This window comes from Pseudomonas sp. IT-P294 (assembly GCF_949767865.1).
In the GTDB taxonomy this organism is placed as follows: domain Bacteria; phylum Pseudomonadota; class Gammaproteobacteria; order Pseudomonadales; family Pseudomonadaceae; genus Aquipseudomonas.
Map to the genome: position 1 here is coordinate 573,092 of NZ_CATKQW010000011.1, position 115,343 is coordinate 688,434.

The window sequence follows — 115,343 nt, forward strand, 5'->3', positions numbered from 1 at the left end:
AAGGCTAGCAAGTAAGTCACATCAGGCCAGCAGCACCGATGGCGATGGGATTATTCCCCATCGCCATTTTTTTTCGGCCCGTTATCGGTGCCGGGTTTGGCACCAAACATGCCGAACATGTTCTGGGTATTGAGGTACAACGCCTTGGAGTGGTCGACATACTGGCGCATCAGGTCCTGCATGACCGGGGCCTGTTGATGCATGAAGGCGCTCCAGGCTTCGGACGATTGCGCGCCGGTCTGGGACTGAATGTCGATGACGGTCTGGATGCTTTTATCCAGGTAGCTGCCGAGCACGCCTTGATAGGGGCCGTAGAACTGGATAATCCCCATCAGCATCTCGCTGGTAAAGATCGGCTCGCCACCGCTTTCGGCTTCCAGGATCACTTGCAACAGGATGCTGCGCGTCAGGTCCTCGCCGCTCTTGGCATCGACCACCTGAAACGCCACTTTATCGACGACCAGCTGACGAATGTCCGCCAGCGTCAAATGACTGCTGGTGTGGGTGTCATAGAGCCGGCGATTGGGGTACTTCTTGATCAGGCGGGGCGTATCTGGCATGCGGGGTGTCTCGTGGCGAGCCGGGTTTGCAGGCATCTTAACCTACAATCGTCGCTGCCGCCCTTGAGGCAGCCTTCACGAGCAGGCTCGCCCTCACATTAAAGGGTGTCTATCTGAACAACTCGGTCAACTGTGGGAGCGGGCTTGCCCGCGACGAGACCCTCCAGCACACAGAAGATTCGCGAGCAAAAAAAGGGGAGCCCGCTGTTAGCGAGCCCCCCTCACAGGAACCGAATCTACTTACCAGATCGGCAACGTATAGCTAACGATCAAGCGGTTTTCATCAAGGTCGCTGCCGAAATTGGTCGAGCGCACTGTCGCGTTGCGCCACTTCACCCCGACATTTTTCAGCGGCCCGCTCTGCACGACATAGCCAATGTCGGTATCGCGTTCCCATTCCTTGCCTTCCGGGCGGTTGGCGCCCAGATCGATGTTGTCGCCCGTGAGGTAGCGCGTCATGAAGGTCAGGCCCGGTACGCCAATGGCTGCAAAGTTGTAGTCGTAGCGTGCCTGCCAGGACTTTTCGTCCTTGCTGGCAAAGTCGCCGATCTGCACGAAGTTCACCAGGAAGGCGTCGGTGCCGTTGACGTAGGCGTAGCCGGTGTCGCCGCTCATGCCTTGATAACCCAGCCCGAACGCATGCCCGCCGAGGTTGTAGGTGAACATCGCGCCGATGGCGTTGTTATCGACATTGCTGCCGCCGTCGTCCGTGGACCGGGCATAACGCAGGTCGGTCTTCAACGACTGGCCCGTGGTCACCGGCAACACGTAGGTCAGGTTCACCAGGTGCTGGCTGTAGAAATTGTCGAGGTGACCGTAGCTGTAGCCGGTGGCGAGGTTGCTGGTCCATTTGTAGTTGAGGCTGGCGAAATCGAAGCTGTCGCTACCGATATGACGCGTCGTGATGCCCTTGGCGCCGGTGCGGGTGATGCCCATGTCCTCGTAATCCGAGGAGTCGCGCTGATTGACCTGGGTCAGGCGCCCGGCGTCCATGGTCAGGCCTTCAAGTTCCAGCGACGTCAACTGACCGCCCTTGAAGGTTTGTGGCAACAGCCGTGAATCGTTGGCCAGCACAGTTGGCAGCTTGGGCAGCAGCGTGCCGAGTTTCAGCGTGCTTTTTGAGGCGCGCAGTTTGGCGGTCAGGCCCAGTTCGCCGTACTCGTCCTGCGCACCTTTGCTCGTGTCGCGATGGCGTTTGAGCAAGCCGGAACCTGCGCGATCAGGGCTGGAGTCGAGCTTGACGCCGACCAGTCCGATGGCATCGAAACCGACGCCGATCAAACCGTTGGTGAAGCCCGATTCATAGCGCAGCAGGAAACCCTGGGCCCATTCCTCTTGTTTCGATTGAGGGGCGTTGGTCTGGCGATAATCCCGGTTGAAGTAGAAGTTGCGCAGCTCCAGGCTGGCCTTGCTGTCTGCGAGGAAGTCAGCCGTGGCAGGGGCCGAGAGGCCGATGACGCCACCGGCCAGTAGCAGTCGGGTAGCGAGATTGCGGGTGTGACGGTCCATGGTGAAGCCCCTTTGTTTTTATTATGGAAAAGCGGGTCCCGCGACCCTCGCCGGGTGGGCGAGGGCTGATCGATAAAAAACGCGAACGCCGAAAAAGAGAGGAGCGTGGCGCCGCGTGCGGTTCAATCGTTAGAACTGTTCGGCGCTCAGGCCGTACAACGAGGCGCTGCCGGCGCGAATGGATTGCTCCAGGCTTAAGATGCGCGGCAGAAGGCGGTGGATGTAGAAGTCGGCGGTGGCGATCTTCGCGCCATAAAACCCTTCGTCTTCGCCAAGTTTTGCCCGGGCGACCTGAGCCATGCGCGCCCAGAGCCAGGCGTAGGCGACGTAACCGAACAAGTGCAGAAACTCGACCGACGCCGCGCCGATTTCGTTGCGGTTGGTCGCGGCCTGGTCCTGCAGCCAGTCACTGAGATTTTCCAGGCGCTGCACGGCATCGAACAGTTGCGCGGCGTACGGCGCGTCGGGCTGATGGGCAAAGTGGCGGATCTGGGCAGTGAACTGACGCAAAGCGACACCGTTGTCACCCAGCACTTTGCGACCGAGCAGGTCCAGCGCCTGAATGCCATTGGTGCCTTCGTAGATCTGCGCGATGCGCACGTCACGGACCAATTGTTCCTGGCCCCATTCGCGGATGTAGCCATGGCCGCCAAAGACTTGCTGGCCGTTGATGCAGCTTTCCAGGCCGGTGTCGGTGAAGAACGCCTTGGCTACCGGCGTCAACAGCGCGACCAGGTTTTGCGCATTGTCGCGCTCCTGGGCGTCATCGGAAAACTTCGCCAGATCGAGCTGTTGCCCGACGTAACTGGCAAAGGCGCGGCCACCTTCGGTCATGGCTTTCATGCCGAGCAGCATGCGTCGCACGTCGGGGTGAACGATGATCGGGTCGGCCACTTTGTCCGAGGCGACGGCGCCGGTCGGTGCGCGGCTCTGAATACGTTCGCGGGCGTAAGCGACGGCGCTTTGATAGGACGCTTCAGCGCATCCGATGCCTTGAATGCCAATGGACAGGCGTTCGTAATTCATCATGGTGAACATCGCCGCCAGGCCTTTGTTGGCCTCACCGACCAGCCAGCCGCTGGCGCCGTCGAAGTTCATCACGCAAGTGGCCGAGGCCTTGATGCCCATCTTGTGCTCGATCGAGCCGCAACTCACCGCGTTGGCATTGCCCAGGGAACCGTCGGCATTGACCAGCACTTTAGGCACGACAAACAGCGAGATGCCTTTGGGCCCGGCCGGTGCATCCGGCAGTTTGGCCAGCACCAGATGCACGATGTTCTCGGTCAGGTCCTGATCGCCGCCCGTGATGAAAATCTTGCTGCCGGTCAGGGCGTAACTGCCGTCGGCCTGAGGTTCGGCACGGGTGCGGATGATCCCCAGGTCGGTGCCGGCGTGGGCTTCGGTCAGGCACATCGAACCGGCCCAGCGGCCTTCATACATCGGCGGCAGGTAGAGGCTTTTCAGGGTATCGCTGGCGTGAGCATCCAGTGCCAGGCAGGCACCAGAACTCAACGCCGAATACAGGGCGAAGCTGGAGTTGGCGCCGTAGAGCATTTCTTCAAACTGCACGGCGAGCATCTTCGGCATGCCCATGCCGCCGAAATCGGCGTTGCCGGACAGGCCGACCCAACCGCCTTCGATGTAGGTGGCATAAGCCTCTTTGAAACCGGCCGGCGTGCTGACCTGGCCATCCAGCCACTGCGCGCCTTCTTCGTCGCCGCTGCGGTTCAACGGTGCAATCAGGTGTGAGGTGACTTTCGCCGCCTCCTCAAGAATGGCATCAGCGGTGGCAGCGTCGACGCTGTCGGCCAGGGCCGGCAGGCGCGCCCACAAGGCCGGTGCATCAAACACTTCATGCAACACAAAGCGCATGTCGCGCAGCGGGGCGTTGAATTGGGGCATATCGTGAACCTCAAAAGGACGGTTTGTGCGGTAGGCACGGCACCGCAACAGCGGGCCGTGCCGGTTCAATCAATGAGCGGACGCGCTGGCGGCGCCAAGGCCGGTCTGGGCGCGAACGAACTGGTCGGCGTAGGCATCGCGCTCCTTGTCGGCCCGTACGCTGCGGTCGAGTGTCGACACCACGACAATCACCAGGAAAGCCAGCGGCATGGAGAACAGGGCAGGGTGGTCGTACGGGAAGATCGCGTGGGCATGACCCAGTACGGTGACCCAGACGGCTGGCGACAGGATCACCAGCACCAGCGCACAGATCAGCCCGGCGAACCCGCCGATGATCGCGCCTTTGGTGGTCAGGCCTTTCCAGTACATGGCCATGATCAACACCGGGAAGTTCGTCGAGGCGGCGATGCCGAAGGTCAGGCCCACCAGGAACGCGACGTTCATCTTCTCGAACAGAATGCCCAGCACAATCGCGATGATGCCAAGGCCCACCGTGGCCATGCGCGTCACGCGCATTTCCTGTTTCTGGGTGGCTTTGCCTTGCTTGAACACGGTGGCGTAGAGGTCGTGGGAAATCGCCGAGGCGCCGGCCAGGGCCAACCCTGACACCACCGCAAGAATGGTGGCGAACGCCACCGCTGACAGGAAGCCGAAGAACAGGTTGCCGCCGACCGCTTTGGCCAGGTGCATGGCGACCATGTTGCCACCGCCAATCAAAGTGCCGCCGACTTCGCCATTGACGTAGTACTGCGGGTCGGTGCCGATGATCACCATCGCGGCGAAGCCCAGGGTGCACACCACGAGGAAAAAGAAACCGATGAAACCGGTGGCGTAGAACACCGATTTACGCGCTTCTTTTGCGTTAGGCACAGTGAAGAAGCGCATCAGGATGTGCGGCAGGCCGGCAATCCCGAAGACCAGGCCCAGTGACATTGACGCGGTGTTGATCGGGTCGGCGAGCATTGAGCCTGGGCCCATGATGTTCCAGCCACTGGCGTGAGCCTCAACGGCTTTGCTGGCCAGGGTCTCGTAGCTGAAACCGAACTGCGACATGGCCATGAACGCCAGCGTCGTGCCGCCAGCCAGCAATAGCACTGCCTTGATGATCTGCACCCAAGTGGTAGCGATCATGCCGCCAAAGATCACGTACACCAGCATCAATGCGCCGACGATCACCACTGCTACCGGGTAGTCGAGACCGAACAGCAACTTGATCAATTGCCCCGCGCCGACCATCTGCACGATCAGGTAGCAGCACACCACCGTCAACGAACCGAACGCGGCGAAGATCCGCACTTTGTTCTGGTCCAGCCGGTAGGACACGATGTCGGCGAAGGTGTAGCGTCCCAGGTTACGCAGACGCTCGGCCATCAGGAAGGTGATGATCGGCCAGCCGACGAAGAAGCCGATGGTGTAGATGAAACCATCGTAGCCTTTGGCGAACACCAGGCTGGACAACCCCAGCAACGTGGCGGCGGACATGTAGTCGCCAGCAATCGCCAGGCCGTTCTGAAACCCGGTAATGCCACCGCCGGCGGTATAGAAGTCCGAGGTGGATTTGGTTTGTCGCGCAGCCCACCAGGTGATGGCCAGCGTGCCCAGTACAAACACAAAGAACATGCCGATCGCGTGCAGGTTGAGCGGTTGTTTTTCCACTGCGCCCAGTGTTGGCGCGGCGAGGACTATGGAGGCCGGCAACAGGCCGGCAGCGGCCAGGATCAGTTTTCGCAGCAGCGTCATCACTTGCTCTCCTCGAGAATGGCGGCACCCAGGGCGTCGAAGCGCGTGTTGGCGCGGTAGACGTACCAACCGGTCAGTAGCCAGGAAAAAATGATGATCGCCGCGCCAATCGGCATGCCCAGGGTCAACATCCGATGCTCGGCAAGCGGTGCATGCAACCATTGCGGGGCAAACGCCACCACACCCATGAACAGGTAGTAAATGCCCAGCACCGCGGCACTCAACGACCAGGCCAGGCGCGAACGGGTGTTCACCAGTTGAAGGAATTTCGGATTGGCCCGAATGCGTTCACAGCGTTCGGTATCGGTTGAATGAATGTCGATCATGGGTGGCTCCTTATTATTTTTGTTATCGATGCGTTGGGCATTGAAGGGCAGCGCTGCGCCGAATGCGGGCTGCACGCACCCTCGGCGGCAGGTGCAACACCTGCCGCCGGGCGGGTAAAACGTCGGTTGGGGTTAGAGCGCTTTAGCCCTGTCGCGCAGCACGTACTTCTGGATCTTGCCGGTGGATGTCTTCGGCAACAGAGTGAAGATCACCGTGCGCGGCACCTTGAACCCGGCCAGGTGCTCGCGGCAGAAACTGATGATGTCGGCCTCGCGAACGTCTTGGTGGTCGGCCTTCAGGGTGATGAACGCACACGGCGTTTCGCCCCATTTTTCGTCGGGACGGGCGACCACGGCGGCTTCCATCACACCCGGATGGCGATAGAGCACGCCTTCGAGTTCGATGGTGGAAATGTTTTCGCCACCGGAAATGATGATGTCCTTGAGTCGGTCCTTGATCTCGACATAACCGTCGGGATGACACACCGCCAGGTCGCCGGTATGGAACCAGCCACCCTCAAAGGCTTCGGCGGTGGCGGTCGGATTCTTCAGATAGCCCTTCATCACGGTGTTGCCGCGCATGAAGATCTCGCCGATGGTCTGACCGTCGCGCGGGGTCGGTTCCAGGGTCTTTGAGTCGCCGACCATCACGCCTTCAAGCGTGGGGTAGCGCACTCCCTGGCGGGACTTGATCTGTGCACGATCATCGAGTGGCAGTTGATCCCACTCGGCATGCCAGGCGCACAGGGTTACTGGGCCATAGGTTTCGGTCAGGCCGTAGACGTGAGTGACCTTGATGCCCATTTCTTCGACGGCGCCGATCACTTTGGCCGGCGGAGCAGCACCCGCCACCATCGCATTGACCGGGTGGTCGATGGCCGCTTTTGCCGATTCCGGCATGTTGACCAGGGCATTGAGCACAATGGGCGCCGCACACAAGTGCGTCACCTGATGCTCGCGGATCAGGGTGAGGATTTTCTGTGGGTCGACCCGGCGCAAGAACACGTGCACACCGGCCATTGCGGTGATGACCCACGGGTAGCACCAGCCGTTGCAGTGAAACATCGGCAGCGTCCAGAGGTACACCGGATGGTTGCCCATCGCCCAGGTCATCTGGTTGCCCAACGAGTTCAGGTACGCGCCGCGATGGTGGTAAACCACGCCTTTGGGGTTGCCGGTAGTGCCTGAGGTGTAGTTCAACGAGATGGCTTGCCATTCGCTTTCCGGCCATTGCCAGGCGAATGCCGGGTCGCCTTCGGCCAGCAGCGCTTCATAGTCCAGGTCGCTGACGGCCTGGCCTTCGCCGTATTCCGGGTCATTGACGTCGATCACCAGCGGCGGGTGATCGAGCATGCCGACGGCTGCGCGAATGACGTCATGGAATTCACGGTCGGTAATTAGCACCTTGGCTTCACCGTGTTGAAGCATGAACGCGATGGCTTCGGCATCCAGGCGCACGTTGAGCGGGTTGAGCACGGCGCCGATCATCGGCACGCCGAAATGCACTTCAAGCATCTCGGGAATGTTGGGCAGCATCACGGCCACCGTGTCGTTCTTGCCGATCCCGCGACCGGCCAGCGCCGAGGCCAGGCGACGGCACCGGGTGTAGGTCTGCGCCCAGGTGCGACGAATCGAACCGTGGATGACAGCAGGGTAGTGAGGGTAAACGCTGGCGGTGCGTTCGATGAAACTCAGAGGCGACAAAGCGATGTGATTGACAGCCGAAGGGGCTAGCCCTTGTTCATAAATCGACATGACGGGTACTCGGTGGCTGATTGTTAGCTCTATGGATGGCCTGTTCAGCGTAGACGCTGAGGTCATCCTTTATGTCCGGCTTGCTTTATATAACAACCTCCCACCTATATGGAAGTACAACCTACGCAGTATAGAACATGTACTATATTTGATTCCTGCGCATCCAAATGGAGGCGACCTTACCGACAGAGCCGGTATATTCTTGGCTCCCCCGACAAAGCGGACCTGTGATGACCCTGACGCCCGTTCGATTGCACAGCTGGTTGCGCCTGCAACGTGAGGGGGTGTCTCTGGCCGCCCGGGCCGATGCGTTGTGTCGCGCATTGCAGGAATGCCCCGAGGTGCGCCGGGCGGTTTATCTGAGCTGGCAGCCACAGGCAGGGATTTACAGCCATGAGGGCGCCGCGCAGCACTTCCCGCCTGGATTGGGTGATCCATCGCTGGCCAGCGATCAGTTGCTATTTGATCGACTGGTGGAGGCTGGGCGCCTGGACCTGGCGCAAGTACGGCAACTCGATTGCTGGTTGTCCGGTCGATTGCGCCGCGCCGCCATCAGCCACGGCCAGGTGTTTGATCTGGCGCTGACCTCGGGGCAACCTGGGTTATTACTGGTGGAAGTGTGCGAAGGCGTCAGTCTTGACTGGCTGGGTTGGGTGCAGGATTTGCTGACAACCTTGCTCAGCAGCGTCAACGGCATGCTGCGCGGCTCACCGTTGTTGGGTCACGATCCGCAACCGAGTCTGTTGCTCGATGCGCGGGGCCGGCCGCTGGAATTCAACGCCGCGCTGCTGGCCTTGCTTGCGGAAAAACCGCTGACCGATGTGCTGGGCTTTTTGCCGGGCAATCACCGGGTGCTGGTACGCGCCTGCCTTGATCAGCAGCGGGCCATCGAAGGGGTCGAAGCGCAGTTTCAAGAGCAGATTCTGATCTGGACGTTTATCCCCGATCCTCAGGACAACCGTGTGCTCGCCCGTTGCCGCGATGCCACCGCGCAAGTGTTGGCCGAGCGTGAAGCGGCCACGGCACGCCGGCTGTACCGGCTGATCATCGAGAACACCACCGACCTGATTTCCCGGCATACGCCCGACGGGCGTTTTCTCGATGCCTCGCCGGCGTCCTGGACATTGCTTGGGTACTGGCCCGAAGAGCTGCGCGGGCAAATGGCCCAGGGATTGTTCCATGGTCAGGACCTGGCCAACCTGGTGCAGCGTGCGCGAGACGCTCTGGAACAGGACGGTTATCACACGATGACCTATCGCATCCGCCATCGTGCCGGGCATTACCTGTGGTTCGAAACCGCCAGCCGGGCGATCCGTGAAACCTACACCGGCGCGGTGGTCGAAGTGGTCAGCGTCTCGCGGGACATCACGGCCCGGGTGCAGGCCGAAGAGAACAAGCGGCGCCTGGCCGAAGTGGTCGAGGCTAACACCGATCCGGTGTTGTTCATCGACCCGGACGGGCAAGTGACGTACCTCAACCCGGCGGCGCAGCGCATCCTCGGCATCGATGAGCAACAACCGATGCCAGCCCTGGCGGAGCTGTTTGCCAGCGCGGACCTGACACGCCTGCAACGTGACGGCTGGAGCCGCGCCGAACGTGATGGCGTGTGGAGCACCGATGCACGGTTGCAGCCGCCGGGCGGCGGCACATCGGTGCCGGTGTCGCTGGTGCTGCTGGCGCACCGTTCGGCCGGTGGCGAGCGCTACTACTCATTGGTGGCGCGTGACATGACCGAGCGCGAATTGCGTGAAGCGCAACAGCGTCGCCATCAGGATGAACTGGCGCACACCGCACGGCTGGTCACCCTGGGTGAACTGGCCTCGGGCATCGCCCACGAGATCAATCAGCCATTGGCCGCCGTGGTCAATTATGCCAATGCCAGCCAGCGCTATTTGCAGACGCTGGATTCCAATCCCCAGGCCGCCGCCCGGGTGGCACAAGGACTGGAACGCATTACCCATCACGCCACGCATGCGTCAGAAGTGATCAGGCGTTTACGGGCGTTTCTACGCAAGGGCCAGCGGCGCATGCAGGCGCTGAATTTTACCGACGTCGCCCGCGAGGCCGTGCGTTTGTGTGCCTGGGAAGCGAGCAATTGCCAAGTGACAATCGAGGATCGCCTGCCGGATAATCTGCCGCCCGTTTATGCCGACCGGGTGCTGCTTGAGCAGGTGCTGCTCAATCTGTTGCGCAACGCCATCGACGCCAATCGCGAACAACACCCCGGGCAGCCCTCGTTGATCGTGATGACGGCCGAACAGGGCTGTGGCGCCACCGTGCAAATCGATGTGCAAGACCAGGGGCCGGGCGTCAGCGAGCCCGAACTGGAGCAGATATTTACCCCGTTCTATACCAGCAAGGCCGATGGCCTGGGCCTTGGCTTGTCCATGAGCCGCAGCATCATTGAAGGCTTTGGTGGCGAGTTGCAGGCCCGGCGGCAACCGGTCGGGCTGCTGATGTGCTGCCGATTGCCGCTGGCCGGTCCAACAAAACAACAACAGGAATGACGTAATGGCAGGTGTGACGGAGCACGTGGTGTATGTGGTCGATGATGATCAGGGCATGCTCGATTCAACGGTCTGGTTACTCGAGTCGGTCGGGCTCAAGGCCTTGCCGTTTACCAGCGGTGCCGAGTTTCTCAATGCCTGTGATGCAACGCTCTATGCCTGTGTGCTGCTCGATGTGCGCATGCCCGGCATGGGCGGGTTGAACGTGCAGGAAGAAATGCGCGCCCGTGAGCTGAACCTGCCGATCATTTTCGTCAGCGGGCACGCCGATGTGCCCATCGTGGTCCGCGCGTTCAAGGCCGGCGCCCATGACTTCATCGAGAAGCCCTACAACGAGCAATTGTTGCTCGACAGCGTGCAACAGGCGCTCAGCAAGTGCGCGGCCAGCCGCACGGATAACCGCGGCCACGAAGCCTTGCAGGCACGTCTACTGACACTCACCCCACGCGAGCGCGATGTGTTGTTGCCGCTGGTTCAGGGTTACACCACCCGTGAAATCGCCGAGCAATTGGGCGTCAGCGCCAAAACTGTCGATCTTTATCGCTCGCGCGTGATGAAACGGATGCAGGCCAATACCTTGCCGGACCTGGTGGGCATGGCCATTGCGGCGGGAATGGTCGATCCACTGAAGTTGCGGTGATCTCTCGCGGCGGGAATTGAACGTCTATGCTGGGCTAATCGATCCCATTCCTGTGCAGTGAATCTGCAAGGAGGCAGCATGTTGCCCGCGCCGGTTTCCGAAAAAACCCTTTCACGCACGTTGCTCGATGTCCTGATTCGTGCCGGGCTGATTACCGTCCTGGTGCTGTTTTGCTTCAACATATTCAGCCCGTTCCGCGACCTGATGCTGTGGGCGTTGATTCTGGCGATCACCCTTTACCCCCTGCAAGAACGCCTCAAGGGGCCGTTGGGGCAGAAAGAGGGACGAATCGCGACACTGATCATCCTGTTTTCCATCGTCATCCTGATGGTGCCGGTCTATCTGCTGGGCATCTCGATCGCCGACTCGGTCGCACAAGCCGTGGCACTCGTCAAAAGCGGCGGCTTCCAGATTCCGCCACCCAGCGAATCTGTCGCCAGTTGGCCTGTCGTGGGCAAGCGGATTTCGGCGCTCTGGCTACAGGCCTCGACCAATCTCCCCGAGCTGACGGCGACGTACCTCCCGCAGATAAAACAGGTGATCCTGGGCCTGCTGAGTAAGCTGGCCGGCGTCGGCATGGGTTTTCTCACTTTCATTTTCGCCTTGATCATCGCCGGTATCTTCATGGCCTACGGCGAAAACGGCAGGCGCAGCGCGGTGCAGATCGCCTCGCGCATCAGCGGCCCGGACCGGGGGCCGAAAATCGCCGACCTGTGCACCGCCACGATCCGTGCAGTCGCTTTGGGGGTGGTCGGCATCGCCTTTATCCAGATGCTGCTGGTCGGCCTGGGTTTTGTTATCAAAGGGGTTCCCGGCGCTGGTTTGCTGGCCCTTGCGGTCCTGCTGCTGGGCATCATGCAGTTACCGGCAACGCTGGTGACCATTCCGGTGATTGTCTATGTGTTTGCCAACGAAGGAGCCACCACAGCCGCCATCGTGTTCTCCATTTATGTGTTCGTGGCCGGCTTGGTGGATAACGTTCTCAAACCCTTGTTGCTGGGACGCGGTGTCGACGTACCGATGCCGGTGGTGCTGATCGGTGCGCTGGGCGGCATGGTCACCAGCGGCGTCATCGGGCTGTTCATCGGGCCGGTGGTTCTTGCGGTCGGCTATCAATTATTCTGGCAGTGGGTACGGGACCCATCGCAGGAAGGTGGAGGGCCGCCGCCGGTTTGAGCGGGTGGTCATGGGCATTGACCGCGCGCATGATCGCCGAGGTCATCTTGCCGAGTCAGTCGGGCGCGTTCTCTGTCGATGGCGGGGACCGCAGGAGGCGTTTTGAAACCATTTCTGCCCAGGCCCAGCGCCTCGACGATGAACATGTTGCGCGAAGGCTGCCTGCAACGCCGCGAGGCTGTGCCGCAAGCGCTGACGGAACAATCGGTCATCCCGGGCATCCCGAATGCGCGTTACTGGCTGGATCGGGACCTGTCGACGTTCATCGTGGAGGCGAGCCTGGCCAACGATCGCGAGGCCCAGGCGCACGTCGGTGAAGAGCTGCCCAACGACACGTTGCCACGGGGCTATTACCTGGCCATTTCAGGGGGCGGCGACGCCGGCACCTTCGCCGCAGGCATCATTGCCGGATGGACCCTGCATGGCTCGCGCCCCATGTTCAAGGTCGTCACCGGTATCAGCGCCGGTGCGCTGGTTGCGCCGTTCGCTTACCTGGGGCCTGAGTATGACGAGATCATTCTGGGGATCTGCAGCGCAATCGGCCCCAAAGACGTTTTCCATGCGCGAAGTGTGCTGACCCGCCTGACCAGCGATGGCATCGCGGACAGCAAACCCCTGGCGCGACTCATTGCCAAATACATCACCGCCGAGGTACTGGCAGCCGTCGCTGCGCAGTACGCCAAAGGTCGGTTACTGATGATCGGGACCACCGACCTCGACGCCGGACGGCCAGTTACCTGGAACATGGGCGCCATTGCCGCCAGCGGAGCACCGGGAGCGCTCGACCTGTTTCGCAACATCATGGTCGCCTCGATGAGTATTCCCGGTGCCGTCTCACCGGTCATGATCGATGTGGAAGTGGACGGCAAACAGTTTCAGGAGATGCACGTCGACGGCGGCGTGCTCACTCAGGTGTTCCTTTACCCGCCGGGCACGGTGATGGCGCTGAACAGCGTGAGCGGCGCGCGTATCCGCCGGGACCGGCATTTCTATGTCATTCGCAACGGCAAGCTGGAACCGCAATGGGCCGGCACCAAGCGCCGTACCTTGAGCATCGGCGGTCGCGCCATCAGCACCTTGATCCAGACCCAGGGCATCAGCGACCTCGATCGCATTTACCGCATCGCCCAGCAGGACGGGGCGGACTTCAATCTGGCGTACATCGGCGCCGATTTTCTGCATCCGCGCAATCAGAAATTCGACGGCGCATACATGAAACGCCTGTTCGATTACGCCTTTGAACTCAGTGCGAAAGGTTATCCGTGGCATAAATCGCCGAACAGGTGAGTTGTCTGAATGAAATTTATGCTGTAGTTTTTCATGAAATTATAAAAAAATAATTTCATGAGGCTTGTATGTTTCAGCAGTCCACGCAGCATGTCGCCAGCTATTACGCCCACAGTTGCGCTGATCGCCTGACCACCCGACCTGCGCTGAGCGGTGAACAAGACACCGAGATCGTGATCATCGGCGCCGGTTTCAGCGGCTTGCACACCGCGCTACGCCTGGCCTTGGCCGGTAAGCGAGTGACGCTGCTGGAAGCCAGCCGGGTGGCGTGGGCAGCCTCGGGACGCAATGGTGGTCAGGCCATTCTCGGCTGGTCGTGTGATATGCCACCGCTGGAAGCAGCGCTGGGCTACGAGCGCGCGCGACGGTTGTGGGACGGCATGCGCTGGGCAGCGCAAGAGCTGCGTGAATTGCCGGTTCGCCATGGTTTCGACTGTGACTACCGCGCCGGGCATCTGTGGACCTCGGTCATGCCCCGTCGCGTCGGTCTGCTGACCGAGTGGCAGCGCGAAGCCAGTCACAAATGGGGCCACCACGACTTACGGTTCATCAGCCGCGAGCAATTACCGCAATGGGTCGCCAGCGAGCGTTATCAGGCTGGTCTTTATGACCCTGAGGGCGGCCATCTCAATCCATTGAAACTGGCACTCGGCCTGGCCGCCGCCATCGAACGGGCCGGCGGGCGCATCCATGAACAAAGCAAAGCGTTGAGTTATCAAGAGGAGGGCGGTCGGTTCCGGGTCAACACCGAGCGCGGATCGATCCGCGCGGATGTGCTGGTGCTGGCCTGTAATGCCTACCTTGATCGGCTCGATCCGAAACTCGCCAGTTGCGTATTGCCGGTGGGGACGTATCAAGTCGCCACCGAGCCGCTGACGGCCGAGCAGGCCAGCTCACTGCTGCCGAGCAACGTCTGCGTCACCGATAACCAATTCGTCCTCGACTATTTCCGCCGCACCCCCGACAACCGCCTGCTGTTTGGTGGTGGCTGTACGTATCTGGGCGGACTGCCCAAGGACATTGCCGGCGCCACGCGGCCGTTTCTGGAACGGGTGTTCCCGCAGCTCAAAGGCGTGAAACTTGAGTTCGCCTGGGGCGGACACATCGACCTGACGCTCAAACGCACACCTGACATCGGTCGCCACGGTGATCGCTACTGGCTTCAGGGCTATTCCGGGCATGGCGTGCTGCCGACGCTGGCCGCCGCCCGCGCCGTGTCAGACGCCATTCTCGGTCAGCCGCAGGAACTGGCGTTGTACCAAGGCTTGAGCAACGGCAGCTTCCCCGGCGGTAAATACCTGGCGGCACCGCTGGAAGCCATCGGCAAGGCGTGGTATCGACTGCGCGACAGCATCTGATGAATTACTTGGCGGAAGGGCAGGCATGAACAAGCAAGAAGAAATCGCTGCGCTGGCGATCCTTATCCACGATCTGCGCAAGCACAAGAAATACACCCTGAAGGAACTGGCCGACAAAATCGGCCGCTCCGTCGGCTTTCTCTCGCAGGTCGAGCGCGGCTTGTCCCGGCCCACCGTTGCCGACCTGACCGCGATCAGCGAAACCCTGGGCGTGCCAACGACTTACTTCTACAGCCTGCCCAAACCCAAGGAACTGCCGTGGGTCACCCGCCCGGACGAGCGCCGCACGTTGTACTACGCCAATGGCATTACCGACATTCTGGTGTCGCCGAAGATGCGGGCCTCGTTTTCCATGCTCGAAAGTCATCTCGAAGCGGGCGCCAGCAGTGGCGACCGGCATTTGAGTGACAGCTCGGAGCAGGGCGGTTACGTACTCGAGGGCGAGTTGACGCTGTGGCTGGGCGATGACGACGACCCGGTCACCTTGCTCGCCGGCGACAGCTTTCAGTTCGACAGTCACACCCGTTGCCGTTACGGCAACCTGACCGGGCATCTCACGCGAGTGCTCTGGGTCTATACCTGATAACCACAATAGGACCAACCATGATGGACGCTGATCTGCTGGCCGAAGTGCGTGCCTTTCGCCAACGCTACCCTGACGTACGTTACGTCGACCTGATCTCCCTGGACATACCGGGGCACTTTTACGGCAAACGCTACCCCGTGGAAATGCTCGAAAAGGTCGCGGCCGGCAGCGCCCTGAAACTGCCGCAAAACTGCGTGTTGCTGGGTGTGCAAGGCGGATTGTTCAAGATCGGGGATTACTGCTTCAACGACGGCGACCCGGATGCGCTGCGCCGGCTGGTGCCGGGCACACTGAAGCCGGTGACCTGGGAAGCGCAGCCGTTGGGGCAGATGCTGATCACCTCGGACGGCACCGAGAAACCGATCGTGTTCGAACCGCGCCAGGTGTTGGCGCAGGTGCTGGACAGGCTCGCGGCAAAAGGCATTCACCCGGTGGTGGCGTTCGAGCTGGAGTTCTATCTGTTCGATAAAAAGCTGCGCGACGGTCTCCCGCAGTTTCCCCGGGATGACCTGACGGACGATGCCGATGATCAACCCAACATGCACATCGAGCGACTGTCCCGCTTTGCGCCGGTCCTCGATGACATGGTCGCAGCGTCGCGGGCTCAAGGCATCGACACCACGGTGATCACCGCCGAACTCGGCCCGGGTCAGTTCGAGATCAATTTCGGTCACCTCGACGATGGCTTGCGTGCGGCCGACTGGGCGGCGTTGTTCTGTCGTAGCAGCCGAGGCGTGGCGCTGAAACACGGCTACCGCGCCAGCTTCATGGCCAAGCCTTATTTGCAGCACCCAGGCAGCGGCATGCACGTGCACGTCAGTCTGTACGACGCGGCAGGCAACAACATCCTGGCGGCAAACCAACAGCGATCACTGCGCCATGCCGTGGCGGGCTGCCTGGAACTGCTGCCGCATTGCATGCCGATCTTCGCGCCGAACCAGAACGCCTATCGCCGCTTGGGCGGTACGACGAACATCGCCACCCGGGCGAGTTGGGGTTTTGAGGACCGCGATGCGTGTCTGCGCATTCCTGAGTCGGATGCGAAAAACCTGCGCATCGAACATCGCCTCTCCGGTGCCGACGCCAACCCGTACCTGGTGCTGGCGGCGATTCTGGTGGGACTTGAACATGGCCTGGAATCAGGCAACGAGCCCATCGCGCCGCTCAACGAAAACCGTAACAGTGGGGTCGACTTCCCGCTGGAAATGCTCGAGGCAGTGCGTGCCATGCAGCATCAACCGCAACTGCGTGAAGGACTGGGCGCCGAGTTCGTCGATGTCTATTGCGAGAACAAGCGTCAGGATCATCTGGCGTTCATGCAGGAAATCAGTGCCCGGGAGTATCGCTGGTATCTGTAAGCCAGTCGGGGGAAATGCACTTTTATAAAGCCCGGGCCTTTCGGCATGCACTAAGCCAAGGCACAAAGCGCTGCGCACCGCAGGACGCAAACACCCGTTCAAGCCGCCAGACGGTGTCAAACCCGGATAATCCGGGTTTGGCACAAACGCTGCATTACATCGATCAAGGCCCACCGTGAATGCAGTCGGGGGCAGCTCCCTCGGTCAACGACGATCGATCCGTGAGCAACATCGGTGGGTCAGGCATAGACGTCTGGTTTCAACACCGCAAAAGAACAGGCAAAGACGCCTGGAACCGTAAGGTTTCAGGCGTTTTTTTTTGCTTTTTGAATCGTGATGGGCTTTAGCCGGGTGCTTCTTATGAATACCAATGTGGCCGCGTTGAACAAGCAGCAAACGCTGATCGTGATCGGCAATGGCATGGTCGGACATCATTGTGTCGAACAGCTGATCGAGCGCGGCGCCCTTGATCACTATCGACTGCACGTCTTCAGCGAGGAGCCGATGCGCGCCTATGACCGCGTGCACCTTTCCGAGTATTTCACCGGGCGTGATGCCGAGTCGCTGGCCCTCAGTGATGCCGCGCTGTACCAGACTCCAGGCGTGACCCTGCATTTGGGCGTGCCGGTGCTGGAAATCGACCGTGCCCGTCGTCAGGTGATCACCGCGCAAGGTTGTGTTGCCTACGACAAACTGGTCCTGGCCACCGGCTCTTACCCGTTCGTGCCGCCGATTGAAGGCGCCGAGGGCGATTCGCGCCTAGTGTATCGCACCCTCGAAGACCTCGATGCCATCCGTGCCGCTGCAACCAACGCTAGACGCGGCGTGGTGGTCGGTGGTGGCTTGCTCGGCCTGGAAGCCGCCAATGCCCTGAAAAGCCTGGGCCTGGAAGCCCATGTGGTGGAATTCGCCCCGCGCTTGATGCCGGTGCAACTGGACGAGCAGGGTGGTCGTGCGCTCAAGGCGCAGATCGAGCGGCTTGGCGTCGGTGTGCATTTGTCCCGTGGCACTCAATCGATCAGCGCGGGTGAGGACTACCGCTACCGGATGAATTTCGCCAATGACGAATTCCTCGAAACCGACCTGATCGTGTTCTCCGCCGGCATCCGCGCCCAGGATGCGCTGGCCCGTCAATGTTCGCTGGAGGTCGGCCCGCGCGGCGGCATCGTGATCGACAACTACTGCCAAAGTAGCGACCCGCACATCTACGCCATCGGTGAGTGCGCGGCGTGGAATGGCACGGTCTTTGGCTTGGTCGCGCCGGGTTACCAGATGGCCCGCGCGGTGGCCGCACAGCTTAGCAACGAAACCGCCGAACCGTTCGTGGGCGCGGACATGTCGACCAAGCTCAAGCTACTGGGCGTCGACGTCGGCTCCATCGGCGACGCTCACGGCCACACACCGGGCTCGCGCAGTTATCAGTTCATCGACGAAACCAGCGCCAGCTACCGCCGGCTGGTGGTGGACGCTACCGGCAAACACGTACTCGGCGCGGTGCTGGTCGGTGACAACAGCTATTACGACACGCTGCTGCAATACATGCAGAACGCCATTGCGTTGCCGGCGGAACCGGCCAGCCTGATTCTGCCGTCCTCCACAGGCGTACCGACCCTGGGCCCGGGCGCGTTGCCCGAGTCGGCCACGGTGTGTTCCTGCCACAACGTCACCAAGGGTTCCATCTGCTCGGCCATCGACGGCGGTTGCACCGACCTCGGCCTGCTCAAGGCACAAACCAAGGCCTGCACCGGTTGTGGCGGTTGCGCGGGGTTGCTCAAGCAAGTGTTCGAGCATGAGTTGATTGCCCGTGGCGTCAGCGTCGACAAGAGCCTGTGCGAACACTTCGCCTACACCCGTCAGGAACTCTATGCGCTGGTGCGAGTGGAAGGGGTGATCACCTTCGAAGAACTGTTGGCCAAACATGGCCGTGGCCACACCGGTTGCGATGTGTGCAAGCCGGCGGTGGGCTCGATTCTGGCCTCGTGCTGGAACCAGCCGATCATGGACGCCTCCTTGGTGCCGTTGCAGGACACCAACGACACCTTCATGGCCAACATGCAGAAAAACGGCACCTATTCGGTGGTGCCGCGCATCCCCGGTGGCGAAATTACCGCCGACAAGTTGATCGCCATTGGCGTGGTGGCGAAGAAATACGACCTCTACACCAAAATCACCGGTGGCCAGCGCATCGACTTGTTCGGCGCGCAGTTGCACGAGCTGCCAGACATCTGGGCCGAGCTGATTGAAGCCGGTTTCGAAACCGGGCATGCCTACGGCAAATCTACTCGCACCGTGAAGTCGTGCGTGGGCAGCACCTGGTGCCGTTACGGCGTACAGGACAGCGTCAAGATGGCCTTGGCCATCGAGGATCGCTACAAGGGTTTGCGCTCGCCGCACAAGCTCAAGTTCGCGGTGTCTGGTTGCACCCGTGAGTGCGCCGAGGCCCAGAGCAAAGACGTCGGCGTCATCGCCACCGAAAAAGGCTGGAACCTGTACATCGCCGGCAACGGCGGCATGCGCCCGCGCCACGCCGAGCTGTTCGCCACCGACCTGGACGATGAAACCCTGATCCGGTACATCGACCGTTTCCTGATGTTCTACATCCGCACCGCCGACAAATTGCAGCGCACCTCGGTATGGCGCGAAAGCCTGGAAGGCGGCCTCGATTACCTCAAGGACGTGATCATCAACGACAGCCTGGGGCTTGGCGAAGAGCTCGAATCGCAGATGCAGCTGGTGGTCAATCGCTATGAATGCGAATGGGCCAACGCCCTCAAGGACCCGGAAAAACTCAAGCGCTTCCGTACCTTCGTCAACGATAAACGCCCGGACCCGGACATCCACTTTGTCCAGGAACGCGGTCAACGCCGCCCGATCATGGCGGCCGAACTCAACCTTATCCCTGTCATTGAGGAAACCGTCTGATGAGCCAGTCCACAGCACAACGCGTCGCGTCCCTGGAAAGTACCGAGGTCTGGCAAACGGTGTGCGAGCACCGGGATCTGGTCAGCCACTCCGGTGTGGTGGTCTGGCTCGACGGCGCACAGGTGGCGCTGTTCTACCTGCCGGGCGCCGAGGGGCGGACGCTTTACGCCATCGACAATCATGACCCGCAATCCGGGGCGAACGTCATCGGTCGCGGGCTGGTCGGCAATATCAAGGGCGAGATGGTCGTCGCATCGCCGATCTACAAGCAGCATTTTCGTTTGGAGGACGGCAGTTGCCTGGAGTACCCGCAACAGCGCCTGCGTGTCTGGCCGGTGCGGTTGAACGGTAGCGTGGTGGAAGTTGGGGTGGTTTGAGTCCAGGGGAGACACGTATGAAAACAGCTGCACAGTTGCTGACGCTTAAAGTCGTGCAAAACCGGCAGGTGCACAGCATTGCACCGGACCAGATGGTGCTTGAAGCGCTGCGGATGATGGCCGAGAAAAACGTTGGTGCGCTGCCTGTCATCGAAGACGGGCAGGTGGTCGGGGTAATCAGTGAGCGTGACTATGCACGCAAGGTGGTTTTGCAGGGGCGCTCTTCGGTCGGGACGCGGATCAGGGACATCATGAGTTCGCCGGTGGTCACTGCGGACAGTCAACAGAGCGTCGAGCGTTGCATGGCGGTCATGACTGACAGTCATCTGCGGCATCTGCCGGTGGTCAAGGACGGCGAATTGATTGGCCTGTTGTCGATTGGCGATCTGGTCAAGGAAGCCATCGTTGAGCAGGCGGATCTGATTCGGCAACTGGAGCATTACATTCGCGGTCATTGAGTGATCGGCGTTGGCAGCAGGTAATGCTGTGCACTTGGAAAGTTTTGGGGTTGGGGGCATATCCGTTTCTGTGGTCACGGCGGCTATTGGTTCCGCTCTTACAGCGGGTCACTTGGAGAAGCGCCAAGTAACCAAGCGCTTGCGCCCCTGACGTCCGGTGCCTCGCTGTGGCTCGGCATTCCCTCACTCCGGTCCTGCTCCGTGGGCCCGCCGCCATCGGCCATCCATGGCCGGGGGCGGCTAACCCGGCATCCATGCCGGGTTGCCCACTGCGCAGAACCTGCGTTCGGCCTTCCGACGGGGCAGATCAAGATCAAGATCAAAAGCGGAAGGCGAGCTAACGCTCGGCCTGATGAGTGGTCAGGAGCCATGGGTGTACACCGTCAAAATGTGGGAGCGAGCTTGCTCGCGATGAGGCCCTGTCAGTCGGCTGTGATGTTGCCTGTAATGCCGCCATCGCGAGCAGGCTCGCTCCCACAGGTATTGAGTACATCTGCCAAAGGCAGGCTGGCCGGAAGGCCTCCTCGCGGTTTGATGTTGATCGTTCCCACGCTCCGCGTGGGAATGCATCCCGTGACGCTCCGCGTCACCATCGCGCAAGACTCAAGCCTGGTGTCGATAGCGGGACGCAGAGCGTCCCCGGCGGCATTCCCACGCAGAGCGTGGGAACGATCACAACAATCACGTAACCACTACGCGCAAGCGTTGAGCAAACAGGTCGGCCCGCAGGCCGCCTCGCTTTGGCTTTGGCAGTGCACGCCCCCTCGAGAGGCCGAGCGCAGGTTCTGCGCAGTGGGCACCGCGGCAAGGATGCCGCGGTAGCCGCCCCCGGCCATGGATGGCCGATGGCGGCGGGCCCACGGAGCAGGACCGGAGCGAGGGCATGCCGAGCCTTGGCGAGGCACCGAACGTCAGGGGCAAAAGCGCTTGGTTACTTGGCGCTTTTCCAAGTAACCCGCTGTAAGAGCGGAACCAATAGCCGCCGTTACCGCAAAAACGGATATGTACCCAACCCCAACCCCAACCCAACCCAACCCAAAAAGCACCAGCCCGAAAGCAGCCCCCCCTTTGTCATGAAATGAAAAGTCATTGTCGTCTGATGAGAAGCGGGTCATCAACCCGCGGCCTACAGTCCAATCAACGCAAATCGGCGCATTACGCTAATAAAAATGCAGATTGGAGAATAAAAGGCATGGCCAAAGCCATACGCTTCTACGAAACAGGTGGTCCCGACGTCCTGCGCTATGAAGACATCGAGGTCGGCGAACCTGGCCCGGGTCAAGTTCGTCTCCGCCAAGTGGCTGTCGGACTGAACTACGCCGACACCTACTTCCGCAATGGCACCTACCCGATCCCACTGGCAAACGGCATGGGCGTCGAAGCCTCAGGTGTGGTCCAGGCAGTCGGCGAGGGCGTGACCCAGTTTGAGGTCGGTGATCGCGTCACCTATACCGGCTTTCTCAACACCCTGGGCGCCTACAGCACCGAACGCCTGATCCCGGCCTCGGCATTGATCAAACTGCCGGAAACCATCAGCTTCGAGACCGCTGCCGCCATGACCATGCGCGGGCTGACCTCGGCCTACCTGATGCGACGCATTCATGCCTTCAAGGCCGGCGACACTATCCTGCTGCACGCTGCCGCCGGGGGCGTCGGCCTGATCGTTTCGCAGTGGGCCAGGCTGCTGGGGCTGACGGTCATTGGCACGGTATCCACCGAAGCCAAAGCTGAAATCGCCAAGGCGCATGGCTGTGACCACGTCATCAACTACAGCCACGAGGACGTTGCCGGGCGCGTTCGCGAACTGACTGACGGTGTTGGCGTCAACGTGGTGTTTGACAGCGTTGGCAAGAACACCTTCATGGGCTCGCTCGACTCGCTCAAGCGCCGTGGCCTGATGGTGTGCGTCGGCACCGCCTCCGGCCCGATTCCGGCCTTCGACCCGGTCCTTTTGGCAATGAAAGGCTCGCTGTTTCTGACACGTCCGGCGCTAGCCGACTACATCGCCGACCCTGCGGAAAAAGCAGCCTTGGCAGGTGAGCTGTTCGACCACGTCGGCAACGGTCGAATCAAGATCGAGATCAACCAGCATTACGCCTTGCAGGATGCCGTACAGGCGCACCGTGATCTGGAATCACGCAAGACCACCGGCTCGTCGATTTTCGTCATTTAAGGGAGCCTGCTGCCATGAAAGTCGAACAACTGACCAGCAACATCGGCGCGGAGCTGATCGGCGTCAACCTCGCCGACGCCATCCATGACGACGGTCTTTTTGCCGCGATCCGCGCCCAACTGCTGACGCATCGAGTGGTGTTTTTGCGCGACCAGGACCTCAGCCGTGCCGAGCACGTGGCGTTCGCCCGTCGTTTCGGCGAACTGGAGGACCACCCGGTGGCCGGCAGTGACCCGGATCATCGGGGGCTGGTGCGCATCTACAAAAAGCCCGACCAGCCGATGGACCGCTACGAAAACGCCTGGCACACCGACGCCACCTGGCGCGACGCGCCGCCCATGGGTTGTGTGCTGCGTTGCGTGGAATGCCCGCCGGTGGGGGGCGACACCATGTGGGCGAACATGGTCGAGGCCTACGAGCAGTTGCCTGACGATGTGAAGACAAAAATTGCCGACCTGCGTGCCCGGCACAGCATCGAGGCCAGCTTCGGCGCGGCCATGCCGATTGAAAAACGCCTGGCGCTCAAGGCCCTGTACCCGGATGCCGAACACCCGGTGGTGCGCACCCACCCGGAAACCGGCGAGAAGGTGCTGTTCGTCAACGCCTTCACCACCCATTTCAGCAACTACCACACCCCCGACAGGGTGCGTTTCGGCCAGGACGCCAACCCCGGTGCCAGCGAGCTGCTGCGCTACCTGATCAGCCAGGCGTACATCCCCGAGTATCAAGTGCGCTGGCGCTGGAAGCCCAACAGCGTCGCCATCTGGGACAACCGCAGCACGCAACATTACGCCGTCATGGATTACCCGCCGTGCCATCGCAAGATGGAACGCGCCGGGATCATCGGCGACAAGACTTACTGATCGACCGTCTCTGCATTCGCACTCATCACTGCGCCCACCGGGCACGATCCCGGCTGGGCGGACAATCATAAAAACAGGAGTAACTCATGCAATTCTTCGACGATTCCCTGCACCCGGAAAACATGGAAAAGGTGGTCATCACCGTGGCCCCGTACGGCCCGGAATGGATGCCCGAAGACTTCCCCGAAGACATCCCGCTGACCATGGATGAGCAAGTGCAGAAGGCGGTCGATTGCTACGAGGCCGGTGCCACCGTGTTGCACCTGCACGTACGTGAACTGGATGGCAAAGGCTCCAAACGTTTGTCCAAGTTCAACGAGCTGATCGCCGGTGTGCGTGAAGCCGTGCCGGACATGATCATTCAGGTCGGTGGCTCGATTTCCTTCGCTCCGGAAAGCGATGGCGAAGCGGCCAAATGGTTGTCCGACGATACCCGCCACATGCTGGCAGAGCTGACGCCAAAGCCGGATCAGGTCACGGTGGCGATCAACACCACCCAAATGAACATCATGGAATTGCTCTACCCGGAATACCTGGAAGGCACGTCCCTGGCCAACCCGGCCTATCAGGCGGCCTACAGCGAGATGACCGTGCCGGCCGGCCCGGCCTGGGTTGCCGAGCACCTCAAGCGCCTGATGGACAACGGCATTCAGCCACACTTCCAGCTGACCGGCATGCACGCCATGGAGACCCTTGAGCGCCTGGTGCGCAAAGGCGTCTACAAAGGCCCGTTGAACCTGACCTGGATCGGCATCGGTGGCGGCTTCGATGGCCCGAACCCGTTCAACTTCTTCAACTTCATCCATCGCGCGCCGGATGGCTGCACGCTGACCGCTGAATCGCTGCTCAAGAACGTGCTGCCATTCAACACGATGGCGTTGTCCATGGGGCTGCACCCACGAGTGGGCATTGAAGACACTATTATTGATCACAAGGGTAAGCGGTTCAGCTCGGTGCAGCAGATCGAGCAAACCGTGCGCGTCGCCCATGAATTGGGTCGCGAGATCGCCACCGGCAAAGAAGCCCGTGAGATTTACCGCATTGGCGTGCAGTACCCGAGCATCGAAGCAACCCTGTTGGCCAATGGCATGGCCCCCAACCGCAAGGCTGGGCAGAAAGGTGTTCCGCAACGCGGTTGACCGGCAGCGCGGGCGGGAGCTGGCCTCCCGCTCGTTGCATTTCACAACGCTCGATAACAATAAAAACAACGTTTCGAGGAGGCTTCATGGCCTTTCACCCAATCGCTGCAGACGATGACGACGTTGCTGTCGGCGTTGCGCGGCCGTACGCCTGGATCGTCTTCGCCCTGACGTTCGGCCTGTTGATTTCCGATTACATGTCGCGCCAGGTGCTGAACGCGGTGTTCCCGATGCTCAAGGGCGAATGGGCCCTGAGCGACGGCCAGCTCGGCTTGCTCAGCGGCATTGTTGCGTTGATGGTCGGGCTGCTGACGTTTCCGCTGTCGTTGATGGCTGATCGCTTCGGTCGGGTCAAAAGCCTGGCGTTGATGGCGTTGCTGTGGAGTCTGGCCACACTGGGCTGCGCGTTGGCGCAGGATTATCCGCAGATGTTCATCGCCCGTTTCATGGTGGGCGTCGGCGAGGCCGCGTATGGCAGCGTCGGCATCGCGGTGGTGATTTCGGTCTTCCCCAAGCACATGCGCGCAACGTTGAGCAGTGCGTTCATGGCGGGCGGCATGTTCGGATCGGTCCTGGGCATGGCGCTGGGCGGTGCAATAGCGGCCAAGCTGGGCTGGCGCTGGTCGTTCGCCGGCATGTCGCTGTTCGGTCTGCTGCTGGCAGTGCTTTACCCGATCATCGTGAAAGAAGCGCGCATCGCGCCGCAGCGTGCGACCAATGCGATGAACAAGGTCGAGGTCAAGGTCAAGCACCCGTTGCGCACGCTGTTTTCCACCCGCTCGGTGATTGCCACCTATGTCGGCAGCGGCTTGCAGTTGTTCGTCGGCGGCACGGTGATTGTGTGGATGCCCAGTTACCTGAATCGTTACTACGACATGGGCACGGACAAAGCCGGAGGCATGGCGGCAATCATCGTGTTGTGCAGCGGGGTGGGGATGATCCTGTGCGGCATGCTCAGTGACCGTCTGTGTCGCCATTCCCCGGAGCGCAAGGTGGCCTTGGCCATCGCTTATTGCCTGGGCAGTTGCATGCTGTTGTCGGTGGCGTTCGCCATGCCGGCCGGGCCCGTGCAATTGGGACTGATCTGCCTGGGCATGCTGATCGCGGCAGGCACCACCGGTCCCGCCGGGGCAATGGTTGCCAACCTGACCCATTACTCGGTGCACGGCACGGCGTTCGCGACCTTGACCCTGGCCAACAACATGTTGGGGTTGGCGCCGGGGCCGTTCATCACCGGTCGCGTGTCCGATGTGATCGGTCTGCACGCCGCTTTCCAAATGGTGCCCCTGGTCAGCGTGCTGGCGGCGGGCGTGTTCTTTTATGCCATGTGCCATTACCACAAAGACATCGCTCGATTGAGGGATGAGCGCGTCAATGACGTGCCGGGCACAGCGGCGTGTGAGGTGAAGTTGTGAGTCGTCGTTTACAGATTGATGTGTTTTTCGATTTCATCTGCCCCTGGTGCCTGATCGGCAAGCGCCAACTGGAGCATGCGCAGGTACAGTTTCGCAATCGCTATCCGGATGTGCAGATCGCCACCGCGTGGCATGGGGTGCAGCTACTGCCCCAATTACCGGTAGAGGGTGAACCCTTCGCTGATTTCTATCGCAAGCGTCTGGGTAATGCCCACGCGGTAACCACGCGCCAGGCTCAGGTACAGCAGGCTGCCCGTGAGGTTGGACTGGCCATTGACCTCGGCCGCATCGCGACGATGCCCAACACCGCTGACGCCCATCGCTTGTTCGAGCGTGCCAGTGCGTTGGGCAATGCTATCCAGCGTGAAATGTTGCTCGAACGACTGTTCGCCGCTTATTTCCGCAAAGGCGAAAACCTCGGTTGTCGTGAGACGTTACTCGCCATTGCCCACTCCTGCGGCATCGATACGGACAGGGTGCTCGATTGCCTGAAGGGTGACGGCACGCCCTTTGACGGGTCCCCCGGCGCGACCAGTGGCGTGCCGGGTTTTCAGTTCGACGGCCGCGTGACCGTGGTCGGTGCACAACCCGCTCAGGCGCTGCTTGGGGCCATGAACGAAGCGCTCAAGGAAAGTGATCGCGAGCGGCAACCGGCATGATCAGGCGTATTCGCGTCCCTGCCGGCAAACGCCCGCAGGTCGGTGCCCGTGCGCTGTTCGAGTTCGAAGACAAAAGTCTGGCGTTGTTCAACGTCGACGGGCAGTTGTTCGCCATCGACGACAGTTGCCCGCACCAGGGCGCCTCGCTCTGTGGCGGGCGCCTCGATGGACGACTGATTCAGTGCTGCGCCCATGGATTGCGCTTCGATCTGGCCAGCGGCTACTTGCTCAATTCCAACAAACTCAAGGTCGCCAACTACCCGGTCGAGGTAGTCGACGGCCAAACCTTTATCGTCATCGCTCCCGAGGAGTCCGCGCCATGAGCGCCATTGCTCTCACCCGAATCCACAGCCGAACGCGCGAATTGGCGCCTGGGTTCATCGTCAGCCTGATCGTCGCGGCGGCCGCTTCCTTTTTGTCCGAGCATTACGGCGCGCCAGTGATGCTGTTCGCCTTGTTGCTGGGCATGGCGCTCAACTTTCTGGCGGCGGACGGCGCGTGCAAGGCCGGCATTGAATTCACTGCCCGCAGCGTATTGCGCATCGGCGTGGCCTTGTTGGGCATGCGCATTACCTTGGAGCAGATGGTCGCGCTGGGCTGGAAACCGGTGGCCCTTGTAGTGATTTTGGTGGTCGTGACCATTGGCGTCTCGGTGATCGCGGCCAAGGCACTGGGGTTTCAACGTTTGTTCGGCATGCTCACCGGTGGCGCCACGGCGATTTGTGGTGCTTCAGCGGCGTTGGCGCTGGCCGCTGCATTGCCCAATCATCCGCAGAAAGAGCGGGCCACGCTGTTCACGGTGATTGGTGTGTCGGCGCTATCGACCCTGGCAATGATCGTCTATCCGATGATTGCCAACTGGCTGTCGTTGTCGCCTCAGGTGGCTGGCGTGTTTCTGGGGGCGACCATCCACGATGTTGCCCAGGTCGTGGGCGCCGGTTACAGCATGTCCACCGAGACGGGCGATACGGCGACGGTGGTGAAGTTGATGCGCGTGGCCATGCTGCTGCCGGTGATCGTCAGCGCCGCCATGATTACCCGCCTGCAAGGCGCCGACCCGACAGGCAAACGGCCGCCGTTGTTGCCGTGGTTCGCGGTCGGTTTTCTGCTACTGGCCTGTATCAACAGCACCGGCTGGATTGCCCCGGTGGTGCAGGGTTCGGTCAATGAACTGTCGCGCTGGTGCCTGGTGGTGTCCATCAGTGCGCTGGGCATGAAAACCCGGCTCAAGGAACTGGCGTCAGTGGGCATCAAACCCATTCTGTTGATGGTGGGGGAGACCGTCTTCCTGGTTGTTCTGGTGCTGCTGTTGCTGCTGTTGCTGCGCTGGGGGATGTAACACAGCCGCCGCATTGCGTTCACTCCGACGGACTGCGGCACTCGACCGGGGTCAAAAGCACCGGTTCTTTTGCGGCGACTGTATTAACAGTCGCCGTTTTTTTTCTGATCTATAGATCGTTCCCACGTCGAGGCGTCCGCGTGGGAATGCCTCAAGGGACGCTCCGCGTCCAGTGACGCGGAGCGTCACGGGCTGCATTCCCACGCGGAGCGTGGGAACGATCAATCAACAGCTCCTAAAGGCGTTCAGCGTTTTGTGGGGTCGGTCTTTTGCGTGCTGCGCCAGGTGGCCGGCGGCATGCCGAACTGGGAGATGAACCAGCGGGTGAACGAGCTCGCCATGGAATAGCCCAGCATGTCGGCGATGCGGCCCAGCGAGTAATTGGGGTTCTCCAGGTAACGCAGCACCAGGTCACGGCGCACTTCATTGATCAGGTCGTTGAAGGCGCAGCCATCGTCTTTCAGGCGACGTTGCAGGGTGCGCACGTTCATGCCCTGGGTCTGGGCAATCTGTTCAATGGTGGCTCGGCCCATCGGCAGCAGCAGGTAAATGGCCTTGCGCACTTCGAACAGGATCGACGGCCCATCGTGGTTCTGCAGCGAATCCAGATAGCGCTGGGCATAACGCGCCATGGCCGGGTCGGCATGCGGATTGGTCATGTCGAGGCTGGCATCGGGGCAGACAATGCCATTGAACTCGCTGCCGAACTCCAGGTTGCAGCCGAACAGGCGACGATGCAGTTGCAGGTTGTCGGGAGGCTGGTGTGTGAAGTTGACGCTGTAGGGGTGCCAGTGCGCGCCGAGCAGGGCGGCGCAAAGCCGGAACATCACGCCAATGGCCAGTTCGTTTGCCTGGCGACAGGGCATTGGCGACTCGGTCACCACTTCCTCGCGAATGATCACCATCTTGCCGGCTTCCTCAACGAAGATCGCCAGCGAATCGTTCATCAGGTGGCGGTAATGCACCAGCACCTGCAACGCATCGCGCAGCGTTCGCTGGTGGGTGAGCAGCAGGCTGACGACCCCGAAGTCCGAGAGCTGACGCGACTCGGCCATGCTCAGGCCGAAGGTCTGACAGCCAGTGGCGACGGCTGAATCCTCCAGCAGACGCACGGCCGAATCGATCGGGATGCGTTGCTCGGGGGCTTGCAGTCGGGCCTTGCTCAGGCCGACGTTCGCCAGTAAATCGTGCGGGTTGAGCCCCAGGTAGTGGGCCACTTCCAGGTAGTTGGTCAAGACGGCGGCGCGAACAAGCTTTGGCATGCGAAGGTCTTCCCTGGCGTGGTCCCGGTGGAAATCAGCGGGGCGACTATAGCCAGCACACCATGAAATGCAAAGTTTTTGAAGCCGCCTTTTTGCCTTCCACATGACCGTCAATCCGGGGTCGTGGCGCTGTCATCAAAAGAAAAGTCGCTGTCGTCAAATGAAAAGCGCAGCGGTGGCGGGCTCTTTAATGTCGGACCAACAAAAAGATTCTGGCGAAACAGCCAGTCGAGTCACCGTGAAGGCGAAGGTGTTGAAGTGGACAAACTGAAAACTGCCGCAACCGTTCTGATCGTACCGGGTCTGCGTGACCACGTTGCCGAGCACTGGCAAACGCTGCTGGAAGCCCGGCTGAGCAACGTCCGTAGTGTCCCGCCACTGGAAACCGAAAAGCTCGACTGCGCGGCCCGGGTCCGGGCGATCCAGCATGAACTTGCGCAGATCGACGGGCCGGTGATTCTCGTCGCCCACAGCGCCGGTGTGTTGATGGTCGCGCATTGGGCTGCTCTGCATGGCGCTGCTCTGCATGGCACGGCTCGGCACAGCGCTCACATCAAAGGCGCGCTGCTGGCCGCGCCACCTGATCTCGATGCCACCTGGCCGTCGGGTTATCCATCCCCTGAAACCCTGCGAACCCATGGCTGGGCTCCACTGCCTGTCGGCGCGCTGCCTTTTCCCAGCATCGTCGCGGCCAGCAGCAACGATCACCTGGCCAGCCTGGAAGCCGTTGCCTGCATGGCCCGCAACTGGGGCAGCGAAGTGGTCAATCTCGGCGAGGTCGGCCACCTCAATCCTGCATCGGGTTTCGGCCATTGGCCGCAAGCTGAGGCACTCATTCTGGAACTGGATCGTTAGTCAGGCACCTGGCCGGTCGGCACACGTCCGGCAATTGCTCTAACGCGTGAACACAACGCAAGCCCTTTCACTTGGGCCTGTGCAAGGAAAGCTGCGCTTAAAAACAAGTACAACATGGCGGAGACACCGTAATGCATAACAATAAGAGTCACGGCCACACACTTTCTTCACGTCGCAGTCTGCTGACGCTAGCAATTCTGGCGGCATCGATGCCGGTCGCCCACGCCGTCGAGCTGGACACCGGCAACCCCGACTGGGCCGTGCGTTTCGATAACACCGTCAAGTACAACTACGGGGTGCGCACCGAGAACGCCGACAAGCGCATGCTCGGGACGCCGAACAACAATGACGGTGACTACAACTTTCGCAGGGCCGGCACCAACATCACCAACCGGGTCGACCTGCTGACCGAGATGGACGTGGTCTACAAGGACCACATGGGCGCTCGCGTCAGTGCCGCCAGCTGGTACGACAAGGCCTATGAGAACACCGGTTCCAATTCCAACCCGTTCGTCAACGGCAATGGCGACACCTCCGGGCTGGTCGCCAATGACCCGCGCCTGGCGGCGGTGACTGGCGACAATGTCGGCAATGGCAGCCCGCATCTAAGCCACTACGCCCAGCGCTACTACAACGGTCCTTCCGGGGAAATCCTCGATGCCTTCGTGTTCTACAGCACCGAAGTAGGGGAGGAGTCGCTGTTCAGCATCAAGGCCGGGCAGCACAACGTGTTCTGGGGGGAGACCATCCTCAACCCGGTGCATTCGATCAGCTACGGCCAGTCCGGCCTGGACCTGGCCAAACTGGCAGCGTCCCCCGGCACCGAGGCCAAGGAGCTGTTCGTCCCGCGTAACCAGGTGTCGATGACCTTCACCATCAACCCCGAATTGACCGTCGGGGCCCAGTATTTCCTTGATTGGGACGCCGCACGCCTGCCTGAGGCGGGTACTTATTACGGCGGTTCCGACCTCGTGGGCTTCGGCGCGCAGTCGTTCCTGCTCGGCAACACCAACTCGATCACCCCTGGCAGCCCGTTGGGGTGTGGCCTGGCGCCGTGCAACGCATTGACCAACGTGCGCCGTGGCGATGACCTGACCCCGCGCAATTCAGGCGATTGGGGCGTCATGGCCAAGTGGTCGCCCGCCTGGCTGGACGGCACGCTTGGTGTCTACTACCGCCAGACTTCGGACATCTTGCCGCAAGCCTGGCTCGACGCCCGTGGACTGACCTCGGCCAACCCCAACGGCACGCGGCCAGCAGGCCAGGTGCCGGCGGTGGTCAACACCCTGAACTCGTTGAGCACCGCCACTTATCAATTGGCGTATTCGGACAAGATCGACATCTTTGGCTTGAGCCTGTCCAAGGACATCGGCGGCGTCAGTGTCGGCAGCGACCTGAACATCCGCCACAACATGCCATTGGCCAGTATCCCGGCGATCGTCAGCACCAACAGCCCATTGGGACTCGGTCAAGGCCTTGGCTTGCTGCCGCCGCGCACGGCGGCCACCGGCGTCATCTACGACACCCCGCACGATGGTGACAGCATGAGCGCCACCGGCGACACCTTGCACTGGACGCTCAACGGCCTGATGACCCTGCCCAAGACGCCGGTGTTCGACTCGGCGGTCCTGCTTGGTGAGCTGTATTACAGCAACCTGCTCAAGCTCGATGACAAGAACGCCGCGCTCTACAAGGGCAAGGGCACTTACCGCGGTGTCGATGCACCGACCCGTGACAACTGGGGTATTGCGGTCAACTTCACGCCGACCTGGTACCAGGTGTTCCCTGGCGTCGACATGAGCATGCCGATGTCCGTCAACGTCGGCCTCGACGGCGTTTCACCGGTCTCGGGCGGTGGCGCGAAAGACACCGGCAACTATGCGTTGGGCGTCGGTGCGGCGATCTACAACAAGTACTTCGTCGACCTCAAGTACGTCGACTCTTTCGGCAAGGCTGACAAGTGCAACGTCAGCGGCAACAGCACCGGCGCGGCCAACGCCGGCAGTGGCGACGGCTCCACGCCGAACGCCTTCAGCGGTAACGAAAACTATGCGTGCTTTGCCGGTGGCTATTCAGCCTTCTCCGGTGGCGGTGCGACCACCGAAGACCGTGGCGCCCTGTACCTGACGCTGAAAACCACCTTCTGATTCACCCAATGCTTAAACACTAAGCAGGAGATTGATCCCATGAAATTCGTGCAAACTCTGCTCGCCGCTTCATTGGCCCTGGCCGTTGCCGCTCAAGTTCAAGCCGCCGTGTCGGCGCAGGACGCGGCCAAACTCGGGAGCAGCCTGACCCTGATCGGCGCTGAAAAAGCCGCCAACGCCGACGGCTCCATTCCCGCCTACGCCGGCGGACTGACCACGGCTCCGGCCAGCTTCAAAGCGGGCGACAGCATGCGCCCGGACCCTTTTGCCAGTGAAAAACCGCTGCTGGTCATCAATGGCAAAAACGTTGATCAGTACAAGAACCTGCTCAGCGCCACCACGGTAGAACTGGCCAAGCGTTTCCCCAGCTACCGCGTCGATGTCTATCCGACCCATCGCACCGTGGCCTTGCCGCAACCGGTGTTGGACAACAGCCTGAAGAACGCCAATGGCGCCAAATCCCTTGAAGGTGGATTGGCCATCGACAACGTCTTGCCCGGCGTGCCGTTTCCGATTCCGCAATCGGGCAGCGAGGCGATGTGGAATTTCCTGCTGCGGTACCAGGGCGTCAACATCAACTCCAAGTACGATTCCTGGAACGTTGACTCGGCCGGCGTGCCAAGCCTGGCCACCACGGGGCAGGCGTTCATCACCTACCCGATCTACGAAAACATGGCGCAGCCCATCAGCAGCGCCGACGTGTACTACCAGATGAAGCTGTATTACACCGGTCCCGCGCGCCGGGCCGGCGAGTCGATCATGCTCAAGGACGCCGCCAACCCGCTGGCGCAGCCACGCCGCGCCTGGCAATACTTGCCGGGCCAGCGTCGCGTCAAACTGGCGCCGAACCTGGCCTACGACACGCCGAATCCGGGAACCGCCGGTGCGGGCACTTACGATGATGTGTTCGTGTTCAACGGCGCGCTGGATCGCTACGACTGGAAGCTGGTCGGCAAGCAAGAAATGATCGTGCCGTACAACACTTACAAACTGACCTACGCCCAGGATCCGAAAAGCCTGACCACCCCCAATCACCTGTCGCCCGACTTCGTACGTTGGGAGAAACACCGCGTGTGGGTAGTGGAGGGCAACCTCAAGCCGGGTGCGCGTCACGTCTACCAGAAACGTCGCTTCTACCTCGATGAAGACAGCTGGGCGGCACTGGCCTCTGACCAATACGACGCCCGTGGTCAGCTCTATCGTGGTTCCTTCGCGTTCCTCAGCCAGAGCTATGACAAGCAGGTGCCGGACTCCACGCCGTTCATGATCTACGACCTGGTCGGCGGCTCCTACAACATCAACGGCGTGGTGGGCCCGTACGGCGGCATCCGTTACATCGACTCCCTGTCCAAGGCGCAATGGTCGCCGGAGTCCCTGGCGGGGGCCGGCATTCGCTGAAGCGCCGTGTTTCGACGCCGGGTTGCACACGATGTGCTCCCGGCGCAGCTTTTTCATGAGGACGCCGTATGTGTTCGTACAAAAAGTACCGGCAGTTGGCGCTGGGCATGGCCCTTGCCCTGTTGCACGGCTTCACCCAGGCAGCCAGCTACATCGACGTGCTGGACTTGCCGGCCAAGACCAGCGCCCTGGCAGTGCGCAGTCCGTTGCTGGGCGTGGCCCGCGCCGGGGCACGTCTGGTTGCTGTCGGACAGCGTGGCCACATTCTCTATTCCGATGATGGCGGCAAAGACTGGCAGCAGGCTGCCGTGCCGGTCAGTGCCGACCTGAATGCCGTGAGTTTTCCCACGGCGGCGCAAGGTTGGGCGGTCGGCAATGACGGTGTGGTGTTGCACACCAGTGATGCCGGCCAGACATGGAGCAAACAACTGGACGGTCGCCAGATCGGCGCCTTGCTGGTCAAACACTATGGCGCGTTGGCCAGTGCCGAACCGGCCAATGAACAATGGGCCACCCGCGTCGAGGAAGGCCAGCGGCTGATCGAAGAGGGCGCCGATAAGCCGCTGCTCGACGTGTGGTTCGCCAATGAAAAAACCGGTTACGTGGTCGGCGCATTCAACCTGATTCTGCGCACCGACGATGGTGGCCAGCACTGGACACCGTTCCAGGACCGCACCGATAACCCGCAAAGCCTGCACCTCAATGCCATCGCGTCCACCGGCGATGCGCTCTACATCGTTGGCGAACAAGGCCTGCTGCTCAAATGGAATGAATCCACGCAGCGTTTCGTGGCGCTCGAATCGCCGTATCAGGGCAGCTTTTTCGGGGTGATCGGCGCGCCTGGCGAAGTGTTGGTCTACGGCCTGCGCGGGCATGTGTTCCGCAGCGTTGACGGTGGCGCGAGCTGGGCCGCGCTCAACACCGGTCTGCAGGTCAGCATCACGGCCGCCACGGTGGACGCCAAGGGTCGCTACCTGCTGTTTAGCCAGGCAGGACAAATGCTGGTCGATGCAGGCGATTCGCGACTGACGTCAATACCTCAGCAAAATCCGGCCCCGTCAGCCGGCGCCATCAGCACCCCCGACGGCACGCTGGTGTTGGTCGGCAGCCGTGGTGCCCGGGCACTGAACGTCAAATAAGAACTGGATTCATTAGAGCGAGTACCCTGACATGGGCAACCTCAAGCAAGACACCATGCCGGTGATCCGCCACATGCGTGACTTCGATCGACGCTCGGGCAACCGGCTGGAGCGCTGGGTCTTCAATTACCGTCCGCTGTTCATGCTGTGCATGACCCTGGTCACGCTGCTGTTGGGCTATATGGCGGCCACCCGCCTGGAGCTGCGCCCCAGCTTCGAAAAGATGATTCCGCAGAGCCAGCCCTACATCCAGAATTTTCTGGAGAACCGTAAATCATTGCGTGGCCTGGGCAGTTCGGTGCGGGTGGTGGTGGAGAACACCCAAGGCGATATTTTCGACCCCGATTACCTGACTGTACTCAAACAGGTCAACGACGATTTGTTTCTCTCCGAAGGCGTTGACCGGGCCTGGATGAAGTCGTTGTGGAGCCCGGCGGTGCGCTGGAACGAAGTGACCGAGGAGGGCTTCCAGGGTGGCCCGGTGATGCCCGACGCGTACCACGGCTCGCCCGAAGACATCGACCAGTTGCGCCAGAACATCAATCGCGCCGGCATCGTCGGCAGCCTGGTGGCCAGCGATTTCAAATCGAGCATGTTGATTGTGCCGTTGCTGGACAAGGCTTCGGCCACCGGCCAAGGCATCGATTACTACGCCTTCGCGCAGAAGCTCGAAACGCAACTGCGCGACAAGATCGAATTTGCCGGTGACAGCCAGGCACGCAAGGCCGGGGAGGAGGGCAAGGGCAAGTACAAGGTCCGTGTGATCGGTTTCGCCAAGCTGATCGGCGACCTGATCGATGGCCTGATCCAGGTGATGATGTTTTTCGGCCTGGCGGTGGTCACCTCGTTCGTCATCATTTATCTCTACACCCGTTGCCTGCGCAGCACGCTGCTGGTGATTGTCTGTTCGCTGACTGCGGTGGTCTGGCAGCTGGGCATCGTTGCCTGGCTGGGGTATGCCATCGATCCGTATTCGGTGCTGGTGCCGTTCCTGATTTTCGCGATCGGTGTGTCCCACGCGGCACAGAAGATGAACGGCATCATGCAGGACATCGCCCGTGGCACCCATAAACTGGTGGCGGCGCGGTACACCTTCCGGCGTCTGTTTATTGCAGGGGTTACTGCCTTGCTAGCGGATGCGGTGGGCTTTGCAGTGTTGATGCTGATCGACATTCCGGTGATCCAGGACCTGGCGATCACCGCCAGCATCGGCGTCGCCGTGTTGATCTTCACCTCGCTGTTGCTGATGCCGGTGGCGCTGTCTTATATCGGCGTCGGGGCAAAGGCGGCTGAACGGGCGTTGAAGATCGACACCCGCGCGGCGCAGAGCCGAGGGTTCGGCAAGCTCTGGGATTTTCTCGACCGCTTCACCACGCGCAAGTGGGCCACGGGCATCGTGCTCGGGGCCGTGGCGTTGGGCGTCGCAGGCTTCATGGTCAGCCAGCATCTGCAAATCGGCGATCTCGACAGTGGCGCCCCGGAGCTGCGCGCGGACTCGCGTTACAACCGTGATAACGCCTACATCACCAGCCACTACGCACTGTCCAGCGACCTGTTCGCGGTGATGATCAAGACGCCGCCCGAAGGCTGCCTCAACTACCAGACCCTGATCCTGGCCGACCGTCTGGCCTGGGAACTGCAGCAGTATCCGGGCGTGCAGGCAACTTCATCGCTGGTCAATGCCGTGCGCCAGATCACCGCCGGTTCGTTCGAAGGCAACCCCAAGCTCAACAGCATCCAGCGCAATCAGAACGTGCTGAACTACGCGGCACAACAGGCCTCGGTCAACGCGCCGGAACTGTTCAATACCGACTGTTCGGTGATGCCGGTCATTGCCTTTCTCAAGGACCACAAAGCCCAGACGTTGGACGCCGTGGTGGCCATCGCGGACAAGTTCGCCAAGGACAACAGCACGGCCGATCGCCAGTTTCTGCTGGCCGCTGGCACCGCCGGCATTGAAGCCGCCACCAACATCGTAGTGCGCGAAGCCAACCACACGATGCTGCTTTACGTGTACGCGGCGGTGACGCTGTTCTGCCTGATTACCTTCCGCAGCTGGCGTGCCACGCTGGTGGCGCTGCTGCCGCTGGTGCTGACCTCGATCCTGTGCGAGGCATTGATGGTGATCATGGGGATTGGCGTGAAGGTGGCGACGTTGCCGGTGATCGCACTGGGGGTGGGGATCGGCGTCGATTACGCCTTGTATTTGCTCAGTGTGCAGCTGCATTACCAGCGCCAGGGCCTGCCATTGGCCCAGGCTTACCGCAACGCGGTGTCCTTCACCGGCCGCGTGGTGGGGCTGGTCGGCATCACCCTGGCGGCGGGCGTGGTGTGCTGGGCCTGGTCGCCGATCAAGTTCCAGGCCGACATGGGCATCCTGCTGACCTTCATGTTCCTCTGGAACATGCTCGGTGCGCTGATCCTGATCCCGGCGCTGTCGCATTTCCTGCTGCGCAACATTCTCCCCATTCCAACGATGTCCACCGAACGTACGGCGGAACTGATCGGCACTCCCTGAACCAGGGGCCACTTCCATTGACCAGGGCAGGTTCAATGCCCTGGCATTTGCCTGAGGATTTCAATCATGTCTGATTACAAAGCACCCTTGCGTGACATGCGTTTCGTACTCAACGAAGTGTTCAACGTTTCCCGATTGTGGTCCGCCATGCCGGGCCTGGCCGACGTGGTGGATGAAGACACCGCCAATGCAGTTCTTGAGGAAGCGGGCAAGATCAGCGCCGAGCTGATCGCACCGCTCAATCGCAGCGGCGACGAGCAGGGCTGTTCCTGGAACGACGGGGAGGTGATTACCCCGGACGGTTTCGGCGTCGCCTATCGGGCCTTTGCCGAAGGGGGTTGGGTGGGCGTGGGCGGTGATCCAGTCTACGGTGGCATGGGCATGCCCAAAGTGATCGGCGCTCAGGTCGAGGAGATGGTCAATGGCGCCAATCTGTCGTTCGGCCTGTACCCGATGTTGACCGCCGGCGCCTGCCTGGCGATCAACGCACACGCCAGCGACGAGCTGAAAGCCACGTACTTGCCCAACCTGTACGCCGGGCTCTGGACCGGCTCCATGTGCCTGACCGAGCCGCACGCCGGCACCGACCTTGGGCTCATTCGCACCAAGGCCGAACCTCAGGCCGATGGTTCCTACAAAGTCAGCGGCACCAAGATATTCATCACCGGCGGCGAGCATGACCTGACCGAGAACATCATCCACCTGGTGCTGGCCAGGCTGCCCGACGCGCCCCCAGGTCCCAAGGGCATTTCGCTGTTCCTGGTGCCCAAAGTCATGGTCAATGCCGACGGCAGCCTCGGGCAGAAAAACGCACTGTCCTGCGGCTCCATTGAACACAAGATGGGGATCAAGGCCTCGGCCACCTGCGTGATGAACTTCGACGGCGCCACGGGCTGGATCGTCGATGCGCCGAACAAGGGCCTGGCGGCGATGTTCACCATGATGAACTACGAGCGTCTGGGCGTCGGTATTCAGGGGCTGGCCACCGCTGAGCGCTCTTATCAAAATGCGCTGGCCTACGCCCGTGACCGTTTGCAAAGTCGTTCGCCGAGCGGCCCGCAGGCCAGTGACAAGGTGGCTGATCCGATCATCGTCCACCCGGACGTGCGGCGCATGCTGCTGACCATGAAAGCCTGCAATGAAGGCGGCCGGGCCTTCTCCACGTACGTGGCAATGCAACTCGACATCGCCAAGTTCAGTGACAACCCGGACAAACGCAAGCGCGCCGAGGCGCTGGTGGCGTTGCTAACGCCAGTGGCCAAAGCGTTTCTGACCGATCTTGGGCTTGAATCCACCGTGCACGGCCAGCAAGTGTTTGGCGGCCACGGCTACATTCGCGAATGGGGCCAGGAACAACTGGTGCGCGATGTGCGGATCACCCAGATCTACGAAGGCACCAACGGGATTCAGGCGCTGGACCTTGTCGGACGCAAGATCGTCGGCAGCGGCGGGGCGCTCTACAAGCTGTTTGCCGACGAGATTCGCCACTTCAGCGCAAACGCCTGTGCTGACCTGGCGCCATTCACCCAACCGCTCAATGCGGCCCTGGACAACCTCGACGAATTGACCGCCTGGGTGCTGGACCGCTGCACATCCAACCCCAATGAAATCGGCGCAGCGTCAGTCGAGTATCTGCACGCCTTCGGCTACACCGCTTATGCCTACATGTGGGCACGGATGGCCAAGGCCGCGATTGGCAAGGAGGCGCAGGACGATTTTTATGCGAGCAAGATGGGCACCGCGCGTTTCTATTTCGCGCGCCTGTTGCCACGCATTCAGTCGTTGGCTGCGTCGGTCAAGGCGGGCAGCGATTCGCTTTACCGGCTCGATGCAACGCAGTTCTGACGTGACCGCCACTCAACAGACTCAGGAAGACCTCACAGTGGTAACGACAAAAATAATCGCTCACGCGCCAGGCGCCTACGCCTATCCGCTGCTGATCAAGAGCCTGCTGCTCTCGGGGGCGCGGTACTCGCCCGATCAGGAAATCGTCTACGCGGACAAGCTGCGCTACAGCTACCGAACGCTGAATCAGCGCATCCAGCAATTGGCCAACGCGCTGACCCAGGCGGGCGTCAAGGCCGGGGATACGGTGGCGCTGCTCGATTGGGACAGCCATCGGTACTTGGAATGTTTTTTTGCCGTGCCGATGCTGGGCGCGGTGTTGCATACGGTCAATATCCGCCTTTCGGACGAGCAGATTCTCTACACCATGAACCATGCCGAGGATGACCTGGTGCTGGTTCATGATGATTTCCTGCCGTTGATGGAGCGGATTCACGATCAGCTGACGACGGTCAAAGGCTACCTTCAGCTCAGCGACGCCGACGTGCCATCGACCACGCTGCCGGTGCTGGGGGAATACGAAAACCTGTTGGCGCAGGTGGAGCCGCACTTCGAGTTCCCGGACTTCGATGAACACTCGGTGGCGACCCTCTTCTACACCACTGGCACCACCGGAAATCCCAAGGGCGTTTACTTCAGTCATCGCCAGTTGGTGCTGCATACGCTCAATGCCGTCGGCACGTTGGGGGTGTATCAAGGCGCGCCGCTGTTACGTTCCGACGATGTCTACATGCCCATCACGCCGATGTTTCATGTGCATGCCTGGGGCGTGCCTTATGTCGCGACGCTGATGGGCATCAAGCAGGTCTATCCGGGGCGCTACGAGCCCAATCAACTGGTCAGGTTGTACCGCGAAGAAAAGGTCAGTTTTTCCCATTGCGTGCCCACCATCCTGCAAATGATCCTGGGGTGCGACGAAGCGACCCGGACCGACTTCAACGGCTGGAAAATGCTCCTGGGCGGCAGCGCCTTGACTCACGGGCTGGCGTCCCAGGCCACAGCGCGGGGCATGTGTGTGCATAGCGGTTACGGGATGTCGGAAACCTGTCCGTTGCTGTGCGTGACCCACCTGCGTGACGCCGAACTTGACCAGCCAGCGCAAGCGCAAGTGACAGCTCGCATCAAGACCGGCGTAGCGGTGCCGATGGTCGACCTGAAAATCATCGATGCCTGCGGCAATGACGCGCCTCAGGATGGCGAAGCGCTGGGGGAAATCGTGGTGCGGGCCCCTTGGCTGACCCAGGGCTACCTCAAGGATCCGGACCAGGGTGCGCAACTGTGGGAGGAGGGCTGGATGCATACCGGTGACATCGCGTCCATCGACGCCTTGGGTGTGATCGAGATCAAGGACCGGATCAAGGACGTCATCAAGACCGGCGGGGAGTGGGTCAGCTCACTGGAACTGGAAAACCTTCTCAGCGAGCATCCCGCCGTGACCTCGGTGGCGGTTGTCGGCATTCCTGATGCCCAGTGGGGTGAACGGCCAATGGCGCTGGTGGTGTGTGCGGCGGGAGAGCGTATTACCCCGGACATGCTGGTGGCGCATCTGCATCAGTACGTTGAGCGCGGCCATATCAACAAGTGGGCGATTCCCAAGCAGATCAAGGTCGTGGCCGATATTCCGAAAACCAGTGTCGGGAAAATCAACAAACGCCTGATCCGTGAACACGAACTCAGCCAGCAAGCACTGGAAATTGGCTGATCTGGACTAGACTCATGCGAGTTAGCTCAGTGACTTATTCGCGTGAGGCCTTGGACATGGCAAAGGAAAAAAAGCGCAGCAAAAAAAGTGATGCCGACGAACACCCGAAGATGACTAACAAGCAGTACCTGGGTGAACTGCGACGACTGCACGTCGAGCTTGTGAAGCTGCAGGAATGGGTGCAGAACAAAGGCATCAAGGTTTGTATTGTCTTCGAGGGCCGCGATGGTGCCGGCAAGGGTGGGACCATCAAGGCGCTGACCGAACGGGTCAGCCCGCGCGTCTTTCGGGTCGTGGCGTTACCTGCACCGACCGACCGTGAAAAAAGCCAGATGTATGTGCAGCGTTACCTGCCGCATCTGCCTGCAGCAGGCGAAATAGTGATTTTCGACCGCAGCTGGTACAACCGCGCGGGCGTCGAGCGAGTCATGGGGTTTTGCACCAAGGAGCAGGCTGAAAGTTTCCTCAAGGCCATTCCCCTGGTGGAGCGCGCGATTGTCGATTCGGGGGTGATCCTGCTCAAGTATTGGCTGGAAGTGAGCCCCGAGGAGCAAACACGTCGGCTTGAAGAGCGCATCAACGACGGACGCAAAATCTGGAAGCTGTCGCCCATGGACCTGAAGTCTTACAGCCGCTGGTATGACTATTCGCGTGCCCGGGACGACATGTTCAAGGCGAGCGACACCGAACACGCCCCCTGGCTTGTGGCCAATTCCAACGACAAGCGCCGGGCGCGCCTGAACATCATTACCGACTTGCTCAGCCGTATCCCGTACAAGAAGGTGCCGCGAGAGAAAGTCACGCTGCCCCCACGGCAGAAACCCGGAAACTATCGCGAGCCGGATCATCCGTTGCGGCATGTGCCCGAGAAGTTCTGAGTACCTGCGATCAGCCGGCCGGTTCGGCCGTACAACTCATCGCCACTGAGCCAGGCTTCTGGAAAACTGCTGTATTGTCGGTTTGCCAGAAGCTGTAGCTTCCCAGCGCATCCTTGCCGATGTAACGGCTTCCCACATCACTCTGCACCTGGTTCAGGGTGATCGAGGTGTTGGCCCATTTCAGGTACACGACACCAGGCTGGGTGATGAAAAAGGTGGCGGCAACCAACACGTTCAACCCGGTACATCGAAATGCCACGGGGCCTTCAGTCAGCCTGTCCGGGTCCTTGGTCCGCACAATGGCCGAACCCTGGCGCAACTGGTACGCACGCTCGGCATAACTGCGGATGACGCACGTTTTGGGCACTGGGTCGGAGGCACACCGATTGCGGGTGTCGACCCAGAACTGCTGGTCGATGATGACGTTGTCTGGCGGCGGTACTGAGCGCTCATCCGTGAGCGCCAATCGATAGAGGCGCATCAGTTCAACGTCCATCTGCGCCAGGAGCGGGTCGCGACAGATCAACTTTTCGACGGTTGCCTTTGCCGTGGCGCAATCGAAACTGGTTTTGAAGGACGCCGCGTTGGCACAGGTGCTCGTCGCCGCGCACAAGCTGGCAGCGAGCAGGCAGGTGAAAAGGGTCGCGACCGTTTTCATGTTGGCTTCACCCGAATCATTGCGTGATGCGCGGATTGCCGTGGGCCTCTCTGTCCGGTGAGCAGTCATTCGTTTGCATAGGGTGTATCGCAGTGTAAGCCAGTGCTCGAAACTTGCCACTCCCGCCCGCCGGCGGGTGTTTTTTCAGAATCGATCCAGCCTGTAGGGTTCAAGGGCCGGCAACCCTAGGGAAGGAGGCACCGTCGCAGGCAAGGCGATTTGCGCGATCAGTTCGGCGGTCACCGCCGCTTGCGTCAGCCCCAGGTGCTGGTGACCGAAAGCCAGCAGCACCTTGCCGTCGCACACTCGGTCGATGATCGGCAGGGAGTCGGGCAAGGACGGGCGAAACCCCATCCAGGGCGTGGCCGCCTGCGCATTCAAGTCCCGGGTGAACAGGCCGGCACTCAACCGGTGCAATTGCCAGGCGCGCTCCATGGCCGCCGGCCGCTCGAGGCCGGCGAACTCAACGGTGCCTGCCAATCTCAGTCCATCAGTCATCGGGGTCATGATGAACTTGCGCTCCAGCGAGGTGACGGCGAAAGGCAATCGCTCCTGCTCATGAGGCAACATCAGGTGATACCCGCGCTCGGTGTCCAGCGGCACCTGCTTGCCGGTCAGCGCTGCCGTCAGCTTTGCCGAGTGGGCGCCGCAGGCGATCAGTACCCGGCGCGCCATCAGAAGGCCTTGATCGGTGATCAGCGAGACACCGTCCGCCTGGAGACGGGCGCTAAGGACCTGTTGCTTGAGGAAATGCACGCCGCTGGTTTTGGCAGCCTCTACCAGTTCACAGACAACCCGGTAGGGGTCGAGAAAATGACCCGTTTGCGGAAAAAACAGTCCGCCCTGAATACGCTCGCTGAGTTGAGGTGCCGTCTCGCGCACCGAGGTGGCGGACCAGTAATCGACCGGCACCTGTTGATGCTGCATCCGCGCCTTCAGCGCTTCGATGGCCTGGCGCGAGTCGGGACGTTCGAATACCAGTAATGAACCGTCCTGACGTAGCAGATCGGGGTGGGCAATATCCTTCAGCAATCGGTGCCAGGCGCCAAGGCTGCTTTCGTTAAGTGCGCGCAGGCCGGACACGGTCCGTTGGAAAGGCGCTGCGCGCAGATTCAACAGCAGGCGCGTGAACCAGGGCAGGGCGTGCGCCAGGTATCTCCAGTCCAGACGCAGCGGGCCCATCGGGTCGATGAGCATGCCGGGCAGGCGTTTGAGGATGGACAGGTCGGCGATGGGAAACACCTGTTCGGTCGCCAGGTGCCCGGCATTACCGAACGAGGCGCCCCGGCCAGGGTCTTGCTGGTCGATGACCACCACTCGCAGACCTTGGCGTGCCAGCCGAAGGGCACAGGCGACGCCGATGATGCCGGCGCCGACCACGGCAATGTCCGGGGGCTCTGTGGCGGGGCCGCTCGTCCGGATCGCTTGGTGGCGAGCGGAGTTGGCGTGCTCGCCGATCAACGTTTGGCCTGTCACAGTCATGGCGCTTTCCTGGCGATAAGGGTGGACCCGGCGGCGAAACCGGGTGCTGACGCAGTGGGCTCGGTCAGGTTGAAATCAGGCGACGTTGTGTTCTGCCGACCAGTGCTTGTACCACTGGCGGAACAACGCGTACTGGTTCTCGGCGTAGTGCCGTTGGGCATCGCTCAACACATCGGTTTCGTTGAAATGCAGGGTGTATTCCTTGTCGCCATTGAGCACCATCAGGTGCTTGTAATAGAGCACCAAGTCGCAGCCCTCGTCGAAGGACGACAGCACCGCCAGCGCCGATTCCAGTTCGGTAGCCAAGCGGCGGGCCTTGGCGTCGCCCTTGGCCGCTTGCTTGCTCAGCGTCACCAGTTGCAGCACTTCACGCGGCAGCGCATTGCCGATGCCAGTGATCGCGCCAGTGGCGTTGCAGTTGACGAAACCATGGACCACCTGGGTGTCGACACCCACCATCAGGGTGACGTTGTCGTCCGCCGAGGTGATGTTCTCGGCTGCGTAGCGCAGGTCGGCGGCACCACCAAACTCCTTGAAGCCGATCAGGTTCGGGTGTTCGCGGCGCAATTCGAAGAACAGGTCAGCACGGGTGGCAAAGCCATAGTAAGGGCTGTTGTAGATCACCGCCGGCAACTGCGGGGCCGCCTGCAAAATGGCCGAAAAGTGCGCTTTTTGCGCGGCGTGCGAGGCCCCACGGGAGAGAACGCGGGGGATCACCATCAGGCCATGGGCGCCGACGCTGGCCGCATGGGCCGCGTGGGAAATCGCTTCGCGGCTGTTGACAGCGCCGGTGCCGACGATGGTCGGAACGCCTGCGGCGACCAGACGAGCCACGCCTTCCTGGCGCTCGGCTTCGGTCAGCAACGGCCAATCACCCATGGACCCGCAATACACCACCGCACTCATGCCGATATCGACCAGTTCGCGCCCCTTGGCCACCAACGCATCGAAATCCGGTTTGCGTTCGGCGGTGCAGGGGGTCATCAGCGCAGGAATGCAGCCAGTGAAAATGCTATCGCTCATTTGTTCAGCTCCTTGACGCGTTTATTCGAATGACGGAAAGGTGAAGTGCCGCGTGGTTGCTCAAATGCCCCACGCGAAGGGATCCTGTTCGTCGATCAGCAGTGTGCTGTCGGCGGTCATGAAGGCCTGGCCGGTAATGAACGGGCGGATGCGCTCGCCTTCCCATTCGTAACTGCCGACGAACTGGCTGCCGGTGATGCTGGCCTGGACCCAGCGCTCGCCGGCGGCGAGTTTCCCATCGGCGGCCAGGCACGCCAGTTTGGCGCTGGTGCCGGTGCCGCAGGCCGAGCGGTCGTAGGCTTTGCCGGGGCACATGACGAAGTTGCGGCTGTCCGCGTGCTCGTCGTCGGCAAACAGTTCGACATGGTCGATCAACGCGCCGCCTTCGCCATGGATACCTTGGGCCTCCAGCGCCTTGAGCATCGCCCAGGTGTATTCGGTGAGGGCTTCGACATTGTCCAGTTGCAACGCCTGGCCGTGGTCGGACACCAGGTAGAACCAGTTGCCACCCCAGGCGATGTCGCCGAACACGCGGCCGTGTCCGGGAACATCGACCGGGACTTGTTTGCGGTAGCGGTAGGCGGGCACGTTTCGCAAAGTCACCGTGCCGTCTTCATGCAGCGTGGCGTCGACCGGGCCGACCGGCGTGTCGATCTTGTGCACACCAGGCGCAATGTGGCCCAGGTAGTGCAATGAGTTGACCAGGCCGATGGTGCCGTGACCGCACATGCCGAGGTAGCCGGCGTTATTGAAGAAGATCACGCCACACGTGGCATCCGGCGAGACCGGTTCACAATACAGGGCGCCGACCAACACATCGTTGCCACGGGGCTCCAGCAGGCAGGCCCGACGCCATTGATCGTGGTGATCGCGCAGGGCATCACGCTTCTCGACCATGGTCTGGCCGGGCAGTTGCGCGAAGCCTTTCATCACCAGGCGGGTCGGTTCGCCGCCGGTGTGGGAATCGATGACGTGGATGCGTTTCATGAACGTGCCTTCGCCTGACATAGCGTCGCCTTTTTGTGGGTTGTTGGATCGGCAGGTGTGCATGCAATGGCCACAGCGTGAGCGTGTCAGGGCATTTGCGATTGATGTTTTGCGTGGGCACGGATGACGAAATCGGCACAATGCGCGTGCACAAGACGACCACATCGCGGGCACCTCGACACGGCTCCCGCCTTGGGTCAATCTGCGCGAAGAAGGCTTTTGTCTATTCAGAGAAAGGGAGAACAGGATTCATGACGCAGCACGCCTTAGCGGTCCTGTGCCAGGGGAACGAGCTGAATCGGCCCGACACCCTCGATGAATTGCTGGCGGGCGTGGCGTTTCTGTTACCGATGCTGGATGTGATCCCTAACGCCGCGATCTTTATCAAGGACCGTCAGGCGCGCTATGTCATGGCCAACCGCACGCTGGTCCAGCGCTGTGGATTGAAGCAGTTGCAACCGTTGCTGGGGAAAACCAGCGCCGAGGTGTTTCCTGCACAATTGGGGCCTGGTTATACCGAACAGGATCGTCGGGTACTGGAGCAAGGCTTTGTCCTGGAGGACCAGCTGGAATTGCACTTGTACGGCAGTCGGGAACCCGGTTGGTGCCTGACGCATAAACGACCGTTGTACAACCGCGACGGTGAAATCATTGGCTTGGCAGGGATTTCGGTCGACCTGCAGTCCACCAGCGATACCCACCCGGCGTACCAGCGACTGGCAGCGGTCGATCAATACATCCGCGCGCATTTCAATCGCCGTGTCACCTTGGGCGAACTGACGCGCATCGCCGGGATTTCAGTGGCGCAACTGGAAAGGTACTGCAAGCGAGTGTTCCACCTGACGCCGCGACAGATGATCCAAAAGGTTCGCCTGGAGCACGCGCATCGTCTGTTGCACACCGATATTCCCATCACCGACGTGGCTTTGCAGTGCGGCTACACCGATCACAGCGCGTTTACCCGGCAGTTCAAGGCATCCACCGGGTTCACGCCGCGCCAGTATCGGCAGGCAACCCGGCACGTCAGCAATGACTTCCCCACCGTACAAACGTAATCTTCCCAATCCGCGTCCCCTATAAGAAAAATCAGGAGTCATTGATGCAACCGATCCGTCTCGGTCTGGTGGGCTATGGCAAGATTGCCCAGGACCAACACGTTCCCGCCATCAACGCCAACCCCGCGTTCCAGTTGGTGTCTGTCGCAACCCAAGGGCAGCCCTGCGCCGGGGTCGAGAATTTCCGGTCCTTGAGTGAGCTGCTTGAAAACGGCCCGCAGGTCGATGCGATCGCCTTTTGCACCCCACCGCAAGGTCGATTCGCGCTGGTGCAACAAGCACTGGCTGCCGGCAAACACGTGCTGGTAGAAAAACCGCCGTGCGCCACGCTGGGTGAAGCGATGGCGTTGGCGAGCCAGGCGCAGGAGCAGGGCGTTAGCGGTTTGTTCGCCTGGCATTCACGCTACGCGCCCGGCATCGAAGCCGCCCGTGACTGGCTGGCCACCCGCACCCTGCAAAGCGTGCAGATCGACTGGAAGGAAGACGTGCGCAAGTGGCACCCTGGCCAGGCATGGATCTGGCAGCCCGGCGGCCTGGGTGTCTTCGATCCCGGCATCAATGCCTTGTCGATAGCAACCCATCTGCTGGCGTTGCCGCTGTTTGTCGAGTCTGCCGAACTGCACGTCCCCAGTAACTGCCAGTCGCCGATTGCCGCGTCCATCAAGATGTCTGACGCGCGTCACCTCGATGTCCGTGCGGAGTTCGATTTCGACCACGGCCATGATGAGCTCTGGAGTATCGAGATTCGCTGCACCGAAGGCACGTTGCGCCTGGACAACGGTGGCGCACTGTTGAGCATCGACGGCGTGCCCCAAGCCGTATCGGAGGAGGGCGAGTACGCCGCGGTGTATCGACATTTTCAACAGCTGATAGGCGATAAAGTCAGTGACCTGGACCTGCAACCGTTGCGCCTGGTTGCCGACAGCTTTTTTGTCGGCAGTCGCGTGTCGGTCGAGCCGTTTTACGATTAGCGGTTGCGCTTGTTAACTGCTCGCAGTCTCTAACTATTGGGTCGGTTGCTCAGAGGGCACCAGACGCAAGAGCTACTCTTGATTGTGTACGTTGCCAATGGCAGGCGGACTCATTTCGAGTGGGAGGCGCCTTGTGACTGATGAACTTGATGCCGGTGCGCGAAACATTGTCGTTATCGGCACCTCGGCGGGTGGTGTTCAGGCGTTGATCGCCTTGTTTGAAAATCTACCTGCCGACCTGCCCGCGGCCTTTCTTGTCGTGATGCATATTCCCGCTCATGAACCCAGTGTCCTGCATAGCATTCTTGCAAGGGTGACAAACATGCGGGTCGTGGCGGCCCAGGAGGGGCAGCGGATTGAAGCGCGCACAGTCTATGTCGCCATTGCGGATCGGCATCTGATGATTACGGAGGATGGGATACGCCTGACGCGTGGGCCCAAGGAGTGTCGTGCCCGGCCCGCTGTCGATGTGCTGTTCCGCTCAGCTGCGGTCAATTACGGCGCTCGGGTCATTGGCGTCATTCTGTCCGGCGCATTGGATGACGGCACGGCGGGAATGTGGGCGGTCAAGGATCGGGGTGGATTGACCTATGTGCAGGCCCCTGGCGAAGCCATGCAGAGCTCGATGCCCGACAGCGCAATTGCGCATGTGAACATTGATCTTGTCGGCCCGGCGGCAGTGCTCGCCACCGCACTCTGCAAAGCGATCGGTAGCCCGATAGCTGATCAGCAGACACACGAGGTAAAAACCCGTCATGTGATCGAAAGCGTTATCTCCTTGAAAGGAAATGGTCTCGAAGCAGGTGTCATGGGATTAGGTAAGGTTTCCCAATTCACCTGTCCTGATTGCCACGGCGTGTTGGTGCAAATCGAAGAAGGCACCATCGTCAGATTTCGTTGCCACACGGGTCATGCCTTCTCGATGAAGTCGTTGATTTGCGAGGTCAACGAAGCCATCGACACGGGACTGTGGGACACATTGAGGGCGGTGGAGGAAAGAATCCTGCTGCTGCGTCAAATGGCTGAACAGGCGGCAACTGTTGGCGCTGCCAATGACGCCGCCGAATGCACTCGACAAGCTGATCTGGCTGAAAAACGCCTGACGCCACTGCGTGAATGGGTGCTCGATCCCAAGCTCTTTGGTCACGATGACGATAAATAAGTTCTACCGCCAAGCGACCTTGGCACTGTGCAAAACTCCCGCCCGTCACCCGCCTGAATACCCAGCCTATAGAACCTGCACTAACCCGTAGATGCGTTGTCAGTTATTGGCGCCTGTAGCGACGAGGATCGTCTCTGATGGCGGCACGTCAGACTAAATTTAGTGTTTCGTCTCTTTTGGCAAAGCGCTCGCGATGGATTGCGTCCTGGACCGACTAATCCTTATACGAGCGATTTTCCATGGGTTTGCTTCTTGATCCGCGTCATGAAATTGATGCCGCTTTACTCAGCTATCGCCGGGTCTTCTGGTCGTTGGCGCTGTTCAGCGGCGTGATCAACCTGCTGGTGCTGGTGCCGTCGCTCTACATGATGCAGGTGTACGACCGGGTTCTCACCAGCCGCAACGAAACCACCTTGGTCATGCTCACCTTGATCGCCCTCGGACTGTTCATGTTCAGTGCGCTGATCGAGTGGGTACGCGGCGAGGTGATGATTCGCATGAGCGCGGGGCTGGACGATGCCTTGGGCGAGCGAATTTTCGACGCTGCCTTCGCCCGCAGCCTGCGCGAGCACAACGCCAACCCGGCGCAGGTACTGATCGATCTGGCGACGCTGCGGCAGTTGATCACCGGCCAGGGCCTGATTGCGTTGCTCGATGCACCGTGGTTGCCGATCTTTCTGCTGGTGGCGTTCATCTTTCATCCCTGGTTCGGCGTGCTGACGCTGGTGCTGGCCCTGGTGCTGATCGGTCTGGCACTGTGGGGCGAGCTGGCGACTCGAGCGCGTCTGGGCGAAGCCAATCGACTGAGCGTGCAGTCGTCGATTTACGTCAACAGCACGTTCCAGAATGCCGAGGTCATCCAGGCCTTGGGCATGCTTGGGCCATTGCGCCAGCGCTGGAGTCTGCTGCAGCAACGCATCGTTGCCGCTCAGGCACATGCCAGCGACCGTAGCGCGCGTATCACTTCGGCGACCCGTTTCGTGCGCATCTCCGGGCAATCGCTGGCCCTGGGCCTGGGCGCGCTGCTGGTGCTCGAAGGCCAGTTGTCGGCGGGCATGATGATCGCGATGTCGCTGCTATTGGGGCGCGCCCTGGCTCCCGTGGAAATCGCCATTGGCTCGTGGAAGCAATTCAACTCTGGCCGCCAGAGTTACCAGCGCCTGAGCCAACTCCTTGCCCAGCACCCGCGCGACCGTCTGCGCATGCCGTTGCCGCCCCCCACCGGCGCGGTGCGTCTGGAGCAGGTGCATGTTGGCCCGCCCGGAGCCTTGCAACCGATCCTGCGCGGAATCAATTTCAGTCTGGTCAAAGGCGACGTGCTCGCCGTCGTCGGCCCCAGCGCCAGCGGTAAATCCACGCTGGCCAGGGCGCTGGTCGGCGTCTGGCCGGCCATGGGCGGATCGGTGCGCCTCGATGACGCGGAGATCAGTCAATGGTCTCACGACGCCTTGGGCCCGTACCTCGGCTACCTGCCGCAGGACATCGAACTGTTCGACGGCAGTGTGGCTGACAATATTGCCCGCTTCGGTGAACAGGACGCGGACAAGATCATCGCCGCCGGCCGTCACGCGGGCATTCACGAAATGATCCTGAGGTTCCCCAAGGGTTACGACACACCGCTGGGCCCCGGCGGGCTTGGATTGTCTGGCGGACAGAAACAGCGCATCGGCCTGGCTCGCGCACTCTACGGGCTACCGTCGCTGATCGTGCTCGATGAGCCCAACTCCAATCTCGATGAAGCCGGAGAAGTGGCACTGGTTCAGGCCATCAGTGCGCTCAAGTCTGCTGGCAGCACCGTGGTGCTGATTACCCATCGGCCTAATGTGCTGGCGGTGGTCGATCACATTCTGGTGCTCAAGGACGGCACTCAACACGCATTCGGTCCACGGGACCGGGTGCTCAAGGCATTGATCCCGGGGCCAAAACCGGCAGCGGTCAAGGAGACAGGCGAAGATGCATGATCTGACCCCCGGAAAACAAACGTACAGCGAGCAGAGGCCGAGCGTACGCGGCAACGCAACACCGCCCGGCGCCAACACCGACGCGGGGAGTGCGGCACGTTATGGCGTGGGATTTCTGTTCCTGGCGCTCGGTGGTTTCCTGCTTTGGGCGTGTCTGGCGCCGCTCGACCAGGGTGTCGTGGGCAGCGGCACCGTGGTCGTGGCGGGTGAACGCAAAGCGGTGCAGTCATTGGTCGGCGGCGTGGTGGAAAAACTGCTGGTCAGCGACGGCGACCGCGTCACCCAGGGGCAGTTGCTGGTGCAGCTCAACACGGTGCAAGCACAGTCACAACTGGACGTGACCCGGGGCAAGCTGCTCAACGATCGCAGCGTCGAGGCCCGGTTGATTGCCGAGCGCCTGGGCTCAGCCGAGATCCAATGGCCCGCTGAACTGCTGGAACACGCCGAGGAGCCGAGGGTCAAGGCCGCCATGGCGTTGCAGAGCCAGTTGTTTGTGACCCGTCGTGCAGAACTGGGCAGCCGTTTGCAAATCATTGAACACGAAGCCGCCGCGTTGCAGCAGCAATTGCTCGGCTATGAAGGCGTCAAACGCAACTACGACACGCAGATGCGCTTCCAGCAGCAGGAGCTGGAAGGCCTGCGTGATTTGGCGCGCGAGGGCTACGTGCCGCGCAATAAACTTTTCGAGGCCGAGCGCAACGCCGCCCAATTGGCCGGGCAGATTGCCTCCGGCGTGGGCGATGTCGGCAGGACTCGGCAGTCGATCAACGAAAGTCGGCTCAAGGCCTTGCAGGCGCAACAGGAGTTTCGCCGCGATGCCGAAATCCAGCTCAGCGAAGTTTCTGCCGAGGCGTCAGGTTTTGCCGACCAGATCCATGCTTTTCAGTTTGAAGTCGACAACGGTGCGATCCGGGCGCCCGCTTCCGGGCAGGTCATGGACGTGAGCATTCATACGGTCGGCGGCGTTGCGCAGGCCGGTCAAACCCTGATGCAGGTGGTGCCGCTGGATGCGCCGATGGCGATTACCGCGCGTTTCGAGCCGTTGATGGCCAACAAGTTGCGTCCGGGGTTGCCGGTGCATGTGCATTTCACGGCGCTGCAACGGGTGGATACGCCGACGGTCACGGGCACGGTCTCTACGGTGTCGGCAGACCAGTTGATCAATGAACAGACCCACCAGCCGTACTTTTCCGCCAAGGTCGAAATTCCCGCCGATACCGTGGCCTCGCTGCAGGCCGCTGGCCTGCTGGTGCGCCCCGGCATGCTGGCTGATGTGACGGTGGTCACCGGGGAGCGCACCTTGATGAACTACCTGATGAAACCCTTACGCGAACGCTTGCTCGCAGCCTTCAAAGAGGAATGAGCATGACCGTACGGTTCCGTTATAGCGCCCGCCTGTTGCTGAGTCTGTGCACCGGTTGGGGCGCGATCAGTTCTGCCTGTGCGACCCAGGAGGCCCTGAGCCTGACCGCCGCGTACGATGCCTCGCGCATCAACGACCCGACTGTGCAATCGGCCGCCCATGCCTATGATGCGTCGACGCATGAAGAGGCGATTGGCCGCGGTGGCCTCTATCCGCAAGTGTCGCTGACGTCGCGTTATGGATACGGCGGTCGTACCGATGGCGGCAGCGACAGCAGCTATGTCAACAGTAACGATTACCAGGCGAACAACGTCACACTGGCGGCGCAACAACCGCTCTACGACAAAGGGCGCTGGGCGGCGTATCAGGAGGGCAAGGCGCGGGGGCAGTTGGGTTCGCAGTTATTCGACGTTGCCGGCCAGACCCTATATGACAGGGTTGCCAAAAGCTATTTCGATGTCGCCCGGGCCGAGAACGAGATCAAGTTGATCGCCCAGCAAAAGACCGCCATCAATGGGTTGGTGACGCAAAGCAAAAAACTGTATCAAGGCGGGCAGGGCGCAATCACCGATATCGATGAAGCCCAAGCGCGGCTCGATCTCGTCGAAGCCCAGGAAGCTGAAGCCCAGGCTCGCCGCGTGGCGGCGCTTCGTGCGTTGTCCGGTCGTGCCAGCGTGGCCATCGAAGACATCCAGTTGATGCGCGAAGAGCTGCCCACCGGCAACCCGATTCCGCCGGAACGGGATTTGACGTACTGGACAGCGATTGCCCGTGATGCCAACCCCGAGCTGGCAGCCCGGCTGGCGGCCGTGAAAGTCGCCGAAGCGCAGGCCGACAGTCAGCGCGCCGGGCATTATCCAACATTGTCGCTGACCACCCAGCTCAGCCGCCGGGAAACCAGTCAGTATCAGGAGCAAGACCCGCGCCAGGACTCGTATTACGTGGGGGTTCAGTTGGAAATTCCGTTGTATCGCGGCGGTGCGGTGCGCGCCTCGGTGGCGAAGGCCGAAGCGCAAGTGGCCGGTGCCCAGTCCGACTACGACGTGCAACGCCAACAATTGACCGAGGACATTGAGACTGACTATCTGGGCGTCGTGGCCGGATTCGCCAAAAGCAAGGCGATGCTGCGGGCGGTCGAGTCCAATCAGCGAGCACTGACTTCGACGGAAAAGGGTTTCCAGGGGGGAGTGCGGTCAACGGTGGATATTCTTGATGCACAGCAGCGGGTGTTCCAGGCGCGCCGAGATTTGCTCAACACCAAGCTCGACATGCTGCAAAGCTATGTCAGCCTGCACACCCACACCGGCCAGATGAACCGAGCGGTACTGGAACAGGTGCAAAATCTGTTCTGAGGAATGAAGCGGGGGGAGAGATTGACGCCGGTCTGCGACCCTAATCCTCTGAAAACGGGCTTGCTCACGAAGACGGTGGGTCAGCTTGTATCCACGCTGGATGTGCCGCCGTCATCGCGAGCAGGCTCACTCCCACATTTTGATCTGTGGTTGTCCTCGATTTCCCGAGCGCAGCAAACCCCTGTGGGAGCGAGCCTGCTGGCGATAGCGGTGGGTCAGCTTGCATCCACGCTGGATGTGCCGCCGTCATCGCGAGCAGGCTCACTCCCACATTTTGATTTGTGGCTGTCCTCGATTTTTCGAGCGCTGCAACCCCCTGTGGGAGCGGGCTTGCTCGCGATAGCGGTGGGTCAGCTTGTATCCATGCTGGATGTGCCGCCGTCATCGCGAGCAGGCTCACTCCCACATTTTGATCTGTGGTTGTCCTCGATTTCCCGAACGCTGCAACCCCCTGTGGGAGCGAGCTTGCTCGCGATAGCGGTGGGTCAGTCAGCATCCATGCTGGATTGGCCACCGTCATCGCGGGCCGGCTCGCTCCCTCCGGTTGTGGATTGACTCAGGCGGTGAAATCGCTGGCGTGCAGATCCTTGACGCCTACCAGTTGAATTTCGAACTCGGGGGTGGCGTCGGCGTTGACGCTGCCGTAGAGAATGCCGTCGGCAAAGCGCAGTTGGCCGGTGGCGTTGGCTGGGTCGAAGGCGTTGCTGCCGATGAAGGTAAAGGCGTCAACAGCGGCGGTCAGCGGGTTGGCGTCCAGTCCGGTGAAATCCAGATGGTCGCCCTCGATGCTCTTGAAGCCGTTGATCACATCGCGTGAAGCACCGACGCCCATGTCCGACAGCGCACCAAATGCATAGGTGTCCGCGCCAGTGCCGCCGGTGAGAGTGTCGGTGCCTGCACCGCCGATCAACCGGTCATCGCCCGAACCACCCACCAACGTATCGTTGCCCGCACCACCGTTCAGAACGTTCGCGGCGCTGTTGCCCAACAGATTGTCGGCGTAGGCACTTCCCGTCAGGTTTTCGAAGAACTTCAAGGTGTCGAGCCCGGAGCCCCCGGTGTCTTGTTGCGCTGACGTCGAGAGGCTGACGGTAACGCCAGACAGGGCGCGTTCAAAAGACACGGTGTCATTACCCTCGCGCCCGTCCAGCACATTGTTGCCGGCTCCGGCGAACAGCGTGTTGTCCAGCGCGTTGCCCGTGCCATTGGCGGCGCCGGGGCTATCGATGTACAGATTCTCGATGTTGGCGCCGAGGGTATAGGCCGCCAAGCTGCTGTGTACGCTGTCGATCCCTCCCGGCACTGCATTGCTGTTGGTCTCGATCACGGTGTCGTTGGCGTTGTCGACATAGTAAGTGTCGTTGCCATCGCCGCCACTCATGCTGTCGGCCCCTGCGGCACCATTGAGCACGTTGGCGGCGGCATTGCCGGTGATGAAGTTGCGCAGCTCATTGCCGGTGCCGTTGATGTCCGACACACCGGTGAGTACCAGATTTTCTAGATTGGCACCCAGGGTCCAGCTGACCGAGGCTTGCACCGTATCGATCTGCGAAGGCGAGGCGTTGGTTTCCACCACGCTGTCGGCCGCGTTGTCGACCACATAGATGTCGTTGCCATCGCCACCGGTCATGGAGTCGGCGCCCAGGTCGCCATCCAGTGTGTCGTTGCCCGAGCTGCCCACCAGGGTATCGGCCTGGTCGGTGCCGGAGATCATCCCGCCCTGGTTCTGAGCGTTGTCGAAAATATCCTGCACGCTGTTGTTGTCGTTGGCATTGCCTTGAAAACCAAGGTCACCGGCGATGTAGTCGGCCAGGCGCTGGCCAACGATTTCCGCCGATTCCTCGTGCAGGTGCCAGACGTCATCGGGATACACCAGCGGATCGACTTCATAACGCAAGGGCAGGTCGGTGTAGTCCACCGCCAGCTTGACGTCGGTGCGCTCGGCGGCGATCTCCTCCTGGACGGCGCGGACATAGCCAACCCCTTCGACGATCGAAGCAATCTTTTCTGCCGAATAACCCCGGGCACTCGCCGCATCCTCTTGGTAGTGGCCGGTTTCCATCATGTACACGCTGAAGTTGCCGAACTGGGCATGCAGGTAATCAAACACGTTCATGGTCGCGGCCTTGTAGGCTGCGGCTGCCGCTGTTTTGTCCGTGGCGCGGCCGATCTCCTGGGCGGCTTCCTCGCCCTGGCCCCAAATGATGCCCATGGTGACGTTATCGATCGATTTCAGTTCAGTGAGCTGGTCCCCCAGCAAGGCGACGGCACGCAACAGCGCAGGCCCGGGTTGGTTGGTGTCGGTCAACCACCAGCACAAATTGAGCTCCTCGGCGCCCATGGTCGACAGGCCGTTGACCGTGCTACCACCCACCGCGATGTCGATGCCATTGCCATCGGCATCGGTGAATTGGCTGCGCACGTCGTAGGTGGTGTAGCGGTCCAGGTCGTTGACCAGCATCGAGGTGCCGGACTGATTGTCGTCCTCCGTCATGCGCAGCAAGCGCGCGTTGGATTGGCCGAGGGTGGGCAGGTAGAGAATGTCTTGTTGCGCGCGCTCGCCGAACACGAAGTCGCTGGCGGTCAGGGTGTTGAGGTAGTTGCCGTTGAGGGCGATTTCAAAACGGTTGCCATCGGCATCCGCATCGGCTGACTTGACGTAGGTCTTGTCGCCGGCCGCATTGAGGGTCATGTACAGCGTGTGATTGCTGCCATCGCCGAGACCGAGAAAGCCCAGGCCCGACACATCGATCTTGTCGACGCCTGCGGTGAAGTCGTAAATCGTGTCGGTGGCCGTAATGCCGCCGGCGTCGTAGTCGCGATAGCTGTCGAGCGAGTTGCTGTAGCGGAAGGTATCGGCCCCGTCGCCGCCGTACAGCGAATCGCGACCGGCACCGCCGTCGATGATGTCCGCGCCGGCACCGGCCTTGATCGTGTCGTTGCCACCGAGGCCGAGGATCAGGTCCGCGCCCGCCGTGCCGTTAAGCGTATCGGCGTTACTGGTGCCGGCGATGGTGTTGGCCGGTGCATCGGCCACCGCCAGGGCGAAGCTGTCGCTGACCGAGGCGCCAGAAGGATCGGTGGCCTTGACCAGTACGTTGTAGTTGCCGGACGCCGTGCTGATCGGCGTTCCGGTGAACGTCAGGCTGGTGGCGTTGAAACTCAGCCAGCCGGGCAGGGCGCTGCCATCGGCGAGGGTCGCGGAATAGACCAACGTATCCTGATTGGCGTCGGTGAAGCTGTCATGGGTCACGGTGTAGTTGAACGGCGTGCTTTCGGTGGCGTTCTGGTCGAGCAGGGGAATGGCCACCACCGGCGCTGCGTTGCTCGGAGTGTTCTGGTCGGCGAAAACAAAATGACTCGCCGTCAGGCTGCTCACCAGGTTGCCCGCCAGCGACAATTCAAAACGGTTGCCGTTGGCGTCGGCGGTGAGGTCCTTGAGGTAGGTGCGGTTGCTCGATGCGCTGTAGGTGACTTGCAGCGTGCCGTTCAGGCCGTTGCCCAGGCCCGTGTAGCCGAGCGTCGATACATCGATCTTGTCCGCTGTCACGTCGAAATCGAGGATCTGGTCACTGACGCTGGTGGAGCTGGTGCGGTAACTGTCGAGTGTTGAGGTGTAGCGGAACACATCGGCACCCGCGCCGCCGGTGAGCTTATCCGCCCCGGCGCCACCGACCAGGATGTCGTTGCCCGCGCCGCCATTAAGCGTGTCGTTACCGGCGCCACCGAACAGTTGTTCGTTGGCAGCGGTGCCGGTCAGCGTGTCGTTGTTCGGCGTGCCATTGATCACCGTGGGTGAGGCGGGAACATCCTGCACGGCGAGGGTAAAGCTGTCGCTGACTGTGGCGTTGCTGCCGTCACTTGCAGTGACCTGGATGGAGTAAGTGCCCGATGCGGTGTCGCTGGGTGTGCCGCTGAGCGTGCGAGTGGCTGCGTCGAATGTCAGCCAGCCGGGCAGGGCGCTGCCATCGGCCAGTTTGGCGGTGTAGCTGAGGCTGTCGTTATCCGGATCGGTGAAGCTGGTGGCCGGTACTACGTAGCTGAATGGCGTGTTTTCGGTCGCGTTCTGATCCAGCAACGGTGCCGCCAGCACGGGCGCCTGATTGGTCGCAGACGCGGTGGCGAAGACGAAGTTGGCGCCGGTCAATTTGTCGAGGTAGTTGCCGTCCAGCGTCACTTCGAAGCGATTGCCATCGGCGTCGGCATTCAGTGATTTGATGTACGTCTTGGTGCCGGCACTGTTGAGCGCCAGGTACACGGTGTTGTTCTTGCCATCCCCAAGGCCGGTAAAACCGATGGCCGAGAGGTCGATCTTGTCGGCGCTGATATCAAAATCGGTGATCACGTCGCTAAGGTTGGCGCCACCGGTGTTGTAGTTGCGGTAACTGTCCAGGCGACTGGAGAACACAAACGTGTCCGCTCCGGCGCCACCGGAAAGGCTGTCCATGCCGGCACCGCCGTCGAGCTTGTCATCGCCCGCGCCACCACTGAGGTTGTCGTTACCCGCCAGGCCAAGCAACGTGTCGGCCGAATCGCTGCCCAGCAATGAGTCGCTGGCGCTGGTGCCGGTGACTACCCGATTGAAGATGAAATTACTGGCGGTCAGGGTGCTGGTGAGGTTGCCCGAGAGAATCAACTCGAAGCGATTGCCGCTGGCGTCGGCGTCGTAGTCCTTGATGTAGGTGCGGTCGTTGCTGGCGCTGTAGCTGACCTGCAGGGTGCCGCCACGGCCATTGCCCAGTCCGGTGAAACCGAGACCGGCGAGGTCGATCTTGTCCTGGGTGACGTCGAAGTCTGTCACGGTGTCATCGAAGCTGGCGGTTGCGTTGCGGTAGCTGTCGGACTGAGCGGCAAAACGGAACGTATCGGCGCCGGTCCCACCGGTGAGTTTGTCGATGCCGGCACCGCCGACCAGAATGTCGCTACCGGCCCCGCCATTGATGATGTCGTTGCCGGCACCGCCGTAGAAAATCTCGCTGTCAGCACTGCCCAACAGGGTGTCGTTGCCAGCCGTGCCTTGCACGGTGGTCATCGGCACCGTGTCGCTGACGTAGCTGCCGTCGCCATAGACCAGCGTGGCACTCTTGCTGGTGTGACTGATGGTGTTGCCGATGATGGCGTTGCGATCGGTGCCATCTTCATTGCGCTCAGCAACACCGTAGGTCGACAGGTTGCTGCCGCTGATGATGTTGCCCTGGATGGTGTTGTCGCTGCCGTTGAAGTACTTGCCGGACACGCCCAGGGTGTCGTCGTAGGACTGGAGAATGATCTCCGGTACCGGGTTGCCCAGGGAGTTGTTGTTGAGCGTGTTGTCGATGATCTCGACGTGGTTGCTGCCGTAGATGCGGACACCGGCGCTGGCATTGTCATGAATGTCGAGGCCGCTGACGGTGACATCGCTGGACAGTTTGATCAGCACCCCTTCGGCGCCGTTGCCGTACACCTCGCCACCGGTAATGGTGATGTTGCTGGGGGAGGGGATGTTCTCGCTACCACGTTGCACCACAATGCCATTGCCGCCGTTGTTGTAGGCGACGTTATTGGTCAGGGTAAAGTCGTGAGTGCTGGTGACGACGTTGAAACCATGCCGGTCGTTGTCGTAGGCGACGTTGTTTTCAAAGGTGCTGTCGCTCAAAAAGTCAGCGACGAAGCCGTCCAGGCCATTGCCGTGGGACACGCTGTTCTTGATGACCATGTTGACGGTCTGCTCGTGGGGATCGAAACCGTACCCGGAGCAATCCTTGATCTCGACACTGTCGAGGGTGACGTTGGAATCGTAGCCTTCTTTACCAGGAATAAAGCCATTGAACCAACCGTCGATCTTGCCCGTGGTGCTATCGCGGTTGCCATCGATGGTGAGGTTGCTGATGCCGAAATCGTGGGTTTCCTCGCCATAGGCGGAGCGGATAACCCCCGTAATCTTGGTGTCGGAGCCATCAGCGACTTTGACGTTGGTGGCGCCCATGCCGTCGCCGTACAGGTAGACGTTGCTCTTGAGCATCAGGCAGCCGTCGGAGGGTTCCACACCTCCCGAAACGATATAGGTGCCGGTCGGCATATACACCTGTCCGCCGCCTGCGGCGGCGGCCGCATCAATTGCGTTTTGTATCGCCGCCGTGTCGTCTGTGAGGCCATCTCCTTTGGCGCCAAAATTTTGTACGTTAAAAATCATGAGCTTATCTCCGTATCAGGCTTAAATCGCAGCAGATGCCAATATTCCATCGACGACCACTGTGTTATGACCCAGAGACACGCAAAAGTTTTGACCGCGCATCGGAGAAGCGTCAAAAAACCGATATTACTGATCAGCGGTTGTGAAGTATTTTTACGCATTAACTTTATTTTGACGCTTTTTCAGTAAGCGGAATACGCTGAAACGAGGGCGACCGCGTGAGCTTTGACTTGAGTTCATAAAGCTATGAGGCAGTTCAAGGGGAGGGAGGATGGGAGATAGAGGCGGGCATACAAATCGGTGACAAGGTCTGATGTTGGTTTGCTTTGAAAGTATTAGAGCATTAGCTCTACTAAATGGAGGTTTAGTTGAGCTGTACTTTTTGAGCGATGAATTTGCGCCTTGGACAGATCTGAAGACTGATTTGCAATCAACGGCGTTGCTAAAATAGGCGTCATCGCAGGCAGTGGAGCTTGGAGCTATCTTGATTTCAAAGGCGTCGATCCCGAACATTCTGAAAATCAGTTTTCCGAATTGTTAATCACCGTGGATTTCACCGTGTTTTTGACCAAGGCCAATTCTTGAGCAGCGACATTGTCTTTTTGCATTAATCCATTCAAAGCGGAAACTGATAATGAATCCGTCGCAGCGGGGATTTTCGTGGCTGTTGCAAAATGATTGTCCGTGAAATCCCTGTACCAACGCCAAGTTGAACGTAGCAGATTTCACACAGCAGCGTGCGCGAAGACGGACCTGAGAGATTAGTAAAGCCACAAAGAACAGTCACTCACCAAAACATCTTTATTAAGCTGATGAAATAGCGAGCTCGGGTTTGGTGAACGACCACGTCAATAAGACTGACATTTGAAGCCTGCAAGGAAACGCGCCGGCTTGGTCAGTGAAGTTTTCATACCGGAACCAGAATGAACGGATGATGGAGCATCAACGCAGGCCAACCGTTCAGATTAGAGTACGAAAGCGCTTTATTGAGGTGGGGACGAAACCATCGTTCAACAGATTTATTCCCGAGCGCTTTGACAGGAAGATCTGCGCGCAACCGGGCTCAATTGGAAATATCATGTTACGTGTAATGTATATTATGTTAAATTATGTGTCTGGATGGAAGCGGATGAGCGACTGATACTTCGGTGGCCATTCCAGTAGCCCCAAGGTTTGGTTACGCAGGATGTTTTCCCTCAGGCTAGTCTGAAACTCAGACCCTCCGTGCTCATCGACGGTCATGTGCAAATCGGTGCAGTGATTAAACAGGCGCTCGTACAAGAGGTTATTCACGCTCTTGATGAAGGACTGCTCCTCCATCCTTGTGCACGCGGCCTTTGTCCACGACCGTGAAATAAAGCTTCAGGGGCAGCTCGGATAGATCTAGCAGAATTTTCCGACGGCGATCCGAATCCTTGGCTTTGAGCTTGCTGGACTTGATCTCACCCGTTTGAAAGTGCTGTAAGCGCAGCGTTTCTGCACGCTCGTAGACCCCCGGCAGGTTTTTCTCTGTGATGATGATCGAGCAAATCACAAAGAAGCCTGAGCTTCCCGATTTCGACGTATCTAGGTCATGATTGCCGGACTCAGATCGGATAGACGAGCTCACTGAAGCCTGGAGTAGCGAACAGCGCGGCAGCCTCGAAGGCAAATGAGGAAGCCATAAAATGCTTCGCTGAACCAGTACATCAGGCTGGGACACATGACCAGAAGGCGCGTGATCGAGCCGGGCTTAAGCCCGAAGGAGCGACCTCTCCATTGACGTAGCTTCACACCACAGCTTAGCTATGGCTGCCATTCGGAATGAACGCGAATCTAATCACCCTACCCTGTCGGGCTTTGTGATTGCAGCTAGAGCCCAACGCCAGTTTCAGGCCACTCGGTTGCGCCCGCTGCGCTTGGCTAGATAGAGCGCATCATCGGCACGAGTCAGAAGGCTTTCCACATCGTCACCAGCTTTGGCGAGGGCGACACCAAAGGACGCAGTTACCGTGTCTAACACTTCATCCGTGCCACGAACCTTGATCCGCAGCGCCTGAATTTTTAGGCGCAGCTGCTCAGCAAATGTGTGAGCACTGGTGAGATCAAAACACTCTTGCAGGACTACACAAAACTCTTCACCACCATAGCGTGCCGCCGAGGCCTTAGGCGGGATTGAGTTCCGTAACACCTGACCAACATGCTCAAGTACGCGGTCACCCAAAGGATGACCATACCGGTCATTGAACTGCTTGAAATGATCGATATCCAACATGACCAATACCACCCCATGAGGAGCTTTGGTCAATGCATGCTCCAGTGCGCGAGTGAAGGTAGCTCGGTTTAACACCTTAGTCAGACCATCCAAAGAGGCTGCCAGTTGGGCTCGCTCGAGTTTGTCTCTCAGGCTCTTAATTTCATTTTGTGCTGAGTGCAACTGGGAGAGGAAAAGCTCTTGCTGTTCCTGCATGAGCTGGGTGCTCTGTTGCAGTTCGCTTAGAATGGCGGGCAACCTCTGGTCAACCGGCTCCGCGAGCATTTCCATGCATTGGCCAAGACTGGTTTGAAAGTTGGAACTGCCATTCACGCTACGGGAGACATTACGCTCCATGTCGTCAACCAGATTGATCGCTTGTTGTTGACCTGCCCTCGCCTCCTCCAATTCGTCACGAATGATGTAGTCGCGAAAAAGCTTCGTAGCGGATTCTGGAGGGAAACAGTCGAAGTCTTTGACCACCCTGTCCAGATGGCGATTAAGCTCTGGCTCCTGACCTTTGCTGTAGGTGTACCAGAGAGCATAGTGGACGGGATTTGGTGGAATATTGTGACGCACCATCAGTGGTACAGCCTGCTTCAGCAGAGCCGCCGCCTCGCGGGAGTCCTCTGGATACAGCGTTAGGGCAGTCGCACGTGTCTCTGATTGGCTCATAACGTCACTATGGTTGGTTTTTTTATTGGCATATATGAAGTCGGGGTGCAGCATATCCTTACGTACAGCAAGCAGCCATACATAAGTCCATGAGCAAAACGTCGAGCGTTCCTGTCGATTACGAAATTCCCCCAAGCATTTGGTAGCTGAGCTCGACAGCTGCAAATAAAAAGGGCCCTTTTGGGCCCTTTTTGTACTCAAACAGGTATCACTTGCTCAGCCAGGACTCGACAGTGGCGGAGCCGTATTTCGCTCTCCACTCTTTCAAAATTTTATGGTTGTCGCCTTTGGTTTCGAAGACTTCGCCGGTGTGAGGATTTTTATAGACCTTAAACATGCGTGGCTTACGGGTGCCAACACTTTAGGGTTATAGCCGAATAAAACGCTCCATGCTTACCACCGAACACTGAGCATTCAAGTTCGATGGTAAAACACCCTGTAGAACGTAACTCTATCTCCCACCCTCGACTAACTCGCTCGGGCAGGGTTACTGCCTGGGAACAGATCCTGACTCAAGTCACCGTGACAGCCGCATTCAACATCAACACCACAATCAAACCGACCACGGCTACGATGGATTGAACCACTGAAATGGTCTTGGTGGCTTCGCCCATAGTCATGCCGAAGGATTCCTTTACCATCCAGAAGCCCGCATGGTTGGCATAGTTGAAGAACAGCGAGCCGCAGCCTATGGACAAGGCAAGCAGAGGCAGGTTGAGGCTGGGATCAGCACCTGCAAGCGGCGCCAGCAAGCCAGCAGCACCAACGATACCTACGGTGGCAGAACCGGTAGATACCGAGAGCAACATCGCGATCAACCAACCCAAGATCAGCGGAGGGAACGCAGACTGCTGAGTCAGGTGCACAATGGCATCGCCCACCTTGGCGCTGGTCAGCAGCTCCTGAAAAGCACCACCGCCGGCGATGATCATGATGATTGAGGCGATTGGCTTGAGGCTCTTGCCCAGGGAGTCGCGCAATTGCCCCGCATCGCCGCCCCGTGCGAGTACCAGACTTGCCCCTGCGAACAGCACGCCCAGGAGCATGGCTATCAGGGGATTGCCCAGGAAACTAGCTATTTTCAGGATCGCATTGTCCTTGGGTAATACCATCTCAGCGACGGCATGAATCAGCATCAGGATCGCCGGTAGCAAGGCTGCCAGCACGCCAAGGCATATGCTGGTGCTTGGTTGATCGTCGGCTTTTTCAGCCAGGGTGAACTGATCCAGCAGAACCTGATCGGGCCGAGTGCTCATGCGCGGCGAAATGAATGCGCCATAAAGCGGGCCGCCTAAAATCATTGCAGGAATAGCCGCAAGGAAGCCATAGAGCATTGTGGGCCCAACCGAGGTTTTGAGCGCGGCGATGGCCGTCAAGGGGCCAGGGTGCGGCGGTACCATCCCGTGCATGGCTGCAAGTGCCGCAATCACCGGAACACCCACATACACATACGCTGAACCTTTGAAGCGAGCCTGGCTTTCCAGCTTTCGCGCCACGCTGAATATCAGCGGCAGCATGATCACCAAGCCCACTTCGAAAAACATGGGAATGCCAATTACAAATGCAACCATCATCATGGCCCAAGGAATCATCCGATCCGATGTTCGCTTGAGGATGACCTCGGCGATCTGCTCTGTGACGCCTGCGTCAGCAAGAATTTTGCCTAGCATCGCTCCAAGCGCGATTACGACCCCTACTGCCCCCAGTGTCTTTCCGGCGCCGGTGATCAAGTGGGAGACGATGGTTTCTGGCTCCATACTGGTTGCAAAGCCAACGCCAACGGAAACTACTAGCAGGGCCAGGAGCGGGTGCATTTTGAGACGCGACACGATGAGCGCCACCAGCACCAGGACGCTCACCAATGCGGTCAGTAAGAGGTCTACATCTAAGGGAGTCATGAATGGATCTCGGTTGGGCTGGCGCTCAAACTGCACTCAGATTTGAAAGAGAAGTTTGAAACCGTAACGCCTGTCGGCGCACGCGATAAACCAAACATCGTTTGGGGGCTTTTAACTTCGGCATTGGATGACGTGTTCATGGAAACCACTCTCTTGTAATTGGAATAGCTGCTATTACGCAGAACTTCTCGATGCGGCACGAGAGGTTTGACTGCAACGTCGCATTTCGAACGTTCTGTATGTATTCGTTTAAATGGGTGAGATGAATGGTCATCGGCAAATGCAGGCGTAAGTTTCAGCTTTCGCCTTTTGCAAAACCGAATAACCTTCGAGGGACTTGCACCAGCAACGAATAGCTAACCTGCGTCGAACACTCCAGGGCTTGCAACTGATCGACTACGGTGCTGAAACCGATGCTTTGCTCATGCTGCGTATGCGGCCAGTCGCTGCCCCACACCAACTGGCGAAGGCCGAAACTTTGTTCCAGCAGCGGTAATGCCATTCGAGCGAAATTGATGTTCTGTTGCGGCGTACCTCCCAAACGATAGATTCCCGATACCTTCATCCAGATCGAACCTTTCGATCCCAACTCCAGTAACTCGCAAAACCCGGGCTGTTCGACGCCCGAATTGGCATCCGGCCGACCAAAGTGATCAATCACCAACTTCAAACCGAACGGCGTCAATTGATGGATCAGTCCCGGCAGATCCTTTACCTCCCGATGCAACTCGACATGCCAGTCAAGATCAGCAATGTGGCTGAAAAACTCTCTCCAGGCACTGTTACGAAAATCAGGTAACGCCTTACCCATCAGGTTCAAGCGAACCCCGACCACGCCCATCTGATCCATGTCATTCAACATGGCGCGACTGACGCCTGGCTCCAGCACAACCACGCCTCGCAACTGCTGCGGCGCTTGCTTCAACGCCGCCAGCAGGTAGCTGTTGTCGGTGCCGAGAAAGCTCGGTTGCACCAATACGCCATGACTCAGACCATGAGCGTGCAAGTGCGTCAGATACTGCTCAAGCGTGGCGTCGTAATCAGGGGTATAGCGCCGTGCACCGACCAGACATAGATCACGGCTAAACACATGAGCATGGGAGTCGATGCCGGTGATCGGCGTAGAACAGGTGTCAGTCATAGCGTTCATCTATAGAAGGTAAAGGGCATCAGGCCCGCGCACTCTCGTTGCCGTTGACCGTTGCTGGCACCGATGCACTCGAAGCTTCGAGGCTGCGTCCACGGGTTTCCGGCAGACAAAGTGCCGCAATCACCGCCACGCCATAGGCAATCCCGGCGTCGATACCAATCGCAGACCCAAGCGACATGGAGTCGCTCATGTGACCGACCAGGAACGGGAACACCGCGGAAAGCACTCGGCCAAAGTTGTAGCAGAAGCCCACACCGGCACCGCGTACATCCGCCGGGTACAGCTCGTTGAACAGTGCGCCAAGGCTCGCGGGAATACCGGCCGCGAAAAAGCCGAGCGGGAACCCCAGGAACAGCATCTGGGTATTGGTTAGCGGTAGGAACACATAACTCTGCACAGTGACGACACAGCAAAGCGCAAACAGCACGATGTTTTTGCGTCGGCCAATACGGTCAATCAAAAAACCGCTGACTACACACCCACACCAGAACGCGAAGATGATCACCGCCAGGTAGCCGCCCGAGTTCAGCACGGACAAGTTGCGCTCGGTCTTGAGGAACGTCGGCAGCCAGGTCATCACCGCGTGATAACCACCGTGTGCACCGAGCCCCAACAGACCACCGAACAGCGTTACGCGGATCAACTCGGGGCGGAAGATGCCTGCCAAGGATTTGAAGAAACTTTGCGGGATGGCGTTTTCTTTTTGCAGACGCTGGAAGCTGTCCGGTTCCTCGACGTTGCGACGAACCCAGATAATCAGGAACGACGGTAGCAGCCCGACCAGGAACATCACGCGCCACGCCATGTCCTGGGGCACGAAGGTGTAAATCAGCGTAAACACCCCGACCGCCAGCCCCCAACCCACGGCCCAAGCGCTTTGGACAGTGCCCATCACTTTGCCGCGATACTGCGGATTGATGGTTTCGGCCATCAAGACCGCACCGGCTGCCCACTCGCCGCCGATACCAAAACCCTGGAGCGCCTTGACGATCAAGAGCTGGTTAAAGCCGGTGACAAACGCGGAGAGAAAGGTAAAAAAGGAGAACCACAAAATCATCCACTGCAGCGTACGCACCCGGCCGTAGCGGTCGGACAACGTCCCCCCTACCCAGCCACCGATAGCTGAAGTGACCAGAGTCACTCCGCTGATCAGCCCCGCGTCTCCCTTGGTCAGAGCAAAGGCGGCGATCAACGCTGGAATCGCCAGGCCAAACATTTGTACTTCCAGTGCGTCGAGCGACCATCCGCCGAAGCAGGCCCAAAACGTTTTGCGCTCCCGAGGAGTGATTTGGCGATACCAGCTGAACATGATTCTTATCCTTATAAGTGGAACGGGAGGCAGCCGAGAACAAACCGCGCCGCTACGGGCCAGTCGTGGTAATCAAAACAATGAAATCAGCAACGACCGAGTCGTCGCTGAGCGATCCGCTATCCAGGCAAGGGCTTAGCGGATGTCCACGCTGTAGCGGAAATGCTCGGCATGTCCGCGAGAGCGTCGCCACTCCAGCGGAGTTCCGGCGTAATCACGCGCCAGGCGCTCAATTACTACTACAGGGCTGTTGATCGGGACTTGCAGCAATCGCGCGTGCACCTCATTCACCGATTCGGCGGTGAGCGTTTCTTCGGCAGACGCGACGACCTGGCCGCAAACTTCTTCGTAGATCGGATAAAGCAGTGGCCCTTTGCGGCTCAGGTCGATCTCCAGCAGCGGCTGGAAGCGGTTGCGCGGCAGCCAGATTTCTTCAGCAAGTACCGGCTTAACATCCAGCAGACGTACGCGAACAATGCGGATCACTGGTGCGTCGGCAGGCAAGCCTAACGCCTGGGCCACCGCCGAGGGCGCAGCGACCGGCTCGATCGACAGGATACGACTCTCCGGCACCTGGCGTTCGCCGGCAGCGGTCTGAAAACGGAAGAAGCGAAACAGCGAAGATTGAAACTGCGGCCGGCGAATGAAAGTGCCTCGGCCTTGCTGACGTTCCAGGATGCCCTCACTGACCAGCGCGTCGACCGCTTTGCGCACAGTGCCAGTGGACAGTTGGTATTCCGCGGAAAGCGTGGCTTCGGTGGGAATGGCTTCTCCCGGACGCCAGCGATTGTTGGCGATTTGCTCTGCCAAGTGGTCACGCAGGCGTTGGTAAAGCGGCAGGCGAACATCACTGGAGAGAGCATTCATAGACTTTATTCACCTTGTTATCTATTCATCTATATGAATCTTGTGGCGAGTATTTCCTCAGACGACTTGGCTGTCAAGAAGAGGCACGGCCTCTTGCTGACGAATGGTGAGCCATCGCCCGGTAAGCCTACGTCAAGCCAGCTCTGTGATTCGCAATGTCGACTGTCCCAATCCCTTCAAAACCAAGCAGATTTTCCTGCGGTGAAATGCCATTAATTTCAGGCTTCTCTAATTAGAAACTCCAAGTGAAAGCTCGTACCGGCTTCAGTGCTATCAACGGATACGCTACCGCCATGCAGTAGCATAATTGAGCGGACAATAGCCAATCCCAAACCACCAGAGTCATCGGGCTGATTACGTGATGGGTCGCACCGGTAAAAGCGCTCAAACAATCTCGGCAGATGCTCTGCAGCAATTGGCTCGCACTGGTTGCGCACGGTGATTTCGAATCTGTCCTTCGAAATCTTGCTGGTGACCGTCACTGCAGACGCGGAATTGCCATAGCGCAGTGCATTCGCCAGCAGGTTAGCCAATGCTCGACGAATCAAGGCTGGATCACCCAGCAACTGACCTTGTGCCTGGTTTATCAGTTGCACATTTCGCTCTTGCGCCACCCCTTCGAAATACTCACATAGTTGCTCAATCAGATCGTGCAGGTTGATTGGCTCAAATTCCACGCGAGCGTTGGGTTGCTCGGTGCGAGCGAGAAACAACATGCTGTCTATCATTCGCGCCAACCTTTCATACTCTTCCTGATTGGAAACCAGCAAGTTCTGATAGTCCTCGATAGAGCGACTGCGCCTCAGGGTTTGCTGGGTATGTCCCATCAGGTTGCCGAGTGGGGTTCGCATCTCATGGGCGAGGTCTTCCGAGAAACGTGAAAGCTGGGCGAATCCGTCTTCAAGGCGTGCCAGCATCTGGTTGAGCGCACTACAGAGCAATTTCAGCTCATTCAGTTCATTGAATTCATCCAGCCGTAAATGCAGATTCTGCACATCAATCCCGGCAGCGCGCTTGGCCAACAGGCGCACGGGGCGCAAGCCTCGCTGACTCACCCACCAGCCTAATGCGAAAGCCAGCAGCGCGCCGACCGACATGGCCAGCCAGAGTTTGAGGCGGTAAGCCCCCATCATCTGGTCGCGCTCGCCCAATAACTTGCCGGCGATCAGGGTCAAGCGTCGATCACCCTGCACAACATTCCGCCAGGCGAGCCGCACTGACTCCGAAGGGTGACCATCACCGAGGCGAGGCTCTGGTGCAGCCGGCAAATTTGGCAAGGTCATATGCACTGGGTTGATTTCGATCAGCACCTTACGGTTGTCATCGACGATCCATAGCAGATTGTCGCGATTGCCCAGCATGTTTTCGTAAAGCTTGGGCCGACCTTGCAATTGCTCGATGCTATCGCTATCGCTGATCAACGCCTGCATTCGTTCCAGGCGCCCCAGCAATGCCTGGTCATCGCGCCAGGCAATCTCCCGCTGTAGCGATTGATAAAGGTAAAAACCAATGGAGCCCAATAACACTAAGCTGACCAGTGCGAACATGATGGCCAGGCGCAGGCTCAGGGTGCGCGGAAATAGTTTCAGGATTGCACCTCGAGCATGTAACCGATGCCACGCACTGTGTGAATCAACTTCAGCGCGTAAGGATCGTCAACCTTGGCCCGCAGTCGACGGATAGCGACATCCACCACATTGGTGTCACTGTCGAAGTTCATCTGCCAGATCTGGGAGGCAATCAACGAACGCGATAACACCTCCCCTTCACGACTGAGCAGCAGATGCAGTAACGCGAACTCCTTGTTGGTCAAGGTAAGGCGCTCGCCATTGCGCGTTACCTTGCGTCGCAGCAAATCCAGGCTCAGGTCACCAGCGACAAAATGCTCAACCTCGCGAGGCGGGCCACGGCGCAGCAAAGTGCGAACGCGTGCCAGCAACTCGGCATAGGAAAAGGGTTTCACCAGATAATCATCGGCCCCCAACTCCAGTCCTTTGACCCGATCATCCACCGAATCGCGTGCGGACAGGAACAGCACTGGGGTTTGCCACTTACGCCGGATGATTTGCAGCAATTGCCAGCCGTCCAACCCAGGCAGCATGACATCCAGAATGATCAGGTCGAACTCACTCTCCTGTGCCAAATGCTGGCCATCCAGCCCGTCAAGGGCGATCTCCACCACATAACCCGATTCAGTCAGGGCTTTGCGCAGGTAATCCGCCATTTTCGTTTCATCTTCAACCACCAGGATACGCATTCTTTCCTCCACGACTGGAGCACAGGCTAGCCCGCTTCGCTGATTTCTCACATTACATATTGGTAATCAGGCGGCAATCATCCTGACGGGGTGGGCTGGTCATGATGTCTGGCAATGACTCATACAGACTCAACTCACCAAGGAAACAGCATGCGTACAAGCCTATCGACTTCATTGCTGATGACACTCGCAATGAGTTCTGCGTTCGCCGTTGCAGGCCCGGATCAAGTTGCTCAGCGCAAGGACGTGTCACTTGCAATGGCCAACGATTTGCTGACTGCCGCGCTGACAGCCTGCCACGCCGATGGCCGCACAGCCGTTGCCGCAGTGGTTGACCGTGGCGGCAATCTGGTTGCCGTGCAACGCGATGACAATGTCGGCCCGCACAACACGTTAGCCGCGCAACGCAAAGCCTATACCGCCCTGTCGACGAAGACTTCGACGCGACTCTTGGCGGAGCGTGCGCGCAGTACTCCCGATGCTGAGAACCTCAATACCGTTGCGGAATTGTTGCTGCTGGGTGGAGGCGTGCCATTGAAGTTCGATGACCAGATCATCGGCGCCATCGGTGTGGCCGGTGCGGGTGGCGCTGCAAACGATGAAGGTTGTGCAGAGGTCGCCATCAACAAAGTTCTACCTGTCGTTAAAAACTAAGGACATCACCATGAATGTATTGAAAAGCTTATTCGCTGGCGCTGTATTGAGTGCCCTTTCAACTCTTGCATCAGCGGCCGCAAATCCATTGAGCGTGCATGTACTGAACTTGCAAGATGGCCTCCCCTCCCCTGGTGTCACTGTCACGTTGGAAAAACAGGATGGGAAAAACTGGGACATGCTCAACAGCGCGGCAACCAACGAGCAAGGTCGTATCCCCGGTCTGTATCCGGAAGGTCGTGGTCTGGAGAAAGGTACCTACCGTGTCACCTTCAAGACTGGTGAGTGGTTCAAGGCGCACAAAACGTCCAGTTTCTTTCCGGAGGTACCCGTCATTTTTGAGGTGGACGGTACCGTTCCTCACTATCACATCCCGCTGCTTCTCAGTCCTTACGGTTTCTCCACATACCGAGGGAATTGATGGGTAAGCAATATCAAATGGCGCCGGTGAAGGCCTGGTGGATCTGGAAAGCCTGAAAGCCAAAGCCGAGAACACCGGTAAACGCATGAAGCTGGGCGAGATCGGCGTGTTGTTTCCGCGGCCGCATGCGGCTCGCTCAGCACTGCGCGCAAGCCCCCTATTACTTAGGCTTGCTATGCCCAGTCGCTGGAAATACAGATGTGCATTCATCTGCTGCGCCAGTATGTACGGTGTGACCTCAGAGATAGCGATCAAGCGTCTCGCCTGACAAACCTCCAACGCGACCCGCTTCAGCAATACATCAATTCACGCCTGTCCTGCCCGATTTCGCTCAAGGACATTGCCGCCACCGTTGACCTGAGCCCGTCGTATTTTGTACGGGTGTTCGTGGAGCAAACTGGCGCTAGCCCACTCCCCAATACCGAACATCATTCGCTATCACCTCATGTCCGGAAAAAAGCCCGGGCAGCTCTGCCTTGAGAAAGTCCACCCATGTCCTCACCTTGGCATCCAGAAAACGTTTGGAAGGATAGAGTGCATAGACGTTCCGCTCCCTGAGCCGGTGATCGCCCAGCAGGCGCAGCAATGTGCCCTCGCGCAGCGACCGGGTTGCGGTGTAGAACGGCAGCAGGCTGATGCCCATCCCGGCCTCCGACGCATTGACCATCGCCTCGGGAACGTTACTCTGGAAGGTCTTGCCGGGCACCACTGAATGCTCGCCCTGCTCGTTACGAAAGACCCACTCATCGCCGTACAACGGATCGAGCATGCGCAGGCAGCTATGGTCATTCAGTTGTTCGGGATGGCTGGGCAGGCCCCGACGCGCAATGTACGCAGGCGATGCGCAAGGCATGCTGAAGATGCGCCCTACCGCTTGGGCAACCAATTGTGAATCCGCCAATTCCTGGGCAATGCAAATGACCACGTCGTGCCCGTCTTCAAGGGGGTCGGGGTTGCGTTGCGACAAGGTCAGCTCAACCACAACGTCCGGATAGAGCTCGCAGTAGCGGGCAATGAGCGGTGTCATCAGCACCCCCAGTCCGGTCAAACAGTGCAGACGCAACCGGCCATTGGGCTCCAGGTGAGCGCCACGCGCTTCTGCGGTGGCCTCGGCCATGTCGTCCAGTATTTGCCGCGCCCGCAACAGGAAACGTTCCCCAGCTTCGGTCAGGCTCAAACGACGGGTGGTGCGCTGCAGCAGACGTGCCTGCACGTGCTGCTCAAGATCGGCCACCAGCCGGGACACTTGCGCCGTGGAAAAGTCCAGCGCCTGTGCGGCGGTAGTAAAGCTGCCTGCGTCGGCTACACGCACAAATACCCGCAGGCTGTTAAGCAAGTCCATGAATCCTCCAACGGCAACGACTGTTGCATCTGACGTAACGCTGCATCAAGCACCGCCCTCTTTATCCATATCTGTAGAAGAATAGAATTGACTCATCGAAACACGACGGAGAAAAAACCATGAAAACCTTATTGAGCGTACTGTTGGCCCTGACCACAACCGCCGTTATGGCCGCCGAAAGCACCCCGACCACAACACCTTCAACCCTGGATATCGCGAAAGTCATCTCGGTAACTGATACCTCGACCGCCTGCGAGGTTGTCCCGGCGACCATGGTTTACATCGACCATCAAGGTGAAACCCACAAGTTTTCCTACCAGGTGATGGGCAGTTGCTCGGGCGTTTGAGAGACAGCAAAAACACCTTTTTCAAACCGCTATCCGGGTTGCCTCAAGTGCCAACTCGTGCAAACTGGCCAAACGCTGCATGACGCGTTCAACCACTTCCAGTCTGGCGACCGCGCCACTGCGTAACTCCCCCATCGACTGCAACGCGACCTCGGTCTTGTCCAGGCCCGAACGCGTCGAAACGGTAAGCTGTTCAAGGCCCTGACGGGCATCCTGTGCTGACTTCTCCAGGCCTGTGGCGATCTGCCGGATCTGCGCACTGGAGTCCGCTGCCTGACGCGACAGATTGCGCACCTCGTCCGCCACTACAGCAAAACCTCGGCCATGATCACCGGCCCGCGCGGCCTCGATCGCGGCATTGAGCGCCAGCAGGTTGGTCTGCCGGGCGATGTCCTGAATGCTGCCGACAATCGCACCGATACGAACCGACTGGCTGCCCAGCTCATCGAACACCTGATCCAGACGCTGCAGGTACTGATCAAGATCCCCCAACACGGCAGCCGAAGACTGCATGCTCGCAGCACTTGCCTGTACCCGTTCGCCCGCGCCACGCGCCAACTGGTTGGCAAAGCGCATGTCCTCTTCAGTTTGCTGCACCACTTCAGTCAGGTGTTCAAGTGCCACCTTTACTTCAGCGCCCGGCCAAGCGGGCTCGACCACGGGCAATGACGGTAGCGGGACCGGCGCACCGGACACCACGAGATCCGGCTCCCGCTCCACGAGCACTTCAATCACCCGCACTGGCTGACGATGAAAAAGCACCGCTGCCGCCAGCAGCAACAGGTTGATGATGCCGGCATACATCAGGTGCATGCCGTTACCGGCAGCGAGCAGCACCACAGCGCTGCCAGCTGCAAACAGGGTCAATCGCGCCCAGACTTTATTGCTCATGCTCGCCTCCAGGTCATTCACAGCAACGTCCAGGTGTAACTCAGGATCAGCCGGTTCTCATCGATATCGGTGCGGTAATTGGAGCGCGCCATGGCATTGCGAACTCGAACGCCAAGCCCTGCGAAGGTGCCGCTCTGCACGACGTAACCGAGGTCAAGGTCGCGCTCGCGGTCCTTGCCTTCAAAGCCCTTGCCGGTGTCTACGTTGTTGCCGGTGATGTAGCGCACGGTACTGGTCAGGCCCGGCACGCCGAGGGCGGCGAAGTCAAAGTCGTAACGCGCCTGCCACGAGCGCTCGTCGGTGGAGGCGAACTCATAGGTTGGCACTTCGTTGCCCAGCGGCGAGATGTTGGCAAATACCCGAGGAAAGGCGCTTTCACCGTACATGCCCTGGTAGCCGACGTAGAAGGTATGGCCGCCGTACTTGGCCGACAACAGGGAGAAGAACGCCTGGTTGTCGATATTGCCCAACAGCTTCTTGCCATCCTCCCTGGCATCGAAATAGCCGAGGTTGGCGCCCAGGGTCCAACTGCCCAGGGGCTGGCTGTGTTTCAGGCCAAGGAAGCCTTGCTGGTAGATGTCTTCCAGTTGCCCGTACCAGGCACTGACGCTGGTGTGTTTGTCGTTGAAGGCGTAATCGCCGCCACCATAATTGAAGGCGTCACTGCTGGCCTGACGCTGAGGCAAGTAGCCGAGCATCGCCTGCATCTTCTCGTCGCCGGCCTCGTTGCGCAGGTGAGTGGAGCTCAGATGACCGCCTTGCAACGTAAGGCCATTGATCTCACCGGATGTGATGCTCGCCCCCTGGTAGCTGGGCGGCAGCAGGCGGATGTCACTGAAATACAGCACTGGCAAGTTGGGTTGTAGCTCGCCAACGCGCAGTTCGGTCTTCGAGTAACGCAGCTTCAGCGTGCCTTCCAGACGGCTGTAGTCATCGGCCGCGCGGCCATCGCTGTGCACCGGCAACAGGCCGGTGTTGACCCGGTCCGGACTGCTGTCGAGCTTGAGCCCGAGAAGGCCGATGACATCGACGCCAACACCGATCGGTCCTTGGGTGTAGCCGGACTTGGCATTGAGGATAAAACCCTGGGCCCATTCCTCCGCCTTCGACTGCCGGTTGGCGCCGACAATGTCCGAGTAGTCCCGACTGAAGTAGTAATTGCGTGCCTGCAAGGTGGCGGTGGCACCCTCGATAAATCCGCCCTCGGCGGCCATCAGTTGGCTTGAACACCCCAAGGCGACAGCCGTGGACAATAACGTACGAGTTGTATGAATGGTTTGCTTCATCGGTGTGCTCTTATTGTTGTTATGAATAGGTAAGGCGTGGCGAATACAAATCAGCGCGCCACCTCGCTGGTGCTGCTGGAGGATGCAAGGGGGGAGCGCCGCGTACTCGACAGCAGGTGCGCGGCCATGCCGAAAATCAGCCCCCAGAACGCGGCGGACAAACCAAACAGCGACATGCCCGAGGCGGTAGTCAGGAACGTCACCAGCGCCGCTTCGCGGTCATTGGGTACGGCCATGGCATTGGTCAGGGCTCCGGCAATTGCAGCGAACAGAGCCAGGCCCGCCAGGGCGGCGATCAGTTCTTTGGGGAAGGCGGCAAACAACGACACGAGAGTCGCACCAAAGATGCCCAAGACCAGGTAACAAAGGCCGCCGACCACACCGGCGACATAGCGTTTGCCCGGGTCTTCATGGGCCTCGCGGCCAGTGCAGATGGCGGCAGTGATCGCCGCCAGGTTGAGGCCGTGGCAGCCAAACGGCGCCAATAGCGCCGTGCCCAGCGCGCTGCTGGCGATGATAGGGCTGGCCGGCGTGGCGTAACCCGAGGCGCGCAACACCGCCATACCCGGAACAAACTGCCCGGTCAGGGCCACCATCACCAGTGGCAAGGCAACGTTCAAGGTTGCACCAAGGCTGAATTGCGGGCTGACCCAAACCGGCGTTGCCAAGCCAATTACCAGCGCTTCGCGGTGCAATTGGCCGGTCAACATGGCGATGACACAGCCCACCACCAGTACCGCCATCACCGCGTAACGCGGCATCAGCCGTTTGCACACCAGGTAGGTGGCGAACATTGCCAGCACCAACCCGGGTTTGCCTTGCAATGACACGAACAGCCCAGTGCCAAAACGCAACAGAATCCCCGCTAGCATTGCCGCCGCGATGGCCCCGGGCAGCTTGCTGATAACACGGTCGAAGGCGCCCGAGATGCCGACCAGGAAGATAATCACACTGCTCAACAGATAGGCGCCGACAGCCTCGTTCATCGAGATGCCCGGCAGCAACGCCACCAGCAGCGCCGAGCCGGGTGCCGACCATGCAATGATGATCGGCACGCGGTAACGCAGGCTCAGGCCGATACCCAGCAGCGCACTGCCAATGGAGATCGCCCAGACCCAGGACGACAGCAGTTCGCGAGACAGATGCGCGGCGTCCGCCGCCTGGAAAATAATCACCAAGGGCCCAGCATAGGAGATTATCGTGGCAATAAAGCCTGCAACCGCAGCAGACAGCGAAAAGTCGCGCATCAAGTCTTTCATCAAACAGCTCCTTGCAGACTCAGGCCTTGGCCGCCGACAGCGGCGCGGTAACGCTGGCGGCGTTTCGCTCACTGCTGATGGCATAGAAGGTCATGGCGAGGGCGGCTACCGCACCCGGCAGAGCGAATGCCATGAAGTTGAGTTGCAACGGCAAACTGATTCCCAGCAACGCGCCGCCCAACAACGGGCCGACAATCGCACCGTTACGACCGATCCCCGACGCCCAGCCAAGCCCCGTGGAGCGAATGGCCATGGAGTAGAACTGCGCGGCACAGGCATACAACAGGATTTGCGAACCGATGGTGGTAGCGCCAGCGATAGCGATCAGCAGGTACAACACAGGGGGCGGACTCTTGAAGCCGAGCAAGGTGATTGACACCGCGGCAATGGCGAAGAACACCGCCAGAACCCTTGGAAGGTTGAGCTTGTCGCCCAATACGCCACCGCCGACCGCACCGAAAATCGCGCCGAAGTTCAACACCAGCAAGAAGGACAGGCTTGAACCCAGGCTATAGCCGGCGTTGGCCATGAGTTTCGGCAGCCAGGAACTCAGGGCGTAGACCATCAACAAGCAGCAGAAAAACGCCAGCCAAAGCATCAGCGTGCGCAAGGCTCGGCCTTCGCGAAACAGCTGCAGTACCGGCGTGCCGGTGCCCTTCACTTCCGCCATGAGCAAGGTATCGCTGGCCTGGGCAACATAGGCCGGATCAACGCGCTGCAAGACAGCACGCGCTTGCTCGTTGCGGCCTTGGCGCAGCATGAAACCCACCGATTCTGGCAGGAAGTACATGATCAACGGCAGCAGCAATAACGGCAGCCCCGCCACATAGAACACTGCCTGCCAACCGAAGCTGGGAATAAGCACGATGCCCAGGCCCGCCGAGAGCATGCCGCCCACCGAATAACCGCTGAACATGATGGCGACCAGAGTGCTACGAATTTTCTTCGGCGCGTATTCGTTCATCAGCGCCACCACGTTGGGCATTACGCCGCCGATGCCAAGGCCGGCAATAAACCGGCAGATGCCAAAGGTCGTGGGGCTCGTGGCAAAGCCGTTGAGCACGGTGAAACCGCTGAAGAGCATCACGCAAAGGGTGATGGTTTTCTTGCGCCCGATCTTGTCCGACAGCGGGCCGAAAAACAGCGCACCGAACATCATGCCAAACAGCGCATAACTGCCCAGTGCCCCAGCCTCCAACGGGCTCAGGCCCCACTCTTTCATCAGCGTCGGCAAGACCACCCCGTAGATCACCAGGTCGTAGCCGTCGAAGATGATGATCAGGGCGCACCAGAACAACACCATCCAGTGAAAGCGGTTGAAGCGAGCGTTGTCGATAACCTCGTGTACATCGATTTTTCGCATGACATCGGTCTCTTGTTGTTATTTTTTATTGTTCGTTCAGGCGTATCAGCGGGATGCCGCAGGCGGTACACGCAACGCTCCGCCGATGGCGGCGGCATTGTTACGTGCCATGCACAGGACTGTTACGCAGGATGCAAATGAAGGGTATTGGGACCGGCAGAATGGCAATATCCGCTTTGCGCAGATCGCTATCCGTTTTGTGCAGAAGGGGGATATCGGAGTGTTGTTGCTTACCGAGAACTGAAACTGATCGGCGTGTTCAACCACGCCAGCTCATTTTTCGAGCCGGCGCTCAGAGGCGTTTGCCCTGCGGCGAACCACTGACTTGAATTCGGCTTCGTCACGCGTCGGCTACATTCGACGCATCATTTTTACGACTAGAACATTTCATTCACGGGTCTGAAACTCATGGGGTGACTCCACCATCAATGCACCTCATCGTCGGCGTGCACGCCAACTGCACCGGACTGGCAACCCGCTACTCGCTCTGACTGCCAGTCCAGGTGTCCGCTACGTCATCTGTCGGCTTGTCAGTAGTGATGAGCTTCTCGATGCCCCAGTCACCAGGCAGATGCCAATCCTCGCCGAAAAGTTCGGCCGGATGCATCGTACGGTCGGAGCCATTGCCGCAGGCCAGGGACTTCGCCGGGCAATACCGGTCGCATCCCCAACAGATCCGTTCGGGGTGCTTGGGGTTTATTGGGAAGTTCTTGGCCATGCCGATCTCCGGTCATTGGGAGGCGTTCTTCCAACCTACAGCCCTTACGCAAGGTCAGCCTTGATGCACATCAAGAATCGACGGTTGCGCTCACCTCCTCAGCAATCCTGGGACTAAGCTGACACCTCAATAGACTTGGAGACATCTCTCATGCTCAATAGAAACCCTTTCCCAAGCAGCCTATCGACGTGGGACGGTCAGGGCGCCGCAACATCCCTCGATGACGAAGCGTTTACCGCTCCGCCCGCCATGACGAACGCCGAACTGGTTCACCTGCGTGTCCGGGTGATTGCCCTGGAGAACCTGGTTATTGCCCTGCTGGCCGAAGGCACGGCACATCAGCTCGCCGTTGCTCGGGAGATGGCCACCTACATTTCCCCCAGACCCGGTTTTACCCAGCATCCGCTGACCATTCACGCAGCCGAACAGATGACCCACAGTGTCGAGCGCGCCCAGCGATTTCGCCAGCGTGACGAGCCACCGGTTTAATTGCTCGAAACTTGATAATAATCATTATTGTTTGCAGTAAAGCTTCCTAGACTCTGGCTCCTACTCGCCAATGCCCAGGAAGACATCATGCGTATCCCCTGTTCGCTGTCGCTTGCCCTGCTTTTGCTTACACCGCTGGCTCACGCCAAGGAATACCCAATCGGTGAACCACAGTTGTGCCCCGGGTTGGAAGTCGGGGCGGTGTACTTGCAGCCAATCGAGATGGAGCCTGCCGGAATGATGCGGGCCACCGCAGATTCCGATGTGCATCTGGAAGCCGACATTCGCGCCACGGCGGACAATCGACAGGGCTTTCAGGAAGGCAGTTTTGTGCCCTATCTCAGTGTCTCGTTCCAGCTGAAAAAACAGGGCAACGAGAACGAGCTCAAAGGCGATTTCCACGCCATGGTCGCCAATGACGGCCCGCACTATGGCGACAACGTAAAGCTGCTCGGTCCAGGCAAATATCAACTGACCTTCACCGTCCTGCCACCCGGCGGTCATGGATCCCTTGGCCGCCATACCGATAAGGAAACCGGCGTAGCGCCATGGTTTGAACGTTGCGAATTGCACTATGAGTTTGTCTACGCCGGTATCGGTAAAAAAGGCGGTTATTAAATGAAGCGCCTGCACATTGCCTGGCTGGTATTTGCCGGAGCAGTGTTGCCATTGACGGTTTATGCCGAGTTGCCCAGCTACGAGCTGAGCTTGCGCGATGGCCACTTCACGCCGGCCGTACTGGAGGTACCGGCCGGACAGCGCTTCAAGATCATCCTGAAAAATATCGGTCAAGGGCCAGCAGAGTTCGAGAGCACGCCATTGCGGGTTGAAAAAGTACTGTCGCCGGGAGTGACGACTTTCGTCGTCATACACCCCCTCGGGCCTGGCCACTACCCCTTCTTCGACGAGTTCAATCCGCAACTGCCCGAGGGCGGCATCCTCGCGAAATAGCCCGTTCAAACACGGAGTTCCCATGAATCAATCAATGTTCATTGTCTGGCGCGAAAGCGTCGAGGCGCTGCTGGTGATCGGCATTCTCCAGGCCTGGGTCAGCCAGCAGCCCAAGGGTGATCGACTGGCGAAATACTTGTGGGTAGGTGTGGTGCTGGGGTTGATGCTTTCGGGCCTGCTGGCAGTGTTGATTCTGTTTGCCGGTGAGGCTATGAGCGGCTCAGCCAGTGAATGGTTCCAGGCTGCACTGGCGCTAGTTGCCAGCCTGTTGATGGTGCAAATGGTCGGCTGGATGAATCGCCACGGACGCACGCTCAAACAGGATTTGCAACGCCACGCCGACAGCCATCTGGCCCGACAAGGCGGCTTGGGCCTGTTGCTGCTGGCCATGCTCGCCGTCAGCCGCGAAGGCAGTGAAACGGTGGTCTTTCTCTATGGCGCCGGGGCGCGTTTACGCGGGCCGCAACTCGGTTTGTTTACCATCGGCGGCGCAATGGGACTGGCGCTGTCGGCGCTGACCATTGCCCTGCTGCACAGCAGTCGCCGGTTCATTTCGTGGCAGCGATTCTTTGCCATCAGCGAAGCTGTTTTACTGCTACTCGGCGCGGCATTGCTGGTCAGCGGCACCGAGCGAATTGGCGGTCAATTACTCGCCATGGATTTACCGCAGGTGATGTACAGCCTCGTGGGTGATGCGCTTTGGGACAGCAGTGCCTTGCTCAGCGACAGCCATGGACTGGGTAGTTTTCTCGCAGGTTTTGCCGGCTATCGCGCGACGCCCAGCGGCTTGACGTTACTGGTGCTGGCCGGTTATTGGCTGACCGTCGGCGGTTGGCTGCATCAACGGGCTGCGGAAAAAGTCCCATGCCTGAGCTGAGTCGACACAATCGTTTACTCCAGCGACTGGGCGACGGCATGCGTCGCCATGCGCCCGTCATTCGTGCCGTGCAGTGGGCCGTTGTACTGTTCTATGCCTTGCTGTTGGTGTTACCGGCGCTGTTGCCGCTGCCGGACAGCCAGGCACGGATGCTCGATAACCTGACCATGCTCGCGCAGTTTTTGTTCTGGGGAATCTGGTGGCCGTTCGTGCTGCTGTCGATGGTGATGTTCGGCCGCCTCTGGTGTGGCGTACTGTGCCCGGAAGGTTCGCTCAGCGAATGGGCCAGCCATTATGGCCGAGGCATGGGTGTGCCGCGCTGGCTGCGCTGGGGCGGCTGGCCGACGTTGGCGTTCTGCCTGACGACCCTCTACGGCCAGTTGATCAGCGTCTACGACTACGCCCAGGCGGCGCTGCTGATTCTGGGCGGCTCGACCGTCGCCGCAGTCGTCGTCGGGTTCATGTTTGCCCGGGGCAAGCGGGTCTGGTGCCGTTACTTGTGCCCGGTCAGCGGCGTGTTCGCCCTGCTCGCCCGCCTGGCGCCCGTGCATTTTCAGGTCGATGAACAACGCTGGATGGAAAATGCCGCGCCGCGCCTGCCGCCGCCCAACTGCGCGCCCTTGCTCGATATCCGGCGTATGCGAGGCGCCAGTGACTGCCACGCCTGCGGACGCTGCAGCGGACAACGCGGCGCTGTTCAGTTGATCGCCCGCTCCAGCAACCAAGAGATTGTTCACGCCACGGCGCAGACGCTGTCACCGTGGGACGCGCGCTTACTGCTGTTCGGTGTGATCGGCCTGGCCATGGGCGCATTCCAGTGGACGGTCAGCCCCTGGTTCATCGCCCTCAAGCAAACTTTCGCCCAATGGCTGGTCGAGCACGACCAACTCTGGGCCCTGCAGGACAACGCGCCGTGGTGGCTGCTGACCCATTACCCGCAGCTCAACGACAGCTTCAGCTGGCTCGACGGTTTCAGCATCGTTGTTTACTTGAGTTTGAGTTCGCTGGTGTTCGGCACCGTGTTGATGACTCTCCTGCGCCTGGCAGCTCGACTGGCACAAGATCGCGCACTGTATTGGCCCCTGGCGCTGACACTCACGCCCCTGGGTGGTGCGGGGTTGTTTCTCGGGCTGTCGGCCACGACGGTAAAACTGCTGCGCTACGAAGGTCTGCTGCTGGAGTGGGTCCAACCAGTCAGAGCTTGTTTGTTAGTGGCCGCGATGGGCTGGAGCCTGCTGCTGGGCTGGAAACGCCTTAACCGCGAAGACCTTTCCCTGGCCCGGCGCGGCTTTGCCAGCGCTTGCCAGTTACTGGCCATCGGGACGGTTGGATGTGGCTGGTGGTTGCAATTCTGGGGCTGGGCCTGAGCCTCCTGAGTCACCACCACCCACCTTATTCACTAGACCTTAAAGCGAGCCACGGTCTGGTGCAGCGCACCGGCCATCTGCGCCAAATCGTGACCTGCGGTGTGGGTATGCTGAGCACCGAGCAAGACCTGCTCGGACAAGTTACGAATCCCCATCAGATTGCGATCCACCTCCCGCGCCACCAACGCCTGCTCTTCCGTGGCACTGGCAATCATCAGGTTGCGCTCGTTGATCTGCGAGATTGAGCGTGTGATCTCATCCAGCGCATCACCCGAGCGTTGCGCCACTTCCAGGGTAGCCCGCACCAGGTTGCTGCTGCTTTGCATGGCGGTCACCGCATGGCCGGTATCCAGGCGAATGTTGCCAATCATCTGCTCGATTTCCTGGGTGGACTCCTGGGTGCGATGCGCCAGGGCGCGCACTTCATCGGCGACCACGGCAAAACCGCGCCCGGCATACCCCGCCCGCGCTGCTTCAATGGCCGCGTTTAGGGCCAGCAAATTGGTCTGCTCGGCGATGCTACGAATCACGTCCAGCACCTTGCTGATGTCCTGCACCCGTCCCGCCAGTTGCTCGATGCGTTGTGCGGTGTCGGTGACGCCATCGGCCAGTGCGCCAATTGAAACCACGGTTTCCTGAACCTGTTCGCGCCCGCGCTGTGCGGTTTGCTCGGACTGCCGCGAGGCCTCGGAGGTGCTCACCGCATTGCGCGCCACTTCATCGACCGCAGCGGTCATCTGGTTCACCGCGGTGGCCGCCTGCTCGATCTCCAGCCCCTGCAATTGCAGGTTGCTGCTGGTCTGGCTGCTGACCGCACTCAGCTCTTCGGAGGAACTGGCCACCTGGTCCACTGAGGTCGCGATGTGCCTGACCATGGCATTCAGACTTTGCTGCATCTGATGCATGTTCATCATCACGCTGTCGCCGACACTAGAGTTCACGGGCACCTGAATCGTCAGGTCGCCCTGAGCGATCTGACTCAAAAACCGTGCGGCATCATCCGGCTCGCCACCCAGTGGACGGGTCACACTGCGCGTGACGATCACCGCTGCAGCGATGACCAGCGCCACACAGAACAAAAACAACCCGAGCATGTTGCGCCGGGCATCGCCGTACAGTGCCTGCGCCGACTGTTCACGGTCGGCGAATATTTTGCCCTGCAGCGCCATCAACTGATCCAGGCTGCCATAAACCTCGCGTTCGGCCGGCACGACCTTTTGTTTCAGCTGTGCCATGGCGTCATCGAAGGCCCCTTGCCGGATCAACACCTGCACTTGAGTGAACGCCGCAACGTAGGCTTCGCGATTCTTTTTCAGCGCGGCGTAAGCGGCTTTACCCTCGGGCAAATAGAACAACGGTTCAAGCGTTTCGAGTGCCTGAGTGATCTGTTTCTTGGTGGTGTCAATTGACTGCTGCACTTGCTGATTGTCTTTGTCGATCAGTAGATCCCGTGTGTTCCTGGCGTTATCGCGCACGCCGGTGGCAATGACCATGATCGGATCGATCTTCGGCCAGTCCTGCTTGACGATCACCACCGCCTGCTCCTTGAGCGTTGCCAGATCGTGTAACGCGTAAAACGCCATGCCCATCAGCGCCAGCGGCGCGATGGCAAAGCCAATGACGATACGTTGTGCCGTCGTTAATTTGGCCATATCAAATGCTCCCCGTTTGATACCTGCCGATTGGCAGCGCATTTGAAAACCTAATGATGGATGTTCCTGTTAAACGTTTAACCTCAGCCTCGGTTACCCCCGTAACACGAAGGCTGGAAACAACTCGCGCAGGGCCTCCCATAAGTCAGGTAGCAAGGCTTGTGCCGAAATGCTCGGCAGCTGCGGATCGAACATCCGCTCGGTGCGAACCAGTTGCACGGCGAAGCGCTTGACGCCGAGTTCGCTCAAACGCTTGGCGAGGATCAGCAGGCGCGCCGGCTCGAACAGATGCCAGTGCACGGTGGTGCGACATTCGTAGTCGACACCGCTGCCCAACAGATGCTCAAGGCTGCGCCAATTCGCCGTTCCGCTGCCCTCGACCCGGGTGATGACCTGGCAATCCTCGGGTAATGCCTTGACATCGAAACCGACCCAATCGGCCCCGGTTAGTGCCTTGGCGAACGCCGCAGGTTTGATGCCGGCGCTGTGCAAACCGATGCGAAATCCCATCGCCCGCACTTCATCCATGGCGTCGAGCAAACCGTCCTGCAAGGTGGGCTCGCCGCCACTGAACACCACCGCATCGAGCAAGTCCTGGCGCCGTTGTAGAAATGCCAACACCCGCCGCCAATCCACTTCGTCTGTGCCACGAGGCGGAATCAGCTGCGGGTTATGGCAGTAACGACAACGCCAGGCGCATCCCTGGCAAAACAACACGCAGGCGAGCTGTCCCGGATAGTCGATAGTGGTCAGGGGCACCATGCCCCCGACCCGAAGCGTTCGACTCATTGGCGCCCGGCCAGCGCTGCGCTTTCAGTGAAGTGCACCCGCTCGCGGTGCTCCGACTGTTTGCCCGGATTGAACGCCGACACAGGGCGGTGATAGCCCATCACCCGGGTCCAGACTTCGCAGCGTTGACGTTGAGCCTGGGGCAATATTTGCGATGCAGTCATGGTGTAGCTCCTTGCAGTTGAGTGGATCGAAATCAATGAACGGTGCCGAGCTTCTGTTCTTGAAGCAGCAGTGCTTCGTCGCACTTGGGGCAGAACTCATGCTCGCCATCGAGGTAGCCGTGCACTGGGCAGATGGAGAATGTCGGGGTCACGGTCAGGTACGGCAGGCGAAAGCGGCTTAGGGCTTTGCGCACCAGTTGCTTGCACGCCTCGGTCGAAGAAATCCGTTCGGCCATGTACAGGTGCAAGACCGTGCCGCCGGTGTATTTGCACTGCAGCTCGTCTTGGAGTTCCAGCGCCTCGAAAGGGTCTTCGGTGTAGCCCACGGGCAGTTGCGAGGAGTTGGTGTAATACGGCGCCTGCGTGCTGCCGGCCTGGAGAATATCGGGATAGCGCTTGAGGTCTTCCTTGGCGAAACGGTAGGTCGTGCCCTCGGCGGGCGTCGCTTCCAGGTTGTACATGTGGCCGGTTTCCTCCTGGAAACGCAGCAACGTGGCGCGCACATGATCGAGCATCTTCAGGGCAAACTGCCGGCCGTACTCGGTGTGCATGCCCTCCTCGTCGCCGGAAAAATTGCGCAGCATTTCATGCATGCCATTGAGGCCGATGGTCGAGAAGTGGTTACGCAGGGTCCCGAGGTAGCGCTTGGTGTACGGGTACAAACCGGCATCCATGTGGTGCTGGATCACCTTGCGCTTGACCTCCAGGCTCTCCATCGCCAGCTCCATCAGCGTGTCCAGGCGCTTGAGCAGACCACTGGTATCGCCCTTGAACACATAGCCCAGACGGGCACAGTTGATGGTCACTACACCAAGCGATCCGGTTTGCTCCGCCGAGCCAAACAAACCGCCACCCCGCTTGAGCAACTCGCGGACATCCAGCTGCAATCGGCAGCACATGGAACGCACCTGATTGGGTTGCAGATCGGAATTGAGGAAGTTCTGGAAATACGGCAGGCCGTAACGCGCGGTCATCTCGAACAGCCGGTCGGCGTTTTCACTGTCCCACGGAAAGTCATGGGTGATGTTGTAGGTCGGGATCGGAAAGGTGAACACCCGCCCTTTTGCATCGCCGGCCTGCATTACCTCGATGTAGGCACGATTGAGCAAATCCATTTCGACTTGCAGGTCGCCATAGGCAAACGGCATTTCCTCACCACCGATGACGGGTATCTGCTCACGCAAATCCTGCGGGCAAACCCAGTCGAAGGTCAGATTGGTGAAAGGCGTCTGTGTGCCCCAGCGCGACGGTACGTTGAGGTTGTAGATGAACTCCTGGATCGCCTGGCGCACCTCCTGAAAACTCAGCTGGTCCTTGCGCACATAGGGCGCGAGGTAGGTGTCGAACGAGCTGAACGCCTGGGCGCCGGCCCATTCGTTTTGCAGGGTGCCGAGGAAATTGACCATCTGCCCCAGGGCACTGCTCAAGTGCTTCGGCGGACCGGCTTCGACTCGCCCTGGCACACCGTTGAGCCCTTCGTGCAACAGGGTGCGCAGCGACCAACCGGCGCAGTAACCGGCGAGCATGTCGAGGTCGTGCACATGCAAGTCCGCCTCGCGGTGGGCCTGGCCGATAGCTTCGCTGTACACCTCGTCCAGCCAGTAGTTGGCGGTGACCTTACCCGACACGTTCAACACCAGACCGCCCAGTGAATAACCCTGATTGGCGTTGGCCTGAACCCGCCAGTCTTCTCGATCCAGGTATTCGTTCATCGAGGTCGCCACTTCGACCATGGTCCGGCGGTCGCGGCGCAAACGCCCGTGCTGTTCGCGATAGACGATATAAGCACGCATGGCGAGGAAAAAACCGGCGTCCATCAGTACCCGTTCAACACGGTCCTGGATTTGCTCGACATGCAGCCTCGGCACCCCTTCGAGCCTTGCCAATACCGCGTTAAGCAAGGCTTCAACCTCAACCTCGCGGTACTCCCCCGTCGCCTTGCCGGCGGCGATCAATGCCTGACGGATTTTGTCGGCATCGAAGGCGACCTGACTGCCATCGCGTTTGTGCAAGCGGTTACTTCCTACGGCGATCAGCGTGCTCTGCATTTTGCCTCCAGACACTACATATAGACTTAATAAAACTTAAAACCACAATATGCAGTGAAGACTACGGACAAAGTGCTGATCTGCAATTGATCGACATCAAGATTTTCGGGTGAAAGAAACGCCCGAATGCAGGGTGGATAAAAAACACTTAGGCCAGCGAAGAACCAATGTGGGAGCGAGCTTGCTCGCGATGACTGCAGCACATTCAACAGTGATGTCGACTGGTCTACCGCTATCGCGAGCAAGCTCGCTCCCACATTTGATTTGCTGTGTTTTAGGGACCGTACAGGTCGGTTCAACCGCCGCTCATGTTCATGAACCTGACAATCTGCACCTCCCCGTCGGGACTGAAATCGTGACGCAGCGGCTTGCCGCGCAAGGCCTTCTGCACCGCATTGATCACCGGTTGATCATCCAGCGGATAGCGGCGCAGCAATCCACGCAAATCCAGAGAGTCTTCCTGGCCCAAGCACAGCAACAGCTTGCCTTCAACGGTCATCCGCACCCGGTTGCAGCTGCCGCAGAAGTTTTGGCTGTTGGGTGAAATGAAGCCGATCCGGGTCTCGGGATGGCGTTCCAGACGCACATAACGCGCCGGTCCGCCGCTGTTCTCGGTGCTGTCGAGCAACCGATGCTGGCTGGCGATGAGCGTGCGCACTTCGTCGCTGGAACAGAACGATTCGCCCCGGGAGCGACCGACGTCGCCCAAGGGCATTTCTTCGATGAAACTGATATCGATGCGCTGGTCGATGGCGTATTGCACCAACGCCGGGACTTCATCGAAGTTGCGTCCCTTCATCACCACGCAGTTGAGTTTGATCCGTTCAAACCCCGCATCCCGCGCCGCTTCAATGCCGCCCAGCACCCGATCGAGGTCGCCATTACGGGTGATCGCCCGAAATTTCTCCCCATCCAGACTATCGAGGCTGATGTTCATCCGTTTGACTCCGGCATCGACCAACGGCCGTGCCAGACGGCCCAGCTGCGAGCCGTTGCTGGTCATCACCAGTTCGCGCAAACCGGGCAACGCGGCGATGTTGCGGCACAGTTGGACAATGCCGGGGCGGATCAGCGGCTCTCCGCCGGTCAGACGGATTTTGCGTACCCCCAAGCCAACGAACAGTGTCGCCAAGCGTTGCAATTCTTCCAGGGTGAGCACCTGCTGACGCGGCAGGAACGTCATGTTTTTCGCCATGCAATACACACAGCGAAAATCACAGCGGTCCGTCACCGACATCCGCAGATAATCAATCTGCCGCCCAAAACCATCCTGCATCACAGCGTTCATCACATCTCCCGGATTGCCCAAGGCTCATTGCACCAGCGGTGAGTCGGCACCCTGTAAGTGGATGCCACGAATATCCGCCGCACCGATCAGGGTTTGCAGGTATTGCACCAGGGCTTTTTGCCAGACGCCTTGCTGTAACTGCGTGCGAATCGCCGTCGACACCACTTCATAGGGCAACGGCACGCCTTCGATGCGTTGATCGACGCTGATCACATGCCAGCCGTAGCGGCTTTCCAGCGGTTTACTGACCAGGCCCGGTGCCAGGGTAAACAACTGACGTTCCAGTTCAGGCACGGTCTGGCCCTTGCTGATCTGCCCTAAAGAACCGCCCTGAGCCTTCGACGGGCAGGCCGAATAATTCAGCGCCAGCTCGGCGAAACTGCCGGGAAATTCATCCAGTCGCTGCAGCAGGACTTCGGCCTGACCTTTGGCAAGTTCACGGGCTTCGACATCGTCCGGCGCGCACTCGAGCAAGATGTGCCGCACCGCCAGCAACGGTGCGCTGTGGAAGCGTCCGCGATTGTTTTCGTAGTAACGCAAGCTCGACTCCTCGTCGCACTGCGGCACCTTCACCTCGCGTTCGAGCAGCAAGCGCGTGGCTGCTTCTTCTTCGTTCTCACCGGCACCGATCTCCAGCGACACACCGAGCTCGGTGATGCGCTGTTGCAGCAACTCGCGGATCACCAGCGCCCGGGCGGCCAGGAAGACCGCCTCCTCGCGGCTTTCGGCCGGGTGATATTGCAACTCCTGCGCCATCGCCTCCGGGGTGATCGACACCTCGTTGACGCGGATGATCGGCCACTCCTGTTCGCTGCTGGCGATCAACTGCGCCGGGGCGTCATCAGCCGCCGCGGGCTCAACCGGCAGCGCTTCAAATTGCGCCTGAACGACCGGCGCGATGTCGACAGCGGCCTCCACTTTTTTTGAAGAGCCGCAGCCACCGCTGCCCCCGTTACCGCCACCACATCCGCATCCACCTGACATGACTGTCTCCTCAATACTTCTGACGAACGATTTGATAACGACGCCCCAGGTACCAGATCGGTGCGCTGATCATGTGTACGAGACGGGTGAAGGGGAACAACACAAACAGGGTCAAACCCAGAAATACATGCAACTTGTAGGTCAGCCCGACCGGCGCAATGGACGCCGCCGCTTCCATCGGACGCAACAGCACGGTGTTCTGCGCCCAATCGGCGAGCATCACCATCACCGAGCCATCCATGTGCTCGGTGGACGCGACGATGGTCAGCAGCCCGAGCAGCAATTGCGCCAGCAGCACCAACAAAATCAGGATGTCCGAAGGACTGGAAGTCGCACGAACCCGAGGGTCGCTGAGCCGCCGGTTGATCAGCATCAGCAGGCCAATCAGGCACAACAGGCCGAAAAGTCCGCCCGAGACCATCGCCAGCAATTGCTTGTTTTCAGTGCTGATCACATGGTGATAAACCGACGCGGGCGTCAGCAGGCCGACGAAATGCCCGGCCAGCACGAACAACACACCAATGTGGAAGAAGTTGCTCGCCACGCGCATGCCGCGCTGATTGAGCATCTGGCTCGAGCCGGCCTTCCAGGTGTACTGCGACAGATCGAAGCGCGCCCAGCTGCCAATCAGGCAAATCGCCAGGGCGACGTAGGGATAAACCCCGAACAACAACAGGTTCCATTTAGACATTGCCGACCTCCTTGGCCGGCACGGCGGCCGGCCCTTCATGCTGAAAATCCACCCAGTGCAACGGCACCGCGCTTTCTTCCCGGGCCTTGCCCGGTGCGCTTGGCAGCGAACTGCAACGGTCCTGCTGTTCGGCCTGGAGGAAGTCCACGGCCTCCTCCTCCCAGATCTTGTCGAGGGCTTCGAGAGAGTCGTCGCGAGGTTCCGCCGCGACCTGAGCCCGCAGGTCGGCGACCGCTTGATGCGGCTCGGCCCCGGCAATTTGCAGCAGCGCCCGGAAGCAGCTGGCATAGGCGCTTTCGCGCTCTTCCAGTCGCGCGGCGAGCAAGGCCAGCAAGTGCGAAACATCCGCCAGGCCCTCGCGGGCCTCGATGTCTTCGCGAGTGGACAGGAACTCCAGGTACAGCGGGATGAAATCGGGCAGCTCCTTGACGCCGATGGCAAAACCGGCGGCTTCGTATTGCGCCATCATGTCGACCATGGCCTGTCCACGGTCGCGGGATTCGCCGTGCACATGCTCGAACAACAGCAGTGACAACGAACGCCCCCGGCCGAACAGCGCACCGTAGTGCTCCTGCCCGTCCATCAGGTCATTGGTGCAGATCAGTTCGAGCAACTCGAATAACGCTCCGCGCTGCTTGGGGCTGATTTCCCGGGACTGGATAATCGCTTGCTCCAGTTCGTCGCGACCACCGATCAGCGTTTCGGTCGGGTAATCGAGCAGCAGCGAAATCACTTTAAGAATTTGCATGCTTATTCCTCCCACAACTGAACGGTTTTCAGGATGTCGCGACGATTGGCTTTCTTGGCACCGAACATGTTGGTGTCGGAGCTGCCGCTGCAACCGCTGCCGAAGCTGAAACCACAACCTGAGCGTTCGGCGAAGGCGTCACTCATGGCGTCTTCACGGTGCGCACTCGGCACAACGAAACGGTCTTCGTAGTTGGCGATCGCCAGGTAGCGATACATCTCTTCGACCTGGGCCACGCTCAAGCCGACATCCGCCAGCACTTGCAGGTCCTGTACACCATCGACTTGCTCGGAACGTTTGTAGGCGCGCATCGCCAGCAAGCGTTTAAGTGCACGCTTGACCGGTTTTTCATCGCCCGCCGTCAGCAGGTTGGCCAGGTACTTCAGGGGAATACGCAGGCTGTCGACATCCGGGATCACTCCGTTCATGCCCACGGTGCCGGCAGTGGCGGCGTTCTGGATCGGCGACAGCGGCGGAACGTACCAAACCATCGGCAAGGTGCGGTATTCCGGGTGCAGCGGCAGCGCCAGTTTCCAGTCCACGGCCATTTTGTAGACCGGCGAACGTTGCGCGGAATCGATCACCGATTGCGGCACACCGTCTTCCAGAGCCTGGCGAATCACTGCCGGGTCATTCGGATCGAGGAAAATTTCCAGTTGCTTCTCGTACAGATCCTGTTCGTTGGCGGTGCTCGCCACTTCGCTGATGCGGTCGGCGTCATACAGCAACACACCGAGGTAGCGGATGCGCCCGACGCAGGTTTCCGCGCACACAGTCGGCATCCCGGCTTCGATACGCGGGTAGCAGAAGATGCATTTCTCGGACTTGCCGCTTTTCCAGTTGAAATAGATCTTCTTGTACGGGCAGCCGCTGATGCACATCCGCCAGCCACGGCATTTCTCTTGGTCAATCAGGACGATGCCGTCTTCTTCTCGCTTGTAGATCGCCCCGCTCGGGCAGGCCGCGGCGCATGTCGGGTTGAGGCAGTGCTCGCACAGGCGCGGCAAATACATCATGAAGGTGTTTTCGTACTCGCCGTAAATGTCCGCCTGGATCTTGTCGAAGTTCTTGTCCTTGCGACGCTTGGCGAATTCGGTACCGAGGATTTCTTCCCAGTTCGGGCCCCACTCGATTTTCTCCATGCGTTTGCCCGAGATCAGTGAACGCGGACGCGCGGTGGGTTGATGCTCGCCCAACGGCGCGGTGTGCAGGTGCTGGTAATCGAAGTCGAACGGTTCGTAGTAGTCGTCCAGGCTCGGCAGGTCCGGGTTGGCGAAAATGTTCGCCAACACGCGGAATTTACCGCCAATGCGCGGGTTGATCGTGCCGTTGGCGTTGCGGATCCAGCCGCCCTTCCACTTGTCCTGGTTTTCCCATTCTTTCGGGTAGCCGATGCCGGGTTTCGATTCGACGTTATTGAACCAGGCGTATTCCATGCCTTCGCGGCTGGTCCAGACGTTTTTGCAAGTGATCGAACAGGTGTGGCAACCGATGCATTTGTCCAGGTTCAGAACCATGCCGATTTGTGAGCGAATCTTCATCTCAGTTCTCCTCGATATCGGTCGGCAGGGGACGCGGCAGGTCATCGCCGGATGAACCATCGAGCCAGTCGACTTTGGACATTTTGCGCACCACGACGAATTCGTCGCGGTTGCAACCGACGGTGCCGTAATAGTTGAAACCGTAAGCTTGCTGGGCGTAGCCGCCGATCATGTGGGTCGGCTTGAGCACCACGCGGGTGACCGAGTTGTGGTGGCCGCCACGAGTCTTGGTAGTTTCCGAACCAGGCACGTTCACGATCCTTTCCTGGGCGTGATACATCATCACCATGCCGTCCTTGACCCGTTGGCTGACCACCGCGCGAGCGGTCAGCGCACCGTTGATGTTGAAGCACTCGATCCAGTCGTTGTCTTCGATACCGGCGCTTTTCGCGTCGTTCTCCGAGAGCCAGACAATCGGCCCGCCACGGCTGAGGGTGAGCATCAGCAGGTTGTCGCTGTAGGTGCTGTGAATGCCCCATTTCTGGTGCGGGGTGATCCAGTTCAGGACGATTTCCTTGTGGCCGTTGCTGCGCTTGCCTTTCACCCCTTCGATGGTGCGGGTGTTGACTGGCGGCCGATAACTCATCAGTTGCTCGCCGAATGCCTGCATCCACGGGTGATCCTGGTAGAACTGCTGGCGACCGGTGATGGTGCGCCATGGGATGCCTTCGTGAACGTTGGTGTAACCGGCGTTGTAGCTGACGTGATCGTCTTCGAGCCCCGACCAGGTCGGGCTGGAAATGATCTTGCGCGGCTGAGCCTGAATGTCGCGGAAGCGTATCGCCTCGTGGGCCTTGGACAGCGCCAGGTGGCTGTGGTCGATGCCGGTGAATTCCGACAGCGCAGCCCAGGCCTTGACCGCCACTTGGCCGTTGGTTTCCGGTGCCAGGGACAGAATCACTTCAGCCGCATCGATGGCCGTGTCGATTTTCGGACGGCCCTGACTGATACCGGCATCGCCTTCTTTGTGATTGAGTTCACCGAGGAATTTCACTTCGTCTTCGGTGTTCCAGTTGATGCCTTTGCCGCCGTTGCCGTGTTTCTCCAGCAATGGCCCTAGGGACGAGAACTGCTTGTAGATGTTCGGGTAGTCACGCTCGACCACATGCAGGTTCGGCGCGTTCTTGCCTGGCTCCGGTGCCACTCCAGCGCTTTTCCAGTCGGTGCCGCCAAACGGTTGGGCCAGTTCGCCGACGCTGTCGTGCATCAACGGGATGGTCACCAAGTCCTTTTCAACGCCCAGATGCCCTTCGGACATGCTGGAAAACGCCTTGGCAATGCCTTTGTAGATTTCCCAGTCGGAACGCGATTCCCACGCCGGGTCGATGGCAGCCGACAACGGGTGAATGAACGGGTGCATGTCCGAGGTGTTCATGTCGTCTTTTTCGTACCAGGTGGCGGTCGGCAACACGATGTCGGAATAGACGCAGGTCGAAGACATGCGGAAGTCCAGTGTGGTGACCAGGTCGAGCTTGCCTATGGCGCCCTCGTCCACCCATTCGGCTTCTTCGGGTTTGCAATCGCCGACCTGACCGATGTCTTCGTTCATGACTCCGTTCTTGGTGCCCAGCAGATACTTGAGCATGTACTCGTGGCCCTTGCCCGAGGAGCCCAGCAGGTTGGAACGCCAGATGAACATGTTGCGCGGGAAGTTGACCGGGCTGTCCGGCTGTTCACAGGAGAAGCGCAGCGAACCGTCCTGCAGCGACTTGACCACGTAGTCTTTCGGGTCCATGCCGGCCGCAGCCGCGTCGCGGCAAATGTGCAAAGGGTTAGTGTTGAGTTGCGGTGCGCTGGGCAACCAGCCGGCGCGTTCGGCGCGGATGTTGTAATCCAGCGCATGCTCAGGGAATTGTGATTTATCAGCCAATGGCGAGAGCACGTCGTGCATGCTCATCTTCTCGTGCCGCCACTGCGAACTGTGGGCGTAGAAGAAGCTGGTGCCGTTCATTTGGCGAGGCGGACGGTTCCAGTCCAGGCCGAACGCCAATGGCAGCCAGCCGCATTGCGGACGGAGTTTTTCCTGACCGACGTAATGCGCCCAACCGCCACCGGTCTGACCGACACACCCGCAGAGCATGAGCATGTTGATCAGCCCGCGGTAGTTCATGTCCATGTGGTACCAGTGATTCATCGCCGCGCCGACGATGATCATCGAACGGCCCTTGGTCTTGTCGGCGTTGTCGGCAAACTCACGGGCAATCTGGATGGCTTTCTCACGGCTGACGCCAGTGATCTGCTCCTGCCACGCCGGGGTGCCAGGCACCGAGGCGTCGTCGTAATCCTTGGCCACATTATCGCCGCCCAGGCCACGATCAATGGCCAGGTTGGCGGCCGACAGGTCGAACACGGTGGCGACTTTGGCCACGCTGCCGTCCGCCAGCACCACGTTATGCACCGGCACGCGGCGGTATTGCACGGCATCGCCGGCCACGTGCTGGAAGTGCTCGTGGGACTCGCCGGCAAAATACGGGAACGCCACTTCGGCGACGTCATCGCCGATCAGGCTCAGTTTCAGATCGATTTCACGGCCTTCGCCGCCTTCACGAGGGAGGATGTTCCACTTGCCCTTCTCGCCCCAGCGATAACCGATGGAACCCTGAGGGGACACCAGTTCGCCGCTGACATCGAGGGCGATGGTTTTCCATTCCGGGTTGTTTTCCTGGCCGAGGTTGTCGGTCAGGTCGCTGGCACGCAGGAAGCGGTCCGGCTGATAACCGGCGCCCGGGGCCTTGTCGACCATTTGCTTGAGCAGCACCAGCACCGGCAAATCGGTGAAGCGCTTGGCGTAGTCGGTGAAATAGGCGCTCGGTTTGTCCAGGTGGAATTCTTTGAAGATCACATGGTTGAACGCCTGGGCCAGCGCCGCATCGGTGCCTTGTTTAGGGTTCAGCCACAGGTCGGTGAGCTTGGCGACTTCCGAGTAATCCGGGGTGATTGCCACCGTCTTGGTGCCTTTGTAACGGACTTCGGTAAAGAAGTGCGCGTCGGGGGTACGGGTCTGCGGGACGTTGGAGCCCCAGGCAATGATGTAGTTGGAGTTGTACCAGTCGGCCGATTCCGGCACGTCGGTCTGCTCGCCCCAAACCATCGGCGAGGCCGGTGGCAAGTCGCAGTACCAGTCGTAGAAGCTCAGGCAGGCGCCGCCAATCAGCGACAGGTAACGCGAACCTGCGGCGTAGCTGACCATCGACATGGCCGGGATCGGCGAGAAGCCGACGATCCGGTCAGGGCCGTATTGCTTGATCGTATAGACGTTGGCCGCGGCAATGATCTCGTTGACTTCCTCCCAGTTGGAACGAATGAAGCCACCCATGCCGCGTTTGCTTTTATAGGAGTCGGCCTTGGCCTTGTCCTCGACGATGCTGGCCCAGGCTTCGACCGGCGCCATGGTTTGCCGCGCATCGCGCCAAAGCTTGAGTAACGGCTTGCGGATTTTCGGGTACTTGAGCCGGTTGGCGCTGTAGATGTACCAGCTGTAACTGGCACCACGCGGGCAGCCACGGGGCTCATGGTTCGGCAGATCGTTACGGGTACGCGGGTAGTCGGTCTGCTGGGTTTCCCAGGTGATCAGGCCGTTCTTGACGTAAATTTTCCACGAGCAGGAACCGGTGCAGTTCACCCCGTGGGTGGAGCGCACGATCTTGTCGTACTGCCAGCGCGAACGGTAGACATTCTCCCAGTCGCGAGACTCTTTGCGAGTCTCACCATGACCGTCGGAAAACTCGTTTTGCTTGCGGTTGAAAAACCGCAATTGATCCAGTAAATGACTCACGGTGTAGTCCTCTCAGGCTTTGTCGCGGGGTCTGTGCCCCGCCCACGCAATGGTTGGATTCGGCTCGACTCAGCAGGGTGTCGCGGCGCCTTTGCGCGCGTAACACCACCACGTCACCACGATGCAGCTCAGGTAAAAGCCGACGAACATGTAGAAGGCCATCTCCGGGCTGCCGGTCAGGGCCATCGAAGTGCCGAAGGATTTGGGAATGAAGAACGCACCGAAGGCGCCCATGGCCGAACTGAAGCCCAGGACGGCGGCTGACTCTTTGCCGGCATTTTTCAGCGCTTGTTCGCGCACGGCGGCTGGTTTTCCGGCAGAGGCTTTTTCATGCTGGGTGCGGAAGATCACCGGGATCATGCGGAAGGTGGAGCCGTTGCCGACGCCCGTGGTGATGAACAGCAGCATGAACAGGCCGAGGAAGCCGTAGAAGTTGCCGCCCTGGCCGCTTTCAGGAAGGAAGTGCAGAACACCGAAGACCATCACGATCATCAGCACAAAGTTCCACAAGGTCACCTTCGCGCCGCCGAGCTTGTCCGCCAGCCAGCCACCCAATGGACGCACCAGGGCACCCACCAACGGGCCGAGGAAAGCGAATTTCAAGGCAATGACGTCAGGGAACGAGGTTTTGATCAGCAGCGGAAACGCGGCGGAGAAACCGATGAACGAACCGAAGGTCGCCAGGTACAACCAGCACATCAGCCAGTTGTGTTTGCGTTTGAAGATGACGGCCTGTTCGCTAAAGGAAGCGCGGGCACTGGACAAGTCATTCATGCCGAACCATGCCAGTACCGTCACCAGGATAATAAACGGCACCCAGATGAAGCCGGCGTTCTGCAACCACAACTGGCCGCCGTCCGGCAGTGCTTGCGGCGAGCCGCCCATGAAACCGAACACACCGAAGGTAATCACCAACGGCACACAGAACTGCATCACCGAGACGCCCAGGTTACCCAGCCCGGCATTGAGGCCAAGGGCCGTGCCCTGCTGCGACTTGGGATAGAAGAAACTGATGTTGGACATGCTCGACGCGAAGTTGCCGCCACCAAAACCGCAGAGCAAGGCAATCAACACGAATACGTTGTAGGAGGTGCTCGGGTCCTGCACGGCGAAGCCCATCCAGATCGATGGCAGCAGAAGCGACGCTGTGCTCAGGGCGGTCCAGCGACGGCCACCGAAGATCGGCACCATAAACGAATAGAAGACCCGCAAGGTCGCCCCGGACAGGCCCGGCAACGCCGCCAGCCAGAACAGCTGGTCGGTGGTGAAAGTGAAGCCGATGGCGTTCAAACGCACGATCACCGTGCTCCAGACCATCCACACCGCAAAGGCCAGCAGCAGCGCAGGAATGGAAATCCACAAGTTGCGCGTGGCGGTCTGTTTGCCGCTACTTCCCCAGAATGCGGGGTCCTCTGGGCGCCAGTCATGAATGACCGGGCCTTTGTCAGGCTTTTGCAGAACGGACATGTTCTTCTCCTAGGGCAATGCTGGAAATCGGGGACGGTGTCAGCAACGGCGCTTTACCCAGCACCGGGCTTTTGCGTATTTCGCTGAAGTACATCCAGGTGAGGGAGACCCAGACCACGCCGTACATCAACATGAAGCAGGAAGAGCGCACTCCGGTGAGGTCCACCAGGGCGCCGAACAGGATTGGCAACACGAAGCCGCCCAGGCCACCGGCAAGGCCGACGATGCCGGACACTGCGCCCATGTTTTTCGGGTAGTCGTTGGCGATGTATTTGAAGACCGAGGCTTTGCCGAACGCAAAGGCGGTGCCCATGATGAACAGCAGCACGGTGAACAGCGCGGGGCTAAGGCCGATGTGGAAATCCACCGGGCCGTTGAGGGTCTGCACTTGCAGTTGGGTTTGGGGATACGAGAGCAGGAACAGGCAGATCCAGCTGACCCACAACACCCACCAAGTCACGCTTTGTGCACCCCAACGATCCGACATCCAGCCGCCAACGGCACGCAGCACGCCACCGGGCAGGGAAAAACAGGCCGCCAGCAGCGCTGCGCTTTGCAGGCTGAAACCGTATTCCTGCACGTAGTATTTGGTCATCCACAGCGCGAGTGCGACATAACCACCGAAGACGATCGAGTAGTACTGGCAGTAGCGCCACACGGCCGGGTCCTTCAGCGAACTCAATTGCTCACGCAACGTGGCACCCGAGGCACTGCGGTGGTCCTTTTTTTCGGCGCTGAGGAACCAGAACAACAGCGCGGTAATAAAGAGGATTGCGCTGAAGACTTTGGGCACGAGCTGCCAGCTGCCGGCAGCAATCAGCGCCGGGGCGAGAAACTTGGTGACCGCAGCCCCGGCGTTACCCGCGCCGAAGATGCCCATCGCGAAGCCTTGATTTTCCTTGTCGAACCATTTGGCGACGTAGGCAATCCCCACCGAGAACGAGCCGCCGGCCAGGCCGACGAACAAGCCCAGCACCAGGAACTGCCAATAGGCGGTGGCGTGACTGATCAGGTACAGCGGCGCCACGCAGGCCAGCATCAGCAGAAAGAACACGCTGCGACCGCCAAAACGGTCGGTCAAAAGGCCCAGCGGCAAACGAACCAGCGAGCCGGTCAGCACGGGGGTCGCGGCCAGCAGGCCGAATTGGGTTTCGTTGAGCTGGAGCAGTTCCTTGATCGGCACCCCGAGCACGGCGAACATCATCCAGACCATGAAACACACAGTGAAGGCCAATGTGCTCATGCCCAGCACCAGGCCTTGTCGTACACGGGGTTCGGTCACAATGCTCTCCAGTCAGTTAGCCATGGCGGCAGACTAGAGAGGCGAACCCCGCAAAAACTTGATCCATGTCAACGAAGCCCATGGGGACACAGGCCTATGCTTGTGCGGTCTACCTCTAAGGAGGTAGTACAGGAAAACCCTAAAACCGTTTGTTTATCAGCGTCTTAAGGTTTTCTGCCAAGGTTTTTGCTGACAAGGATCAGTCGACAACTCTTTAGAGGTAGCGCGCCCGGGATCGGCAGCCAAACCCTACCCTGGGGTTCCACATGCTCTGTTTTCCTGAATTTTTCCGGGACCTGCGCTGGTGATGCGCTGGTTGCGCAGCTCACTGCCCGCTCGCGCCGGGCTAGCCGTAATCCTGATCGCTGTGCTCGCCCTCGCCAGTTCGTTGAGTGCCGGACTGATCGCCTGGTTCAGCCAGGGCGATGCTGCCGCCATCAACACCGCAGGCTCGGTGCGCATGGAGACTTACCACCTGAGCTGGAAACTGGCGGCAGGTGCAACCGGCGAAGAAATCTTCGCCATCTCCGACAGCCTGCAAACCCGTCTCAACAGCCAGTCACTCAAGGCAGTGCTGGAAGATGGCCCGACCACTGCGCTGCAAATCAGCTACGGGCAAATTCAGCAACAATGGGGCAAGGATTTGCGTCCGGCACTGGAGCGTGGCGATGCCGCCTATTTTCAGGTCCAGGCCCTGCCCTTCATTGAGCAACTGAACCAGTTCGTCGACCTGTTGCAGCGCCAAAGCGAACAAAAGCAAGGCTGGCAACAAGTCATCCAGGGCCTGGCCCTGTTCACCACCCTGTTCGTCCTGCTGATCGGGCTGTACGAATTGCAGTACGGCGTCGTTACCCCCCTCAAAGAGTTGGTGGATGCTACCCAACGCTTTCGTCGCGGCGATTTCAAGGTGCGGGTCAACCATCAGTCCCAGGACGAACTGGGCGAGCTGGCCATGAGTTTCAACGCCATGGCCGAGACGATCGAAGATTCGCACCGCACCCTGGAGAGTCAAGTCCAGCAAAAAACCCTGAACCTGCAGCAAGCCAATGCCGCCCTCGAGTTGCTGTACCAAAGCAGTCGAAGCCTCGCCACTCGCCTGGCCAATGCCGAAGGGCTGGACGAGTTGATTCGGCGCTTCCAGCAACGTCTGCCCGGTTTGCGCCTGTCGCTGTGTCTGCAAGGACAATTGCAGGCACCGGCCCAGCAATTGCTCGCTCTGCATGGTGCGAACATCCGTGAGGTCTGCGCCAGCAGCGACTGCGCCACGTGCCAGAAGCATCACAAAGCCAGCCCGCAGACCTTCAGCATCAGCAACCAGGGCAGTGAACTGGGGGAGCTCAAGGCGCATTTTGTCGACGGCCATCCGACGCAAGCCTGGGAAACCCAGTTGATCCAGGCCCTGGCCAACCTGATTGGCACCTCGCTTTCGCTCAAACGCCAACGGGAACAGGATCATCGTCTGCTGCTGCTCGAAGAGCGCACGATCATCGCCCGCGAGTTGCACGACTCGCTGGCCCAGGCCCTGTCGTACATGAAGCTGCAAGTCAGCCGCCTGCAAACCCTGATGCGCCGTGGCGAACCAATGGAAACCCTGGAAAACGTCACCGCCGAACTGCGCGAAGGGTTGAACAATGCCTACCGCCAGTTACGCGAACTGCTGACCACCTTTCGCTTGCAGATTCACGATGCGGGACTGGTGCAGGAGCTCAAGGACACCGCCGAGGAGTTCTCCCGGCGCGGCGAGTTCCAAGTGCACCTGCACGTCGATTCGTTGGCCTTTCAGTTATCGGCCAGCGAGCAGATCCACATTTTGCAGATCACCCGCGAAGCGCTCTCCAATTGCCTGCGCCACGCCCACGCGCAAAACGCCTGGCTGCAACTGCGACAGGACGGTGAAACCGTCAGGCTCATCGTCGAAGACGACGGGCGTGGCTTCAGCGGCCACGTCGACCAACGCGAACACCACGGCCTGAACATCATGGATGAGCGAGCTCGCAGCTTGCGCGGTCAACTCAAAATAGTGTCCCGGGAACCGCAAGGCACCCGCGTTCAACTGGAATTCCAACCGGAGTTTCTCGGACAGCAAACAGAAGGCAGCATCACATGACATCGTCCATGCAACACACCATCCTGTTGGTCGACGACCATCCGATGATGCGTCACGGCATCCGCCAGATGCTCGAACTTGAAGATGATTTCCTGATCGTAGGTGAAGCCAACAACGGTGAAGAAGCCCTCGTTCTGATCGAGCCGCTGCAACCGGATCTGGTGTTACTCGACAACAACATGCCGGTGATGAATGGCATTGAAACCCTGCGCCAGTTACGAGCGATGCATTACACCGGTAAGGTGCTGCTGTTCACGGTGTCGGACGCCGAAGACGATATTCGCGACGCACTGCGCCTGGATGCCGACGGCTACCTGCTCAAGGACATGGAGCCGGAGTTGTTGATTCAGTACATCCGCAATGCCTTGGACGGCGAATTGGTGATCAGCCCAGGCCTGACCCAAGTCATGGCCCAGGCGCTGCGCTCACCGCAACGCCAGACCATGGTGGAACTGACCGAGCGTGAACGTCAGGTGCTGAAAACCATCGCCAGCGGCTTCAGCAACAAAGTCATCGGGCACAAGCTGGGCATCACCGAAGGGACGGTCAAGGTTCACGTGAAAAACCTGCTGCACAAACTTGGCTTGCGCTCGCGGGTAGAGGCCGCGGTGTGGGCCATGGAGCACCTGCGCAATGCAAGCTGAGGGGCATGCCTCTTTGGAGGTAGGCCGCTAGAGGCATAGGTCAGCGGGCCGACGCTCTCTACTATGAGCGTCAGCGGAGGTACGCCATGCTGACCCACCCTTCCATCGTTTTAACGTTGCGCCGTCACCATCTGTTCAGCCAGCTTCCGGAGAAAATCTTCGAGGAAGTCTGCGGCCTGGCGATGCTCAAGCGCCTGAGCTGTCACAGCACACTCATGCACCAAGGGGATCCGGCCAAGCGTTTTTTCCTGCTGGTCAGCGGCCAGATCAAGTTGTATCGGCTCACCGGCGAAGGCCAGGAGAACCTGGTGGAGATCATCCAGCCGGGCCAGACCTTTGCCGAAGCCTTGCTGTTCAGCCAGGCCCGTCTGTACCCGGTCAGTGCCACGGCGCTGAAAGACAGCGTGCTGGTGAGTATCGAGGGCAACCACTACCGCAACGCCCTGGAAGACCAGCCGAAAGTCTGCCTGGCGATACTGGCGAGCATGAGCGTTCACCTGCACCTGCGTCTGCGTGACATCGACACCTTGACCATGGCCAGTGCAAGCCGTCGGGTCATCAATTTCCTGTTCCAGGAACGCAACCCCGTCAGCGGCTTGATTGTCTTGCAGGTGTCCAAACGCCTGGTGGCTTCGAAGCTGGGCATTCAGCCGGAAACCTTTTCGCGGATTTTGCACCGCCTGGTGGACAGCGGCCTGATCGCGATGGAACGCCGCAATATCAGCATCCTCGCCGAAGAGGATCTCGCGGCCTTCCAATAGACGGAATTGACCGCAGTCAATGCGCAATGCCACCAGCCTTGCACACTGAAAGAGTCCATCCATGGAGAGCGCTCATGCCCCGTTCAACCCTGCCGCTGATTTATGCCTGCTCAGGCTGTTCCAACGTCGCCCAACTGGCCAATACCCTCGCCGTGCGGCTTGATCGCAGCGGCCTGGCTGAAATGTCCTGCATCGTCGGAGTCGGTGGGCACGTGTCCGCGTTGGTCAACAAGGCCCGCTCGGGACGGCGGATTTTTGCGCTGGATGGTTGCCCGTTGCAATGCGTTGAAAACTGCCTGAAGCAACATGGCTTGCACGCGGATGTGCACTTGATTCTTAGCCATTACGGGTTGCGTAAGCGTTATGGCGAGGACTGCACGCAGACAGAGAGTGATGAGTTGTTTGAAGAGATCAGGCAGTTGATTGCCAGTGATGTTCGGCAGCATGTGAACCGGCAGGAAACGATGGCCTGAAGAACACAAAAACCCTGTGGGAGCGGGCTTGCCCGCGATGGCGTAGTGTCAGGCGATCACGGGGGGGCAACGGGGGTAGCCATTTCATTAGCGAGTCACTTGGAAAAGCCCCAAGTAACCAAGGGCTCTTGCCCCTTTCGTTCGGTGCCTCGCCTAGGCTCGTCATGCCTTCGCGTACACCTGATCGTTCCCACGCTCCGCGTGGGAATGCCGCCGGGGACGCTCCGCGTTCCGCTCACGACGCAAGGCTTGAGTCCTGCGCAATGGTGACGCGGAGCGTCACGGGATGCATTCCCACGCGGAGCGTGGGAACGATCAGTGTGGGTACCCCGAGAAAAATACAGGTCGGCTATCAGGCCGCCAAGCCCTTGCCTGCCCGCTCCAGATTGCGCCACAGCCACACAGGCAACACGTCGGGATCGAGGCTGTCGATCAGGTTCTTCAGCGCCAGCCCCAACTCCGTATCGCCCTCGATCACCAGGCGCCGGCGAAAGAACAGCGTGTCCGGATCTTCCTGACGGCTGGCCAGCAACAAAAACTCTCGCCAGTTACCGCTGATGGTTACATCCGCTGTGGCGTGTTCGGCAATTCGTAGCCCTTCACGGGTCAGTGTCAGGAACCACGACAATCCCAGGTCGGGGATCCGCAGGCACAGCCAGCGCCCGCGCAACACTTCAAACTCGCCATCGCGCAACGGCTCGGCGAGGCAGCGATTGAGCGCCTGCTGCAACGCCAGGCGCTGCACCACAAAGGGCACCCGACGTACCAGCGGCAGTAACCGGTCGGCACCTTTCAACAGCCATTTTTTTCGGTTCAACACAGGCCGACCTCCTCGACGCGCAACATGCCGGCCTGGCCATGCCAGTATCCATTACAACCGTCGACGAACACCGGTGGTGTCTCACCCAAACGCACCCGTTGATAGGCGGCAATGACTTCGGCCATGCCTTGAGCACGAGGGCTCAGGCGCAACAAATCAGCGCCGCAGGCCACCAGCCCCGCATAATCCGCCAGCAGATTGGTCACCTCGGCCGACATCGTTTGAATGCCGTTAATGGTGAACAGCGCCTGCCCTTCCTGACTGGTCAGCGGCAGGCCGTCGGGATAGTTGATGCAGCAAAACTGGCAGTCGTCCTTGGGCCGGTTTTCCGCCCGGGCGGTGAAGCAGCGTGCGGAATAGGCCAAGGGCAAATGTCCGTAGGCGAAGATCTCGACTTCCGGAACCGTACGGCCCAGCTCACGTACCTGTTCGATCACGTCACCGATCAATGCAGCCGAACACTCTACCGGCGGCACCCAACGGGTCATCCCGCCGTCCAGCAGTTGCGCGAGGGTATGGCCGTTGTACACGTTGAGCGCTGGCCCCCCCACAAACGGCAACTTGCGCTGGGCCAGAAACTGCACCGCCCCCATATCGTTGGCCTCCACCAACAACTGGCCGTTGTCGCACAACCGGCGCAGGCTGGAGAGCTCGGACGCCGCTTCGATCAGCGTCAGGCTGGAGATCACCAGCTGCGCCTGGCTGCATTCCTGCAATTCGCGCCCCACGCCCAACCATTGATCCAATGAAAAAGACCGGCGTTTCGAGCACACGGTTTCCCCCAGGTAAATCACGTCCAGCGGCAAGGCCGACATCTCGGCGTAGAAGTGACTGAGTTGTTCTTTGTCCCAATAGAACAGGACCGGTCCTAGGCTGAGCTTCATGTCGCCTCCCTCATTGCCATGATCGATGGTAAGCACCCAGAGTGGTCTGGCTGCCCTCGGACAAACCGGCGAGTACCCGACGCCATTCGTCCTTCACCCGAAAATTGCCCGGCGAGCCGCGGTGGGCATCCAGTGCCGCACGCCAGACGCGGGTCACTTGTTCGACATAGGCCGGGCTGCGTTGGCGGCCTTCGATTTTCACCGCTGCAACGCCGATGGCCGCCAATTCAGGCAGCAAATCCAGGGTGTCGAGGCTGGTGGGTTCTTCCAGCGCATGAAAGCGTTTACCACCGACCAGGAAGCGGCCTTTGCACAAGGTCGGGTAACCGGCGGGTTCGTCAGGGGTGTAGCGGTCGATCAACACTTCACTGAGCCGTGCGCTCAAGCCTTCGGCGTCATCGCTCCAGCGCACGGCCTTGGCCGGCGAGCAGACACCGCACAGGTTCGGCGACTCGCCGGTGATGTAGGAAGACAGATGGCAACGTCCTTCGGCCATGATGCACAAGCTGCCGAAGCCAAAGACTTCGATGGGCACCGGGCTGCTCGTGGCAACCTGACGCACCTGTGCCAACGACAACACCCGTGGCAGCACCGCGCGACGAATGCCATAGCGCTGCGCATAGAACTCCAATGCGGCGGCATGGGTTGCCGAGCCTTGGACCGACAGGTGCAACGCCAGTTGCGGATACCGCTGGCTGGCGTAGTTGAGCACGCCGGGGTCGGCGGCGATCAGCGCATCCACGCCGAAATCGGCAGCGCGATCAACCGCGCGTTGCCAGCGTTCCCAGCCTTTGGGTTGCGGGTACGTGTTGACCGCGACATAGAGTTTGCGTTGGTGCTGGCGGATGTGCGCGACGGCGGCGTCGAACTGTTTGTCGTCCATATTGAGCCCCGCGAAATGTCGGGCATTGGTGTCATCGCGAAAACCGACATAAACAGCATCGGCGCCTTGGCGCACCGCCGCTTTTAGCGCAGGCAGGTTCCCTGCCGGGCAGACCAGTTGCATGGGTAATCCTCATGGAAAAACGCGTCTGGACCCTCCCTCGATGCCTGTGGCGCAGCGATCGAAAAAGGCGCTGCCAGTCTAGCGAGACCGGCAGACACAGCCTTGACGGTAATCAATTGCCCTCAATGCATCAGTTCGGCAAAGGGCAGGAACATCACGTTGTCGTGCTTGCGTACTTGCTGTTCGCACTCGATCACTGCCAGCCCATCGGCCCAACACGCGGCGGTCAACATGGCAGAGCTTTGTTGAGGGTGCAGTTCGACGCTCAAGTGGCCGTTGGCATCAGGCGTGAGCCTTGCCCTCAGGTACTGCCGGCGCTTGTTGCGCTGCAACCAGTCGAACCCGGCCGGCACGCCCAATGGCACCGGCAGCACGTCACTCACGCCCTGAGCCCTGAGCAGGAACGGACGCACCACCACCAGCGCGGTAATCAGCGCCGCCGAAGGATTGCCCGGCATGCCGATCCAGGGTTTGCCGGCCACTTCGCCGAAGGCCAGTGGTTTTCCCGGCTGAATCGCCAGCCGCCAGAAATCCAGGCTGCCCAGTTCTTCGATCGCCTGTTTGAGATGGTCTTCCTCACCCACCGAAACGCCACCGGAACTCAACAGCAGGTCGCACTCCGAAGACGCCAGGCTCAAGGCATGCCGGCTCGCCGCCAGCTCATCGGCCATGACGCCATAGTCATGCACCTCGACGCCCCAACCGCTCAATAACGCTGCGAGGCAGTAACGGTTGCTGTTGTAAATCTGTCCGGGCGCCAACGGATCGCCCGGTTCACGCAGCTCGTTGCCGCTGCTGAGCAGGCACACCTGCAACGGCCGATAGACCTCGACCCGCGCAATACCAGCGCCGGCCAGCAACCCCACTTCCTGTGCACGCAAGCGCTTGCCGGCCTTGAGCAACAGATCGCCTCGACGGACTTCTTCGCCCTTCTTGCGCACGTGATCGCCAACCTTCACAGGAGGGAACCCGACGCGCTCGGCCTCGATCCGGCAGCGCTCTTGGGGCACCACCGTGTCGGCACCCGGAGGCAATGGCGCACCAGTAAAAATCTGCACCGCCTGCTGCGCGATCAAGGGCGAGTGTGCCGAATCGCCTGCCGCAATCCGCCCGCCAATCGACAAATAGCCACCCTGCGGCGGGAGGTCAGCGGCCCTGAGGGCAAAGCCGTCCATGGCGCTATTGTCCCAGGCCGGCAGGTTCACCGGGGAATGAATATCCGCCGCCAGCACCCGCCCTAAGGCTTGATCCAGACTGACCCTTTGCATCGAAGGCGGCGGCGGTGCCAGCTCCATCAAACGGCTGATGGCCTCGTCCACGGGCATCAGATGGCCAAGGTCGCACACCCGACCGGTCATGAACGTGGCTCGCAGAAGTCGATGGCCCGCGGCCCTTGCGGTTTCAAATGCGGGGCGAAATTGCAGGGGCCGGTGCGGCTGTCCAGTTGTTCGAGCAGGATCTGGTTCCAGGCGGTTCGGCAGGCACCCGGCGAGCCCGGTACGCAGCACACCAGCACGCCGTTGCTCATCCCCGCCAATGCCCGGGATTGCAGGCTGGACATGCCGATTTCCGCCAGGGACACCTGACGGAACAGTTCGCCGAAGCCTTCCACGTGTTTATCCAGCAACGGCAGGACCGCTTGTGGAGTGTTATCGCGTGCGGTGAAACCGGTGCCGCCGGTCATCAACACCACTTGCACCGAGGGGTCGGCGATCCAGTGGGAAACCTTGGCGCGGATCTGATAAATGTCGTCCTTGACCAGACCTCGATCGATCAGTACGTGCCCGGCGGTTTGCAGCAAATCGGTCAGGGTCTGTCCCGAGGTGTCGGTGTCAAAGGTGCGCGTATCGCTGATGGTCAGCACGGCAATGTTCAGGGGTTCAAACGTGCGTTGCGCCAAATGGGCCATATCCAAGCCTTCCCGTAAATGAGGGTATGGGACAAAGCCTGAACTGGAATTCCCAATGAGCCTATTCCTCAAAGGAGGTACCTCTACAGGTTCTGCATACGTGTGATCATGGATTTCAAGGCGCCAGGCGGCTGCGATGCCAAGTGCCGTCGCGCAACCGGTAATCGAGACGGTCATGCAAGCGGTCGGCACGGCCTTGCCAGAATTCCAGGCGATCAGGCTGCAAGCAGTAGCCGCCCCAATGCTCGGGCCGCGGCACGGTCTGGCCGGCAAACCGTTGGGTGGTTTGTATCAACAGCGATTCAAGCTCGGTCCGATTGGCCAGCGACCGACTTTGCGGTGAAGCCCAGGCGCCCAGACGACTGTCCTGCGAGCGGGAATCGAAGTACGCATCCGACAGCGCCGGGGCGAGCCTGGAGACCTGGCCTTCGATACGCACCTGACGCTCCAGTCCCGGCCAGAAAAAAGTCATGGCCGCATGCGGGTTGGCGGCCAGTTGCTGGCCCTTGTCACTCAGATAGTTGCCGAAAAACGTGAAGCCTTCATCGCTGAAGCCCTTGAGCAACAGGACCCGGCAGTGCGGGCGCCCTTCACTGTCGACGGTCGCCAACACCATACTGTTGGCTTCGACAGGCGCGCGCTCGGTGTCGCGGGCCAGTTTCATCCACTGTCGGAACATGGCCAGCGGGTCGTCCAGCGCAGCCTCGTCTTGCAGGCCAAAAAGGGTGTAGTTGCGGCGCATCTGTGCCAGGGAAAGGGGCATGACGGTGATCTCCAAAAAGGTTCTACCCAGTGTGCGAGACACCGCGCAACATCACCTTGACCACCATCAACACTGAGCATGCCCCGCCTTATTTGAGGCGCAGACGCCGCGCCAGTTTGTGCAGGTTGCTGGGATCGACTTCCAGGATCCGCGCGGCGCTGGCCCAGTTATCCCCGGACAGGCTCAAGGCCTGGAGAATTTTCTTGCGCTGGTAATCGTCGACCGCTTCCCCCAGGGGCTGGAACGGCGCCTCAACCGTTTCGTCCAGAGGACTTTCGACGACCGCGCCCTGCCCGCCCATGGCGCTGTCGAGGTCCAGAATCTCTGGTTCCAGCGTCATGATCAGGGTGCGACTCGTGCCGCGGCTGAGCTGCTTCAGCGCGGCTCGGCTGATCACATGTTCCAGCTCGCGCACGTTGCCTGGCCAACTGTAAGTCAGCAGCGCTCGCTCGGCAGCCGGCGACAGGCGCAAACCGCGCAAGCCAAGTCGCGCCCGATTCAGTTCAAGGAAGTGCCCGGCCAGCATCAACACATCGTTACCCCGTTCGCGCAGCGGCGGAATCGGCACCGGGTAGACCGAGAGCCGGTGATACAGATCGGCCCGAAACAAGCCGTCGCGGATGCTGTCCGGCAGGTGCCGGTTGGTCGCGGCGATGATGCGTACATCGACGTGCAACGGCTTGTCGGCGCCGAGGCGCTGGATCTCGCCGTTCTGCAGGGTGCGCAGCAGTTTCGCCTGCACCGCCAATGGCAATTCACCGACTTCATCGAGAAACAGCGTGCCTCCGTTGGCGGCATCGAAACGTCCGGCACGGTCACTGGTGGCGCCGGAAAACGCACCTTTGACATGGCCGAACAATTCACTCTCCGCCAGAGATTCCGGCAAAGCGGCGCAGTTGACCTGCACCAGCGGCTTATGACTGCGACGCGACAAGCGATGCAAACGCCGAGCGAACAGCTCTTTGCCGACGCCGGTCTCGCCCAGCAGCAACACCGGCAGCTCGGAATCGGCCAGTACATCCAGCTCATTGAGCAACTGGTGCAGCACTTCACTTTGCCCGAGGATTTCGCCTTCGTCCGTGGGCCTGCGTACGTCTTGAATATCGCTGCGGGACAAGCGCAGGCTGCGGTTTTCCTGTTCCAGTCGGGTGACTCGTACGGCGGCTTCGATCTGCAAGGTGCAACGCTTGAGCTCCTCCCGCGCATGGCTGTCGAAGGTCCCGGCGTGCAGCGCATCGAGGGTGATCGCGCCCCAGATGCGCCCCTCCACATACAGGCTCACGCCCATGCAGTCGTGCACTGGCATCGGTTCGCCGGCATGTTCGTCAAGCAAGCCGTCATAGGGATCCGGCAGGCGACTGTCGGGCTCGAACCAGGTGGGTTCGCGCGACGCCATGATCGCCGCCAGCCGCGGATGCTGGGCGATGACAAACCGGCGCCCCAACGCTTCATGCACCAGCCCGACCGTCGCGACGGGCCTGAGGCTGTCGTCATCCAGACGCAATAAACCCACGGCGCCACTGTTGAAGTACTCGCGCAGGGTCTGGACCAATCGTTGCAACCGCACGGCATTGGGCAACTCGACAATCAGGTCGGCCGCCAGGCTTTCACGCAGCATGGTAGTTATTACCCTCTATGGTTGGATTCACCCTAAAGCGTCCGGGTGTCTATCACCACAACTAAAAATTAAGCCATATTTTTCAATAGTTTATATATGGCATGCCGAATGCACTGAGCCTGGAGAACTGTTGAAATCCAAACAAGGAACCCCTGATGAGCCTGACTCTATTGGAACAAAGCCTCGGCCAACTGGCCTGCGACATTCCCGGCGCCACGCGGATTTTTCACACCTTCAAACTCGACTTCTGTTGTGGCGGGCATAAAAGCCTGCGTGAAGCGGCTGCGGGCAAAGACCTCGACCCCGTCCTGATTGCCGATGCGCTGCACCGGCTGCAAGACACCGGCGAAACCCAGCACGACTGGCGCAACGAACCGTCAGCGCTGCTGATCGCCCACCTTCTGGCGCGCTACCACGCTCGCCACCGCGAACAACTGCCGGAACTGATTCGCCTGGCCCGCCGCGTCGAGCAGGTCCATGGCGCGCGCAGCAGCTGCCCCAACGGCCTGGCGGATCTGCTGACCGACATGCAACAAGAACTCGAAGGCCACATGCTCAAGGAAGAACAAGTGCTCTTCCCGATGCTGCAACAAGGCATTGGCCCTCAGGCTGCACCGCCGATCCAGGTGCTGCGCTTTGAACATGATCAACATGGCGAAGCATTGGAAAGGCTGCTCGCGCTGACCAACAACATCACTCCGCCGGCCGACGCCTGCAACACCTGGCGTGCCCTGTATCGCGGGCTGCTGGAGTTTCGTGATGACCTGATGCAACACATCCATCTGGAAAACAACGTGCTGTTCGTCAACGCCCTTAAACCTCGCCACTGATCGATTGCCGCTCACACCCGACCCGCGCCAACCCATCGGTTGACGCGGGTTTGTCTGTCAGGGATGTCGGGCGATCAACCGTGCCAATAGAACATGGCCTTGGCCAGGATCACGATCAAGACCATGTGCCCGAGGATGCTGCGGCGAATCCAAGTGGCGCGGGTCGTGGTAAGGCGTGCGCTTTTCAGCCAGTACGCCAGCAGGAAGTAATGGCCGATGATGCTCAAGGCCAGCAATATCTTCAGGCTCAGCAACGTGCCAAAACTGCTCGCCAGCGGTTGACTCAATACGCCACGGTGTTGCCACGCCAGGCTGATGCCGGCGCCATACAACAGCAACACCACGCCATGCAACACCTTACGCGAACGCACTGCAATCGCTTGATCGGCGCCCGTTTGCGCGCTAACCGCCACCTGCTGGCGGGCGTTATGCCAGATCACCACCTCGAAAAACAACGTGCCGATGAAGGCAATCGCCGCCAGCAAGTGAGTGACCAGTAAAAAGGGATACATCACTGGCAGCCTCCATCAGTTCACGTGGTTAGCCCGGATGGCCGTCCACCCTGGCCCGCAACAGCATCGGCCCATAACGCCAGGCATACAGTGCAAACGCCAGCGTCCAACACAGGCCGGCCAGCCACAACGCCGGCAAGGGGAAAAACAGGATCAACACGACCCGGCTCAAACAGGCCAGGTTGAGCAAAATGAACGCCAGCGTCATGCCCGACGGCGGTTCCAGCGCACGGCCGGTGTGGCCCAGGCTGACCCGCGCAATCATCGCCAGCACCAGGCCGCCTATTGCGCCTATCGTCAGGCAATGCACCGCCAGACTCGGGTTAATCGGCACACCGAAATGCCACAGCGCCATGCCTAGACAGGCCACCGCCAACCAGGCATAAGCCAGGTACAACGACCACAGCAACGGCACGCGCCACAGGGCACGATCATGCCAGCGAATCAGGCGTACCAGATGCCCAGCGGCCAACCCGGCGAACAACAGCCCCACCCAGAGATTGGGGTCAAGTGCAGGTCCCGCGGCATACAACAACGCCACCAGCGGTGAGCCAATCAACAGCAGCCAATCCAGCCACGGCCAGGGAGTCACGCCATCGACCTTGCCGAGGCCGCGCTGGATGAAAAACGGAATGACGCGGCCGCCGATCAAACCCATCATCGCCGCCACCAGCCAGAGACCGGTCAACACGCCTTGACGCTGCCAGCCTTCATGACCTGCGACCAGGCCGAACAGGGACAAGCCGTCGGCCGCCGCTAACAACACCAGCACCACCACAATCGGGTAGTTACGTTTCTGCCGCACCTTCCACAAGGTGAAACCCATGAGCGCGGCCAGCGCCAGCGGGAACGCCAGTTCCAGCACCGCCAACACCGGCAACGGTGCATTGACCAGCCAGGCCACGCGCGCCAACAACCACAGCAACGCCAGCACGGCCAGCGGGTGCCCGCTGATGCCGGGGCGACCGGTCCAGGTCTGCACCGCCGTCAGCAGAAAGCCCGCGATGATCGCCAGGCCGAATCCGAACAGCAATTCGTGTCGATGCCAGCCCAGCCAGCCACCGGCCGGCTGCCAGTCGGAAAACACACCACTGAAGGTCGCCAGCCATAGCGGAATGACCAGCACCGCCAGCAGGCAGCCAGCGAGGAAAAATGGCCGAAAGGCCAAACGTAATAGCGGCGCGATAGCCATCGCTTTACGGCGGTCGAGCACTTGCATAAAGCCACTCCTTTACCTTGCTGCTGACCTGACGCCAACCCACAGGCGTCGAGGCAAGTCCGGGGGCAATCATCGGGTATTGACGATTGATTGCCTTTGTCGCAGATCAAGTGTGCAAAGGGCGTGCCCTGCAGCTTTCCCGTATTCCTGTGGCGAAGACCTTTGCCCTTGTGGGAGCGAGCCTGCTCGCGATGACAGCGGTACATTCAGCATCCATGTCGGCTGGCCCGTCGCTATCGCGAGCAGGCTCGCTCCCACAAGGGCGTTTGACTTAGGGTACAAATGACCATTTGAGGGTTGTTTAAACCCTAAGTCTCGTGGTCGTTTTTACCATCCCATCTGACAAACCCAGTAAACAAAGGCCTCCGGGCATGGCCCGCGTCTTGCTCAATGGTTCAGGAATTAAGGAAACCTTGATCCTTCTCGATCCCCAGGAGTCGTCATGAAAAAAGTCATCCAGCCATTGGCTTGGTTTGTCGTGCTGACCTCGGTGCTGGCGTTGGCCAGCGGTGTCTCGCTGGGCCTCGTTTGACTAGATCGTCATCCCCTTCTCAAACTTCAGGATGAATTCTTATGGTGCTTCATCGCGTCCATCACCAGATTCTGCGCAGTCATCACTTATTCGAGCCGTTGAACGAAGAACAGCTGGATGAGTTGATGAGTACCAGCCATTTGCTGAGCATCGACAAAGGTGAACCGTTGTTTCGCCAGGGCGAGCCGGCAGACTCGTTCTATTTCGTGATTGCCGGCGCGGTGAAAATCTATCGCCTGACGCCCGACGGGCAGGAGAAAGTGTTTGAGGTGATTGGTGACCGGCAAACCTTCGCCGAAGCGATGATGCTGATGGACACCCCAAACTATGTGGCCTCGGCCGAAGCGATCTGTCCCACTCAGCTCTATCGGTTGTCCAACAACACCTACATGCGCCTGCTGCAAAGCAACAGCCGCCTGACCTTTGCGCTGCTCGGCAAGCTGTGCGTTCGTTTGCATCAACGGGTCAACGAAATCGAAACCCTGTCACTGAAAAACGCCACCCACAGGGTCGTGCGTTATCTGCTGACACAACTGGTGCGCCAGCAAACCGTTGACAGCCAATTCGAACTGCCAATGGCCAAGCAACTGATTGCCGGGCATCTGTCGATCCAGCCGGAAACCTTTTCGCGGATCATCCGTCGCCTGATCGATGAAAACATCATCACCCAGGACGGCCGCCAGATAGCCATTCTCGATCGCCTGCGCCTGGAACAGTTCGAGTGAGTGCCATGCCCGTCTGTTTGTATTGCCAACGCGCCAACCCCACACAAGAAACCGAGTGCCGCCAGTGCGGCATGCCCCTGCCGGCATTGGCCGCACGCGCTGCGCAACGTCGGCTGCGTCGGTTCATGTGGTTCTGCATCGGCCTGACGATCTTCTGCGTGACGATGTTTTTCTGGCTGCCACGCAGCATCAGTTGATGCTGCGTGCTCCCCCTTCAAGGTTGGGTCAACTGACGATACAACTGCGGCAAGCGCAGGGGTAATTGCTCGGGCTGGCGGATCAAGGTGTAGCCATTGGCGCCGAACATGTAAGGCAGGTAATCCCCGGCCTCGCGATCAATCGTGATGCAAAACGGTGTCAGCCCCTGGCGCCGCGCCTCCAGCACCGCTTCGCGGGTGTCTTCAACACCGTAACGCCCCTCATACAAGTCCAGATCATTCGGCTTGCCATCGGTGAGCAGCAGCAACAGTTTGCTGCGGCGCTTGCTCTTGCCCAGCAGTTGGGTGGCCTGGCGGATGGCGGCGCCCATGCGGGTGTAGTAACCCGGCTTCAGCCCCTGAATGCGGCCTCGGGTGTTGTCGTCATAACGCTGGGTGAACGACTTGAGTTCCTGCATGCGCACTTGCTGACGACGCAGTGAGGAAAACCCGTACAGGGCGAAGTCATCACCCAGCACCGACAAGGTTTCGCCGAACAGCAGCAGACTGTCGCGGATGACATCAATGACCCGGTGTTCATCGTTCAGGTGCGCATCGGTGGACATCGACACATCGGCCAGCAACAAGCACGCCAGGTCGCGACGGGTCTGGCGTTGTTCCATGAACAGACCGCGCTCGGCGCACTGGCCATGCTCGCGTTCAACGTGAAAATCCAGCCAGGCCTGCATGTCCAGTTCAGACCCTTGAGGCTGCTGGCGTAACCATTGGCGATCGTTGCGCAGGTGTTCGAACTGACGCCGCAGGCGGTGCGCCGAGTTTTTCAGCCGTGGCGGCAATGGTTGCGCCTCACAGTCGCGGGGCACCATCATTTGTAGATTGACGAAACTGTCCTGCATTTGTTTTTTGCGATAGTCCCACTCCGGCAACTTGATGCCCTCGCCCAGGGGAATATCGTCGACATCAGCCGGCGGCAAATCCAGGTGCAACTTGAGGCCGCCGCCCTTGCGCAGACGGGTGCGCGACAGGCTCAGTTCGTCCAGGTCTTCGGCGACTCTGGCGGCGTCCGGATCTTCGCTATCGTCCGACCAGCGATCCAGGTCCACGTGTTCGGTCCAACTGAACAGGTTCTCCAGACGCACGATTAACAACCCACCATCGCGGTTGCCTTCATCGATCCGCTTGGCGCGTTTGCTTCCGCCTTTCTGTTCGCCGGGCGGGGTCGTCAGCGATTCTTCCGACTCATCACCCAAGTCAGCTGCCTGCGGGTTGGCGAGGTTTTGCGGCGGGTACAACCACAGCGGCAGCGGCCATGCGGCCCGTTCGCTGCGGGGGAAATGTTCGACACTCCCGGGCTCGCGCAACGCCTGGCATAACGCCCGTTCCAGGGCCGCTTCGCCACGACTCAATGTGGCCGGATCCGGACGCAATTGCAGGTGAGCATCGACCAGGCGTTTGTACCGGGCACGCAACGCGGGATAACGCCGCAACAGCAGTTGCGTCCAGCGTTGATTGTCCCGTCCCCAGTGCCGCATCTGACCGGCCTGCGCCGCGAGCAATGCGAGCCAACGATAGAGTTCCTCGTTCAGTGCGACTTCAGGAAACACCGCGAGGTTCGACGGC

General features: G+C 60.0%; 96 protein-coding genes and 3 pseudogenes (2 of these 99 running past the window's edge). 49 read left to right on the forward strand and 50 right to left on the reverse strand.

Features of this window, described 5'->3' with window-relative positions; translation table 11 throughout:
- A protein-coding gene (gene phaP, locus ACM6I0_RS10015; RefSeq protein ID WP_285436728.1) for a TIGR01841 family phasin crosses the window boundary here: on the forward strand, window positions 1–15 show its end. The gene continues 546 nt to the left of window position 1, outside the view; the window shows 15 of its 561 coding nt (coding positions 547–561); its start codon lies beyond the left edge, outside the window; its stop codon occupies window positions 13–15.
- 35 nt (window positions 16–50) lie between these two features.
- On the opposite strand, the gene phaR is transcribed toward phaP, so the two are convergent.
- From phaR to ACM6I0_RS10045, 6 genes are all read right to left on the reverse strand, one after another.
- Entirely contained in the window at window positions 51–596 is a 546-nt protein-coding gene (gene phaR / locus ACM6I0_RS10020) for a polyhydroxyalkanoate synthesis repressor PhaR (protein ID WP_350310401.1), read from the reverse strand.
- Window positions 597–800: 204 nt separating this feature from the next.
- A complete protein-coding gene (locus tag ACM6I0_RS10025; RefSeq protein WP_414922167.1) occupies window positions 801–2,069 on the reverse strand; it encodes an OprD family porin in 1,269 nt (422 codons plus the stop codon).
- Window positions 2,070–2,198: 129 nt separating this feature from the next.
- Complete coding sequence (locus tag ACM6I0_RS10030; RefSeq protein ID WP_414922168.1) at window positions 2,199–3,971, reverse strand: acyl-CoA dehydrogenase C-terminal domain-containing protein; 1,773 nt, start codon at window positions 3,969–3,971, stop codon at window positions 2,199–2,201.
- A 69-nt stretch (window positions 3,972–4,040) separates the two neighbouring features.
- Entirely contained in the window at window positions 4,041–5,711 is a 1,671-nt protein-coding gene (locus ACM6I0_RS10035) for a cation acetate symporter (RefSeq protein WP_414922169.1), read from the reverse strand.
- Window positions 5,711–6,037, reverse strand: a complete 327-nt coding sequence (locus tag ACM6I0_RS10040; RefSeq protein ID WP_285436721.1) for a DUF485 domain-containing protein — start codon at window positions 6,035–6,037, stop codon at window positions 5,711–5,713. Before ACM6I0_RS10040 ends, ACM6I0_RS10035 begins: the two co-directional genes overlap by 1 nt.
- 132 nt (window positions 6,038–6,169) lie before the next feature.
- Complete coding sequence (locus ACM6I0_RS10045) at window positions 6,170–7,792, reverse strand: acyl-CoA synthetase (protein WP_414922170.1); 1,623 nt, start codon at window positions 7,790–7,792, stop codon at window positions 6,170–6,172.
- Window positions 7,793–8,022: 230 nt separating this feature from the next.
- Between ACM6I0_RS10045 and ACM6I0_RS10050 the strand changes: the two genes are divergently transcribed.
- The 17 genes from ACM6I0_RS10050 to ACM6I0_RS10130 all read left to right on the forward strand — a co-directional run bounded on the left by ACM6I0_RS10050 (window position 8,023) and on the right by ACM6I0_RS10130 (window position 28,049).
- On the forward strand, window positions 8,023–10,299 hold the full coding sequence (locus ACM6I0_RS10050; protein ID WP_414922171.1) for a PAS domain S-box protein: 2,277 nt from the start codon (window positions 8,023–8,025) through the stop codon (window positions 10,297–10,299).
- A gap of 4 nt (window positions 10,300–10,303) precedes the next feature.
- Window positions 10,304–10,939 carry a response regulator transcription factor gene (locus ACM6I0_RS10055; protein WP_285436717.1) on the forward strand — a complete coding sequence of 212 codons (636 nt, stop codon included), beginning with the start codon at window positions 10,304–10,306 and terminating at the stop codon, window positions 10,937–10,939.
- A gap of 78 nt (window positions 10,940–11,017) precedes the next feature.
- Entirely contained in the window at window positions 11,018–12,115 is a 1,098-nt protein-coding gene (locus tag ACM6I0_RS10060) for an AI-2E family transporter (RefSeq protein ID WP_285436715.1), read from the forward strand.
- Between the two features lie 102 nt (window positions 12,116–12,217).
- Window positions 12,218–13,402, forward strand: coding sequence for a patatin-like phospholipase family protein (locus tag ACM6I0_RS10065; RefSeq protein ID WP_414922172.1), 1,185 nt, complete (start codon window positions 12,218–12,220; stop codon window positions 13,400–13,402).
- A 68-nt stretch (window positions 13,403–13,470) separates the two neighbouring features.
- Window positions 13,471–14,760 carry an NAD(P)/FAD-dependent oxidoreductase gene (locus tag ACM6I0_RS10070; protein ID WP_414922173.1) on the forward strand — a complete coding sequence of 430 codons (1,290 nt, stop codon included), beginning with the start codon at window positions 13,471–13,473 and terminating at the stop codon, window positions 14,758–14,760.
- Between the two features lie 25 nt (window positions 14,761–14,785).
- A complete protein-coding gene (locus tag ACM6I0_RS10075) occupies window positions 14,786–15,343 on the forward strand; it encodes a helix-turn-helix domain-containing protein (RefSeq protein ID WP_285436712.1) in 558 nt (185 codons plus the stop codon).
- 20 nt (window positions 15,344–15,363) lie between these two features.
- The gene (locus ACM6I0_RS10080; RefSeq protein WP_414922174.1) at window positions 15,364–16,704 is read left to right on the forward strand and encodes a glutamine synthetase family protein; all 1,341 of its coding nucleotides are present in this window, start codon (window positions 15,364–15,366) and stop codon (window positions 16,702–16,704) included.
- A gap of 360 nt (window positions 16,705–17,064) precedes the next feature.
- A complete protein-coding gene (gene nirB / locus ACM6I0_RS10085) occupies window positions 17,065–19,626 on the forward strand; it encodes a nitrite reductase large subunit NirB (RefSeq protein WP_414922175.1) in 2,562 nt (853 codons plus the stop codon).
- Window positions 19,626–20,003 (forward strand): nitrite reductase small subunit NirD, encoded by a 378-nt coding sequence (gene nirD / locus ACM6I0_RS10090; protein WP_414922176.1) that lies wholly within the window; start codon window positions 19,626–19,628, stop codon window positions 20,001–20,003. The genes nirB and nirD overlap by 1 nt, the downstream gene beginning before the upstream one ends.
- A 17-nt stretch (window positions 20,004–20,020) precedes the next feature.
- Window positions 20,021–20,461 carry a CBS domain-containing protein gene (locus tag ACM6I0_RS10095; protein WP_285436708.1) on the forward strand — a complete coding sequence of 147 codons (441 nt, stop codon included), beginning with the start codon at window positions 20,021–20,023 and terminating at the stop codon, window positions 20,459–20,461.
- A 1,192-nt stretch (window positions 20,462–21,653) separates the two neighbouring features.
- Window positions 21,654–22,634, forward strand: coding sequence for a quinone oxidoreductase family protein (locus ACM6I0_RS10100; protein ID WP_285434834.1), 981 nt, complete (start codon window positions 21,654–21,656; stop codon window positions 22,632–22,634).
- A 14-nt stretch (window positions 22,635–22,648) separates the two neighbouring features.
- On the forward strand, window positions 22,649–23,497 hold the full coding sequence (locus ACM6I0_RS10105; protein ID WP_414922177.1) for a TauD/TfdA dioxygenase family protein: 849 nt from the start codon (window positions 22,649–22,651) through the stop codon (window positions 23,495–23,497).
- Between the two features lie 86 nt (window positions 23,498–23,583).
- Entirely contained in the window at window positions 23,584–24,636 is a 1,053-nt protein-coding gene (locus ACM6I0_RS10110; protein ID WP_414922178.1) for a 3-keto-5-aminohexanoate cleavage protein, read from the forward strand.
- 86 nt (window positions 24,637–24,722) lie between these two features.
- A complete protein-coding gene (locus tag ACM6I0_RS10115) occupies window positions 24,723–26,051 on the forward strand; it encodes an MFS transporter (protein WP_285434838.1) in 1,329 nt (442 codons plus the stop codon).
- Entirely contained in the window at window positions 26,048–26,710 is a 663-nt protein-coding gene (locus ACM6I0_RS10120) for a DsbA family oxidoreductase (protein ID WP_414922179.1), read from the forward strand. The genes ACM6I0_RS10115 and ACM6I0_RS10120 overlap by 4 nt, the downstream gene beginning before the upstream one ends.
- Window positions 26,707–27,033 carry a Rieske (2Fe-2S) protein gene (locus ACM6I0_RS10125; protein ID WP_414922180.1) on the forward strand — a complete coding sequence of 109 codons (327 nt, stop codon included), beginning with the start codon at window positions 26,707–26,709 and terminating at the stop codon, window positions 27,031–27,033. The genes ACM6I0_RS10120 and ACM6I0_RS10125 overlap by 4 nt, the downstream gene beginning before the upstream one ends.
- A complete protein-coding gene (locus tag ACM6I0_RS10130) occupies window positions 27,030–28,049 on the forward strand; it encodes a YeiH family protein (protein WP_414922181.1) in 1,020 nt (339 codons plus the stop codon). Before ACM6I0_RS10125 ends, ACM6I0_RS10130 begins: the two co-directional genes overlap by 4 nt.
- Before the next feature lie 245 nt (window positions 28,050–28,294).
- Here the strand turns inward: ACM6I0_RS10130 and ACM6I0_RS10135 are convergent, their stop codons facing one another.
- A complete protein-coding gene (locus ACM6I0_RS10135; RefSeq protein ID WP_414922182.1) occupies window positions 28,295–29,311 on the reverse strand; it encodes an AraC family transcriptional regulator in 1,017 nt (338 codons plus the stop codon).
- A 258-nt stretch (window positions 29,312–29,569) separates the two neighbouring features.
- On the opposite strand from ACM6I0_RS10135, the gene ACM6I0_RS10140 reads away from it, so the two are divergent.
- From ACM6I0_RS10140 to ppk2, 8 genes are all read left to right on the forward strand, one after another.
- The gene (locus tag ACM6I0_RS10140) at window positions 29,570–30,166 is read left to right on the forward strand and encodes an RBBP9/YdeN family alpha/beta hydrolase (protein WP_414922183.1); all 597 of its coding nucleotides are present in this window, start codon (window positions 29,570–29,572) and stop codon (window positions 30,164–30,166) included.
- A gap of 131 nt (window positions 30,167–30,297) precedes the next feature.
- Window positions 30,298–32,313 (forward strand): DUF1302 domain-containing protein, encoded by a 2,016-nt coding sequence (locus ACM6I0_RS10145; RefSeq protein ID WP_414922184.1) that lies wholly within the window; start codon window positions 30,298–30,300, stop codon window positions 32,311–32,313.
- 39 nt (window positions 32,314–32,352) lie between these two features.
- Window positions 32,353–33,711, forward strand: a complete 1,359-nt coding sequence (locus ACM6I0_RS10150; RefSeq protein WP_222586603.1) for a DUF1329 domain-containing protein — start codon at window positions 32,353–32,355, stop codon at window positions 33,709–33,711.
- A 68-nt stretch (window positions 33,712–33,779) separates the two neighbouring features.
- Window positions 33,780–34,850, forward strand: coding sequence for a WD40/YVTN/BNR-like repeat-containing protein (locus ACM6I0_RS10155; protein ID WP_414922185.1), 1,071 nt, complete (start codon window positions 33,780–33,782; stop codon window positions 34,848–34,850).
- A gap of 31 nt (window positions 34,851–34,881) precedes the next feature.
- On the forward strand, window positions 34,882–37,368 hold the full coding sequence (locus tag ACM6I0_RS10160; RefSeq protein ID WP_414922186.1) for an efflux RND transporter permease subunit: 2,487 nt from the start codon (window positions 34,882–34,884) through the stop codon (window positions 37,366–37,368).
- Between the two features lie 66 nt (window positions 37,369–37,434).
- On the forward strand, window positions 37,435–39,213 hold the full coding sequence (locus ACM6I0_RS10165) for an acyl-CoA dehydrogenase C-terminal domain-containing protein (RefSeq protein WP_414922187.1): 1,779 nt from the start codon (window positions 37,435–37,437) through the stop codon (window positions 39,211–39,213).
- Between the two features lie 37 nt (window positions 39,214–39,250).
- Window positions 39,251–40,915 (forward strand): fatty acid--CoA ligase, encoded by a 1,665-nt coding sequence (locus tag ACM6I0_RS10170; RefSeq protein WP_414922537.1) that lies wholly within the window; start codon window positions 39,251–39,253, stop codon window positions 40,913–40,915.
- A 56-nt stretch (window positions 40,916–40,971) separates the two neighbouring features.
- Window positions 40,972–41,793 (forward strand): polyphosphate kinase 2, encoded by an 822-nt coding sequence (gene ppk2 / locus ACM6I0_RS10175; protein ID WP_414922188.1) that lies wholly within the window; start codon window positions 40,972–40,974, stop codon window positions 41,791–41,793.
- Between the two features lie 10 nt (window positions 41,794–41,803).
- Here ppk2 and ACM6I0_RS10180 read toward each other — a convergent pair whose 3' ends face one another.
- The 4 genes from ACM6I0_RS10180 to ACM6I0_RS10195 all read right to left on the reverse strand — a co-directional run bounded on the left by ACM6I0_RS10180 (window position 41,804) and on the right by ACM6I0_RS10195 (window position 45,943).
- Window positions 41,804–42,451: an MliC family protein gene (locus tag ACM6I0_RS10180; protein ID WP_414922189.1), complete on the reverse strand. Its 648-nt coding sequence runs from the start codon at window positions 42,449–42,451 to the stop codon at window positions 41,804–41,806.
- A 144-nt stretch (window positions 42,452–42,595) separates the two neighbouring features.
- Window positions 42,596–43,933 (reverse strand): NAD(P)/FAD-dependent oxidoreductase, encoded by a 1,338-nt coding sequence (locus ACM6I0_RS10185; protein WP_414922190.1) that lies wholly within the window; start codon window positions 43,931–43,933, stop codon window positions 42,596–42,598.
- Between the two features lie 75 nt (window positions 43,934–44,008).
- Window positions 44,009–44,956, reverse strand: a complete 948-nt coding sequence (locus ACM6I0_RS10190) for a dihydrodipicolinate synthase family protein (protein WP_414922191.1) — start codon at window positions 44,954–44,956, stop codon at window positions 44,009–44,011.
- A 60-nt stretch (window positions 44,957–45,016) separates the two neighbouring features.
- A complete protein-coding gene (locus tag ACM6I0_RS10195; RefSeq protein WP_414922192.1) occupies window positions 45,017–45,943 on the reverse strand; it encodes a 4-hydroxyproline epimerase in 927 nt (308 codons plus the stop codon).
- Window positions 45,944–46,194: 251 nt separating this feature from the next.
- Between ACM6I0_RS10195 and ACM6I0_RS10200 the strand changes: the two genes are divergently transcribed.
- The 6 genes from ACM6I0_RS10200 (at window position 46,195) to ACM6I0_RS10225 (ending at window position 53,807) form a co-directional block, all read left to right on the forward strand.
- Window positions 46,195–46,998: a helix-turn-helix domain-containing protein gene (locus tag ACM6I0_RS10200; protein ID WP_414922193.1), complete on the forward strand. Its 804-nt coding sequence runs from the start codon at window positions 46,195–46,197 to the stop codon at window positions 46,996–46,998.
- Between the two features lie 44 nt (window positions 46,999–47,042).
- A complete protein-coding gene (locus ACM6I0_RS10205) occupies window positions 47,043–47,969 on the forward strand; it encodes a Gfo/Idh/MocA family protein (RefSeq protein WP_414922194.1) in 927 nt (308 codons plus the stop codon).
- Window positions 47,970–48,102: 133 nt separating this feature from the next.
- The gene (locus tag ACM6I0_RS10210) at window positions 48,103–49,131 is read left to right on the forward strand and encodes a chemotaxis protein CheB (RefSeq protein ID WP_414922195.1); all 1,029 of its coding nucleotides are present in this window, start codon (window positions 48,103–48,105) and stop codon (window positions 49,129–49,131) included.
- Between the two features lie 239 nt (window positions 49,132–49,370).
- A complete protein-coding gene (locus ACM6I0_RS10215) occupies window positions 49,371–51,092 on the forward strand; it encodes a type I secretion system permease/ATPase (RefSeq protein WP_414922196.1) in 1,722 nt (573 codons plus the stop codon).
- Window positions 51,085–52,455 carry an HlyD family type I secretion periplasmic adaptor subunit gene (locus ACM6I0_RS10220; RefSeq protein WP_414922197.1) on the forward strand — a complete coding sequence of 457 codons (1,371 nt, stop codon included), beginning with the start codon at window positions 51,085–51,087 and terminating at the stop codon, window positions 52,453–52,455. Before ACM6I0_RS10215 ends, ACM6I0_RS10220 begins: the two co-directional genes overlap by 8 nt.
- 2 nt (window positions 52,456–52,457) lie before the next feature.
- On the forward strand, window positions 52,458–53,807 hold the full coding sequence (locus tag ACM6I0_RS10225; protein ID WP_414922198.1) for a TolC family outer membrane protein: 1,350 nt from the start codon (window positions 52,458–52,460) through the stop codon (window positions 53,805–53,807).
- Window positions 53,808–54,363: 556 nt separating this feature from the next.
- Here the strand turns inward: ACM6I0_RS10225 and ACM6I0_RS10230 are convergent.
- From ACM6I0_RS10230 to ACM6I0_RS10275, 10 genes and pseudogenes are all read right to left on the reverse strand, one after another.
- Window positions 54,364–59,979: a putative Ig domain-containing protein gene (locus ACM6I0_RS10230; RefSeq protein WP_414922199.1), complete on the reverse strand. Its 5,616-nt coding sequence runs from the start codon at window positions 59,977–59,979 to the stop codon at window positions 54,364–54,366.
- 1,285 nt (window positions 59,980–61,264) lie between these two features.
- Window positions 61,265–61,513 carry a hypothetical protein gene (locus ACM6I0_RS10235; protein WP_414922200.1) on the reverse strand — a complete coding sequence of 83 codons (249 nt, stop codon included), beginning with the start codon at window positions 61,511–61,513 and terminating at the stop codon, window positions 61,265–61,267.
- 336 nt (window positions 61,514–61,849) lie between these two features.
- Window positions 61,850–62,887, reverse strand: a complete 1,038-nt coding sequence (locus ACM6I0_RS10240; protein ID WP_414922538.1) for a GGDEF domain-containing protein — start codon at window positions 62,885–62,887, stop codon at window positions 61,850–61,852.
- 208 nt (window positions 62,888–63,095) lie between these two features.
- A pseudogene (locus ACM6I0_RS10245) lies at window positions 63,096–63,242 on the reverse strand (DNA binding protein); the annotation flags it as partial.
- A gap of 157 nt (window positions 63,243–63,399) precedes the next feature.
- Window positions 63,400–64,785, reverse strand: coding sequence for a GntP family permease (locus ACM6I0_RS10250; protein WP_414922201.1), 1,386 nt, complete (start codon window positions 64,783–64,785; stop codon window positions 63,400–63,402).
- Window positions 64,786–65,080: 295 nt separating this feature from the next.
- Window positions 65,081–65,926, reverse strand: a complete 846-nt coding sequence (locus ACM6I0_RS10255; RefSeq protein WP_414922202.1) for an amidohydrolase family protein — start codon at window positions 65,924–65,926, stop codon at window positions 65,081–65,083.
- A 28-nt stretch (window positions 65,927–65,954) separates the two neighbouring features.
- Window positions 65,955–67,244 carry an MFS transporter gene (locus ACM6I0_RS10260; protein WP_285434878.1) on the reverse strand — a complete coding sequence of 430 codons (1,290 nt, stop codon included), beginning with the start codon at window positions 67,242–67,244 and terminating at the stop codon, window positions 65,955–65,957.
- A gap of 135 nt (window positions 67,245–67,379) precedes the next feature.
- A complete protein-coding gene (locus tag ACM6I0_RS10265) occupies window positions 67,380–68,111 on the reverse strand; it encodes a GntR family transcriptional regulator (protein WP_285434879.1) in 732 nt (243 codons plus the stop codon).
- Between the two features lie 218 nt (window positions 68,112–68,329).
- Window positions 68,330–69,700 (reverse strand): heavy metal sensor histidine kinase, encoded by a 1,371-nt coding sequence (locus tag ACM6I0_RS10270; protein WP_285435050.1) that lies wholly within the window; start codon window positions 69,698–69,700, stop codon window positions 68,330–68,332.
- A complete protein-coding gene (locus ACM6I0_RS10275) occupies window positions 69,697–70,368 on the reverse strand; it encodes a heavy metal response regulator transcription factor (RefSeq protein WP_285434881.1) in 672 nt (223 codons plus the stop codon). Before ACM6I0_RS10275 ends, ACM6I0_RS10270 begins: the two co-directional genes overlap by 4 nt.
- Window positions 70,369–70,518: 150 nt before the next feature.
- Here ACM6I0_RS10275 and ACM6I0_RS10280 point away from each other — a divergent pair, with 150 nt between their 5' ends.
- From ACM6I0_RS10280 to ACM6I0_RS10290, 3 genes are read left to right on the forward strand one after another with little or no spacing between them, the layout of a single operon-like run.
- Window positions 70,519–71,022: a GlcG/HbpS family heme-binding protein gene (locus ACM6I0_RS10280; protein WP_285434882.1), complete on the forward strand. Its 504-nt coding sequence runs from the start codon at window positions 70,519–70,521 to the stop codon at window positions 71,020–71,022.
- Between the two features lie 10 nt (window positions 71,023–71,032).
- Entirely contained in the window at window positions 71,033–71,443 is a 411-nt protein-coding gene (uraH, locus tag ACM6I0_RS10285; protein ID WP_285434884.1) for a hydroxyisourate hydrolase, read from the forward strand.
- Between the two features lie 37 nt (window positions 71,444–71,480).
- Entirely contained in the window at window positions 71,481–71,711 is a 231-nt protein-coding gene (locus ACM6I0_RS10290) for a hypothetical protein (RefSeq protein WP_285434886.1), read from the forward strand.
- 135 nt (window positions 71,712–71,846) lie between these two features.
- Here ACM6I0_RS10290 and ACM6I0_RS10295 read toward each other — a convergent pair whose 3' ends face one another.
- The gene (locus ACM6I0_RS10295) at window positions 71,847–72,785 is read right to left on the reverse strand and encodes a LysR family transcriptional regulator (RefSeq protein ID WP_414922203.1); all 939 of its coding nucleotides are present in this window, start codon (window positions 72,783–72,785) and stop codon (window positions 71,847–71,849) included.
- 119 nt (window positions 72,786–72,904) lie between these two features.
- On the opposite strand from ACM6I0_RS10295, the gene ACM6I0_RS10300 reads away from it, so the two are divergent.
- Window positions 72,905–73,132 carry a DUF2790 domain-containing protein gene (locus tag ACM6I0_RS10300; RefSeq protein ID WP_414922204.1) on the forward strand — a complete coding sequence of 76 codons (228 nt, stop codon included), beginning with the start codon at window positions 72,905–72,907 and terminating at the stop codon, window positions 73,130–73,132.
- Window positions 73,133–73,153: 21 nt separating this feature from the next.
- On the opposite strand, the pseudogene ACM6I0_RS10305 reads toward ACM6I0_RS10300, so the two are convergent.
- From ACM6I0_RS10305 to ACM6I0_RS10320, 4 genes and pseudogenes are all read right to left on the reverse strand, one after another.
- Window positions 73,154–73,555 (reverse strand): annotated as a pseudogene (locus ACM6I0_RS10305) (methyl-accepting chemotaxis protein); the annotation flags it as partial.
- 485 nt (window positions 73,556–74,040) lie between these two features.
- Window positions 74,041–75,309, reverse strand: coding sequence for an OprD family porin (locus tag ACM6I0_RS10310; RefSeq protein ID WP_414922205.1), 1,269 nt, complete (start codon window positions 75,307–75,309; stop codon window positions 74,041–74,043).
- Window positions 75,310–75,359: 50 nt separating this feature from the next.
- On the reverse strand, window positions 75,360–76,568 hold the full coding sequence (locus ACM6I0_RS10315; protein ID WP_285434892.1) for a benzoate/H(+) symporter BenE family transporter: 1,209 nt from the start codon (window positions 76,566–76,568) through the stop codon (window positions 75,360–75,362).
- A gap of 19 nt (window positions 76,569–76,587) precedes the next feature.
- Complete coding sequence (locus tag ACM6I0_RS10320) at window positions 76,588–77,931, reverse strand: aromatic acid/H+ symport family MFS transporter (protein ID WP_285434894.1); 1,344 nt, start codon at window positions 77,929–77,931, stop codon at window positions 76,588–76,590.
- Between ACM6I0_RS10320 and ACM6I0_RS10325 the strand changes: the two genes are divergently transcribed.
- On the forward strand, window positions 77,930–78,175 hold the full coding sequence (locus tag ACM6I0_RS10325; RefSeq protein WP_414922206.1) for a hypothetical protein: 246 nt from the start codon (window positions 77,930–77,932) through the stop codon (window positions 78,173–78,175). The two genes, ACM6I0_RS10320 and ACM6I0_RS10325, sit on opposite strands and share 2 nt — an antisense overlap.
- 234 nt (window positions 78,176–78,409) lie before the next feature.
- On the opposite strand, the gene ACM6I0_RS10330 is transcribed toward ACM6I0_RS10325, so the two are convergent.
- Window positions 78,410–78,649 carry a DUF3079 domain-containing protein gene (locus ACM6I0_RS10330; RefSeq protein WP_414922207.1) on the reverse strand — a complete coding sequence of 80 codons (240 nt, stop codon included), beginning with the start codon at window positions 78,647–78,649 and terminating at the stop codon, window positions 78,410–78,412.
- A 150-nt stretch (window positions 78,650–78,799) separates the two neighbouring features.
- Here ACM6I0_RS10330 and ACM6I0_RS10335 point away from each other — a divergent pair, with 150 nt between their 5' ends.
- From ACM6I0_RS10335 to ACM6I0_RS10355, 5 genes are all read left to right on the forward strand, one after another.
- Window positions 78,800–79,138 carry a hypothetical protein gene (locus ACM6I0_RS10335; RefSeq protein ID WP_285434898.1) on the forward strand — a complete coding sequence of 113 codons (339 nt, stop codon included), beginning with the start codon at window positions 78,800–78,802 and terminating at the stop codon, window positions 79,136–79,138.
- Between the two features lie 87 nt (window positions 79,139–79,225).
- Complete coding sequence (locus tag ACM6I0_RS10340) at window positions 79,226–79,756, forward strand: iron transporter (protein WP_285434899.1); 531 nt, start codon at window positions 79,226–79,228, stop codon at window positions 79,754–79,756.
- Window positions 79,757–80,089: a cupredoxin domain-containing protein gene (locus tag ACM6I0_RS10345; RefSeq protein WP_414922208.1), complete on the forward strand. Its 333-nt coding sequence runs from the start codon at window positions 79,757–79,759 to the stop codon at window positions 80,087–80,089. It begins immediately after the preceding gene.
- Between the two features lie 22 nt (window positions 80,090–80,111).
- Window positions 80,112–80,966 (forward strand): FTR1 family iron permease, encoded by an 855-nt coding sequence (locus tag ACM6I0_RS10350; protein ID WP_285434903.1) that lies wholly within the window; start codon window positions 80,112–80,114, stop codon window positions 80,964–80,966.
- Window positions 80,954–82,333: a 4Fe-4S binding protein gene (locus tag ACM6I0_RS10355; RefSeq protein WP_285434904.1), complete on the forward strand. Its 1,380-nt coding sequence runs from the start codon at window positions 80,954–80,956 to the stop codon at window positions 82,331–82,333. The genes ACM6I0_RS10350 and ACM6I0_RS10355 overlap by 13 nt, the downstream gene beginning before the upstream one ends.
- A gap of 32 nt (window positions 82,334–82,365) precedes the next feature.
- Here the strand turns inward: ACM6I0_RS10355 and ACM6I0_RS10360 are convergent, their stop codons facing one another.
- From ACM6I0_RS10360 to ACM6I0_RS10420, 13 genes and pseudogenes are all read right to left on the reverse strand, one after another.
- The gene (locus ACM6I0_RS10360) at window positions 82,366–83,427 is read right to left on the reverse strand and encodes a methyl-accepting chemotaxis protein (RefSeq protein ID WP_414922539.1); all 1,062 of its coding nucleotides are present in this window, start codon (window positions 83,425–83,427) and stop codon (window positions 82,366–82,368) included.
- 30 nt (window positions 83,428–83,457) lie between these two features.
- Window positions 83,458–84,027 (reverse strand): annotated as a pseudogene (locus ACM6I0_RS10365) (MCP four helix bundle domain-containing protein); the annotation flags it as partial.
- 51 nt (window positions 84,028–84,078) lie between these two features.
- The gene (locus ACM6I0_RS10370; protein WP_285434906.1) at window positions 84,079–84,774 is read right to left on the reverse strand and encodes an anaerobic ribonucleoside-triphosphate reductase activating protein; all 696 of its coding nucleotides are present in this window, start codon (window positions 84,772–84,774) and stop codon (window positions 84,079–84,081) included.
- Window positions 84,771–84,938: an anaerobic ribonucleoside-triphosphate reductase gene (nrdD, locus tag ACM6I0_RS10375; protein WP_216744469.1), complete on the reverse strand. Its 168-nt coding sequence runs from the start codon at window positions 84,936–84,938 to the stop codon at window positions 84,771–84,773. The genes ACM6I0_RS10370 and nrdD overlap by 4 nt, the downstream gene beginning before the upstream one ends.
- A 32-nt stretch (window positions 84,939–84,970) precedes the next feature.
- The gene (locus ACM6I0_RS10380; RefSeq protein WP_285434907.1) at window positions 84,971–86,986 is read right to left on the reverse strand and encodes a ribonucleoside triphosphate reductase; all 2,016 of its coding nucleotides are present in this window, start codon (window positions 86,984–86,986) and stop codon (window positions 84,971–84,973) included.
- 295 nt (window positions 86,987–87,281) lie between these two features.
- Entirely contained in the window at window positions 87,282–88,274 is a 993-nt protein-coding gene (gene moaA / locus ACM6I0_RS10385) for a GTP 3',8-cyclase MoaA (protein ID WP_285434908.1), read from the reverse strand.
- Between the two features lie 24 nt (window positions 88,275–88,298).
- Complete coding sequence (locus ACM6I0_RS10390; RefSeq protein WP_285434909.1) at window positions 88,299–89,258, reverse strand: peptidylprolyl isomerase; 960 nt, start codon at window positions 89,256–89,258, stop codon at window positions 88,299–88,301.
- Between the two features lie 10 nt (window positions 89,259–89,268).
- Window positions 89,269–89,949: a respiratory nitrate reductase subunit gamma gene (gene narI, locus ACM6I0_RS10395; RefSeq protein ID WP_285434910.1), complete on the reverse strand. Its 681-nt coding sequence runs from the start codon at window positions 89,947–89,949 to the stop codon at window positions 89,269–89,271.
- Window positions 89,942–90,697 (reverse strand): nitrate reductase molybdenum cofactor assembly chaperone, encoded by a 756-nt coding sequence (gene narJ, locus ACM6I0_RS10400; protein ID WP_285434911.1) that lies wholly within the window; start codon window positions 90,695–90,697, stop codon window positions 89,942–89,944. The genes narI and narJ overlap by 8 nt, the downstream gene beginning before the upstream one ends.
- A 2-nt stretch (window positions 90,698–90,699) precedes the next feature.
- Window positions 90,700–92,238 carry a nitrate reductase subunit beta gene (gene narH / locus ACM6I0_RS10405; RefSeq protein ID WP_123366640.1) on the reverse strand — a complete coding sequence of 513 codons (1,539 nt, stop codon included), beginning with the start codon at window positions 92,236–92,238 and terminating at the stop codon, window positions 90,700–90,702.
- A 1-nt stretch (window position 92,239) separates the two neighbouring features.
- A complete protein-coding gene (locus ACM6I0_RS10410) occupies window positions 92,240–96,013 on the reverse strand; it encodes a nitrate reductase subunit alpha (RefSeq protein WP_285434912.1) in 3,774 nt (1,257 codons plus the stop codon).
- A 69-nt stretch (window positions 96,014–96,082) separates the two neighbouring features.
- Window positions 96,083–97,480 (reverse strand): NarK family nitrate/nitrite MFS transporter, encoded by a 1,398-nt coding sequence (locus ACM6I0_RS10415; RefSeq protein ID WP_285434913.1) that lies wholly within the window; start codon window positions 97,478–97,480, stop codon window positions 96,083–96,085.
- A complete protein-coding gene (locus tag ACM6I0_RS10420; RefSeq protein WP_285434914.1) occupies window positions 97,458–98,762 on the reverse strand; it encodes an MFS transporter in 1,305 nt (434 codons plus the stop codon). Before ACM6I0_RS10420 ends, ACM6I0_RS10415 begins: the two co-directional genes overlap by 23 nt.
- A gap of 304 nt (window positions 98,763–99,066) precedes the next feature.
- On the opposite strand from ACM6I0_RS10420, the gene ACM6I0_RS10425 reads away from it, so the two are divergent.
- The 4 genes from ACM6I0_RS10425 (at window position 99,067) to ACM6I0_RS10440 (ending at window position 102,747) form a co-directional block, all read left to right on the forward strand.
- Window positions 99,067–100,869, forward strand: coding sequence for a HAMP domain-containing protein (locus tag ACM6I0_RS10425; protein ID WP_285434915.1), 1,803 nt, complete (start codon window positions 99,067–99,069; stop codon window positions 100,867–100,869).
- Window positions 100,866–101,513 carry a two-component system response regulator NarL gene (gene narL, locus ACM6I0_RS10430; RefSeq protein ID WP_414922209.1) on the forward strand — a complete coding sequence of 216 codons (648 nt, stop codon included), beginning with the start codon at window positions 100,866–100,868 and terminating at the stop codon, window positions 101,511–101,513. The genes ACM6I0_RS10425 and narL overlap by 4 nt, the downstream gene beginning before the upstream one ends.
- Before the next feature lie 86 nt (window positions 101,514–101,599).
- Window positions 101,600–102,274 carry a Crp/Fnr family transcriptional regulator gene (locus tag ACM6I0_RS10435; RefSeq protein ID WP_017338877.1) on the forward strand — a complete coding sequence of 225 codons (675 nt, stop codon included), beginning with the start codon at window positions 101,600–101,602 and terminating at the stop codon, window positions 102,272–102,274.
- Between the two features lie 74 nt (window positions 102,275–102,348).
- Window positions 102,349–102,747 carry a putative zinc-binding protein gene (locus ACM6I0_RS10440; RefSeq protein ID WP_414922210.1) on the forward strand — a complete coding sequence of 133 codons (399 nt, stop codon included), beginning with the start codon at window positions 102,349–102,351 and terminating at the stop codon, window positions 102,745–102,747.
- A gap of 352 nt (window positions 102,748–103,099) precedes the next feature.
- Here the strand turns inward: ACM6I0_RS10440 and ubiT are convergent, their stop codons facing one another.
- From ubiT to norR, 7 genes are all read right to left on the reverse strand, one after another.
- Window positions 103,100–103,567, reverse strand: coding sequence for a ubiquinone anaerobic biosynthesis accessory factor UbiT (gene ubiT / locus ACM6I0_RS10445; protein ID WP_414922211.1), 468 nt, complete (start codon window positions 103,565–103,567; stop codon window positions 103,100–103,102).
- Complete coding sequence (locus ACM6I0_RS10450) at window positions 103,561–104,451, reverse strand: U32 family peptidase (protein WP_285434919.1); 891 nt, start codon at window positions 104,449–104,451, stop codon at window positions 103,561–103,563. The genes ubiT and ACM6I0_RS10450 overlap by 7 nt, the downstream gene beginning before the upstream one ends.
- Before the next feature lie 10 nt (window positions 104,452–104,461).
- The gene (gene ubiU, locus ACM6I0_RS10455; protein ID WP_285434920.1) at window positions 104,462–105,457 is read right to left on the reverse strand and encodes a ubiquinone anaerobic biosynthesis protein UbiU; all 996 of its coding nucleotides are present in this window, start codon (window positions 105,455–105,457) and stop codon (window positions 104,462–104,464) included.
- A 122-nt stretch (window positions 105,458–105,579) separates the two neighbouring features.
- Complete coding sequence (gene glp / locus ACM6I0_RS10460; RefSeq protein WP_285434921.1) at window positions 105,580–106,815, reverse strand: gephyrin-like molybdotransferase Glp; 1,236 nt, start codon at window positions 106,813–106,815, stop codon at window positions 105,580–105,582.
- Window positions 106,812–107,366 (reverse strand): molybdenum cofactor biosynthesis protein B, encoded by a 555-nt coding sequence (gene moaB, locus ACM6I0_RS10465; protein ID WP_414922212.1) that lies wholly within the window; start codon window positions 107,364–107,366, stop codon window positions 106,812–106,814. The genes glp and moaB overlap by 4 nt, the downstream gene beginning before the upstream one ends.
- A gap of 115 nt (window positions 107,367–107,481) precedes the next feature.
- Window positions 107,482–108,129, reverse strand: a complete 648-nt coding sequence (gene pdxH, locus ACM6I0_RS10470) for a pyridoxamine 5'-phosphate oxidase (RefSeq protein ID WP_285434923.1) — start codon at window positions 108,127–108,129, stop codon at window positions 107,482–107,484.
- 88 nt (window positions 108,130–108,217) lie between these two features.
- Window positions 108,218–109,747 carry a nitric oxide reductase transcriptional regulator NorR gene (gene norR, locus ACM6I0_RS10475; RefSeq protein ID WP_285434924.1) on the reverse strand — a complete coding sequence of 510 codons (1,530 nt, stop codon included), beginning with the start codon at window positions 109,745–109,747 and terminating at the stop codon, window positions 108,218–108,220.
- A gap of 155 nt (window positions 109,748–109,902) precedes the next feature.
- On the opposite strand from norR, the gene ytfE reads away from it, so the two are divergent.
- Window positions 109,903–110,577, forward strand: coding sequence for an iron-sulfur cluster repair protein YtfE (gene ytfE, locus ACM6I0_RS10480; RefSeq protein WP_414922213.1), 675 nt, complete (start codon window positions 109,903–109,905; stop codon window positions 110,575–110,577).
- A gap of 74 nt (window positions 110,578–110,651) precedes the next feature.
- Here ytfE and ACM6I0_RS10485 read toward each other — a convergent pair whose 3' ends face one another.
- Together ACM6I0_RS10485 and ACM6I0_RS10490 are read right to left on the reverse strand one after the other, a co-directional pair.
- Window positions 110,652–111,089, reverse strand: coding sequence for a hypothetical protein (locus ACM6I0_RS10485; RefSeq protein ID WP_140678151.1), 438 nt, complete (start codon window positions 111,087–111,089; stop codon window positions 110,652–110,654).
- Window positions 111,090–111,117: 28 nt separating this feature from the next.
- A complete protein-coding gene (locus ACM6I0_RS10490; protein ID WP_414922214.1) occupies window positions 111,118–112,308 on the reverse strand; it encodes an NnrS family protein in 1,191 nt (396 codons plus the stop codon).
- A 573-nt stretch (window positions 112,309–112,881) separates the two neighbouring features.
- Here ACM6I0_RS10490 and ACM6I0_RS10495 point away from each other — a divergent pair.
- Together ACM6I0_RS10495 and ACM6I0_RS10500 are read left to right on the forward strand one after the other, a co-directional pair.
- A complete protein-coding gene (locus ACM6I0_RS10495; protein WP_008156275.1) occupies window positions 112,882–113,565 on the forward strand; it encodes a Crp/Fnr family transcriptional regulator in 684 nt (227 codons plus the stop codon).
- A gap of 5 nt (window positions 113,566–113,570) precedes the next feature.
- Window positions 113,571–113,762, forward strand: coding sequence for a protein DnrP (locus ACM6I0_RS10500; RefSeq protein WP_414922540.1), 192 nt, complete (start codon window positions 113,571–113,573; stop codon window positions 113,760–113,762).
- A gap of 17 nt (window positions 113,763–113,779) precedes the next feature.
- Here ACM6I0_RS10500 and ACM6I0_RS10505 read toward each other — a convergent pair whose 3' ends face one another.
- Window positions 113,780–115,343, reverse strand: the 3' portion of a protein-coding gene (locus tag ACM6I0_RS10505; RefSeq protein WP_285434928.1) for a nitric oxide reductase activation protein NorD. Its footprint extends 278 nt past the window's final position; the window shows 1,564 of its 1,842 coding nt (coding positions 279–1,842); the start codon falls outside the window, past its right edge; the stop codon is at window positions 113,780–113,782.

Bases quoted from the DNA above. Each gene is read 5' to 3' on its own strand.
- ACM6I0_RS10160 (WP_414922186.1), top strand. From the start codon at position 34,882: ATGGGCAACCTCAAGCAAGACACCATGCCGGTGATCCGCCACATGCGT.
- ACM6I0_RS10155 (WP_414922185.1), top strand. From the start codon at position 33,780: ATGTGTTCGTACAAAAAGTACCGGCAGTTGGCGCTGGGCATGGCCCTT.
- ACM6I0_RS10075 (WP_285436712.1), top strand. From the start codon at position 14,786: ATGAACAAGCAAGAAGAAATCGCTGCGCTGGCGATCCTTATCCACGAT.
- ACM6I0_RS10380 (WP_285434907.1), bottom strand. From the start codon at position 86,986: ATGCAGAGCACGCTGATCGCCGTAGGAAGTAACCGCTTGCACAAACGC.
- ACM6I0_RS10390 (WP_285434909.1), bottom strand. From the start codon at position 89,258: ATGTCAGGTGGATGCGGATGTGGTGGCGGTAACGGGGGCAGCGGTGGC.
- ACM6I0_RS10185 (WP_414922190.1), bottom strand. From the start codon at position 43,933: ATGACTGTGACAGGCCAAACGTTGATCGGCGAGCACGCCAACTCCGCT.
- phaR (WP_350310401.1), bottom strand. From the start codon at position 596: ATGCCTGCAAACCCGGCTCGCCACGAGACACCCCGCATGCCAGATACG.
- ACM6I0_RS10335 (WP_285434898.1), top strand. From the start codon at position 78,800: ATGCTCAATAGAAACCCTTTCCCAAGCAGCCTATCGACGTGGGACGGT.
- ACM6I0_RS10325 (WP_414922206.1), top strand. From the start codon at position 77,930: ATGACATCGGTCTCTTGTTGTTATTTTTTATTGTTCGTTCAGGCGTAT.
- ytfE (WP_414922213.1), top strand. From the start codon at position 109,903: ATGAGCCTGACTCTATTGGAACAAAGCCTCGGCCAACTGGCCTGCGAC.
- narL (WP_414922209.1), top strand. From the start codon at position 100,866: ATGACATCGTCCATGCAACACACCATCCTGTTGGTCGACGACCATCCG.
- ACM6I0_RS10045 (WP_414922170.1), bottom strand. From the start codon at position 7,792: ATGTCGATTTATGAACAAGGGCTAGCCCCTTCGGCTGTCAATCACATC.
- narI (WP_285434910.1), bottom strand. From the start codon at position 89,949: ATGTCTAAATGGAACCTGTTGTTGTTCGGGGTTTATCCCTACGTCGCC.
- nirD (WP_414922176.1), top strand. From the start codon at position 19,626: ATGAGCCAGTCCACAGCACAACGCGTCGCGTCCCTGGAAAGTACCGAG.
- ACM6I0_RS10280 (WP_285434882.1), top strand. From the start codon at position 70,519: ATGCGTACAAGCCTATCGACTTCATTGCTGATGACACTCGCAATGAGT.
- narJ (WP_285434911.1), bottom strand. From the start codon at position 90,697: ATGCAAATTCTTAAAGTGATTTCGCTGCTGCTCGATTACCCGACCGAA.
- ACM6I0_RS10450 (WP_285434919.1), bottom strand. From the start codon at position 104,451: ATGAAGCTCAGCCTAGGACCGGTCCTGTTCTATTGGGACAAAGAACAA.
- ACM6I0_RS10195 (WP_414922192.1), bottom strand. From the start codon at position 45,943: ATGAAACGCATCCACGTCATCGATTCCCACACCGGCGGCGAACCGACC.
- ACM6I0_RS10440 (WP_414922210.1), top strand. From the start codon at position 102,349: ATGCCCCGTTCAACCCTGCCGCTGATTTATGCCTGCTCAGGCTGTTCC.
- ACM6I0_RS10145 (WP_414922184.1), top strand. From the start codon at position 30,298: ATGCATAACAATAAGAGTCACGGCCACACACTTTCTTCACGTCGCAGT.
- ACM6I0_RS10200 (WP_414922193.1), top strand. From the start codon at position 46,195: ATGACGCAGCACGCCTTAGCGGTCCTGTGCCAGGGGAACGAGCTGAAT.
- ACM6I0_RS10495 (WP_008156275.1), top strand. From the start codon at position 112,882: ATGGTGCTTCATCGCGTCCATCACCAGATTCTGCGCAGTCATCACTTA.
- ACM6I0_RS10040 (WP_285436721.1), bottom strand. From the start codon at position 6,037: ATGATCGACATTCATTCAACCGATACCGAACGCTGTGAACGCATTCGG.
- ACM6I0_RS10095 (WP_285436708.1), top strand. From the start codon at position 20,021: ATGAAAACAGCTGCACAGTTGCTGACGCTTAAAGTCGTGCAAAACCGG.
- ACM6I0_RS10070 (WP_414922173.1), top strand. From the start codon at position 13,471: ATGTTTCAGCAGTCCACGCAGCATGTCGCCAGCTATTACGCCCACAGT.
- ACM6I0_RS10415 (WP_285434913.1), bottom strand. From the start codon at position 97,480: ATGTCCGTTCTGCAAAAGCCTGACAAAGGCCCGGTCATTCATGACTGG.
- ACM6I0_RS10350 (WP_285434903.1), top strand. From the start codon at position 80,112: ATGAATCAATCAATGTTCATTGTCTGGCGCGAAAGCGTCGAGGCGCTG.
- ACM6I0_RS10250 (WP_414922201.1), bottom strand. From the start codon at position 64,785: ATGACTCCCTTAGATGTAGACCTCTTACTGACCGCATTGGTGAGCGTC.
- ACM6I0_RS10260 (WP_285434878.1), bottom strand. From the start codon at position 67,244: ATGTTCAGCTGGTATCGCCAAATCACTCCTCGGGAGCGCAAAACGTTT.
- ACM6I0_RS10370 (WP_285434906.1), bottom strand. From the start codon at position 84,774: ATGAGTCGAACGCTTCGGGTCGGGGGCATGGTGCCCCTGACCACTATC.
- ACM6I0_RS10080 (WP_414922174.1), top strand. From the start codon at position 15,364: ATGATGGACGCTGATCTGCTGGCCGAAGTGCGTGCCTTTCGCCAACGC.
- ACM6I0_RS10340 (WP_285434899.1), top strand. From the start codon at position 79,226: ATGCGTATCCCCTGTTCGCTGTCGCTTGCCCTGCTTTTGCTTACACCG.
- ACM6I0_RS10300 (WP_414922204.1), top strand. From the start codon at position 72,905: ATGAAAACCTTATTGAGCGTACTGTTGGCCCTGACCACAACCGCCGTT.
- narH (WP_123366640.1), bottom strand. From the start codon at position 92,238: ATGAAGATTCGCTCACAAATCGGCATGGTTCTGAACCTGGACAAATGC.
- ACM6I0_RS10355 (WP_285434904.1), top strand. From the start codon at position 80,954: ATGCCTGAGCTGAGTCGACACAATCGTTTACTCCAGCGACTGGGCGAC.
- ACM6I0_RS10330 (WP_414922207.1), bottom strand. From the start codon at position 78,649: ATGGCCAAGAACTTCCCAATAAACCCCAAGCACCCCGAACGGATCTGT.
- glp (WP_285434921.1), bottom strand. From the start codon at position 106,815: ATGACCGGTCGGGTGTGCGACCTTGGCCATCTGATGCCCGTGGACGAG.
- ACM6I0_RS10310 (WP_414922205.1), bottom strand. From the start codon at position 75,309: ATGAAGCAAACCATTCATACAACTCGTACGTTATTGTCCACGGCTGTC.
- ACM6I0_RS10225 (WP_414922198.1), top strand. From the start codon at position 52,458: ATGACCGTACGGTTCCGTTATAGCGCCCGCCTGTTGCTGAGTCTGTGC.
- ACM6I0_RS10500 (WP_414922540.1), top strand. From the start codon at position 113,571: ATGCCCGTCTGTTTGTATTGCCAACGCGCCAACCCCACACAAGAAACC.
- ACM6I0_RS10055 (WP_285436717.1), top strand. From the start codon at position 10,304: ATGGCAGGTGTGACGGAGCACGTGGTGTATGTGGTCGATGATGATCAG.
- ACM6I0_RS10360 (WP_414922539.1), bottom strand. From the start codon at position 83,427: ATGCTCGGGTTGTTTTTGTTCTGTGTGGCGCTGGTCATCGCTGCAGCG.
- ACM6I0_RS10030 (WP_414922168.1), bottom strand. From the start codon at position 3,971: ATGCCCCAATTCAACGCCCCGCTGCGCGACATGCGCTTTGTGTTGCAT.
- ACM6I0_RS10215 (WP_414922196.1), top strand. From the start codon at position 49,371: ATGGGTTTGCTTCTTGATCCGCGTCATGAAATTGATGCCGCTTTACTC.
- ACM6I0_RS10100 (WP_285434834.1), top strand. From the start codon at position 21,654: ATGGCCAAAGCCATACGCTTCTACGAAACAGGTGGTCCCGACGTCCTG.
- ACM6I0_RS10320 (WP_285434894.1), bottom strand. From the start codon at position 77,931: ATGCGAAAAATCGATGTACACGAGGTTATCGACAACGCTCGCTTCAAC.
- ACM6I0_RS10265 (WP_285434879.1), bottom strand. From the start codon at position 68,111: ATGAATGCTCTCTCCAGTGATGTTCGCCTGCCGCTTTACCAACGCCTG.
- ACM6I0_RS10025 (WP_414922167.1), bottom strand. From the start codon at position 2,069: ATGGACCGTCACACCCGCAATCTCGCTACCCGACTGCTACTGGCCGGT.
- ACM6I0_RS10485 (WP_140678151.1), bottom strand. From the start codon at position 111,089: ATGTATCCCTTTTTACTGGTCACTCACTTGCTGGCGGCGATTGCCTTC.
- nrdD (WP_216744469.1), bottom strand. From the start codon at position 84,938: ATGACTGCATCGCAAATATTGCCCCAGGCTCAACGTCAACGCTGCGAA.
- ACM6I0_RS10490 (WP_414922214.1), bottom strand. From the start codon at position 112,308: ATGCAAGTGCTCGACCGCCGTAAAGCGATGGCTATCGCGCCGCTATTA.
- ACM6I0_RS10190 (WP_414922191.1), bottom strand. From the start codon at position 44,956: ATGAGCGATAGCATTTTCACTGGCTGCATTCCTGCGCTGATGACCCCC.
- ACM6I0_RS10180 (WP_414922189.1), bottom strand. From the start codon at position 42,451: ATGAAAACGGTCGCGACCCTTTTCACCTGCCTGCTCGCTGCCAGCTTG.
- ACM6I0_RS10130 (WP_414922181.1), top strand. From the start codon at position 27,030: ATGAGCGCCATTGCTCTCACCCGAATCCACAGCCGAACGCGCGAATTG.
- ACM6I0_RS10060 (WP_285436715.1), top strand. From the start codon at position 11,018: ATGTTGCCCGCGCCGGTTTCCGAAAAAACCCTTTCACGCACGTTGCTC.
- ACM6I0_RS10275 (WP_285434881.1), bottom strand. From the start codon at position 70,368: ATGCGTATCCTGGTGGTTGAAGATGAAACGAAAATGGCGGATTACCTG.
- ACM6I0_RS10255 (WP_414922202.1), bottom strand. From the start codon at position 65,926: ATGACTGACACCTGTTCTACGCCGATCACCGGCATCGACTCCCATGCT.
- ACM6I0_RS10205 (WP_414922194.1), top strand. From the start codon at position 47,043: ATGCAACCGATCCGTCTCGGTCTGGTGGGCTATGGCAAGATTGCCCAG.
- nirB (WP_414922175.1), top strand. From the start codon at position 17,065: ATGAATACCAATGTGGCCGCGTTGAACAAGCAGCAAACGCTGATCGTG.
- ACM6I0_RS10110 (WP_414922178.1), top strand. From the start codon at position 23,584: ATGCAATTCTTCGACGATTCCCTGCACCCGGAAAACATGGAAAAGGTG.
- ACM6I0_RS10315 (WP_285434892.1), bottom strand. From the start codon at position 76,568: ATGAAAGACTTGATGCGCGACTTTTCGCTGTCTGCTGCGGTTGCAGGC.
- ACM6I0_RS10150 (WP_222586603.1), top strand. From the start codon at position 32,353: ATGAAATTCGTGCAAACTCTGCTCGCCGCTTCATTGGCCCTGGCCGTT.
- ACM6I0_RS10240 (WP_414922538.1), bottom strand. From the start codon at position 62,887: ATGAGCCAATCAGAGACACGTGCGACTGCCCTAACGCTGTATCCAGAG.
- ACM6I0_RS10105 (WP_414922177.1), top strand. From the start codon at position 22,649: ATGAAAGTCGAACAACTGACCAGCAACATCGGCGCGGAGCTGATCGGC.
- ppk2 (WP_414922188.1), top strand. From the start codon at position 40,972: ATGGCAAAGGAAAAAAAGCGCAGCAAAAAAAGTGATGCCGACGAACAC.
- ACM6I0_RS10115 (WP_285434838.1), top strand. From the start codon at position 24,723: ATGGCCTTTCACCCAATCGCTGCAGACGATGACGACGTTGCTGTCGGC.
- norR (WP_285434924.1), bottom strand. From the start codon at position 109,747: ATGCTGCGTGAAAGCCTGGCGGCCGACCTGATTGTCGAGTTGCCCAAT.
- ACM6I0_RS10295 (WP_414922203.1), bottom strand. From the start codon at position 72,785: ATGGACTTGCTTAACAGCCTGCGGGTATTTGTGCGTGTAGCCGACGCA.
- ACM6I0_RS10345 (WP_414922208.1), top strand. From the start codon at position 79,757: ATGAAGCGCCTGCACATTGCCTGGCTGGTATTTGCCGGAGCAGTGTTG.
- ubiU (WP_285434920.1), bottom strand. From the start codon at position 105,457: ATGCAACTGGTCTGCCCGGCAGGGAACCTGCCTGCGCTAAAAGCGGCG.
- ACM6I0_RS10050 (WP_414922171.1), top strand. From the start codon at position 8,023: ATGACCCTGACGCCCGTTCGATTGCACAGCTGGTTGCGCCTGCAACGT.
- uraH (WP_285434884.1), top strand. From the start codon at position 71,033: ATGAATGTATTGAAAAGCTTATTCGCTGGCGCTGTATTGAGTGCCCTT.
- ACM6I0_RS10435 (WP_017338877.1), top strand. From the start codon at position 101,600: ATGCTGACCCACCCTTCCATCGTTTTAACGTTGCGCCGTCACCATCTG.
- ACM6I0_RS10230 (WP_414922199.1), bottom strand. From the start codon at position 59,979: ATGATTTTTAACGTACAAAATTTTGGCGCCAAAGGAGATGGCCTCACA.
- moaA (WP_285434908.1), bottom strand. From the start codon at position 88,274: ATGAACGCTGTGATGCAGGATGGTTTTGGGCGGCAGATTGATTATCTG.
- ACM6I0_RS10035 (WP_414922169.1), bottom strand. From the start codon at position 5,711: ATGACGCTGCTGCGAAAACTGATCCTGGCCGCTGCCGGCCTGTTGCCG.
- pdxH (WP_285434923.1), bottom strand. From the start codon at position 108,129: ATGCCCCTTTCCCTGGCACAGATGCGCCGCAACTACACCCTTTTTGGC.
- ACM6I0_RS10165 (WP_414922187.1), top strand. From the start codon at position 37,435: ATGTCTGATTACAAAGCACCCTTGCGTGACATGCGTTTCGTACTCAAC.
- ACM6I0_RS10125 (WP_414922180.1), top strand. From the start codon at position 26,707: ATGATCAGGCGTATTCGCGTCCCTGCCGGCAAACGCCCGCAGGTCGGT.
- ACM6I0_RS10135 (WP_414922182.1), bottom strand. From the start codon at position 29,311: ATGCCAAAGCTTGTTCGCGCCGCCGTCTTGACCAACTACCTGGAAGTG.
- moaB (WP_414922212.1), bottom strand. From the start codon at position 107,366: ATGGCCCATTTGGCGCAACGCACGTTTGAACCCCTGAACATTGCCGTG.
- ACM6I0_RS10220 (WP_414922197.1), top strand. From the start codon at position 51,085: ATGCATGATCTGACCCCCGGAAAACAAACGTACAGCGAGCAGAGGCCG.